The sequence below is a fragment of the Maribacter stanieri genome (genome assembly GCF_900112245.1).
Taxonomy (GTDB): domain Bacteria; phylum Bacteroidota; class Bacteroidia; order Flavobacteriales; family Flavobacteriaceae; genus Maribacter; species Maribacter stanieri.
The window spans coordinates 2,263,014-2,378,356 of record NZ_FOYX01000001.1; the positions used below are offsets into that span (position 1 = coordinate 2,263,014).

The 115,343-nt window shown below is 34.9% G+C and carries 89 protein-coding genes and 3 tRNA genes (2 of these 92 cut by a window edge); 43 read left to right on the forward strand and 49 right to left on the reverse strand.

Going from position 1 to position 115,343, the window contains the following annotated elements; genetic code table 11:
• From BM296_RS09815 to BM296_RS09865, 12 genes are all read right to left on the reverse strand, one after another.
• On the reverse strand, positions 1-2,475 hold the 5' portion of the coding sequence (locus BM296_RS09815) for a M14 metallopeptidase family protein (RefSeq protein WP_091902834.1). Its footprint begins 45 nt before the window's first position; the window shows 2,475 of its 2,520 coding nt (coding positions 1-2,475); the start codon lies at positions 2,473-2,475; its stop codon lies beyond the left edge, outside the window.
• A 114-nt stretch (positions 2,476-2,589) separates the two neighbouring features.
• Positions 2,590-3,810: a sensor histidine kinase gene (locus BM296_RS09820; protein WP_091902835.1), complete on the reverse strand. Its 1,221-nt coding sequence runs from the start codon at positions 3,808-3,810 to the stop codon at positions 2,590-2,592.
• A gap of 315 nt (positions 3,811-4,125) precedes the next feature.
• Positions 4,126-7,488 (reverse strand): preprotein translocase subunit SecA, encoded by a 3,363-nt coding sequence (gene secA, locus BM296_RS09825; protein WP_091902836.1) that lies wholly within the window; start codon positions 7,486-7,488, stop codon positions 4,126-4,128.
• 215 nt (positions 7,489-7,703) lie between these two features.
• A complete protein-coding gene (locus BM296_RS09830) occupies positions 7,704-7,928 on the reverse strand; it encodes a DUF2795 domain-containing protein (protein ID WP_027064442.1) in 225 nt (74 codons plus the stop codon).
• Between the two features lie 133 nt (positions 7,929-8,061).
• Positions 8,062-8,637 carry a cob(I)yrinic acid a,c-diamide adenosyltransferase gene (locus BM296_RS09835; RefSeq protein WP_091902837.1) on the reverse strand — a complete coding sequence of 192 codons (576 nt, stop codon included), beginning with the start codon at positions 8,635-8,637 and terminating at the stop codon, positions 8,062-8,064.
• A 73-nt stretch (positions 8,638-8,710) separates the two neighbouring features.
• Positions 8,711-8,860 (reverse strand): hypothetical protein, encoded by a 150-nt coding sequence (locus tag BM296_RS19410; RefSeq protein WP_177214941.1) that lies wholly within the window; start codon positions 8,858-8,860, stop codon positions 8,711-8,713.
• 30 nt (positions 8,861-8,890) lie between these two features.
• Entirely contained in the window at positions 8,891-9,409 is a 519-nt protein-coding gene (locus BM296_RS09840; protein ID WP_091902838.1) for a hypothetical protein, read from the reverse strand.
• A 122-nt stretch (positions 9,410-9,531) separates the two neighbouring features.
• Complete coding sequence (locus BM296_RS09845) at positions 9,532-9,762, reverse strand: hypothetical protein (protein ID WP_027064446.1); 231 nt, start codon at positions 9,760-9,762, stop codon at positions 9,532-9,534.
• 414 nt (positions 9,763-10,176) lie between these two features.
• The gene (locus BM296_RS09850; protein WP_027064445.1) at positions 10,177-10,407 is read right to left on the reverse strand and encodes a hypothetical protein; all 231 of its coding nucleotides are present in this window, start codon (positions 10,405-10,407) and stop codon (positions 10,177-10,179) included.
• A gap of 414 nt (positions 10,408-10,821) precedes the next feature.
• Positions 10,822-11,052 (reverse strand): hypothetical protein, encoded by a 231-nt coding sequence (locus tag BM296_RS09855; RefSeq protein ID WP_027064446.1) that lies wholly within the window; start codon positions 11,050-11,052, stop codon positions 10,822-10,824.
• A gap of 157 nt (positions 11,053-11,209) precedes the next feature.
• A complete protein-coding gene (locus BM296_RS09860; protein ID WP_091902839.1) occupies positions 11,210-13,081 on the reverse strand; it encodes an ABC-F family ATP-binding cassette domain-containing protein in 1,872 nt (623 codons plus the stop codon).
• A gap of 17 nt (positions 13,082-13,098) precedes the next feature.
• Positions 13,099-14,283 (reverse strand): lipoprotein N-acyltransferase Lnb domain-containing protein, encoded by a 1,185-nt coding sequence (locus tag BM296_RS09865; protein ID WP_091902840.1) that lies wholly within the window; start codon positions 14,281-14,283, stop codon positions 13,099-13,101.
• 246 nt (positions 14,284-14,529) lie between these two features.
• On the opposite strand from BM296_RS09865, the gene BM296_RS09870 reads away from it, so the two are divergent.
• Genes BM296_RS09870 through BM296_RS09910 form a run of 9 tightly spaced genes read left to right on the forward strand, consistent with a single transcriptional unit; the run spans position 14,530 to position 22,743 of the window.
• The gene (locus BM296_RS09870; protein WP_091902841.1) at positions 14,530-15,267 is read left to right on the forward strand and encodes a CDP-alcohol phosphatidyltransferase family protein; all 738 of its coding nucleotides are present in this window, start codon (positions 14,530-14,532) and stop codon (positions 15,265-15,267) included.
• A 27-nt stretch (positions 15,268-15,294) separates the two neighbouring features.
• Positions 15,295-15,816 (forward strand): DinB family protein, encoded by a 522-nt coding sequence (locus tag BM296_RS09875; RefSeq protein WP_091902842.1) that lies wholly within the window; start codon positions 15,295-15,297, stop codon positions 15,814-15,816.
• A 30-nt stretch (positions 15,817-15,846) separates the two neighbouring features.
• On the forward strand, positions 15,847-16,911 hold the full coding sequence (locus BM296_RS09880; protein ID WP_091902843.1) for a flavin monoamine oxidase family protein: 1,065 nt from the start codon (positions 15,847-15,849) through the stop codon (positions 16,909-16,911).
• A 7-nt stretch (positions 16,912-16,918) separates the two neighbouring features.
• The gene (locus BM296_RS09885; protein ID WP_091902844.1) at positions 16,919-17,863 is read left to right on the forward strand and encodes a tRNA dihydrouridine synthase; all 945 of its coding nucleotides are present in this window, start codon (positions 16,919-16,921) and stop codon (positions 17,861-17,863) included.
• Between the two features lie 40 nt (positions 17,864-17,903).
• Positions 17,904-20,084: a B12-binding domain-containing radical SAM protein gene (locus BM296_RS09890; RefSeq protein WP_091902845.1), complete on the forward strand. Its 2,181-nt coding sequence runs from the start codon at positions 17,904-17,906 to the stop codon at positions 20,082-20,084.
• A gap of 15 nt (positions 20,085-20,099) precedes the next feature.
• The gene (locus tag BM296_RS09895; protein WP_091902846.1) at positions 20,100-20,639 is read left to right on the forward strand and encodes a GNAT family N-acetyltransferase; all 540 of its coding nucleotides are present in this window, start codon (positions 20,100-20,102) and stop codon (positions 20,637-20,639) included.
• Positions 20,620-21,099 carry a GyrI-like domain-containing protein gene (locus BM296_RS09900; protein ID WP_091902847.1) on the forward strand — a complete coding sequence of 160 codons (480 nt, stop codon included), beginning with the start codon at positions 20,620-20,622 and terminating at the stop codon, positions 21,097-21,099. The genes BM296_RS09895 and BM296_RS09900 overlap by 20 nt, the downstream gene beginning before the upstream one ends.
• The gene (locus BM296_RS09905; RefSeq protein WP_091902848.1) at positions 21,096-22,379 is read left to right on the forward strand and encodes an MFS transporter; all 1,284 of its coding nucleotides are present in this window, start codon (positions 21,096-21,098) and stop codon (positions 22,377-22,379) included. The genes BM296_RS09900 and BM296_RS09905 overlap by 4 nt, the downstream gene beginning before the upstream one ends.
• Positions 22,357-22,743 (forward strand): DUF4345 domain-containing protein, encoded by a 387-nt coding sequence (locus BM296_RS09910; RefSeq protein ID WP_036145441.1) that lies wholly within the window; start codon positions 22,357-22,359, stop codon positions 22,741-22,743. The genes BM296_RS09905 and BM296_RS09910 overlap by 23 nt, the downstream gene beginning before the upstream one ends.
• Positions 22,744-22,755: 12 nt before the next feature.
• On the opposite strand, the gene lptB is transcribed toward BM296_RS09910, so the two are convergent.
• Genes lptB through BM296_RS09930 form a run of 4 tightly spaced genes read right to left on the reverse strand, consistent with a single transcriptional unit; the run spans position 22,756 to position 25,740 of the window.
• Complete coding sequence (gene lptB / locus BM296_RS09915; protein WP_027064458.1) at positions 22,756-23,496, reverse strand: LPS export ABC transporter ATP-binding protein; 741 nt, start codon at positions 23,494-23,496, stop codon at positions 22,756-22,758.
• Between the two features lie 51 nt (positions 23,497-23,547).
• Positions 23,548-23,898, reverse strand: coding sequence for a carboxymuconolactone decarboxylase family protein (locus tag BM296_RS09920; protein WP_027064459.1), 351 nt, complete (start codon positions 23,896-23,898; stop codon positions 23,548-23,550).
• Positions 23,882-24,763 carry a twin-arginine translocase subunit TatC gene (gene tatC, locus BM296_RS09925; protein ID WP_027064460.1) on the reverse strand — a complete coding sequence of 294 codons (882 nt, stop codon included), beginning with the start codon at positions 24,761-24,763 and terminating at the stop codon, positions 23,882-23,884. The genes BM296_RS09920 and tatC overlap by 17 nt, the downstream gene beginning before the upstream one ends.
• Positions 24,763-25,740: a KpsF/GutQ family sugar-phosphate isomerase gene (locus BM296_RS09930; protein ID WP_027064461.1), complete on the reverse strand. Its 978-nt coding sequence runs from the start codon at positions 25,738-25,740 to the stop codon at positions 24,763-24,765. The genes tatC and BM296_RS09930 overlap by 1 nt, the downstream gene beginning before the upstream one ends.
• Positions 25,741-25,912: 172 nt before the next feature.
• On the opposite strand from BM296_RS09930, the gene recQ reads away from it, so the two are divergent.
• A complete protein-coding gene (gene recQ / locus BM296_RS09935) occupies positions 25,913-28,123 on the forward strand; it encodes a DNA helicase RecQ (protein WP_027064462.1) in 2,211 nt (736 codons plus the stop codon).
• Between the two features lie 283 nt (positions 28,124-28,406).
• Entirely contained in the window at positions 28,407-28,919 is a 513-nt protein-coding gene (locus BM296_RS09940; protein ID WP_091902850.1) for a fasciclin domain-containing protein, read from the forward strand.
• 66 nt (positions 28,920-28,985) lie between these two features.
• On the opposite strand, the gene BM296_RS09945 is transcribed toward BM296_RS09940, so the two are convergent.
• The 4 genes from BM296_RS09945 to BM296_RS09960 all read right to left on the reverse strand — a co-directional run bounded on the left by BM296_RS09945 (position 28,986) and on the right by BM296_RS09960 (position 32,556).
• A complete protein-coding gene (locus BM296_RS09945; RefSeq protein WP_091902851.1) occupies positions 28,986-30,299 on the reverse strand; it encodes a carboxypeptidase-like regulatory domain-containing protein in 1,314 nt (437 codons plus the stop codon).
• A 108-nt stretch (positions 30,300-30,407) separates the two neighbouring features.
• The gene (gene rluF, locus BM296_RS09950; RefSeq protein ID WP_091902852.1) at positions 30,408-31,151 is read right to left on the reverse strand and encodes a 23S rRNA pseudouridine(2604) synthase RluF; all 744 of its coding nucleotides are present in this window, start codon (positions 31,149-31,151) and stop codon (positions 30,408-30,410) included.
• Positions 31,152-31,173: 22 nt separating this feature from the next.
• A complete protein-coding gene (locus tag BM296_RS09955; protein WP_091902853.1) occupies positions 31,174-32,301 on the reverse strand; it encodes a serine hydrolase in 1,128 nt (375 codons plus the stop codon).
• A gap of 15 nt (positions 32,302-32,316) precedes the next feature.
• On the reverse strand, positions 32,317-32,556 hold the full coding sequence (locus tag BM296_RS09960; RefSeq protein WP_091902854.1) for a hypothetical protein: 240 nt from the start codon (positions 32,554-32,556) through the stop codon (positions 32,317-32,319).
• A 209-nt stretch (positions 32,557-32,765) separates the two neighbouring features.
• On the opposite strand from BM296_RS09960, the gene BM296_RS09965 reads away from it, so the two are divergent.
• The 5 genes from BM296_RS09965 (at position 32,766) to BM296_RS09985 (ending at position 39,150) form a co-directional block, all read left to right on the forward strand.
• Positions 32,766-33,665 (forward strand): peptidylprolyl isomerase, encoded by a 900-nt coding sequence (locus BM296_RS09965; protein WP_091902855.1) that lies wholly within the window; start codon positions 32,766-32,768, stop codon positions 33,663-33,665.
• A complete protein-coding gene (locus BM296_RS09970) occupies positions 33,634-35,097 on the forward strand; it encodes a peptidylprolyl isomerase (RefSeq protein ID WP_245786993.1) in 1,464 nt (487 codons plus the stop codon). Before BM296_RS09965 ends, BM296_RS09970 begins: the two co-directional genes overlap by 32 nt.
• 5 nt (positions 35,098-35,102) lie before the next feature.
• Positions 35,103-36,056 (forward strand): AAA family ATPase, encoded by a 954-nt coding sequence (locus tag BM296_RS09975; protein ID WP_091902857.1) that lies wholly within the window; start codon positions 35,103-35,105, stop codon positions 36,054-36,056.
• Positions 36,057-36,242: 186 nt separating this feature from the next.
• Positions 36,243-38,516: an aconitate hydratase gene (locus tag BM296_RS09980; protein ID WP_091902858.1), complete on the forward strand. Its 2,274-nt coding sequence runs from the start codon at positions 36,243-36,245 to the stop codon at positions 38,514-38,516.
• Between the two features lie 79 nt (positions 38,517-38,595).
• Positions 38,596-39,150, forward strand: a complete 555-nt coding sequence (locus BM296_RS09985; protein WP_091902859.1) for a TlpA family protein disulfide reductase — start codon at positions 38,596-38,598, stop codon at positions 39,148-39,150.
• Positions 39,151-39,177: 27 nt separating this feature from the next.
• On the opposite strand, the gene BM296_RS09990 is transcribed toward BM296_RS09985, so the two are convergent.
• From BM296_RS09990 to BM296_RS10015, 6 genes are all read right to left on the reverse strand, one after another.
• A complete protein-coding gene (locus BM296_RS09990; RefSeq protein WP_027064472.1) occupies positions 39,178-39,624 on the reverse strand; it encodes a sterol desaturase family protein in 447 nt (148 codons plus the stop codon).
• On the reverse strand, positions 39,624-40,463 hold the full coding sequence (locus tag BM296_RS09995) for a phytoene/squalene synthase family protein (protein ID WP_091902860.1): 840 nt from the start codon (positions 40,461-40,463) through the stop codon (positions 39,624-39,626). Before BM296_RS09995 ends, BM296_RS09990 begins: the two co-directional genes overlap by 1 nt.
• Positions 40,464-40,470: 7 nt before the next feature.
• The gene (locus BM296_RS10000) at positions 40,471-41,928 is read right to left on the reverse strand and encodes a bifunctional phytoene desaturase/3,4-desaturase (RefSeq protein ID WP_091902861.1); all 1,458 of its coding nucleotides are present in this window, start codon (positions 41,926-41,928) and stop codon (positions 40,471-40,473) included.
• Positions 41,929-41,942: 14 nt separating this feature from the next.
• A complete protein-coding gene (locus tag BM296_RS10005; protein ID WP_027064475.1) occupies positions 41,943-42,842 on the reverse strand; it encodes a MerR family transcriptional regulator in 900 nt (299 codons plus the stop codon).
• Positions 42,843-42,952: 110 nt separating this feature from the next.
• A tRNA-Leu gene (locus BM296_RS10010) sits at positions 42,953-43,036 on the reverse strand.
• A gap of 82 nt (positions 43,037-43,118) precedes the next feature.
• Positions 43,119-43,964: an AraC family transcriptional regulator gene (locus BM296_RS10015; RefSeq protein WP_091902862.1), complete on the reverse strand. Its 846-nt coding sequence runs from the start codon at positions 43,962-43,964 to the stop codon at positions 43,119-43,121.
• A gap of 134 nt (positions 43,965-44,098) precedes the next feature.
• Between BM296_RS10015 and BM296_RS10020 the strand changes: the two genes are divergently transcribed.
• The 11 genes from BM296_RS10020 (at position 44,099) to BM296_RS10070 (ending at position 55,762) form a co-directional block, all read left to right on the forward strand.
• Positions 44,099-45,016, forward strand: a complete 918-nt coding sequence (locus tag BM296_RS10020) for a dihydrodipicolinate synthase family protein (protein WP_091902863.1) — start codon at positions 44,099-44,101, stop codon at positions 45,014-45,016.
• 118 nt (positions 45,017-45,134) lie between these two features.
• Complete coding sequence (locus BM296_RS10025; RefSeq protein WP_091902864.1) at positions 45,135-46,712, forward strand: aldehyde dehydrogenase (NADP(+)); 1,578 nt, start codon at positions 45,135-45,137, stop codon at positions 46,710-46,712.
• Positions 46,713-46,749: 37 nt separating this feature from the next.
• The gene (locus BM296_RS10030; RefSeq protein ID WP_091902865.1) at positions 46,750-47,757 is read left to right on the forward strand and encodes a 4-hydroxyproline epimerase; all 1,008 of its coding nucleotides are present in this window, start codon (positions 46,750-46,752) and stop codon (positions 47,755-47,757) included.
• An 18-nt stretch (positions 47,758-47,775) separates the two neighbouring features.
• Complete coding sequence (locus BM296_RS10035; protein ID WP_091902866.1) at positions 47,776-49,023, forward strand: NAD(P)/FAD-dependent oxidoreductase; 1,248 nt, start codon at positions 47,776-47,778, stop codon at positions 49,021-49,023.
• A 124-nt stretch (positions 49,024-49,147) separates the two neighbouring features.
• Positions 49,148-49,549, forward strand: coding sequence for a response regulator (locus BM296_RS10040; protein WP_027064481.1), 402 nt, complete (start codon positions 49,148-49,150; stop codon positions 49,547-49,549).
• A gap of 80 nt (positions 49,550-49,629) precedes the next feature.
• Entirely contained in the window at positions 49,630-50,172 is a 543-nt protein-coding gene (locus BM296_RS10045; protein WP_027064482.1) for a heme NO-binding domain-containing protein, read from the forward strand.
• The gene (locus BM296_RS10050; protein WP_091902867.1) at positions 50,165-52,528 is read left to right on the forward strand and encodes a PAS domain-containing sensor histidine kinase; all 2,364 of its coding nucleotides are present in this window, start codon (positions 50,165-50,167) and stop codon (positions 52,526-52,528) included. Before BM296_RS10045 ends, BM296_RS10050 begins: the two co-directional genes overlap by 8 nt.
• Positions 52,529-52,539: 11 nt before the next feature.
• A complete protein-coding gene (locus tag BM296_RS10055) occupies positions 52,540-53,670 on the forward strand; it encodes an FIST signal transduction protein (RefSeq protein ID WP_091902868.1) in 1,131 nt (376 codons plus the stop codon).
• Positions 53,670-54,734: a sensor histidine kinase gene (locus tag BM296_RS10060; RefSeq protein ID WP_091902869.1), complete on the forward strand. Its 1,065-nt coding sequence runs from the start codon at positions 53,670-53,672 to the stop codon at positions 54,732-54,734. The genes BM296_RS10055 and BM296_RS10060 overlap by 1 nt, the downstream gene beginning before the upstream one ends.
• Entirely contained in the window at positions 54,731-55,051 is a 321-nt protein-coding gene (locus BM296_RS10065) for a hypothetical protein (RefSeq protein WP_036145450.1), read from the forward strand. The genes BM296_RS10060 and BM296_RS10065 overlap by 4 nt, the downstream gene beginning before the upstream one ends.
• Positions 55,052-55,762 carry a LytR/AlgR family response regulator transcription factor gene (locus BM296_RS10070; protein ID WP_091902870.1) on the forward strand — a complete coding sequence of 237 codons (711 nt, stop codon included), beginning with the start codon at positions 55,052-55,054 and terminating at the stop codon, positions 55,760-55,762.
• 13 nt (positions 55,763-55,775) lie between these two features.
• Here BM296_RS10070 and BM296_RS10075 read toward each other — a convergent pair whose 3' ends face one another.
• The 3 genes from BM296_RS10075 to BM296_RS10085 all read right to left on the reverse strand — a co-directional run bounded on the left by BM296_RS10075 (position 55,776) and on the right by BM296_RS10085 (position 60,307).
• On the reverse strand, positions 55,776-56,189 hold the full coding sequence (locus BM296_RS10075; protein ID WP_091902871.1) for a response regulator: 414 nt from the start codon (positions 56,187-56,189) through the stop codon (positions 55,776-55,778).
• 1 nt (position 56,190) lies between these two features.
• Positions 56,191-57,978 (reverse strand): sensor histidine kinase, encoded by a 1,788-nt coding sequence (locus tag BM296_RS10080; RefSeq protein ID WP_091902872.1) that lies wholly within the window; start codon positions 57,976-57,978, stop codon positions 56,191-56,193.
• A gap of 268 nt (positions 57,979-58,246) precedes the next feature.
• A complete protein-coding gene (locus tag BM296_RS10085) occupies positions 58,247-60,307 on the reverse strand; it encodes a tetratricopeptide repeat protein (protein WP_091902873.1) in 2,061 nt (686 codons plus the stop codon).
• Positions 60,308-60,532: 225 nt separating this feature from the next.
• Between BM296_RS10085 and BM296_RS10090 the strand changes: the two genes are divergently transcribed.
• The 5 genes from BM296_RS10090 to BM296_RS10110 all read left to right on the forward strand — a co-directional run bounded on the left by BM296_RS10090 (position 60,533) and on the right by BM296_RS10110 (position 67,212).
• Positions 60,533-61,780, forward strand: a complete 1,248-nt coding sequence (locus BM296_RS10090) for an oligosaccharide flippase family protein (RefSeq protein WP_177214942.1) — start codon at positions 60,533-60,535, stop codon at positions 61,778-61,780.
• A 249-nt stretch (positions 61,781-62,029) separates the two neighbouring features.
• Positions 62,030-63,259 (forward strand): glycosyltransferase, encoded by a 1,230-nt coding sequence (locus BM296_RS10095; protein ID WP_091902874.1) that lies wholly within the window; start codon positions 62,030-62,032, stop codon positions 63,257-63,259.
• A gap of 257 nt (positions 63,260-63,516) precedes the next feature.
• Complete coding sequence (locus BM296_RS10100; protein WP_091902875.1) at positions 63,517-64,656, forward strand: response regulator; 1,140 nt, start codon at positions 63,517-63,519, stop codon at positions 64,654-64,656.
• A 39-nt stretch (positions 64,657-64,695) separates the two neighbouring features.
• A complete protein-coding gene (locus BM296_RS10105; RefSeq protein ID WP_091902876.1) occupies positions 64,696-65,970 on the forward strand; it encodes an MATE family efflux transporter in 1,275 nt (424 codons plus the stop codon).
• Between the two features lie 12 nt (positions 65,971-65,982).
• Positions 65,983-67,212 (forward strand): glycosyltransferase, encoded by a 1,230-nt coding sequence (locus BM296_RS10110; RefSeq protein ID WP_091902877.1) that lies wholly within the window; start codon positions 65,983-65,985, stop codon positions 67,210-67,212.
• Between the two features lie 115 nt (positions 67,213-67,327).
• Here the strand turns inward: BM296_RS10110 and BM296_RS10115 are convergent, their stop codons facing one another.
• From BM296_RS10115 to BM296_RS10125, 3 genes are read right to left on the reverse strand one after another with little or no spacing between them, the layout of a single operon-like run.
• Positions 67,328-68,869 carry a glycoside hydrolase family 2 TIM barrel-domain containing protein gene (locus BM296_RS10115; protein ID WP_091902878.1) on the reverse strand — a complete coding sequence of 514 codons (1,542 nt, stop codon included), beginning with the start codon at positions 68,867-68,869 and terminating at the stop codon, positions 67,328-67,330.
• Positions 68,850-70,097 (reverse strand): hypothetical protein, encoded by a 1,248-nt coding sequence (locus tag BM296_RS10120; protein ID WP_091902879.1) that lies wholly within the window; start codon positions 70,095-70,097, stop codon positions 68,850-68,852. Before BM296_RS10120 ends, BM296_RS10115 begins: the two co-directional genes overlap by 20 nt.
• Position 70,098: 1 nt before the next feature.
• Positions 70,099-73,188 (reverse strand): putative glycosyltransferase family protein, encoded by a 3,090-nt coding sequence (locus BM296_RS10125; protein WP_091902880.1) that lies wholly within the window; start codon positions 73,186-73,188, stop codon positions 70,099-70,101.
• Positions 73,189-73,645: 457 nt separating this feature from the next.
• Here BM296_RS10125 and BM296_RS10130 point away from each other — a divergent pair, with 457 nt between their 5' ends.
• Together BM296_RS10130 and BM296_RS10135 are read left to right on the forward strand one after the other, a co-directional pair.
• Complete coding sequence (locus BM296_RS10130; RefSeq protein ID WP_091902881.1) at positions 73,646-74,812, forward strand: glycosyltransferase; 1,167 nt, start codon at positions 73,646-73,648, stop codon at positions 74,810-74,812.
• A gap of 136 nt (positions 74,813-74,948) precedes the next feature.
• A complete protein-coding gene (locus BM296_RS10135) occupies positions 74,949-77,177 on the forward strand; it encodes an FUSC family protein (protein ID WP_245786994.1) in 2,229 nt (742 codons plus the stop codon).
• Here BM296_RS10135 and BM296_RS10140 read toward each other — a convergent pair whose 3' ends face one another.
• From BM296_RS10140 to BM296_RS10195, 12 genes are all read right to left on the reverse strand, one after another.
• On the reverse strand, positions 77,178-77,807 hold the full coding sequence (locus BM296_RS10140) for a chloramphenicol acetyltransferase (RefSeq protein WP_091902882.1): 630 nt from the start codon (positions 77,805-77,807) through the stop codon (positions 77,178-77,180).
• 102 nt (positions 77,808-77,909) lie between these two features.
• The gene (locus BM296_RS10145) at positions 77,910-78,443 is read right to left on the reverse strand and encodes a DUF4303 domain-containing protein (RefSeq protein ID WP_177214943.1); all 534 of its coding nucleotides are present in this window, start codon (positions 78,441-78,443) and stop codon (positions 77,910-77,912) included.
• Between the two features lie 534 nt (positions 78,444-78,977).
• Complete coding sequence (locus BM296_RS10150) at positions 78,978-80,231, reverse strand: mechanosensitive ion channel family protein (RefSeq protein ID WP_027064502.1); 1,254 nt, start codon at positions 80,229-80,231, stop codon at positions 78,978-78,980.
• Between the two features lie 76 nt (positions 80,232-80,307).
• On the reverse strand, positions 80,308-81,156 hold the full coding sequence (locus tag BM296_RS10155) for a universal stress protein (protein ID WP_027064503.1): 849 nt from the start codon (positions 81,154-81,156) through the stop codon (positions 80,308-80,310).
• A 68-nt stretch (positions 81,157-81,224) separates the two neighbouring features.
• Positions 81,225-81,617, reverse strand: coding sequence for a hypothetical protein (locus tag BM296_RS10160; RefSeq protein WP_027064504.1), 393 nt, complete (start codon positions 81,615-81,617; stop codon positions 81,225-81,227).
• Positions 81,614-82,033 (reverse strand): GreA/GreB family elongation factor, encoded by a 420-nt coding sequence (locus BM296_RS10165; protein ID WP_027064505.1) that lies wholly within the window; start codon positions 82,031-82,033, stop codon positions 81,614-81,616. The genes BM296_RS10160 and BM296_RS10165 overlap by 4 nt, the downstream gene beginning before the upstream one ends.
• 175 nt (positions 82,034-82,208) lie before the next feature.
• Positions 82,209-83,498 carry a Glu/Leu/Phe/Val family dehydrogenase gene (locus tag BM296_RS10170; protein WP_091902884.1) on the reverse strand — a complete coding sequence of 430 codons (1,290 nt, stop codon included), beginning with the start codon at positions 83,496-83,498 and terminating at the stop codon, positions 82,209-82,211.
• A gap of 247 nt (positions 83,499-83,745) precedes the next feature.
• Positions 83,746-84,372: an MCP four helix bundle domain-containing protein gene (locus tag BM296_RS10175; RefSeq protein WP_091902885.1), complete on the reverse strand. Its 627-nt coding sequence runs from the start codon at positions 84,370-84,372 to the stop codon at positions 83,746-83,748.
• Positions 84,373-84,506: 134 nt separating this feature from the next.
• A complete protein-coding gene (locus tag BM296_RS10180) occupies positions 84,507-84,866 on the reverse strand; it encodes a hypothetical protein (RefSeq protein WP_091902886.1) in 360 nt (119 codons plus the stop codon).
• Positions 84,867-84,883: 17 nt separating this feature from the next.
• Entirely contained in the window at positions 84,884-85,330 is a 447-nt protein-coding gene (locus BM296_RS10185; protein ID WP_091902887.1) for a GreA/GreB family elongation factor, read from the reverse strand.
• A 256-nt stretch (positions 85,331-85,586) separates the two neighbouring features.
• On the reverse strand, positions 85,587-86,912 hold the full coding sequence (locus BM296_RS10190; RefSeq protein ID WP_091902888.1) for a sigma-54-dependent transcriptional regulator: 1,326 nt from the start codon (positions 86,910-86,912) through the stop codon (positions 85,587-85,589).
• Between the two features lie 2 nt (positions 86,913-86,914).
• Complete coding sequence (locus tag BM296_RS10195; RefSeq protein WP_091902889.1) at positions 86,915-88,003, reverse strand: sensor histidine kinase; 1,089 nt, start codon at positions 88,001-88,003, stop codon at positions 86,915-86,917.
• A gap of 994 nt (positions 88,004-88,997) precedes the next feature.
• Here BM296_RS10195 and BM296_RS10205 point away from each other — a divergent pair.
• From BM296_RS10205 to BM296_RS10225, 5 genes are all read left to right on the forward strand, one after another.
• Entirely contained in the window at positions 88,998-102,746 is a 13,749-nt protein-coding gene (locus BM296_RS10205; protein WP_143099059.1) for an Ig-like domain-containing protein, read from the forward strand.
• Positions 102,747-102,768: 22 nt separating this feature from the next.
• A complete protein-coding gene (locus tag BM296_RS10210; RefSeq protein WP_091902892.1) occupies positions 102,769-103,701 on the forward strand; it encodes a PorP/SprF family type IX secretion system membrane protein in 933 nt (310 codons plus the stop codon).
• Between the two features lie 9 nt (positions 103,702-103,710).
• Positions 103,711-105,648 carry an OmpA family protein gene (locus tag BM296_RS10215; RefSeq protein WP_091902893.1) on the forward strand — a complete coding sequence of 646 codons (1,938 nt, stop codon included), beginning with the start codon at positions 103,711-103,713 and terminating at the stop codon, positions 105,646-105,648.
• Between the two features lie 163 nt (positions 105,649-105,811).
• On the forward strand, positions 105,812-106,294 hold the full coding sequence (locus tag BM296_RS10220; protein WP_091902894.1) for a T9SS type A sorting domain-containing protein: 483 nt from the start codon (positions 105,812-105,814) through the stop codon (positions 106,292-106,294).
• A 4-nt stretch (positions 106,295-106,298) separates the two neighbouring features.
• Entirely contained in the window at positions 106,299-109,361 is a 3,063-nt protein-coding gene (locus tag BM296_RS10225; RefSeq protein WP_091902895.1) for a tail fiber domain-containing protein, read from the forward strand.
• A gap of 123 nt (positions 109,362-109,484) precedes the next feature.
• Here BM296_RS10225 and BM296_RS10230 read toward each other — a convergent pair.
• Positions 109,485-109,557 (reverse strand) — tRNA-Lys (locus BM296_RS10230).
• A gap of 95 nt (positions 109,558-109,652) precedes the next feature.
• Positions 109,653-109,728 (reverse strand) — tRNA-Lys (locus tag BM296_RS10235).
• 131 nt (positions 109,729-109,859) lie between these two features.
• Here BM296_RS10235 and BM296_RS10240 point away from each other — a divergent pair.
• Positions 109,860-110,384 (forward strand): shikimate kinase, encoded by a 525-nt coding sequence (locus BM296_RS10240; RefSeq protein WP_317041485.1) that lies wholly within the window; start codon positions 109,860-109,862, stop codon positions 110,382-110,384.
• Here BM296_RS10240 and BM296_RS10245 read toward each other — a convergent pair.
• Both BM296_RS10245 and BM296_RS10250 read right to left on the reverse strand, forming a co-directional pair.
• The gene (locus BM296_RS10245) at positions 110,376-110,873 is read right to left on the reverse strand and encodes a phosphoribosyltransferase family protein (RefSeq protein ID WP_091902896.1); all 498 of its coding nucleotides are present in this window, start codon (positions 110,871-110,873) and stop codon (positions 110,376-110,378) included. The two genes, BM296_RS10240 and BM296_RS10245, sit on opposite strands and share 9 nt — an antisense overlap.
• A 48-nt stretch (positions 110,874-110,921) precedes the next feature.
• The gene (locus BM296_RS10250) at positions 110,922-111,350 is read right to left on the reverse strand and encodes an RNA-binding S4 domain-containing protein (protein ID WP_091902997.1); all 429 of its coding nucleotides are present in this window, start codon (positions 111,348-111,350) and stop codon (positions 110,922-110,924) included.
• 78 nt (positions 111,351-111,428) lie between these two features.
• Here BM296_RS10250 and BM296_RS10255 point away from each other — a divergent pair, with 78 nt between their 5' ends.
• Positions 111,429-112,388, forward strand: a complete 960-nt coding sequence (locus BM296_RS10255; RefSeq protein ID WP_091902897.1) for an FKBP-type peptidyl-prolyl cis-trans isomerase — start codon at positions 111,429-111,431, stop codon at positions 112,386-112,388.
• 72 nt (positions 112,389-112,460) lie between these two features.
• Here BM296_RS10255 and BM296_RS10260 read toward each other — a convergent pair whose 3' ends face one another.
• Positions 112,461-113,051 carry a porin family protein gene (locus tag BM296_RS10260; protein WP_091902998.1) on the reverse strand — a complete coding sequence of 197 codons (591 nt, stop codon included), beginning with the start codon at positions 113,049-113,051 and terminating at the stop codon, positions 112,461-112,463.
• Positions 113,052-113,289: 238 nt separating this feature from the next.
• Here BM296_RS10260 and tgt point away from each other — a divergent pair, with 238 nt between their 5' ends.
• Both tgt and BM296_RS10270 read left to right on the forward strand, forming a co-directional pair.
• Positions 113,290-114,420 carry a tRNA guanosine(34) transglycosylase Tgt gene (tgt, locus tag BM296_RS10265; protein WP_091902999.1) on the forward strand — a complete coding sequence of 377 codons (1,131 nt, stop codon included), beginning with the start codon at positions 113,290-113,292 and terminating at the stop codon, positions 114,418-114,420.
• Positions 114,420-115,343, forward strand: partial view of an LptF/LptG family permease gene (locus BM296_RS10270; protein ID WP_027064519.1) — the 5' portion only. It continues 159 nt past the right edge of the window; only the first 924 of its 1,083 coding nucleotides appear in the window; its start codon is at positions 114,420-114,422; the stop codon falls past the right edge of the window. The genes tgt and BM296_RS10270 overlap by 1 nt, the downstream gene beginning before the upstream one ends.

Genomic DNA, 115,343 nt, shown 5'->3' on the forward strand with positions numbered 1-115,343 from the left:
ATTTAGAAATAATCTATTGGTTCCATACCATGAACCTCTAAAATTGGGGTTGTCCGCAAAAAGAACTACTCTGCCACTGCCCAATTTACTGACAATAAGAGATGCTGAATTTAATATGTTTTCTTGCATATTCTTCTCAGTAATAAATCCGTCTATATGTGGTTTTTTAGAATATTTAGCAACTGTAGCATACGAGTTTTTACTAGGGGATAACCAAACCGAGTTATTTTTATAAACAGGAATGTTACTGTCTCTATATCCATAAGCTAGCGGGTGGGTAATATCTAAATCAACGTTTAAAATAACTCCACCAAGACTTTCCTTTCCAATATTTTCACGTGCATCTACATATGGTTTTCTCACAGCGATTTGGGTAGAATCTTTTTCCGTTTTGCTAAGTTTTTCTTTTACTAACTTTTTCTCAACAGCCCATTTGCTAGCAGTACCTATTGTAATAAGAGTGTTACCCTTACTGGTCCAATCTTTAATTTTAGACATTTGTTTCTCGTTAAGGTTATATTTTCCAGAAACCATAACCATGGTGTTGTATTTGTCTAAACTTACCTTGTTGAAATTACGCATTGGTATTTTAGTTATAGGCATGTGAACACGAGTATCTAGCAAATGCCAAACTTCCCCTGCTTCATAAGAACTTACGCCATCGCCAATCAACATTACAGCCCTTGTTTTTTTAATTGGTGAAATATTGCCGCTACCTAAATCTACACCTTCTAAACTAAGACCAGAATCTACTGCGTAAATAGGCACTTCGAATTTTTCTTGTGCTTCTTTAATACTTTTGTACACTGAAGCTGCATCTTCTTTTTGTAGGCTAACAGGAACTAAGACAGCACCATAATTAAACTTTTTGGTGTCGTTTTTGGTTTTTATGCTGAATAGCTTAGCTGCAGAAGAAGCTACAATGCCTTTTTTCTGTAAATACACAAGAGCAGCAGGGGCATTATAATCATCCCAGTCCATAACATAGGCATAATTAGATTTTTGAACCGGACTTATAGATATCAAGTTTTTTGTTTCAGTAATTTTATCGCCAAGGTTAAGTGTGTTTACCGACTTGTATTTCATATTATAGAAGTTAGCAACCGACCATGCAGAAGCATCATAATAAACACTATCTCTATACTTCTCATACGTTTCAAACATCGTTTGTACCATTCTGTATTGAGGCTGTTGTGTCGGTACCGTAAATGAGTCTCCAGAACGATAAACGTCTATTTTATGTAGCAATAACTTATCTATAAATGCTTTTGTTCTGTTTTTGTCATGAACATCACCAAAAGTATAGCCTTTAACTTTACTTTTAGCAGCGTTGGTTAAGGCACTTTTAAAGAATTTCTGCTGATACTTACGCATATATTCTTTGTTGTTAACTGCAGTTTTTACCGTTGTTATCCCAGAAACGTATTGGTTTCTAATAGTAAAAGCGAACGTTATTTCTCCAAATGCTGTAGTTTGTCTATGACCTCTAGAACTGGCTTGCTCGAATAATAATCCAAGACCACCTTGTAGGTCAGGGTATGAAGATCCATAACCAGGGTAGGTGCCATCAAAAACTTCTTTGGTGAAGTAAAGAGATCCAATACTATCTAAACTCTTAGAAAATGCATTACCAAAAAGGGTATTTAAATCTTCATAATTCTCTTTAGGCATGATAGGATCATATGAGGCATTTGTTTTCATTGGTTCAAAGAAATAGGTACTTTGCGTACCCATTTCATGAAAATCTGTAACGACATTTGGGTACCATTGGTGGTACCAATTTAATTTTCCTCTACTCTCTGGGTTAATTGCTAATAACCAATCTCTGTTGAGGTCAAACCAATAATGGTTTGTTCTTCCCATTGGCCAGTATTCATTATGTTCAACATCTTGTGGGTCTGCAACTTCTGGATTTCCTTGGTATGTGTTTGCCCATTGTGTGTGTCTGTCTCGACCATCAGGATTAATGGTTGGGTCAATAAAGATTACAGCGTTCTTTAAGTAATTTAATATTTCAGGATTTTCTGAAGCCGCAAATGTATAGGCTGTAAGTAATGCCGCTTCTGAACTAGAAGGTTCATTACCATGTACATTGTATGCTAGATTAATGAAGATTGGAACGTCACCATAATTGGAAACTGATTTTTTAGGGTCTGTAAAAGCTAAATGTTCCTCTTTTAGTTGATCTAGGTTGCTTAGATTTTCTGGAGCGGTAATGGTTAACATAACTAATTTACGTCCCTCATGTGTTCTGCCATACTCTGCTATCGATGCCCTGTCTGAGACTTCAGCTAGTTTTTCAAGATAAGCCACAATTAGATCGTGTCTTGTATGGTGTTCACCTATACCGTAACCCAAAAATGCTTCAGGAGATGGTATTTCGGAATTGAAAGGTTGAAATTTTTGGTAGAAATAATCTTGTGCCGAAATGGTAGTTCCATAAAGGACTACCAATAGTAGTAATTTTTTGATCATTAAGCGCGGTTTGAAAGTTAGTCGCTTAAATATAGGTATTAGTATAAAGATTTGCTAGCATTACTATGGTTCACTAAACATTATTGCGTTAGTGATAAAAATTGATAAGTGATTTTATAGTGTTGGCGATAACTGCTGCTTAATTTCCTGAAATTTTATTATATAATTGGTACCTTTTTTAGAAGGGTCGCGGACGATAGTACCTTTTAATTGACGAGTTAGGTTGTGTATTAATTTTAAACCTAGTGATTTGGTGTTTTTGTAATTGATTGTTTCAGGAAAACCAATACCGTTGTCGCCAATTTCTAAAACATAGCAATGTTCTATTGTAGTGTCTTTTTGAAGTTTAATATTTATTTCACCTTCATCATCACTTTCAATCCCATATTTTAAAGCATTGGTTAAGGTTTCATTTATTAACAAACCTAATGGAATAGCGGTATCTATGCCCAGTTTAATATCTGGTATATCAATTTTTAAATCGACATTATTATCGTTTCCTTTTATGGATCTAATTAAATACTCACTTAATTCTTTTACATAATCCTTATATTCAATATGGCTGATATCACTGCGCATATAGAGCATTTCATGAACCATAGCCATGGCAATAACCCTATTTTGTGTGCTTTTAAGAAGTCCTTTCATTGGGCCCGCTTCTATATTACGAGATTGAAGGCTTAACAAACTAGATACAGTTTGTAAATTGTTTTTTACTCGGTGGTGTACTTCTTTAAGCAGATTTTCTTTTTCATGTACTTGGTTGGCTAAAGCTTTTTTTGAACTATATAACGCATTATAGGTTTTTAATAAGCTTTTTCCGAATGTATTACCTAAAACGAAAACTGAAAATAAGATGCTTACAAGACTAAAAATTGCAGCAGATTCCTCAGGGACTACATTGTATGTAAAACTAAGTTCAGGTATAGATTGCGTAAAAACTGCAATAATAATTACAAAAATAACATTCAAGTATATTCTGCCATATCTGATACTATTTATGAAACCTCCAAAAGCAATTAGCGGAATCATGAATATAAACGGGCTATAAATTCCACCACTGTATAAGGTAACGATGGTTGCGCATATTATACCTATAATAGAAGAGAAATTAAAAGTGGGTAATATATTTTTATGGACTTTGAAATATAATAAATTGACAATATTTAATAATGAAAAGCCAATAAGTACAAACGGAATTACATGGGTTATCTTTAATATAAAATAGCACAATATCCCAAATAGGAATGCAATAATGCTTGTGGTATAATTTACCCTTAAGAAAAGTTTGGTTTTATCCTGAAGACGTTCATTGTCAATGGTAAATCCGGGCATAGAAATTATTTATGTACTAGAAACATACGAATTACGTAATGTAAATCTAATTATGTTTTTATCATTATGCTAGTTTTTTCTGACTTAGTGTATTAAAAACACCAAAAAATTTTCTGAATAACACATTTTTTTTGCCTAAAAATTGGTTAAAAATGTTGAATTAATTGTTAATGTCCGTTTTTCATGAATTATTAGAAATATGATTACAATATTTATGCTTCGTCTATATTGTTTAGTAATAGCTGGTTAAGTATTTGTAAATAAAAAAGGCATCCATTTGGATGCCTTTTTTATTAAAACTTTTTTCTATTGAATTTAGTCTTGAGTCAAAACCCAACTTCCGTTTTGTAAAAGTGGTTCTGCTTGTTTAAACTTTACCGTTTTACTTTCTCCACTCATTACATTTTTAATAGTAACACGTTCATTACGACCTATTTTTGGTTGTTCTCTAGTTATAGTTTCAGTAACAGCAGGACGTTCAGCCTGATTTTGACTTACAGCTCTACTACGTGCCGCTAATTCATCACTATTTGGAATTTCCTCTTTTGTCGTCTGTAAATTTTCTTTAGAGCGTTGAATGTTTCTTTCTTCTTGAATAGCGTTCGGATTCTCTGAAGGCAATTCTCCTTTGAATAAGAAAGAAACAACATCTTTGTTTACTTTCTCTATCATTGATTTAAAAAGTTCAAATGCTTCAAACTTGTAAATAAGTAATGGATCTTTTTGTTCGTGTACCGCTAATTGAACCGATTGCTTTAACTCATCCATTTTACGAAGATGGGTTTTCCAAGAATCATCTATAATTGCTAATGAGATATTCTTTTCAAAATCAGTAATTAATTGCTTACCGTTACTATCATAAGCTTCTTGAAGGTTGGTAACAACATTCAAACTCTTAATACCATCGGTAAAAGGAACAACAATACGTTCAAAATTATTAGCGTTGTCTTCGTGTACTTTTTTAATTACAGGAAAAGCTGCTGCTGCATTACGCTCCATCTTATCATTGTAATAATCATATGCAGCTTTGTAGATTTTTCCGGTAATTTCTTGGGCAGACATGCTACCAAATTCAGCTTCATCGATTGGAGCTGTCATTGAGAAGTATTTAATCAACTCAAACTCAAAATTCTTAAAATCACTTGCAGCTTTATTACTTTCAACGATTACCTCGCAAGTATCGTAAACCATATTGGCAATATCAAGCTTTAAACGCTCGCCCTGTAAAGCATGACGTCTTCTCTTGTATACAACTTCACGCTGTGCGTTCATTACATCATCATATTCCAATAGACGCTTACGTACACCAAAGTTATTCTCTTCAACTTTTTTCTGTGCACGCTCAATAGATTTGGTCATCATACTATGCTGAATAACTTCACCATCTTCCAAGCCCATTTTATCCATCATCTTAGCGACTCTGTCAGAACCAAATAAACGCATTAGGTTATCTTCTAAAGAAACATAGAATTGAGAGCTTCCTGGATCTCCTTGACGTCCAGAACGTCCACGTAACTGTCTATCTACACGACGAGAATCATGTCTTTCCGTTCCAATAATTGCAAGACCACCAGCTTTCTTGACAGCTTCAGATAATTTAATATCCGTACCACGACCAGCCATGTTGGTTGCAATGGTTACCACACCTGCATTACCAGCTTCTGCAACAACGTCTGCTTCTTTTTTGTGAAGTTTTGCGTTCAATACATTATGAGGTACTTTACGTACACTCAATAATTTAGATAGCAATTCTGAGATTTCAACAGAAGTTGTACCTATAAGTACAGGTCTACCTGCTTGACTTATTTTGGTTACTTCTTCTATAATTGCGTTGTATTTCTCTCTCTTAGTCTTGTAAATTAAATCGTTTTTATCCTCTCTAGCAATAGGTCTGTTAGTTGGGATTTCCATAACATCTAACTTGTAGATTTCCCAAAACTCTCCAGCCTCTGTAACAGCAGTACCCGTCATACCCGCAAGTTTGCTGTACATTCTAAAGTAGTTTTGTAAAGTTACCGTTGCAAAAGTTTGCGTTAGAGCTTCGATTTTTACATTTTCTTTTGCTTCAATAGCTTGGTGTAAACCGTCAGAGTATCTACGACCGTCCATAATACGACCGGTTTGCTCATCAACTATCATCACCTTATTATCCATAACAACATACTCGGTATCCTTTTCAAATAAGGTATAAGCCTTTAATAGTTGGCTCATAGTATGTATACGTTCGCTCTTTATAGTAAAATCTTTAAAAAGATCTTCTTTTAGTTCAGCTTCTTTCTCAATTTCAAGATTTTGACTTTCAATTTTAGCAATTTCCCCACCAATATCTGGCATAACAAAGAAATCTCTGTTTTGCTCTCCAGAGATATAATCTACCCCTTTGTCGGTCAATTCTATCTGATTGTTCTTTTCATCGATAACGAAAAGTAAATCTTCATCAACAACAGGCATTTCCCTGTTATTGTCTTGCATGTAGAAATTTTCAGTTTTTTGAAGTAATTGTTTTACTCCTTCTTCACTTAAAAATTTAATTAATGCTTTATTCTTTGGAAGTCCACGGTATACACGTAATAAAAGGAAACCACCTTCTTTAGTATCACCCTCTGCAATTAATTTTTTAGCATCAGCTAATACGCCCGTTAAATGTTGACGTTGTTTTTTTACAATTTCATCAACCTTAGGTTTTAACTCATTGAATTCGTGACGATCACCTTCTGGTACTGGACCAGAAATAATTAAAGGTGTACGAGCATCATCTACCAATACAGAATCTACCTCATCTACCATTGCATAATTATGTGGACGTTGCACCAAGTCTTTTGGTGTATGTGCCATATTATCTCTTAGGTAGTCAAACCCAAATTCATTATTCGTTCCGTATGTAATATCGGCATTGTATGCTGCGCGTCTACCATCAGAGTTTGGTCTGTGATAATCAATACAGTCTACAGATAAACCATGAAATTGGAATATAGGTGCCATCCATGCACTATCCCTTTTTGCTAAATAATCGTTAACGGTAACCAAGTGCGCACCGTTACCAGTTAAGGCATTTAAATATAGAGGTAAGGTTGCAACTAAGGTCTTACCTTCTCCTGTATGCATCTCTGCAATTTTTCCTTGGTGCATGGCTATACCACCAATAAGCTGTACATCATAATGTACCATGTCCCAAGTAACTTCTTTACCTGCGGCGTTCCAAGAATTTTTCCAAATAGCATAAGAACCTTCTAGTGTAACGTAATCTTTGTCACCTGACAATGTTCTGTCATATTCAGAGGCTGTTACTTGTAAAGTTTCATTATTTGCAAATCGCTTAGCAGTTTCTTTAACTACCGCAAATGCCTCTGGAAGTAATTTATTTAATGTCTCTTCAGAAATAGCGTAAGCTTCTTCTTTTAACTTATCTATTTCAGTGTAGATATCCTCATTCTTATCAATATCAGTAGAGTTCTTAACCTCTTCTTCTAAAGTTTTTATTTGATCGGTCTTTTCTTTAATAGAATCTTGAATAACTTTTTTAAACTCTATGGTTTTTTGCCTAAGATCATCATGACTAAGGCTTTCCAGTTTAGATTCGAATGACTTTATTTGGTCTACTAAAGGCTGTAATTCCTTTACATCTTTTTGTGATTTATCACCAACGAATGCCTTTAGGATGGAATTAATGAAACTCATAATATTATAAACTATTAGAATTGAAAATTCTTCACTATCAATTTAGTCAAGGGACTTTCAAAATATTTTAGAATCGACAAATATGTTCGATGCTGTTTAAGAGCAAAAGGCATTCCAGTCTTGATTTTTATACTGATTTACCTAAGAACCTGCCAAAATTACATAAAAAAAAAGCCTCCGAAGAGACTTTTTTGTAGTTATTATGATATCGAATATTAATATTCGTCCTCGTTCCAGAGGTAGTCTTCTTCCGTTGGATAGTCAGGCCAGATCTCTTCGATAGATTCATATATTTCGCCACCTTCTTCTTCCATAGATTGTAAATTTTCTACGACTTCAAGAGGGGCTCCAGTTCTGATGGAGTAATCTATTAACTCATCTTTACTTGCCGGCCAAGGTGCATCACTTAAATAAGATGCTAATTCTAATGTCCAATACATAGTAATTGTTTGATTTTAATTTTTTGCAAAAGTAATTTTTAAATTGAGACAGCAAAGAAATTAGTGATAAATTTCATTCTTATCACTGATTTTTTTGCATTTATTAATTGATAACGAATAAATTACAGATTTATTAGTCCTTTTTTTTAGGAACCCATTTTATTTCCTTCGCTTGTAAATCATATGACAACTTCCGTGCCAATACAAAAAGGTAATCTGAAAGTCTATTTATAAAAGATAGCACATTTTTATCAAAAGGTTCACTTTGATATAACAGAGTAGAGATGCGTTCTGCTCTTCTACAAACTGTTCTAGCTATATGACAGTATGACACTGTTGTGTGACCTCCAGGTAATATGAAATGCGTCATTTGAGGTAATTGTCCATCCATTTGGTCAATGGAGGTCTCTAAAAATTCAATTTCTGTAGTTCCTACTTTAGTGATTTTTAATCGCTCTTTACCATTTTTTAGAACTTCTTTTTCTGGATCGGTGGCTAAAATTGCGCCTACGGTAAATAAATGCTCTTGTATAGTAATTAATTGTTGTCGGTAGATTGGGTCTATTTTTTGATCTCTAATAAGTCCTAACCAAGAATTTAGTTCATCTACAGTTCCGTAACTATCTATACGAATATGATGTTTAGCGACGCGTGTGCCACCAAAAAGTCCGGTAGTGCCATCGTCTCCTGTTTTAGTATATATTTTCATTTTGCTGAATAAGAAAGTGGTGGTGTAGGGGAGTTATGCTTTAAAAAAGAATTTGCAATATGAATTTAATATTCTATAAATCTTCTTTTTTTTCTTTTCGCTCATAATTTTCCATGAACTTTCTTGATTTTCGCTCATTAGATTTACTTCTACTGGTAATACGAACAGCTAAATAAATAGCAAATACGACTCCAAGTATTATATATATAGTATTACTGTTCATTAAAAATAACTTTAGTTTAAAATTACTGGTTTATATCCGAATTTTAAAATGCTCTTCTACTTGTTCCTTTCTAAAGAAAATAATTCCACAGTAGAATAAATCTAAGGTTACACGTACTTGTGATTCCTTTTTTAATATGTTCCAACTCTCAATACTTATTTGATCTTTGTGAATGTCATCTAAAAGTACCATTGTATCATTAGACAGGCTACTTATCGCAATATCATCGTTTTTTAAATCTAAAATGCTTCCAAATAGTACATCGGCATTGATTTCTGTGAAAGTAACATTAGTACAGAATTTTTTAATAGCTGCTTCTAACATCTTATTATCCCCTAAAATATGCACCGTTTTAAAGTTGAAATAATGTAGACTTTTAATAAGTACTTTTGAAGTTATTGGCAGTTTTAATTTTTCTTTATTATAAAGACATTTGGTAACATAATCATAAACAAAAGGAGAATGAACCCCATGCTGATTAGTTGCTGTAAAGATGAATTTAATATAGGATAGAAAACGAAACACTATAACTTTTTCAATTTTTGTCAAAAGTAAGAATAGTGATGCAACTTAATATTGTTACAGTAAAGATTATAGTATAATAATAGTAGTTAATGGTAAGAGTTAGTGTAGGTATACGATTGGGGCGAAAAAGGGTAATTTAAATTTGTTTAAGAAAGTTTAGCGCTGTTTAATTTCGTTGAGAATTTTAAAGCCTTGATTACTCTGTTGTTTTTGTTCTTGTATAATCTAGCAACCTCCGTTGTATTTTCTGTATCAATTGTTTCAATCATTTCAACTTCTACTGTTTTAATTTCTACAGAAACATTCTCGTCGTTAGCTTGTGCTTGAACTAAGAAAGAAGTGAAAAAAAGAACAGTTAAAAGGATAAATGATTTCATAATATTTGTTTTACACTGCTAAAGTACATTCAAGGCCAAACAAAAATTGGCGCTTATAGTTGGTCGGTATTTAACTGTAGACGAATGGTAAATAACGTTCGTTAACTACCACTGGATAAAATGAGTATTTGCATAGATACCCACTAATGGTTATACATAAACCTTCGGTAATTATTGGTGTAGTGCTATGATTATGACTTTTTGTATGCGGGATAAAAACCTTTTATGGAGAGTTTAGTTTAACTATACAAAATCTTATCACTCAACCTGTGGTGATATCTGAAGATGCATTTGAAAGTAGTGGAGTAGTGATTTTATTAAGGGAAACGGTATTGGGTAATAAATTAGAAAGTAGGTAATGGTAAGAAATGGGGTAGGTATACGATTGGGGCGAAAAGGGTAATTTATATTTGTTTAAGAAAGTTTAGCGCTATTCAATTTCGTTGAGAATTTTAAAGCCTTGATTACTCTGTTGTTTTTGTTCTTGTACAATCGAGCAACCTCCGTTGTATTTTCTGTATCAATTGTTTCAATCATTTCAACTTCTACTGTTTTAATTTCTAAAGAAACATTCTCGTCGTTCGCTTGTGCTTGAACTAAGAAAGAAGTGAAAAAAAGAACAGTTAAAAGGATAAATGATTTCATGATATTTGTTTTACACTGCTAAAGTACATTCAAGGCCAAACAAAAATTGGCGCTTATAGTTGGTCGGTATTTAACTGTAGACGAATGGTAAATAACGTTCGTTAACTACCACTGGATAAATTGAGTATTTGCATAGATACCCACTAATGGTTATACATAAACCTTCGGTAGTTATTAATGTAGTACTATGATGATGACTTTCTGTTGGGGGGGATAAAAACTTTTAAGGAGAGTTTGGTTTAACTATACTAAACCTTATCACTCAACTTGTGGTGATATCTGAATTTGCATTTGAAAGTAGTGGAGTAGTGATTTTATTAAGGCAAACGGTATTGGGTAATAAATTGGAAAGTAGGGAATGGTAAGAAATGGGGTAGGTATAAGATTGGGACGAAAAGGGTAATTGTTTTTAGATTAAGAAAGTTTAGCGCTGTTTAATTTCGTTGAGAATTTTAAAGCCTTGATTACTCTGTTGTTTTTGTTCTTGTATAATCTAGCAACCTCCGTTGTATTTTCTGTATCAATTGTTTCAATCATTTCAACTTCTACTGTTTTAATTTCTACAGAAACATTCTCGTCGTTAGCTTGTGCTTGAACTAAGAAAGAAGTGAAAAAAAGAACGGTTAAAAGGATAAATGATTTCATAATATTTGTTTTACACTGCTAAAGTACAGGCATAAACAAACATAATTCGCCGCATATAGTTGGGCGACATTTTACTGTAGACGAACGGTAAATAACGTTCGTCTACTATCTTTGGGAAGAAGTAAAATGTATTGTGAAATCTTAATGTAAATAGGGTTTAACCTTCCATTATTGCTGAAAGTTCAAACCATCTTTCGGTTTTATTTTCAATAGAGTCGGTCAGTTCTTTCAGTTCAATAGATAGGGCTTTAATATCATCGCCACTCAATGAACCATCGGTGAATTTTTCTTGGAGTGTTACCTTTTTCTTTTCTAATTTCTGAATTTCACGCTCTAATTTTTTATACTCCTGTTGGACTGCGTAAGAGACTTTAGTAGCCGAGTCTGGCTCTTTCCAATTCGTTTTCGTAGAACTTTGAGTTTCCTTTTGCTCTCTTTTCTCTATGATTTGGCTGTCTTCATAGGCTCTATAATCTGAATAGTTGCCAGGAAAATCTTCAACAACGGCATCACCTCTAAACACAAATAGGTGGTCTACGATTTTGTCCATAAAGTAACGGTCGTGAGAAACCACCATTAAACATCCTTGAAAATCCATTAAGAAACTTTCTAATACGTTAAGCGTTACAATATCTAAATCATTGGTAGGTTCATCTAGTATTAAGAAATTTGGATTCTGAATAAGTATGGTACACAAGTAAAGACGTTTGCGTTCACCACCACTGAGTTTATCTACAAAATCATATTGTTTTTTTCTGTCAAATAGAAAACGTTCAAGCAATTGTTGTGCTGATATCTGTTTTCCTTTCATTAGGGGAATATAATCTCCAAATTCCCGAATGACATCAATAACCTTTTGACCTTGTTTTATGTCAATCCCTTTTTGGGTGTAGTAACCAAACTTAATAGTTTCACCTACAATTACTTTTCCGCTGTCAGGCTGGTCTCTTCCACTAAGAATATTTAAAAAGGTAGACTTGCCTGTACCATTCTTACCAATGATTCCAATACGTTCTCCTTTTTGAAATACATATTCGAACTTGTCTAGAATTGGCTTGTTAGGGAAAGACTTAGAAATCTTATGAAGCTCAAGAATCTTGCTTCCAACACGTTCCATATTAAGTTCTAACTGAACTTGATGGTCTTTTCTACGTTGACTAGCCTTATCTTTAATTAACGCAAAATCATCAATTCTAGATTTAGACTTGGTAGTACGGGCTTTCGGCTGCCTTCTCATCCAATCTAATTCCTTCTTAAAAAGTAATTCTGTTTTATGCTGTTCTGTAGCTTCTTGCTCTATGCGGGCTTCTTTCTTTTCTAAATAATAAGAATAATTTCCTTTATAAGGATATAGCTTACCGTTTTCAAGTTCAATGATTTCATTACAAACACGCTCTAAAAAGTAACGGTCGTGCGTTACCATAAATAAAGTCATGTTTTCTTTGGCGAAAAATTCCTCTAACCATTCAATCATTTCTAAGTCTAAATGGTTGGTAGGCTCATCTAATACTAAAAGGTCTGGCTTATTAATAAGCGCATTGGCAAGAGCTAAACGTTTCTTTTGACCACCTGATAACTTATCCACTTTGGCGTCTAAATCATCAAGCTTTAGCTTAGAAAGAATTTGCTTGTATTGGGTTTCAAAATCCCAAGCTTCAAATCTATCCATTGCTTCAAATGCTTTTTGATAGGCGTCTGCATCCTCTGGATTTAATAATGCTTTTTCGTAATTTGATAAAACTTTTAAAATCTCGTTATCAGAAGCAAAGATAGTTTCCTCTACAGTTAAATTCGGATCCATTACCGGCTCTTGAGCCAAAAAGGATACTCTGGTAGATTTGCGATAGTTTACCTGACCAGAATCTGGCGTGTCTGCTCCAGACAGTATATTAAGTATAGATGTTTTTCCTGTACCGTTTTTAGCGATTAAAGCAATTTTTTGGTCTTTATTGATACCAAATGATAGGTTATCAAAAAGCACCAATTCGCCATAGGATTTAGAAATATTTTCAACGGTAAGTAAATTCATGTAAGGTATCTTGATTTTTATTTTTTCGTTAGATGTTTACTTTTAAAATAATATATCAGATATATATATCGTACAGCTAATGCTAGTAATACTATAACTAATAATATGGAAAACACTTGAATTTTAAACATCCAAAGAACACAAGTGATTCCTAGTAATATGGTTAGAAATATGATGTAGGTAATAATCCATTCCGGAATATTCCTTTTAGCCATTAAAAATGCTATAAATATATTTGGAGCAAATGCCCATAGCGAATTAAAGTTGCCTTTAGTTGCCAAGTGGTCTGTGCCGAACCAAAGAAAGACTATTAGTACACCTGCCAAGCCCGTTACTAAGAACAGGAAAAAATCTAACCACTTATTCCTTCTAAAATTTTTATAATCGGTGTAGGTTATATAACAGACCAGTACCAGTAATATACCAAGCCAAAAAAGAGGTGTCAAGAAAATAAGAGCTCGGTTTTCTTGTTCTGGAATATCTAATAATACAGATTCTTTTTTAACTATTGGTTTGCCATCTAGCGTGGTATGTTTCATTTGCTCGTACACATAAATTGGTAAAAACAAATGTTCATATGGCGTAGCCTCTCTATCAATTACAGATCCTAATGCTAAATCAATCCCAAAATTAGACCACGAATTAGGGTTTAATTTTAATCTAATTAATTCGCGAAATGTTAACTGGTCCTCTAAATAGCTGTAGTCAAAATTGAAAGTGCTTCCTAAAGTCTTTTCAAATACCATAGGTATTCTAGTGGCACAATTATCAAACAAGAAGTCATACTTATATTTTTTATTTTCGGGCAGTAAATTATTTTCTAAAAAAGCAACTATTTTGGTGCGTTGCTGTACATCTAAATCTAAAATTTGCTCTCTGATCCATCGTTTTTCTTGTTGGTAAGAGTAATCAAAGTATTTAAACGGAATTCTAGAAATGGTATATGATAATTTACCTCTTGTAAAATTCAAATAAAAATTAGGGTCTTCAAAATCATATGTGCCATAACCATAGACTTCATCTATACCCAAAGTTGGGTCTTGCAATCTAATAGCACTGTGTCCAAATTTAGCAGCTAAATCTTCTCCTGTACCTACCGTTAATAAACTGATTTTTGATAACGGGGAAAGTTCTACATTTTGAGATTGTCCCCAAAATGAAGCAAAAAGTAGCATTAAGAAAAAAGTGAGCTTTTTGAACATACTTTTACTAGTTCATAATAGCTGCAAAGATGCAAATAACTAGGGTATTTAATTCTAAAAGCTTTTATAATTTATTGGTTGCACGAAATCAAATAGCAATCTATAGTTTAAAACTTGTTTTACTTTATTGTTTTAAAACTTAGAACCAATAGAATTATCTTATTTTTATAGCATATTTTAAATTCGAGAATTCATTATTTCTCCCATCAAGAAAAAAATAGTTCTTGTAACCAAAGCCAGATTCTTATGAAAAAACATATTCCCAATTTTATTACCCTATTAAACGTTTTTTGTGGCTGTGTGGCAACTGTTTTTGCCGTGCTTAATAAATTAGAAATTGCAGCTATTTTCGTGGCTTTAGGTATATTTTTTGATTTTTTTGACGGACTGGCAGCTCGTGTTCTAGATGTAAAAAGCGAGCTTGGCTTACAATTAGATTCCCTTGCAGATATGATTACCAGTGGTCTTGTTCCTGGTATTGTAATGTTTCAATTATTGGCAATGTCACAAACTAGTGGCTGGGGAGATGGATCTCACTTCTTTATAGAATCGGGAGAACTAAAACTGGTACATCTTATACCTTTCTTTGGTTTTGTAATTACTATGGCATCAGGTTACAGATTGGCGAAATTTAATATTGATGAAAACCAGACTTCTTCCTTTATAGGATTGCCTACTCCGGCTAATGCGCTATTAATATTATCATTACCCCTTATATTACTGTATCAGAACAATGATTTTTTAAATACATTGATACTTAATCAGTGGTTTTTAATACTGCTAACTGTTGTTAGCGCCTATTTATTAAATGCAAACCTTCCATTATTCGCTTTAAAATTTAAGAATACGAGCTTTAAGGATAATGCCATGCGTTACATTTTCATCATTATCAGTTTAGTACTTATCGTAACCATGAAGTTTATGGCAATCCCTTTAATTATCCTCTTTTATGTGGTAAGTTCTATGATTCAAGAGAGACTGTGATTTTAGAAACAAATAGAAGGGTTTATTATGGATAATGAAAATGAAGAATTAGAATTTTGGTTAGCAGGTCCCATACCAAATATCCCTGATATTTTGCAACCTGCTGCACATGCACTTTTGCAATCTGAAAGAGAATTAAAAAAGTACACTGCAAATTTTCCTAAAGAACTTTTATGGGCTAAAACTTCTGGTAGGGCATCGGTTGGTTTTCATATGAATCATATTACTGGTGTTTTAGATAGAATGATGACTTATGCCAAAAGTGAGTCTCTTACCGATGAGCAATTTCTATTCTTAAAACAAGAAGGTTCTTTTAATTTAGATACCGAAGTTGAGGATTTGCAAGAACAATTTTCAACAAAGGTTGCTGAAGCTTTAGCATTTTTTAAGACCATTCCAGAACATACACTTACAGAAACAAGAACTGTGGGCAGGAAAAAATTACCAACTACGGTTTTAGGTCTCTTATTTCATGCTGCAGAGCACAGTCAAAGACATATTGGGCAATTATTAGTAACTGTAAGTGTGCTGCAATCAAAAGTTTCTTAGTCCGGTTTTTAATCAAAATTAAATAGAATAATGAGTAAATCGGTAGTGATTGTCGGTGCGGGCTTAACGGGACTTTTAACTGCATACCGTTTGCAAGAACTTGGGTTAAATGTAACGGTACTAGAAGCTCGAGACCGCATAGGAGGTAGAATTCATACCTTACAATCTGGGAAAGTAAAAGTTGAAATGGGGGCTACATGGTTTAATCAAGCTCATTATCATTTAGCCGACGTTATTGAGGAATTTAAGGTTCCTTATTTTGAACAATTTATGACGGGTAAGTCTTATTTTCAGACGTTTTCAAATGTACCACCACAAGAAATTGCAGTACCGAATGATAGCCCTAGTTACAGATTTAAAAATGGAACCATACATTTATTGAATGCCATAAATACTAAACTAAAACCCAACACCGTATCTACAAACGAGGTGGTTAAGCATATTTCAGTGTATGAAAACGGTGCCGCAATAAAAACCAATACACGAACTTTAAATGCAGATGTAATTATTACCACATTACCACCTGCAGCATTAATTGACCAAATAGAATTTTCACCCGCTTTGCCAAAAGATGTAATATTATTGGCAGAACAAACCCACACGTGGATGCAAGATGCTATTAAAGTTGCATTAACCTTTAAGAAACCTTTCTGGCGAGAGCAGGGTAAATCGGGAACTATATTTAGTAATGTTGGTCCGCTTACGGAATTTTACGACCAATCTAATTTGGAAACTGAATCTTATGCCCTTGTTGGTTTTGCATCTGGTAGTTGCGCTCGTTTTTCAAAAGAACAAAGAATAGAGAAAATAGAAGCGCAGTTGAAAATGGTATTTGGGGTAGAGGCTTTGCAATACGAATCGTATCACGAAACGGCTTGGTATAATGAAGAATTTACCAAATCTAACAGACAAGAAGACAATTTATTTCCACATCAAAACGGCGGACATGCACTGTATCAAGAACCTTTATTTGATGGTAGATTATTTATTTCTGGAGCAGAAACGTCAAAACATCACTCTGGTTACATGGAAGGCGCTATTTTTGCAGCTGAATCTGTTGTTGCAAAATTGAAGAACTTGCACCTAACACAGTAATACATACATGTCAGTTACCTTATTATCATCCCCATTACAGGGTTTTACCGATTTTAGATTCCGCAATGCATTCCATAAATATTTTGGAGGTATTGATACCTTTTATGCACCATACATTCGTTTGAATGGGAAAATGGTGATAAAAAACTCCTATCAAAAAGATTTACAGCCAGAGAATAACACTACGTTAGAAGTTATTCCGCAGGTAATGACTGGTGATGCCGATGAATTTTTGTTCGTAGTAAAGTATATTCAAAGTTTAGGGTATAAAGAATTGAACTGGAATTTAGGCTGCCCTTATCCTATGGTTACAAAGCAAGGTATGGGTAGCGGACTCATCTGTAATCCCGAAAAAATAGACCATATTTTAAAACGTGCTCACGAAGAAACAGATGTTGTGGTTTCTATGAAAATGAGAATGGGCTATGAAAATGCAGAAGAGATTTTAGATGTTTTTCCTATTCTTGATTCTTATCCATTAAAAAATATTGCCATACATGCGCGTATAGGAAAACAGCTGTATAAGGGTGGTGTAGATTTAGATGCTTTTCAAAAATGTGTAGAAAGTACTACCCATAAATTGTATTATAATGGTGATATTACTACCGTTGCGAAGTTTCAAGAAATGCAGAAACGTTTCCCTTCAATAGACCATTTTATGATGGGTAGAGGATTAATTGCCGACCCATTTTTACCTAGCATGATTAAGAATAATACCACCGAATACCCAAAAGACCGTTGGAAGATTTTCTCTGAGTTTCATGATACTATTTATCAGCAGTATGACGAGGCATTATCAGGACCAACACCCATTAAAATGAAAATGCAGGGCTTTTGGGAGTATTTTGCTCAATCAACGTCTAATCCACATAAGGCATTCAAGAAAATTAAAAAAGCCAATAATCCAAGAGCATATCAGCAAGCGGTTCGCGAGATATTGAATAATGAGTAAGGTATCCGTTATCTTTGCAGTATTGTTCTAAAATAGCCTTGTGAAAGACCTTCTTCTAATTACACCACCTTTTACCCAACTAAATACTCCGTACCCGGCAACGGCATACATTAAAGGGTTTTTGAATACAAAGGGTATTTCTTCTTTTCAGTCCGATTTAGGTATTGAGGTTATATTATCACTATTTAATAAAAGTAACTTTCAGCAACTATTCGAAATGGCTTTTGAAGCAGATGCTATTGTTTCTGAAAATTGCCAGAGAATATATGCCCTTCGTTATGATTATTTGAAGACGTTAGATGCGGTTATTCTGTTTTTACAAGGAAAGAATGATACGCTGGCAAGACAATTGTGTACCGATAATTTTTTACCGCAAGCCTTACGTTTTCAACAACTGGATGATTTAGAGTGGGCTTTTGGTAATATGGGTATGCAAGATAAAGCCAAACATTTGGCAACCTTATATCTTGAAGATTTATCTGATTTTATTGTCGAGTGTATTGATCCTAATTTTGGTTTCAGTAGATATGCTGAAAGATTAGGTAGAAGTGCCAATTCATTTGATGAACTTTACAATCACTTAAATGATGCATCTACTTTTATTGATGAGTTAACACTGAAGTTATTAGCAGAACAAGTAGAAAAGGTTCAGCCTAAACTAGTATGTTTTTCGGTACCTTTTCCGGGTAATTTATATAGTGCTTTTCGCTGTGCTCAGTTTATAAAAGTAAATTATCCTGATGTGAAAATTGCTATGGGTGGCGGATTCCCAAATACAGAATTACGCAGCCTTACCGATGTTCGTGTTTTTGAATTCTTCGATTTTATTTCGTTAGATGATGGAGAACTTCCTTTAGAACTTGTTCATCAATTTGTAATAAATGGCGAAGGAGAATTGAAACGCACTTTTATCTTAGAGGATAACCAAGTAGTTTATAAAAATAATAGTAATCAACCAGATTATAAACAGCAAGATATTGGTACTCCAGATTATGCTGACCTGCAATTAAGTAATTACATTTCAGTAATTGAAATTGCCAACCCAATGCATAGTTTATGGAGCGATGGTCGTTGGAATAAACTCACCATGGCGCATGGTTGTTATTGGGGTAAATGTACTTTCTGCGATATCTCTTTAGATTATATAAAGATATATGAACCTGTTGCGGCAAGTCTTTTGGTAGATCGTGTAGAAACTTTAATAGAACAAACAGGTGAATCTGGTTTTCATTTTGTAGATGAAGCAGCACCGCCTTCATTGATGAAAGCTTTTGCGTTAGAAATTCTGAAAAGAAACCTGACCATTACATGGTGGACAAATATTCGTTTTGAAAAAAACTTCACCCAAGATTTATGTTTTTTGCTAAAAGCATCTGGTTGTATTGCTGTTTCTGGAGGATTGGAAGTAGCATCAGACCGTTTACTGAAATTAATTGATAAAGGTGTTACAGTTGAACAAGTTGCCCAAGTGACACGCAATTTGACCGAATCTAATATTATGGTGCATTCGTATTTAATGTACGGCTACCCAACACAAACGGTACAAGAAACGGTAGATAGTTTAGAGATGGTGCGACAGCTGTTTGAATTGGGAATTATACAATCGGGTTTTTGGCATCAGTTTGCATTAACAGCGCATAGTCCGGTGGGTTTAAATCCTGAAGATTATGGAGTAATTCCAGATTTAAAACAGATCAGCTTTGCTAATAATGATATTGACTTCAAAGATAAAATTGGTGTAGATCATGGTAAATTTAGTTATGGTCTAAAAAAATCACTTTTCAACTTTATGCACGGTATCGGGTTTGATATGAGTTTGCAAGAATGGTTCGATTTTAAAATACCTACGTCAACAATAGCTCCAGATTATATTTATAATTGCTTAGAACAAGAATTGGTACTGAATACAAAACCTACTGCTAAAGTAGCTTGGATCGGTCAAATGCCTATGACTAGTGAGCGAGTGAAGAAGAAAAAAGGAATGACTTGGCAACAACTAGAATTAAGCTTTCATACTAAGGTAAATAAGTATGAAATAACAGTGGATAAGGACAAAGGAGAATGGTTACTTTCTAGTTTGGAAAAATTGAAACCTGCCAATAAACTAATAAGTTACGGTCAGTTAAAAAAGGATTACGAATCTCAATTAGAAGATTTTGAACTTTTTTGGTACTCAAAGCAAATAAGTGGTTTGCGTGAGCACGGACTGTTGATTTTATAATTTAAGTATGTAAAAATGAAAGTTGAAAATATTAGATTAGAGGAAATAGATGAAGTTTTCAACTTATATAACATTGCCTCAGCATATCAGAAAAGTAAGAAATCTGTAGTAGTCTGGCCTGAATTTGATAGGGATATGGTTTCTGCTGAAATAACCGAACAAAGACAGTTTAAATTGGTCATTGATAATGAGATTGCTTGTATCTGGGCCATTACTTTTTCTGATGCTCAAATATGGGTAGAAAGAAATGAAGACCCAGCCATTTATATTCATCGTATAGCCACAAATCCAGATTTTCGTGGTCATAATTTTGTAGCTTCGATTGTAGATTGGGCAAAAGATTATGCAAAAATGTATGCTAAACAATTCATACGTTTAGATACTATTGGGGAAAATACCCGCTTAATTAAGCATTACTGCACTTGTGGTTTTAATTTTTTAGGCATGTTTAATCTGCCAAATGTAGATGAACTTCCACCTCATTACAAAGAAGGGCCTGTTTGTTTATTTGAAATTGATTTAAAAAAAGAGCGTAATGAAGCCAAGAATCGTTGAATTAAAATCAAAACAACTAGTAGGGTTAAATCAAGAAATGAGCCTAGTGGATAATAAGACTTTTGAACTTTGGAAAAATTTCAGGCAACGTAGTAAGAATATTTTAAATAAGTCGTCTCAAGACTTTATCTCGTTACAAATATATCCTAAAGGTTATTTTGAAACCTTTTCTCCGGCTAAAAGATTTGTAAAATGGGCTTGTGTAGAAGTAGATGATAATAAAAGTATTTCCACAGATTTTCAAAGTTTAAATCTAGAAGGCGGACTTTATGCTGTCTTCGATTATAAAGGTACTGCAGAAAGTGCCCCAGCTTTTTTTCAATATATTTATGGAGAATGGATTCCTAAATCAGATTATATTTTAGATGACCGCCCACATTTTGAAGTGTTAAGTGACAAGTACAAAAACAATGATCCTGCCTCGGAAGAGGAGATTTGGATTCCGATTAAAGCAAAATGAAACAACCCGAAAAAGCGCCCTGGTATTACTTGATACTATTAATTTTAGCTGGAGAGAGCGTCTTTATTTTACCCTTTGTTTTACAGCGAGTATTTAGGCCTACGGTATTAAAGGTATTTGAGCTAGACAATGTGTCATTGGGACTTTGTTTTTCTGTTTATGGCTTTGTGGCATTGATATCTTATTTGTTGGGCGGACCTTTGGCAGATAAATATCAACCTAGAAAATTAATAGCTATTGCGTTGTGGATGACCGCCTTAGGTGGATTAGTTTTTGCAACCTTCCCTGATTATTTAATGCTTCAAATATTATATGGGTTCTGGGGTTTTACCACTATTTTTCTTTTTTGGTCTCCTATGATAAAAGCCACAAGGGTTTGGGGCGGACAAAATTCTCAAGGTAAGGCATTTGGATTTTTAGATGGAGGTAGGGGATTGGTAGGTGCTCTTTTTGGAACTTTGGGAGTACTCGTTTTTGCTCATTTTATGTCGGCAGATTTAGAGGTGGCGTCCTTGCAAGAAAGTAGATTTGCCTTTCGTTATGTTATTTTAACTTCTTCAGGTATTGTAGCGGTTGTGGGTGTCTTGGTTTGGCTGTTTATGAAGCTGCCCGAGCATCAAGAGAAAGAAATTGTTGTAGATAGAATTACAACTTCACAAATTAAAGAAGTCCTTCGACTGCCATCCGTTTTATTATTAATGATTATTATTCTATGTGCTTATGTAGGATATAAAATCACTGATATATTTTCGCTCTACGCCCAAGATGTTATGTTGTTAGATGAGGTTGGTTCTGCGGAAGTAGGTACGTTCTTGTTATTTGCAAGACCGGTTGTAGGTGTATTTATAGGGATTGTGGCCGACCGTTCTAGACCAAGCTTATTTTTATTTATAGGCTTTGTAATTGCACTTATAGGTTCATTACTCTTTGCTTCTGGTATGGTTGCGAATGTTTCCTATTTTATATTTTTATTTTCTATAATGATTGTTGCATTAGGTGTTTACGCCATACGATCTTTATATTTTGCAGTAATGCAGAGTGGTAAAATTCCTTTAGTATTAACTGGTACTGCGGTTGGGCTTATTTCTTTAGTAGGATATACACCAGATATTTTTGCTGGTCCTGCAATGGGTTATTTACTAGATGCTTCACCAGGTTTAGAAGGACACCGACATGTGTTTTGGATGTTAGCCTTATTTTCATTTATTGGTGGTATAGCGGCATTTAGATATCTTCAACTTTATGGTAAACAATTCAATGACAATTCCAAAAAATCTTAATCTGGTATTATCCGGAATTATTGTAATTATTGCCGGATTCGTATATGGTGGTCATCCAACGGTTATAATGCCAGAACTTTTAGGGTTTGAGGTGGTAGACTTGGAATTGAAGAATATGTTACGTGCTGTAATGGGTATTTATTTGGGTGTAGGGCTATATTGGATAATAGCTGCTTTTAAACCCAAAATTTGGTATGGAGCAACAATGTGTAATGTGCTTTTTATGGGAGGAATTTCTTTTGGAAGAACAGTAAGTACAGTAGTTGATGGTATATCGCCACTATTTACACCTGCATTAATTCTAGAGCTATTGTTTTTTGGATGGGGATTATACAACCTAAAGAAGTACAAAGAAGTAATTTAAGTATATACTTTTTTAGAAATCTAACTTCTTTTTACGTAGTTCAAAGTTTTGCCCCAAGTAAACTTTACGTACCATTTCATCTGCAGCTAATTCTTCTGGCTCACCAGATTTTAATATACCGCCTTCGAACATTAAATAAGAACGTTCTGTAATAGCAAGCGTTTCCTGCACGTTGTGGTCCGTGATAAGTATACCAATGTTTTTATCCTTTAATTGCGCTACAATACGCTGTATGTCTTCTACGGCAACAGGATCTACACCGGCGAAAGGTTCATCCAATAAAATAAATTTAGGATCGGTAGCCAAGGCACGCGCAATTTCTGTTCTTCTTCGTTCACCACCAGATAATAAATCACCACGGCTCTTACGAATATGACCAAGACCAAATTCCTCAATAAGAGACTCCATTTTCATGTGTTGCTCTTTTTTGCTCAACTTGGTCAATTGAAGTACACTTAAAATGTTCTTTTCAATACTTAGCTTTCTAAAGACGGAAGCCTCTTGTGCTAAATATCCAATACCATTCTGGGCTCTTTTGTACATGGGAAATTTTGTGATCTCCATGTCATCTAAATAGATGCTGCCGCCATTAGGTTTGATTAGCCCAACAATCATATAAAAGGAAGTTGTTTTACCAGCACCATTTGGTCCTAATAATCCAACGATTTCTCCTTGATTTACTTCCAAGGAAATTCCTTTAACCACCCTACGACCTCTGTAGGACTTCATTATATTGTCGGCACGTAACTTCATGTTTTCAAATCTATTGGTTATTGGTCTGTTAGAAAAGTAATTAGGGATTTTTTAACCTTGTTGGTTTTCTAATTCTTCCCAATACTCATATGCTCTTCTTAAATGTGGAATAACAATAGTACCGCCTACCAATGTAGCAATACTTAAAGTTTCCATGACCTCTTCTTTAGAAACACCCTCATTATAAGAACTTTCTAAATGATATTTTACGCAATCGTCGCAACGAAGAACTGCAGATGCTACAAGACCTAATAACTCTTTTGTCTTTACATCTAAAGCGCCCGCAGCAAAAGCGTTGGTGTCTAGGTTAAATATGCGTTTTACAATCTTATTATTATCGGCCAACAACTTATCGTTCATCTTAGAACGGTAAGCATTAAATTCTTCAATTTGGTTTGACATTTCTATTTTTCTTTTTTTCTTTTTCAGCTTTTTTTCTTTCCTTTCTTAGTACCATCGCAGAAATAAAAATACTTACCTGGTATAAAATTATAACTGGTATAGCAACTATAATTTGACTTGTAACATCTGGAGGAGTAATTACCGCAGAGAGTATTAAAACAACTACCAAAGCAATTTTTCGGTACTTTTTCATTAATTCTGGAGTAACCAAACCTACTTTGGTTAAAAAGAAAATAATAATAGGTAGCTCAAATAAAATACCACAAGCAAGAACCGATATTTTTAGTGTACCTATATAAGAATCAAGGTCGAATTCGTTTAAAACCGAATCACTGACAACATAAGATCCTAAGAAGTTAATAGAAAGTGGTGCTACAATATAGTATCCAAATAAAACACCAATAAAAAATAAGATAGAAGCAATAAGTATAAACCCTCGGGAATTCTTACGTTCGTTAGCGTGAAGTCCAGGACTTATAAACTTCCACATTTCATATAGAATATAGGGAAACCCTATAATTACACCTGCCCAAATTGAGGTCCAGATATGGGCCGAGAATTGTCCACCCATTTCACGACTCTGAATTGTAAAAGGAAATTCATCGGCACAAAAGGAAGAATCTATTACGGTAAATGACTGGATTTTATTTAACCATGTAGCTACATCACAGAAAAAGCGATATGTTGGAAAATCCATGTTTTTAGGTCCGAAAATAATCGTATCAAAAATGAAACCCTTCATTAAAAAGGCAACACTTCCAATGATGACAACAGCCAAAACGGATCTAATTAAATGCCATCTTAATTCTTCTAAATGGTCGAGAAATGACATCTCGTTGTGAGGCGTGGAAGCTTTGGAACTCATTATAAAATACCTTCGTTTATTAAATTATGTAAATGGATAACACCCACATAAGTGTCATTATCCATAGCAAGTAGTTGAGATATGCCCTTTTTTTGCATGTGTTCTAAAGCTTTGATTGCTAGTGTATCAGCAGGTATGGTTTTAGGATTGCTGGTCATAATATCTTCTGCCGTCAAGCCTTTTATGTTGTCGTGCTTGTTTAGCATACGCCTAATATCGCCATCAGTAACGATACCTACAACTTTTTCGCCATCTAGTACTGCTGTAACCCCTAACATTTTTTTAGAGATTTCTACAATTACTTTTTTGACTTCCTCGTCTTTTTGAACTTTAGGTACTTGATTTTTACTTACTAAATCAGCAACTCTTAAATACAGTCTTTTTCCCAAAGAACCGCCAGGGTGATATTTTGCAAAATCAGAACTACTAAATCCTTTTATTTCTAAGAGAACAATTGCTAGTGCATCTCCCATTACCAACTGTGCAGTGGTACTGGTAGTAGGTGCTAAACCATTGGGGCAAGCTTCTTTTTCAACATGAGTGTTCAAAATATAATCTGCTTGCTTTGCCAAAAAAGAATCGGTATTACCCGTCATGGCAATTAATTTATTCGTGCCTCTTTTTATAAGTGGCACCAACATTTTAATTTCCGGTGTATTACCACTATTAGAAATACATATCACCACATCGTTATCTTGAACTGTACCCAAATCTCCATGAATGGCATCACCAGCGTGCATGAAAATTGCAGGGGTTCCGGTTGAATTAAGGGTAGCAACAATTTTTGTTGCGATAATGGCACTTTTTCCAATACCGGAAATTATAACGCGTCCTTTTGCATCAATAATGCAGTTTACGATACTAGCAAAATCATCAGTTAAAAGAGAGGAAAGTTGTGCTATAGCATCACGCTCAGTTTCAATGGTTTTTTTCGCTAAGTCAATAATGGTGTCCGTTGCAATCAATCTATTATTCAAATTATGGATTGTATTCCTAAAAGAATGTATTATCTTTAAGATGACAAAATTAAACAAACTTAATTTTAAATGCCGATTATAGCATAATAATTTAGTAATGCCAAGCTAGGCAAATTGTAATTTTGTTCGCTTATGAATTTTAAAGTAAGTAGTGTCCCCTTAAATGTAAAATGTGACAGACAGTAAAGAATTTGACAATATCGATTTACATTCCTCTTTAAAAAAATATTTTGGATTTTCTCAGTTTAAAGGACTTCAAGAGGAAGTAATCAAAAATGTTTTACGACAGAATAATACGTTTGTAATAATGCCCACTGGTGGTGGTAAATCTCTTTGCTACCAATTACCGGCTCTTATGCAAGAGGGTACGGCAATAATTGTTTCTCCATTAATTGCCTTAATGAAGAATCAGGTAGATGCCATTCGTGGTATTTCATCTGAAAACGGAATAGCACATGTACTTAATTCCTCCTTGAACAAAGGGGAGATTAAGCAAGTGAAACAAGATATAACTGATGGTGTAACCAAGTTGTTATATGTGGCACCAGAGTCGCTAACCAAAGAAGAGAATGTAGAATTTTTGCGATCAGTAACTGTTTCTTTTGTAGCGGTAGATGAGGCGCATTGTATTTCTGAATGGGGTCATGATTTTAGACCTGAGTATAGAAATTTGAAATCTATAGTGGAGCGTTTGGGTGATAATATTCCAATTATTGGACTTACCGCCACCGCTACACCTAAGGTTCAAGAAGACATTATAAAAAATTTAGGTATTGGTGGTGCAAAGTTGTTTAAAGCTTCTTTTAATAGACCAAACCTATTTTATGAAGTACGAACTAAAACAGAAAATATAGAGGCTGATCTTATTCGTTTTGTAAAACAAAACTCGGGTAAATCAGGAATAATATATTGCCTAAGTCGTAAAAAAGTAGAGGAGTTAGCACAAGTTTTACAAGTAAACGGTGTTAGTGCTGTGCCATATCATGCTGGTTTTGATGCTAAAACAAGGTCTAAATATCAAGATATGTTCTTGATGGAGGATGTTGATGTTGTTGTAGCTACAATTGCTTTTGGTATGGGAATCGATAAGCCAGATGTTCGTTTTGTAATCCATCATGATATTCCTAAGAGTATAGAAAGTTATTACCAAGAAACTGGTAGAGCTGGGCGTGATGGGGGAGAAGGGCACTGCTTGGCATACTATTCTTATAAGGATATTGAGAAATTAGAGAAGTTCATGTCTGGTAAGCCAGTGGCTGAACAAGAAATAGGAAACGCGCTGTTGCAAGAGGTTGTAGCATACGCAGAGACATCAATGTCTAGGCGTAAGTTTATGTTGCATTATTTTGGAGAGGAATTTGACGATGTTAACGGTGATGGTGCCGAAATGGATGATAATACTAGAAACCCAAAAGAGAAAGAAGAAGCAAAAGAAGATGTCATTAAATTACTAAAAGTAGTTAAAGGCACTAGCGAAAAGTTTAAATCTAAAGAAGTTGTAAATGCAATTCGTGGGAAAACGAATGCCATTATTTCATCTCATAAAACCAACGAAAAAGAATTTTTTGGAATAGGGTCGGATAAAGATAAGAGTCATTGGATGGCATTAATACGTCAAACTTTGGTAGCAGGGCTTCTACGAAAAGAGATTGAGCAATACGGTGTTCTTCATTTAACTGAAAAAGGTAATGAATTTTTAGATGCTCCAGTGTCATTTATGATGACTAAGGATCATGTTTATAATGCTGAAAATGATAATGCAATTGTTGGTGCTGCCAAGTCTGGTGGTATTGCTGATGAGAAATTATTAAAGCAATTAAAGGATTTGAGAAAAGCGCAGGCAAAGAAATTAGATGTGCCTCCTTTTGTTGTATTCCAAGATCCTTCTTTAGAAGATATGGCATTGAAATATCCCATAACACACGAAGAATTATTAAATGTACATGGAGTAGGAGAAGGTAAGGCTAAGAAGTATGGTAAGCCCTTCTTGGCATTCATTAATACATATGTTGCAGATAATGAAATAATTAGACCAGATGATTTAGTAGTTAAAAGTACTGGAGCTAATTCTGCACTGAAGCTTTATGTAATACAGAACGTAGATAGAAAATTACCTTTGTCTGATATAGCATCCTCAAAAGGATTGGAAATACCTGATCTTATAAAGGAAATGGAACAAATTGTATACAGTGGTACCAAATTGAATTTGAACTATTGGATTGATGAAATTTTGGATGAAGATCAACAAGAAGAGATTCATGATTATTTCTTAGAAGCAGATAGTGATGATTTAGAAGAAGCTATGGCTGAATTTGATGGTGATTATGAAGAGGAAGAATTACGACTGTATCGACTTAAATTTATTAGCGAGGTAGCTAATTAGGTTCGTAAAATTAAATTCTTCTTATTTACAAGGAAGAAAGTATCATCTAGTATATATAGAAGACAGAATCTTATATATACTAGATTTTTTTTGTCTTATATATGAATGTGTTTATATGAATTGTACATTTTTAAATACAAATATTAACGTTTTTTAGTTTGTAAAACGTTTGTTATCAGTTATTTATACTTTGTTTAACTTATTTAAAAAAGATTTAAACAAAATTTAAGATATTTAATTGTAACTCATCATTACATTTACAGAAATCTAAAAAAAAAGAACTATGAAAATTTTAAAAATTACACTTTTAAGTGCTACTGCTTTATTTGTCTCTAGCATATTTGCTCAATCAAAAACAATTGTAGAGGTGGCTGTGGCAAATGAAAATTTCACAACCTTAGTAACAGCGGTTACTGTAGCCGATTTGGTTGATACTTTAAGTAGTGAGGGACCTTTTACTGTTTTTGCTCCGGTAAATAGTGCATTTGAAGCTTTGCCCGCTGGTACTGTAGAAACCTTGTTAGCGCCTGAAAGTAAAAATGCTTTGAGTGGTTTGTTGACCTATCATGTTGTTGCAGGTAAATACATGGCTGCTGATGTTATTAAAGCGATAAAAGAAAATAAGGGTTCATTTCCAGTTAAAACTGTACAAGGTGGTATGATTACTTTATCATTAAATGGTGATAACGTTATGTTGAAAGATGAAAAAGGAAACATGGCTACAGTTGTCATCGCAGATGTTGCCGCGAGTAATGGTGTTATCCATGCTATAGATACAGTAGTAATGCCTAAATAAATTTGATTTCCCCCTAAAATTAAACCCTATCTATATTATTTAGATGGGGTTTTTGATTCATTATTTTTAAGGCTTTGTTGTGCCGCCCGTGCCAGATTTATCTCTTTTCAATTGCCTTTGAATTTTTTTAATTGCAGATTCAATTGATTTTTCTGGCTCTATAATATTGTATTCTCCCCAGAAATCTGGATCAGCAAAACCAATAGCTTCGTCACTTAAAATGATTGACGCTTTCATTCTGTCTTTAGACCTTGGTATGGTATTTTCTATATTTTTTTCCCAATCTGTAATCGCCATTTCACAACTCATACTATAGACGGAATTAAATAAACGTTTGTCCCAGTTAATTTTAAACTCTAATAATACGTTGCTGTACCCATAGTACCACTTTCCATCTTTTTCTCTATAATCTACTCGATAAGATACTTCTGTAGGCCATACCTCTGCATTCTTTGGTTTTCTACGTACAAACATTTGAGAAGCTAATTTTCTATCTGTGATATTAAGTGAGTAAATAGCACTAGTTAGAATTTTGTTTTCTGCATCTATATATAATTTGCCATTGTATAAAGGGTCAATAATTTCTGGTTTTTGTTTAAAGTCTATTACATATATCAATTGGTCATTTACACGGGTAGAGGTGTCAAACGAAAAATCATAATACCCCAATGTTTCTGGTGTAAAAATATAATTTGGATATTTTACCATATCAACGAATAAAGTGTTGAACGGACCTCCTTGAAGTTTTAGGGCTACAGTGTCTAACTTTGAATAATCTGTGCTCTTACGTGCCTTGTATAGTTCTAATGCATCTGTCTTATTAGAGGAATAAGGGGTTTTATAAATATTTACAACAGCTTCAGAAAGACTAACATTGGTTCTTCTCTTTTTAATGGTCTCCCTATAAAACGCGGTCATTACCGTATTTTCATTTAAATAATTACTGCCTTTTTTATCTAAGGTTTCTCTGACGAGAACCTCCGCATCATTTGGAGCATCTATACTAGCTTCTGATAACGCCATAACAAATTCTTCCATGAAGATCTTATTCTTTTCGTTCTCCAATTCAGAAATAGAAATTTGCTTTGTTTTATAACCCAGAAAGCTGATAGTTAAATTATTGTTGATGTATTCTGTAGGCACTTTCAATGAAAATTGACCTTCTGAATTAGTAATTGTGGTAACATTGGTATTGTCCACGGTTAGTGTTGCAAAGACTAAGGCTTTTTTGCTATTAGAGTCTAATACCTCACCAGTATACTCAGAATAATTAATGGTTTGCGCCATTAATGAAGTGGTTCCTGTGATTATAGAAATAAGAAGAATAAAACCATACTTCAAAGTATGGTTTTTTATGTGGTTTTTTTTCTCTTTTGACATAACGTAGCTTTTTATTTTAAAATAGTGATTTTTAATGAACTAAGCTACATTGTTGAGCTTTAATTATTTGTGTTGCCCATTTAAAAAAAATGAAAGATTATTTGTCTACTATTTTTCACCGTCAAATGTTTTTGATGAGGAACTTACCAGTCTGTTAATTTCAGCTAATTCTTCTTCTGTTAAATCACGGTATTCTCCTACGGGTATATCTAATTGAACATTCATAATTCTAATTCGCTTTAATCTCTTTACCCTATATTCCAAATACTCGCACATACGGCGAATTTGCCTGTTGAGACCCTGAGTTAAAATAATTCTGAATTGGTAAGTACTTACTTCAAAAACCTGACATTCTCTGGTTACGGTATCAAGAATTGGAATGCCTTTGCGCATTCTATTTAAAAAATCAATTGTAATAGGTTTATCAACGGTTACTAAATATTCTTTTTCATGATTGTTACGAGCACGTAAAATTTTATTTACAATGTCACCATCATCAGTAAGAAAAATAAGTCCTTCACTAGGTTTATCTAATCTGCCAATAGGGAAAATACGTTTATGGTAATTTATGAAATCGATAATATTATCTTTTTCAACACCTGTATCTGTTGTACAAACTATGCCTACAGGTTTATTGAAAGCTAAGTAGGTAGACTTTCCTTTTGGTTCTTTTATTAGTTCACCATCAACTTTTACAATATCACCTGCCGTAATCTTAGTGCCCATTTCTGGAACTTCTCCGTTAATAGTAACTCTTCCTTGGTCAATAAGCTTATCTGCAGCCCTACGAGAGCAATAGCCAGCTTCACTTAGGTATTTGTTAATTCTTGTTTTATTGGTGTTGTCTTGCATAGTCAGCTTGCTGTTTCTATTTTTATTTACGGTTTAATTCCTGATGATAGATTTCTCTACCCAATTGTGCCAAAAACGGAATTCCAATTTCTTCATATTCATAGGCATCATCATTAAAGATACCATCTTTGTTTACCAAAATAGTTGTGGTTAAAAGAAACTCTACGTTATTCTCTGTATCCTTTACGTACGCAGAATCAGTAAGGGTGCCGTAGGCAAATCCTACTTTATTGTAAATTTCTAAATGCTCTGGTATATTTTCTTTAGTGTCGCCGTAAAGAAAAAACTTGCAGTAGCTATCATAATATGTTATTGCATCATACCCAGCCTTCTGGGGTACGGTATGCATTGCTTCTAATAGAAAATTCCTTTGTTCAACGCTTATGTGAAAACGTTCTGTTTCCTCAAAATTATTAGGAAATAAAATTCTTTTTAATACATTATGTTGCGATGAAATTGGGTAATAGTTTTTTTGACTAAAATTAAAAGGAACTTCTACTAATTCCTCATTTTCATAATAACCTACTCCCTTTTTTATTTCTAGAAGCTCTAGTTCATCTGGGGTTTTGTTCAATATAAAGGAAGTAATGCCAGTAGTAGAATCATTAATATAAATAATTAAAGGTTTTGTCCTTAAGTCATCTGAACGCTGTCCTAATCTATGTGTAATTCTAACAGGCGATATCCCTTTTTCTCTTAAATTTTGATTGATAGCTTCAAACCCTAAAAATTCGACCAATCTATTGTTGGCTAGATTGTCGCTTACAGCAAATATTTCTGATATATCTTTTGCGAATGTACTTTCAATAGTGTCACCTTCCACATAATACTTCGTTTGTATAGAAAGGCTGTCTATCTTATTTAGTTTTTCTAAAGCCAATACCGCTGTTGGGAATTTTACAGTGCTCGCGGGATAGAAATACATACTATCGTTAACCTGAAAGTCATAGTCGGTAAAAATTACACTATCATTTTTTCTGTCTATTTGAGTGTATTTAATTTGAACTTGATAGTTGTCTATACTATCAACAACCCGTTTAATTTTTGCATTATCTGATGATAAAGCAACTTCAAGAAAATTAAGGTTTTGTTTTTGCTGAGAACATGAAGCTATAGCTATACAACATATGAAAAGTAAAAAAGGCTTCATGTCTATGTATTTTAATTAAGCCACGTAAACTTCACCACGGTGTGGCTTTAATAAATCTCTAACAGATATCATTTCTTTTTCTGCCACGACCATAAACGCAATGCTATACATGTCATTTATTTCTTTAAAACCGGTAATTTTAAGTTCGGTTTTTTCCATGGCTATAAATTCATTGAGGTGTTTAACATGGTGTTCTGCAGTTTTTAATGCTGCAGGACCTCTAAAATCCCAAATTAGTTTTATTTGTCTGTTCAAGAATAAGTGGTGTTTAATTATAAAAAATCAATACACAAATTTACCTAAAAAACCTCAGTTCATACCCTATTTGGAATGAGATTACAATTTTGCAAAAGATCTAGTTTTAGTTCTTTATAAGGTATTTGTTATATCTTGTGTTCCTAAAATTCGTGTTAAGTAAATCAATAAGCATTTGCACACGAATAGGTTATTGCTATTTTTGCTCGATGTTTTTTAAGAAATCTAAATTTATAAACCGCAAGTTTTACCCTTTAGCTAGTCTAGGGTTGTTGACTATTTTGTTTATTTCATGCGATGGTCTTTTTAAAAAAGATGAAGAAAAGAAAGTTATAGCTAGAGTAGGTGAGTCCTTTTTGTATCAAGAAGATTTGGCACCCTTACTTACAGAGAATATGACAAAAGGCGATAGTGCTTCTTTCGCTACCAATTACATTAATAATTGGGCTTCCAAACAATTATTGCTTTCTAAAGCCAAAATCAATTTATCTGAAGAAAAATTAGCGGAGTATAATGCATTGGTAGATGATTATAGAACGGAGTTGTATACCCGTGTTTATAAAGAAGCCTTGGTGACACAAGCTACGGATACTGTAATTACAGATCAGCAGTTGAATGAATTTTACGAGCATGCAAAAGAGAATTTTAAGCTGAAAGAAAGAATCGCTAGAATTAGGTTTGTGGCATTGCCAAAAGGTTTTTTAGATCAAGATGAGGTTGGTAAGCGCTTAAAGAGATTTAAGAAAGATGATGTACGTTACTTAGATTCTATTGGTGTTCAGTTCAATAAATTGAATTTTAATGACTCTATATGGGTGCGTTACAGTAGAATATTCGAAGAAATACCCCCAATTACGGCTGACAATGCCAATAAGTACTTAAAAAACTCACAATTTTTTGAATTAGAGGATTCAATCGGGGTATATTTGGGGAAAATAGAGGAAACAAAGGATGTAAATGATATTGCACCTTTGACTTTTATTAAGCCTACAATAGAACAAGTTTTATTAAGTCGTAGAAAAATGGACTACCTACGCAAATTAGAAACTGAATTATTAGATGAAGCAATCAAGGATAATGAATTTGAAGTTTTCGAAAACAAAAAATAGTATTTATATCGGGGCAGTATTACTGTTCTCAAGTGTAGTAACAGCACAAGATTCTATACCAACTGTAACGGATAATCAAGTAGAACCAATGGAAGCCGTTGCGGAAGCTGCTCCAGTAAAGAAAGACTCTTCAATTAATTTCAAGAGAATAAAATTAGATGGTATCGCTGCAGTAGTTGGGGATTACGTAATCTTAGATTCTGATATTGAAAAAACACTTATTGACCTTAAAAGTCAAGGAGCTTCGACGGAAGATATTACCCATTGTGGACTTTTAGGTAAGTTGATGGAAGATCGTTTGTATGCAAACCAAGCGGTTCAAGATAGTATTTTGGTATCTGACGATGAGGTAAATGCTACTGGTGATCGTCAATTACAGTCTTTAGTTCAGCAAATTGGTTCTATGGACAAAGTCTTGAAATACTATAAAAAGGAAGACGAAGCGAGCTTTAGGGAAGAGTTATATAAGATTAACAAACTGCGTATGCTTTCTGAGCGTATGCAACAAGATATTATTAAAGAGATTGAAATTACACCTGAAGAGGTTCGTCAATTTTTTAATAAAATACCACAAGATGAACGCCCAGTATTTGGTGCAGAATTAGAGATAGCTCAAATTACAAAAGAGCCAGAACCTTCTGAAGAGGAAAAACAAAAAGTTGTAGATAAGCTTAATCAGATAAAAGCTGATGTTGAAGATAATGACGCTAGTTTTAGTGTAAAGGCTATTTTATATTCTCAAGATCCAGGTTCAAAATCTAAAGGAGGGTTTTATAGTATAACTAAAGAGACTGGTTTTGATAAGAAATTTAAAGATGTTGCTTTTAGTTTAAAAGAAGGTGAAGTTTCTGAGCCTTTTGAAACTACTTTTGGGTATCACATTATTTTCATAGAAAAAATTAGAGGTCAAGAATTAGATTTAAGACATATATTAATTCAACCAGAAATATCTCAAAGTGTTTTGGATGCTGCTAAGGCAGAATTGGATACTATTCGTAAGAAAATTATTAATGAGGAATTTACGTTCGCAGAGGCAGCTTTAAATTTTTCTGATGAAAAGGAAACAAAATTCGATGGTGGGCTTTTACGTAATCCTGTGAATTTCGATTCTAAATTCGAATTAACAAAGATGGATCCTACTTTGTACAATCAAGTTCAGAATTTGAAGGATAATGAAATTACATATCCGGTACTTGAACAAGACCAAAGAGGTGGTGCGCCAAAATATAAGATACTTAAGATTACCAATAGGTATGATGAGCATGTAGCTGATTTTTCAAAGGATTATACTAAAATTCAAGAATTGGCCCTTACTGAAAAGAAATACAACGCCATCAAGAAATGGATGGACAAGCATATTAAAGATACCTATATTAGTGTTAATGATGAGAACAAAGATTGTGAGTTCGCTAATAACTGGGTAAAAGAATAAAAAATATGTCAGACGTTGCAGCAATAGAACGCCTAGTAGTAAAACATGCTGAGCTTAAAAAGGAAATAGCCAAAATCATTGTAGGTCAAGATGAGGTTATTGAACAGATTCTGCTTTCTATTTACACAGGGGGACATTCATTGCTGATTGGCGTACCAGGCTTGGCAAAAACCTTAATGGTAAATACTATTGCCCAAGCGTTAGGTCTAGATTTTAAAAGAATACAATTTACTCCAGATTTAATGCCAAGTGATATACTTGGTAGTGAAATTTTAGATCAGAACAGAAATTTTAAATTTCTAAAGGGACCTATATTTTCCAATATTATTTTGGCAGATGAAATTAATAGGACTCCGCCAAAAACGCAGGCCGCATTATTAGAAGCCATGCAAGAGAGAGCTGTTACTATTGCTGGTCACCAACATAAATTAGAATTACCGTATTTTGTTTTAGCAACACAAAACCCAATTGAGCAAGAAGGAACATATCCTTTGCCAGAAGCTCAGTTAGACCGTTTTATGTTTGCAATTGAATTGAAATACCCTACAATTGCAGAAGAAATTCAAGTAGTTAAGAATACTACGGCAAATATCAAGCAGGTTATTAATCCGCTTTTCAATGCCCAAGATATTATTGCTGTTCAAGAATTGGTAAGACGAATTCCTGTTGCCGATAATGTTGTGGAATATGCCGTAAAATTGGTAAATAGTACAAGACCTAATTTAGACTCCGCTTCAGACTACGTAAAACAGTATTTAGATTGGGGAGCGGGACCAAGAGCATCTCAAAACTTAATTTTAAGTGCTAAGGCCAATGCTGCTATACATGGTAAATTTTCTCCGGATATAGAAGATGTACATGCCGTTGTAAAAGGTATTCTTCGTCATCGTATAATTAAAAATTACAAGGCAGAAGCAGAAGGTATCACTGAAGAGGATATCATAGATAAACTGCTTTAATTTTCACTTCTTTTTTTTAGTTTTTTGAGGGCAAATTGTGATAATAGTCACTTTCTGCCAAGTGCTGTTGTATATACTAGCAAGGCATATTTAATAAAAAGCGATTAATCATACTTATTTAATTTTAATTGCGTTATAGATTTTCTTAAATTTACAGAATTGCGCTAACTTAAAATTAGATAAAGAATGGCATTTGATATTGATATGATTAAAGGAGTTTACGCCAATATGGCTAAACGTGTTGACGAGGCTAGGAATATTGTAGGGAAACCACTTACCCTTTCTGAGAAAATTTTGTATTCACACCTTTGGGATGGAACACCATCTAAAGCATTTACAAGAGGAAAAGATTACGTTGATTTTGCTCCGGATCGTATAGCTTGTCAAGATGCAACTGCACAAATGGCCTTATTACAGTTTATGCAAGCTGGTAAGCCAAAAGTAGCAGTGCCAACTACAGTACATTGTGATCACTTGATACAAGCTAAAAGTGGTGCTACTGCCGATTTAAAATCTGCAAACACTACAAGTGCCGAAGTTTTTGATTTCTTAGAATCTGTTTCCAATAAATACGGAATCGGTTTTTGGAAACCAGGAGCAGGTATTATTCACCAAGTTGTATTGGAGAACTATGCTTTTCCTGGAGGAATGATGATCGGTACTGATTCTCACACTGTAAACGCAGGTGGGTTAGGTATGGTTGCTATTGGTGTTGGTGGTGCTGATGCCGTTGATGTTATGGCAGGTATGGCTTGGGAGCTTAAATTTCCAAAATTAATAGGTGTTAAGTTAACTGGAACTATTTCTGGATGGACTGCACCAAAAGATGTTATATTAAAAGTTGCCGAAATTCTTACTGTAAAAGGTGGAACAGGAGCAATCGTTGAATACTTTGGTTCAGGAGCTAAATCTTTATCATGTACTGGTAAAGGAACAATCTGTAACATGGGTGCTGAAATAGGAGCTACAACTTCTACATTTGGTTATGACGAATCTATGGAGCGTTATTTAAGAGCTACCGATAGAGCTGACATTGCTGATGCTGCAAATCAAGTTAAAGAACATTTAACTGCAGATCCTGAAGTATATGCTAACCCAGAACAATATTTCGATGAGGTTATAGAAATTAACTTATCTGAATTAACTCCATTATTAAACGGTCCTTTTACTCCAGATTTATCTACTAAAGTTGGTAGTGATATGACAGAGAAAGCTACTTCTCATGAATGGCCTTTAGCTGTTGAGTGGGGATTGATCGGTTCTTGTACAAACTCTTCTTACGAAGATTTATCTAGAGCTTCATCTATTGCACAACAGGCTATTGATAAAGGAATTAAAATGAAAGCGGAATTAGGAATTAATCCTGGTTCTGAACAAGTACGTTATACTGCAGCTCGTGATGGTATTCTTGGAATATTCGAGAAATTGGATGCTAAGATATTTACTAACGCGTGTGGACCATGTATTGGACAATGGGCTCGTTACAGTGATCCGAAAAATGCACCAAAGAACAGTATAGTTCACTCTTTCAACAGAAACTTTGCTAAGCGTGCAGATGGTAACCCAAATACACATGCTTTTGTTGCATCACCTGAAATTACAGCTGCAATTGCTATATCGGGTAGATTAGATTTTAATCCGATGACGGATAAATTAATCAATGAAAAAGGTGAAGAGGTAATGTTCGATGAGCCAACTGGATGGGAATTACCTCCTAAAGGTTTTGAAGTAGAAGATGCAGGTTATCTTGCTCCTGATGCAGATGGTTCAGGTGTATCGGTAAAAGTTGCTACAGATTCAGAAAGATTACAATTGTTAGAGCCATTTACTCCTATAAAAGATGAGAGTTTAACGGGTGCTAAATTGTTGATTAAAGCATTTGGAAAATGTACAACAGATCATATTTCTATGGCAGGACCATGGTTACGTTTCCGTGGACATTTAGATAATATTTCAAATAACTGTTTAATTGGTGCTGTAAACGCATTTGGTCATAAGACCAATATGGTTAAAAACCAATTAACAGGTGAATTTGGTGGTGTTCCAGATACTGCACGTGCTTATAAAGCTGCAGGTGTAAGAAGCATCGTTGTTGGTGATCATAACTATGGTGAAGGATCTTCAAGAGAACATGCTGCAATGGAGCCTCGTCATTTGGGTGTTGCCGCTGTAATTGTTAAGTCGTTTGCACGTATTCACGAAACTAACCTTAAAAAGCAAGGTATGTTAGGTTTAACTTTCGCAAATGAAAGTGATTATGACCTTATACAAGAAGATGATACATTTAACTTTATTGATATTGCAGAATTTGCACCAGACAAGCAGTTAACCGTTGAGGTTGTTCATGCCGATGGTAGTAAAGATGTAATTAAAGTAAACCATACTTATAATGCCGCTCAAATTGGATGGTATAGAGAAGGTTCTGCTTTAAATGTTATTAAGAGAGAAAATGCTTCTTAATTTCAATAAGTAAAAATTAGTGAGAAAAACTCCTGATATTATTCAGGAGTTTTTTAGTTTTAACCCCTATCTGACTTTTATGAAGAGACAAACAGTTTTTACCTTATTGATTATTGCTTTTGTACTTTCTTTTTTTGTTACCCCTTTGGGTGATTACAGCAAAATTATACTCAACAGGGTCTTCGCAACATCTCCTACTATTATTACGCCAGAAAAAAGAGGAAAGATTGCGGACTATGATTGGAAGTTGAAAAATGAAAATTGGAAATTTATCAATTTTGAGGAAGCAAAAGGTAAAGTAGTCTTCATCACTTTTTGGACTTCATGGCATATGCCTTCTCAGGCACAGTTAAAAGACGTTCAGTACCTTTTTGATACGTATGGGGATAATATGAAGTTCTATGTAATTACGAATGAAGAAAGAGCTCCTGTAGAGCTTTTCATGAATGAGCAAGGCTATACGTTCCCGGTTACCTATCAGATTATTGGAGAACCAAGCCCAATCTCATTGCTAAAACCGCCAGGATCTTATTTAATAGATAAAGACGGTTCAATAATAATACACCAAAATGCTATAGCAGACTGGGACAATGAGAAAATTAATAATCTATTAAACGAATTAATTTCGGAGTAAGCGACTTAATCAAAACCGAATAGGTTGTTATTTTTTAAAGTATTTAAACGGTACGAATAACATTCCAAAACATTCTCCATCTCCTTTACCCAAGTGCTTGTGATGCATTTTATGTGCTCTTCTAACACCTCTACTATACCAGTTATTTGCATTTCTGAACAATTTAAAACGTTGGTGAATAAAGATATCATGTACTAAGAAATAAGCGATTCCGTAGGCTAAAATTCCGAATCCTAAAGGGTAACCATACCAAAAACCTGTAGTACCCGCATAAAATAAAGACATGCTTACAATCGCATAAAAGATGAAGAACAAATCGTTTCTTTCAAACCAAGAATCATGGTCCTTCTTGTGGTGGTCTTTATGAAGACTCCATAAAAAACCATGCATTACATATTTATGCGTAAACCACGCCATGAATTCCATGAACAAAAAAGTTCCTAGAAAAATCAATATTCCAATAACTATATCCATTATACTAAGTTCATTTTAAATTTAACGTAAGAACGCGCTAGTAACCCAAATTTTTGATAATTAGGTACTCTAATTCGTGCGTTTTTAATTTCTAAAGATGGTGTGCTCTGCAGTTTCTTTAATAACTTATAATAGTACTTATAAGCTGTATAAACTCCAAACTTGGCTTCGGTTGGTAAGCCGATAATGCCTTCGTACCCTTTTTTAAAATCGGATTTTATTTCATCAACTATTCGTTTTTTAGAATTTTCGTCAAGCTCTTTTAAATTGGTATTAGGAAAATAAGATCTGTTCAATTCTTCAAAATCAGCTTTTACATCTCTTAAGAAATTTACTTTTTGAAATGCAGAACCTAGTGCCATTGCAGATTCCTTCAACTTATCATAAGCTTCAATGTCACCTTTTACAAATACTTGCAAGCACATTAAACCAACTACATCTGCAGAACCATATATGTATTCTTTGTATTCAGCATCGGTACGGTAAATATTCTTTACCAAATCCATTCGCATGCTTTTCATAAATGAATCAACCAAATGCTTAGGGATGTTGAATGTATGATAGGTGTGTTGAAATGAGTTTAAAATTGGATTTAAACTAATTTTATCACGAAGAGATGCTTCTAGTTCTTGCTCAAATTTATCAAAGAGTACTTCCTTATCATAATCATGAAATGTATCTACGATTTCATCCGCAAAGCGAACAAAACCATAAATATTATAAATATGACCGCGTATAGATGAATGTAGCATTTTAGTTGCTAACGCAAAAGATGTACTATATCTTTTAGTTACAATTTTACTGCACTGGTACGAGACTTGATCAAAAGTATCTTTCATAGGTAAACTAATTATCTTTTATAATTAATTCTGACACTAATTTCCCAGATATTAGTGCGGGTGGCACTCCTGGACCAGGTACAGTCAGTTGTCCTGTAAAATATAAATCAACCACTTTTTTACTTCTTAAATTGGGTCTTAAAAATGCTGTCTGGGTTAGCGTATTAGCCATACCATATGCATTTCCTTTATATGAGTTATATCTTTCTACAAAATCATTAACACAAAATGTTTCCTTGAATATAATATTATTTCTAATGTCTTGATCGGTTCTTTTCTCAAAGCGGTCAATAATTATATCAAAATATTGATTTCGTAATGCCTCTGTATCTTCAAGAGCAGTTGCAATAGGCACTAGAAAAAATGCTGTTTCACAACCTTTGGGCGCCATGCTTTCATCTGTTATAGATGGAAAATTTGCATAGAATAACGGATTTGTAGGCCATTTAGGGTCATCATAAATTTCTTGTGCATGTAATTCAAAATCTGTGTCAAAAAATAAATTGTGATGTTCTACATTTATTAGCTTGGTATCAAATCCAATATAAAACAGAAGGGATGAAGGGGCAAATACCTTTTTATCCCAATAACCTTTGCTATATTGTTGGTGCTTTTCTTCTAGTAAGCTTTCTGAGTGTTGATAATCGGCTCCACTTAAAACTACATCTGAAGTATGAATTTTACCGTTACAAGAAACACCTGTTGCCTTACCATTATCTACTAATATATGTTCTATTGGTGAATTTGTATGTATGGTTACACCTAGCTCTTTAGCCAGACTTTCCATTGCTTTAATAACCTCGTACATACCACCTTTAGGATGCCATGTGCCCAAACCAAAATCGGCAAAGTTCATAAAATTATAGAACGACGGAGTTTTACTAGGTTTTGCGCCAAGAAATAACACCGGAAATTCTAATGTTGATATCAATTTCGGATTTTTAAAGGACTTACGTACTTGCGAGCTAATAGTTTTAAAAAACTGATCAACTTTTAAAATAGTTTCTTTAGTTACTAATTCTAAGGGAGAAAGCCCTGGTCTTAGAACAACTTTGTTGATGGCAATGTCATAGTTTTCTTGCGCCTTATCAATGAATTTTTTTAGTGCTTTTGAACTCCCTGGTTCTATTCTTTCAAATTCTTCACAAATTTTGTCCATACTATCACCAATAGTGATAACATCATCTGAAAAGAAAATTTTGTAGGCGGGACTCAGCTTATCTAGTTGGTAATAGTCTGATGTTTGTTTATTGAAATCGGCAAAAAACTTATCAAAAATATCTGGCATCCAATACCAGCTTGGACCCATGTCAAAAGTGAATCCATCTTTAATAAATTGAGAGGCACGGCCACCTACAGATTCATTCTTTTCAAAAATAGAAACATCCCAGCCGTCCTTTGCTAAGTAACATGCTGCTGATAATGACGAGAAACCAGAACCTATTACAATGCAATTCTTCTTCATGTATTTCTGTGAGATTATAAATTGTTTACCAAATTATCGATAGAAGTAAATGTTCTACAAAATTTTGGTTTTGTAGCTTCATCAATAAAATTTGTTTGTCGGCCTAAAAGCCAAATATTAGGGTTGTTGTAGTTGGCTACCACTGCTTTAAAGTCTTCTAAGTATTTGTTAACCCTATCTTTTTCTGGAAAAACCGTAAAATATGATACGAAATAGATGTCATCAAAATATTTTAGAACATCTTCAAGATTTTCCATAGGTATTGTTGGACCTAGGTAAATACATTTATATCCCTTAAGGATGATTTCATAATTGATATATAATAAACCAATATCGTGAATTTCATTTTCAGGTAAAAACGCTACAAATACCTTATCCTTTTTAGTGGGCTCTAAATGTTGAAGCTTTTCTGTATTTATTAGAATTTTCTGTTTTATAAGGCTACTCATAAAATGCTCGTGAGCAGGACTAATAGTATCTGTTTGCCATAAAAGACCAAGCTCGTTCAATAATGGAACAAATGTCTCTTTGAAAATTTCCCTAAAAGAACTTTCACTTAATAAAGCATTGTACGTATTAAAAAACATTGTCTGATCAAAATTGACCATTGCTAGTTTAAAAGCATTTATAGCTTGACTCTTATGACTGTGTTTTGCTACAATTTCACGAACTACATACGGAATATCTTTATCAGATATCTTAGCGATTTTTGAAATTTTGTGCCCATTGTTATATAATAAGGTAACATTAAGTAACTTTTGCAAACTAGCGAGGCTATAAGTTCTAATGTTAGTGTCCGTACGCTCAGGCGATAAAAGATTATATCTTTTTTCCCAAATTCTAATGGTGTGTGCCTTAATACCAGAGAGGTTTTCTAAATCTCTAATACTAAACTGCTTTTTTACATTGTTCATGTTTTCTGAAAAAGGATTAAACAAATCTACAATTTATTGAAATGCTTATCACTACCAGAAAGTTAAAATTATCAAAATAAAAAAAGGCTAGATGTAAATCTAACCTTTTGTGCCCACGACTAGATTCGAACTAGCACGTCCTTACGAACACTACCCCCTCAAGGTAGCATGTCTACCAATTTCACCACGTGGGCTAATACGAAGTATATTGGACTGCAAATATAGAAACCTATTATGCAATTTAAAATTAATAGTCGAAATATATGGTTCAACTTTTCACTGAAGAAGCGACTGCTGATATTGGGTTGGCGTAATTCCTTTTAGCTTTTTAAATTTTTTATTAAAATTTGATATCGAATTGAAGCCAGACATGTCAGAAACTAAATTTATATTCAACTCCTTTTTAGAAGAGAGCAATTGACAAGCATGTTCAATTCTAAGCTCAATTAAAAATTGAAAGAAGGTCTTGTTAGTTCGTTGCTTAAAGAATTTACAAAATGCGTTAGGCGTCATAAATGCCATTTTAGATATCTCGTCCAATGAAATGGATTGTTGAAAATTCTTTAAAACAAAATCAAATATTTCCTGTAATCGTTCGCCTTCATTTACACTAAGTGTTTTAGAATAAATAAAGCTACTCAAGGGTTCTGTGCTTATTTGCGACAAGTTTTCTAGCAATTCTAAAAATGATATAAAACGTTTCAACCTATTTTGAGATTGTAGTTCTATTAATTGTTGTGCTATAATTTCTTTATTAGTAATTACTTTAAAACCAGTTGTAGCATTAAAGAAGAATTGTTTTAGGTCTTTAAAATACGGAAGCATGAAAAAATCAGAACCAAAAGATTTATCAGTAAAGAAAACGGTTACCATATGCGCATCTTTTTCTTGAGGTATACTTTTGAAAATATGTGGCAGGTTACTGCCTATTACATAGGTGTCTCCTGCTGAAAATTGATGCACACTATCACCAACTAGTAGTTTTCCATTTCCATTTATAATATGGCTTATTTGTATTTCTTCATGCTGATGTAGACGATTATAAAAAATAGGCTCCTTATCTATTTGAACTATTAAATGCTCATCTACAGGTTTCGGTATTTTAAAAGGATACACTTTCATATGCATCTAATTTATCATATTAATTTATAAATAAACAAGTAAGATGATAATATAGTACCATGTATGGATAATATAAAAACACGTAATAGATAATACGACTAGTAATTTTGAGTATCACCAAAACATAAGATAGAATGAGTATATCATGGACAGGCGTTATGCCAGCAGTTACCACAAAATTTACCGCTAAAGATGAATTAGACCTAGATATGTTCGCGGTTAATATTAATGCACAATTAGAAGCAGGTGTAAGCGGAATTATTCTCGGTGGCACATTAGGAGAAGCAAGTACTCTTACCTCTAATGAGAAAAAGGTTTTAATGAAAGAGACCGTTAAGTTGGTAAAAGGCAAAGTGCCTGTTATTATCAATATTGCAGAACAGACTACTAAGGGTGCCATACATGCCGCACATGTTGCAGAAGAATGTGGCGCAACAGGGTTGATGATGCTACCACCCATGCGTTACAAAGCTAATGATTATGAAACGGTAACTTATTTTAAAGAAACGGCAAAAAGTACCAAGCTGCCAATTATGATTTATAATAACCCTATAGATTATGGTATAATGGTGACTCTAGATATGCTAGAAGAATTGACTGAATGTGATAATATACAGGCTGTAAAAGAATCAACTAGAGATATATCTAACATTACTCGAATTAAGACAAGGTTTGGCAATCGCTTAAATGTTTTAACAGGTGTTGATACTTTAGGTCTGGAAAGTACATTAATGGGTGCCGATGGATGGGTAGCCGGATTAGTTTGTGCTTTTCCTGCAGAAACCTGTGCAGTTTTTGAGTTGGCAAAAGCTGGAAGAATTAAAGAAGCCTTAGAAATCTACAGATGGTTTTTGCCATTGTTAGAATTAGATATTAGCCCACAATTGGTACAGAATATTAAAATGGCAGAAGTAGCTACTGGGATAGGTACTGAATATGTTAGAGCTCCAAGAGTACCATTAATAGGTGCTGAGAGAAAACGAGTTGCTGCAGTTATTAAACAAGGTATGGCTACACGACCTACATTGCCAGATTATAAAGGAATTAATTAATTAAATATAGTTTACACTTTTATAGAGTGTTTTTTCAACTTTTGGCAATTGTCTAGAAAGAAGCCAAATTTATTACAGGTTCTTTCTTTACTTTTGAGTAACAGGATAAATATAGAGAATGATAAGTGGTACAAATTCAATAGGGTATACATCTTCTAAAAAGGGTAAAGTAACCTTTAAGACCTTTAACCCTAAAGAAAATAAAAATACGGAGTGGACTTTTTATGAGGCAACTTCTAATGAAATTGATGATGCTGTTGAATTGGCAACGAACGCTTTCAAAGTATATAAGCATATTTCTGGATTACGAAAAGCAGAATTTCTAGAAGAAATAGCAACAGAAATAGAAGCGTTGGGCGACGAATTGATTAATACGTATTGTAAGGAGTCTGGTTTGCCAGAAGGTAGAGCAAGAGGAGAACGCGGTCGTACCATGGGGCAATTACGTGCCTTTGCCAATGTTTTAAAAGAAGGTTCTTGGGTAGAGGCTGTTATTGAAAAAGCACAACCCAATAGAGAACCAATGCCGAAATCAGATATACGTAAAATGTTGTTTCCATTAGGTCCTGTGGTGGTATTTGGAGCCAGTAATTTTCCATTGGCGTTTTCAACTGCTGGTGGAGATACTGCTAGTGCACTAGCGGCAGGTTGTCCGGTTATTGTAAAAAGTCATCCAATGCATGCAGGTACTGGTGAATTGGTATCATCGGCAATAATAAAGGCGGCAGAAAAAACCGGTATGCCAAATGGTGTGTTCTCTAATTTAAATAGTAGTGGAATAGAAGTAGGGCAGCAATTGGTTAAACATCCTAAAGTAAAAGCTGTAGGTTTTACCGGTAGTATTAATGGTGGTACGGCACTGTACAAATTAGCCAATGAACGTGATGAACCTATACCTGTATTTGCAGAAATGGGTAGTATTAACCCGGTTGTTATCCTGCCCTCGGCGTTAGAAAATGATAGTGATGCATGGGCTACCAAATACGCTTCGTCAATTACTATGGGTGCGGGTCAGTTTTGTACCAACCCAGGTTTGGTTCTAGGAATAAAAGGAGAAAAGTTAAACGGATTCATAAATAAATTATCCGAGGAAATATTAAAATTAGAGCCTACATGTATGCTCCACCCAAATATACATGCCAAATATCAAGAAGGTAAAAAAGAATTGTCTGGTCAAAATGGAGTAACTGTTACTGCAAATTATGAAAAGGATACAAATGAAAATACGGCACAACCATCTATTTTAAAAGTTAGCGGTGCAGATTTTTTAGCAAACACCAAATTACATAAAGAAGTCTTTGGACCGTTTTCAGTAGTTGTTACTTGTGAGAATGTTACTGAACTCGAAAATATCCTTAATCATCTGGAAGGTCAATTAACTGGTACTATTTTAGGGTCAGAAGATGATTTGGAAAAGCATACAAATGTTGTAGATGCGCTACAAAGTAGGGTAGGGCGTTTATTGTTTAATGGCGTGCCTACAGGTGTAGAGGTTTGTTCTTCTATGGTTCATGGAGGTCCATTTCCTGCTTCTACTGATGCTCGTTTTACTTCTGTGGGTACATCGGCAATCAAAAGGTGGGTACGTCCGGTTTCTTTTCAAGACTGGCCTAATAAATTATTGCCACAGGCATTACAAGATGAAAATCCACTTAAAATAACACGTCTAATAGAAGGCGTTTATAGCAAGAACTAAAAAAAATAAGTTGAACAACGGTAATTAATGTTTCTAAATGGCAAGTAGCACTTTTGTTTGTATTGATGCGCACACCTGCGGAAATCCAGTAAGGGTAATTAAGCACGGTGGTCCTAATTTATTTGGGAATACAATGAGTGAAAAACGCCAGCATTTTCTAAAGGAATATGATTGGATCCGTAAAGGATTAATGTTTGAGCCTCGTGGACATGATATGATGAGCGGTAGTATATTCTATGCGCCAAGTGATCCTGATAATGATTTTGGAATACTATTTATTGAAACGAGTGGTTGTTTACCAATGTGTGGGCACGGAACAATAGGAGCAATAACAATTGGTATAGAAGAAGGATTGATTGTGCCAAAAGTACCAGGACAGGTTCGTATGGAAACCCCTGCAGGTTTAGTACTTGTTACTTATCGGCAAACAGGAAAGAAAGTAGATTGGGTTAAATTGATCAATGTAAAGTCTTACCTGGCAGCAACAGATTTGACCATTGAATCTTCCCATTTGGGTGAACTGATTTTTGATGTATCCTACGGTGGTAATTTTTATGCCATTATAGATCCACAAAAAAACTTTAGTGGAATACATGACTATTCCGCCAACGAATTAATACAGTTTAGTCAAGAATTAAGGGCAGAAATTAATATCAAGTATCCTAATTTATTTATTCATCCGGAGGATACTACCATAAGAAATGTGAGTCATATGTTATGGACAGGAAATACCATGTCTGAAACTGCTACCGCAAGAAATGCTGTTTTTTATGGCGATAAAGCAATTGATCGTTCACCTTGTGGTACAGGTACTTCTGCTAGAATGGCGCAGTGGCATGCAAAAGGCAAATTGACTGTCGCCGAAGATTTTATTCATGAAAGTTATATAGGGTCTCAATTTATAGGATGTGTAGAGGAAGAAACAGAATTGGCAGGGAAACCAGCCATTATACCCAGTATTAAAGGTTGGGCGAAAATATACGGCCACAATACTATTACTATAGATGATGATGATCCGTATGCACATGGATTCCAAGTAATATAAATTTAGCAATGATTTAAAATGAAGAATGTAGTTGTTATTGGTGCTGGTATTGTAGGTTTAAGCACTGCGTATTATTTATTGAAAGAAGGATTTCAAGTTACTATAATTGATAAAGGAGACATCACCTCTGGCGCATCATTTGTAAATGCAGGCTATATAACACCAAGTCATATAATTCCTTTAGCATCGCCAGGTATGATTGCCAAAGGAATTAAAATGATGTTTAATTCTGCGAGTCCGTTTTATATGAAACCCAGGCTTGATACAGATTTTCTTAAATGGTCATGGTATTTTCATAAATCTTCAACCCTAGCCAAAGTGGAAAAAGCTATTCCACTGATAAAGGATATAAATCTTATAAGTAGACAATTATTTACTGATATCAAAAACTCAGGCGATTTAGGAGATTTTCAATTAGAACGCAAGGGCTTATTAATGCTGTATAAGACAGAAGCAAGTTATTTACATGAAAAGAAAGTTGCAGAAAGGGTAAATTTTGAAGGTCTTGAGGTCTCTGATTTAAATAAGTCTGAACTACATAAATTAGAACCTAATGTAAATATAGAAGCAGAAGGAGCTATACATTATGAATGTGATGGACATACTACACCAACAGAAATAATGCCAAAGCTGTTAATTTACTTAAAACAGCAAGGTGTTGTTATTAAGACAAATGAAGAAGTACTTGATATTAAAACTTCAGGAACAATAATTAAGGAGATAATTACAGATAAAGACAGCTATAGACCAGATGAGGTAGTTTTAGCAGCTGGGTCTTGGAGTGGTAATCTTGCTAAAAAACTGAATTTAAAACTATCATTGCAAGGGGGTAAAGGCTATAGTATAAATGTAGCACGCGAAACGGGTATTTCAATACCGGCAATATTGATGGAATCTAAAATGGCGGTAACGCCTATGAATGGATTTACAAGATTTGCAGGTACTATGGAGTTTTCAGGTAACAATGATGTGGTAAGAAAAGAAAGGGTACATGCTATAGCCAATGGTGCACATTCTTTTTATCCTGATATAGAAATAAACGATACAGAGATAAATGCTGTTAAGACAGGTTTACGACCAGTATCGCCAGACGGTTTGCCGTATATAGGTAAATCTTCAAAGTTTACAAACCTTACCATAGCCACAGGACACGCTATGATGGGGTGGAGTTTAGGACCTGCTACAGGGAAGCTAGTTGCAGAGTTATTATCTGATACTAAGCCATCTATGAACCTTACTGCTTTTAGTCCAGAAAGGACATTCTAAAGAATTTTAAAAAATACTCATCGGCATAGAATCACCATTCACCGACACTAAATTGCCATTCACCTACAGTTACCATTTTAACAATCATTAATCGTTGACATTTGTAGTATCAAATAAATGACCAATGGATATATTATTAATAGAAGACGATTTAATCGAAGTAATGAAGTTGAAACGTACAGTTTCTAAACTTAATTTAAAGCATTCGATTATAGAAGCAAAAAATGGTGAAGAAGCATTAACCTATTTAAGGTCAGGTGAAAAATTACCAGATATTATTCTATTAGATTTAAATATGCCAAGAATGAATGGTATAGAATTTCTTGCTATTTTAAAGGAAGATGAAATACTTCAGTATTTACCAACAGTCATTTTAACCACATCTGAAAATAGAGCAGATCTATTAAAATGTTACCAAGCTGGTATAGCAGGTTATGTAATTAAGCCTTTAAAATATGAGGATTATGAGTATAAGTTAAATGCTGTTTTAGAGTACTGGAATGTTAATCAATTGGTTAAAGGCTAACAAAAAAGCTCATTTCACAACATTTTCAAGTATATCTGTATTAATTTTCCTACGTTTGAAAATAAATCAAATATTTTCGAATGAAAGGCATAGTGTTTACAGAGTTTTTAGAAATGGTCGAATCGGAGTTCGGTTTAGAGACTGTTGATAATATTATTGAAAAATCCAATCTACCATCTGAGGGTATTTATACTTCTGTTGCCACCTATGAATTCAATGAAATGGTGGCGTTGATTACCCAATTAAGTAAAGAGGTAGATTTACCCGCCGGAGATTTAATTTATGCCTTCGGTCTTTACTTGTTTTCAAGTTTAAAGAACGCCCATCCAGAGGTTATTCAAAATTATAAATCACCAATAGGTTTACTATATTCTATAGAAGACCATATACATGTACACGTAAAAAAGCTATATCCAGAAGCTGAGTTACCTACATTTAAAATTCTTGAAAAAACAGATACTTCAATTTCAATGATATATTCTTCATCTAGAGGTTTGTATAGATTGGCCCATGGGTTAATTGAGAAAGCATTTGAACATTTTAATGGTAAGGCAGATATAAGCTATGAACTTCTTAAGGAAGATGGTACGGAAGTGAAATTTGATGTAGTACAAAATGGATAATAAAGAAGTTGTTCTCTTAAAAAAAGCCCTTGAAAGGCAAAAAAAGGCACGTAAACAGGCTGAGAGGATTTTAGAGGATAAATCTAAAGAACTTTATGATGTTACTCACCATTTAAGAGAATCAAATCAAAAGCTTGAGAATTTACTGAGTGAAAAAACCTCAGAGCTTGATGGTATTTTTATAAATATTATAGATCCTTATGTTGTTATGGATCTTCAGTTCAATGTAATAAACATGAACAGGTCGGCCAAAGAGTTTTTGGGCTTTGACCATTTAGAAAAAGTAGTAAACCTTTCTCAATTTATACATCCAGATTTTTTAGCGTATACCCAGGAGTCTATGAGCTCTATGATGGAGGTTGGCAGTTTAAAGAATTATCGAGCAAAGATTATTCTTGACGGTGGTGTTGAAAAATGGATTCAAATAAATGCTAGTCTTGTTTATGATAAAAACCAAAGACCTATTGCCGCACAGGGTATAATTAGAGATATTTCACAAGAAACAGAAGTAAAAAGACTTGTTGCAGAGCAAAAGGCTCAATTAGATATCATTGTAGAAAACTCTCCTCTTGGTATTGTTCTTTCTGTTGATGGCGAAATTCTAAAGACTAATAATACGTTTCTAGAAATGTTGGGATATAATGAGAAGGAACTTAAAAATGTTTCTTTCAAGTCCATATCTCAACCTGAAAAAGTTAAGGGAGGTATATATTCTATTGATGAAATGTGTGCTGGCAAACTTGATAAGTTTACAGAAGTATGGAGATTCAATAAAAAAGATGGTACTACTATTATGGGCAAGACTATGATGTCCGCTATACATGATGACCATAGAAAAACCGATTATCAAGTAGCAATTATAGAAGATATTTCTCATCAATTAGAAGCTGATAGAAAACTTAAGGCATCTGAAAATAGATTATCAGCATTAATTTCTAATTTACAAACTGGGGTGCTCTTAGAAGATGAGAATGGTAAAGTGGCATTGACCAACCAAATGTTCTGTAATATTTTCAATATTAAAAATACTCCTAAAAATCTTATTGGAGTTGACTGTGAAGAATCTGAAAAGGAGAATAAAAAGCTCTTTAAAAATCCCGATAACTTTGTAACTAGAATTGAAGAAATTCTAGCAAAGAAAGAACCTGTATTGGCAGATGAGTTAGAAATGTTAGATGGTAGGGTCTTGGCAAGAGATTTTATTCCTATTGATAATGATGGCGACTATAAAGGTCACTTATGGGCTTACCATGATATTACAATAAGCAAGAATTACAGAAAAAATTTAGAAGCCCAACGAGAAAAATATGGTAGTATAATAGCTAACATGAATTTAGGTTTGGTTGAGGTTGATAATGACGATATTATACAGATGGTCAACCAAAGTTTTTGTAATATGAGCGGCTATGAAAGCAAATATCTTATAGGTAAAGTAGCTTCTAAAGTTGTTAGATTCAAAGATGGTGGCATAATTGAAAAGAAGAATAAAAATAGACTCGGCGGTATATCAGAATCTTATGAAGTAGAAGTCGTAGATAAAAATGATAATGTAAAACATTGGCTAATTAGTGGCGCACCTAGATATGATGATACAGGTTCGGTAATTGGTTCTATAGGCATACATTTAGATATAACTGATCAAAAGGAGTTAGAGCTTCAAAAAGAAAGATTACTTAAAGATTTAGAAAATAGTAATCAAGGTCTACAAGAGTATGCGCATATAGTTTCTCATGACCTTAAATCACCATTAAGAAGTATTAGTGCATTGGCTACTTGGTTAAGCGATGATTACAAAGATGTATTAGATGAAAGTGGGCGACAAAATCTTGATCTCATGCAAGAGAAAGTTGCATCTATGGATAAATTAATTCACGGTATTCTAGAATATTCAACTGCCAATAGCTCAGCTCTAGATGATTCTAAAGTAAATTTAAATGAAGTCATTACAGATATAGGTGAAACTATATATATACCTGAACACGTAAAATTGGTGATACCTAAACCACTACCAACTATTATGGCAGATAGAATTAAGGTTCATCAAGTTTTTCAAAATATTATTGGTAATGCCGTGGTACATATAGAAAGGGAAGAAGGACTTGTAGAAGTTCTCTGTAAAGATGATGGAGAATTCTGGCAGTTTACTATTAGCGATAATGGAGTAGGTATACCAGAAGAATATCATAAAAAGATTTTTGATATATTTCAATCTATCGGAAATAATGAAAGATCTACAGGTATAGGACTTTCTATAGTGAAGAAAATTGTTGATCGCTACCAAGGTAACGTGTGGGTAGATAGTGCAGTAGGGGAAGGTACCCAATTTCATTTTACTATAAAGAAGCACCATAATTAATATATCTATAAATGAAAATAGTTCAGGCGATAAAAGAACCTAACAAACCTTTTAAACTCAATAATTCTGTTGCGTTAAAAGAGCCGTTGGTATTAGTTTTTGGTAATAGATATTTATTGGAAAGTGATCAAATTTATGCAGAGGTTAGAGAAATGTTTCCCAACGGACATATTGTATTTGGTACTACATCAGGTGAGATTATAGATAATACCGTTCTTGATAACTGTGTTGTATTAACTGCAATTGAATTTGAAAAAAGTTCAATTTTAGTGAAAAGAAGTAATGTTGACGATTTTAATAACGATGATGAAAAATTAGGGAAGAGCCTTATGGCCGAATTCCCAAGAGAAAATTTAAGGCACCTATTCGTTATATCTGAAGGTAGTACTGTAAATGGTAGTGCACTTATTGCAGGAATTGAACATTTAGGAAACACCAGTTTTGGACTTTCTGGCGGACTTTGTGGTGATGATGATCGTTTTGAGCGAACATTGGCTTCCTATAACGAGAACCCTAAAGAAGGTGAAATTATAGCTATTGGTTTTTATGGCGAAACCTTAGAAATTACTAGTTCTAATTATGGTGGGTGGACAACTTTTGGACCCGAACGTATAATAACCAAATCTAATGGTAATGTACTTTATGAGTTAGATGGTAAACCGGCATTAGATTTATATAAAACCTATTTAGGTGAAAAAGCAAAAGAGTTGCCTAAGTCAGCTTTACTATATCCTTTGAGCGTAAAAGCAACACAAGATTCAGAAGCATTGGTGCGTACTATTCTTAATATAGATGAGGTAGAGAATACTATGACACTTGCAGGCGATGTTCCAGAAGGGGCTAGAGTGCAATTAATGATGTCATCTGTAGATGATATTGTAAATGGCGCTTTTCATGCCGCAGAATTAGCAATAAAGGATAGAAAGAACCCTCCAGAGCTAGCATTATTAATAAGTTGTATTGGTAGAAAACTGGTAATGGATCAAAGAACGGAAGAAGAAATAGAAGAGGTAAAAGCCGTAATAGGTGATGATACCGTAATTGGCGGGTTTTATTCCTATGGAGAAATGGCTCCGTTTAGTGGTCAAGATAGTTGTAAACTACATAACCAGACCATGACCTTAACTTTATTTAGCGAATAATGCATTCACTATTAAAAAGACAGATTCGAAAGTACTTACCTAATGATCTAGAATCAAATCCGGAAATGGATAAGTTTTTAGAGGCAATAGAAAAATCGTATGAAAATTACGATGATAAATTTTCTATGCTCCATAGGGCTTCGACAATTAGCTCTGATGAACTTTTTGATGCAAATAAGAAATTGCAGAAAGAAGCAGAGCAGCAAAAGAATATTTTAAATTCATTAGAAAACGCCATTCGTAGTTTAACAGACAATTTAAACGAGGAGCAATTATTTGGTCAGAATATACAAGATGAGTTTAATGCAGAACATTTGGCGGGTTACATAAGTAATTTAGCTTCTCAGTTTTCTCAGATGACAGTTGAAAAAGATAAACTCCTAATCAGCTTAGAAAACCAAAATGAGTCTTTAAATAATTATGCGCAAATGGTATCGCATGATTTAAAATCACCTATTAGAAACATTAATGCTCTAATGAGTTGGATCATACAAGATGAGAAAGACAAATTCTCTGACACCAGTAAAGAGAACTGCTCGTTAATATCTCAAAACCTGTCAAAGATGGATAAGCTTATTTCGGGTATACTAAGCCATGCTACATTAGGTGAAACAGAAGAGTTTAAGGTTTCGTTTAATTTAAAAGATAGTTTAAAAGATATAGAACGCACAATTTATGTTCCAGATAATATAATATTTGAGTATCCTAAAGAGTTGCCACAGATGGTTTTTGAAAAATCACGTTTAGAGCAATTGTTCATGAACTTGTTTACAAATGCTATTACGGCGACAGAAAATGTAAAAAAAGGAATAATTAAAATTGGCTACGAACCAGATGAAGTGTATTGGAAATTTAGTGTTTCTGATAATGGTAAAGGAATTGCGGTTAAACATCAAAAAGGAATTTTTGAAATGTTTAAAAAATTAGAAACAACAAATAATGCAACCGGAATAGGACTTGCAATTGTTAAGAAAATTGCAGTTCTTTATGAAGGTGATGTATGGTTGGAGTCAGAAGAAAATGTAGGTACTACATTTTTTATAACTTTAAAAAAGAATTCATGATAGATCAACCTAACCTTAATTATGTAAATGAACTTGCCGGTGACGATGTTGAATTTAGAGGTCAATTCATCGATATAATTAAGAACGAGTTCCCCCTAGAAAAAGAAGAGTATTTTGGTCATGTGTCTAATGCTAGAGTAAAAGAAACAGCCGAAATAGTACATAAATTAAAACACAAATTCAATATTCTGGGCATGGAAAATTCCTATAAGTTGGCTGTTGTCTACGAAATGGAATTATTAGAAGGTAAGCACGATAGCCAATCTAAATTCAATGAGATTTTAGAGACTATTGAAGAATATATTAAAACCATATAAATGAACTGTATTATTATTGATGATGAAGCTATGGCAAGGGCAATTGTTAGACAATTGTGTTCTAAAATACCAGAGCTTGATGTCATTGAAGAATTTGATAATGCCATATCTGCAATTAAATTTTTAAATCAACAGGATATAGATGTCATATTTTTAGATATTCATATGCCTGGTTTTAGTGGCGTTGATTTTGTACAGACACTTAAGGATCCGCCAAAAATTGTTTTAACTACTTCGGATACAAATTTTGCTATTGCAGCCTATGAATACGAATGTATTGTTGATTATTTGGTAAAACCTATTACCCAAGAAAGGTTTGAAAAGAGCATTGCCAAAATTTCAAGTATTTCTAGCCAAAAGCCACAAGCTAAAATAGATTCTAAACAAGATGCTGTAGAGGGTGAAGATTTGTATATTAATATTGATAGAAGATTAATAAAGCTTAAGCTCCAAGATATTTTAGTGATAGAAGCTAAGGGTGATTATATTGATGTTAAAACAGAAAAAGAGGAGTATAGAGTGCATACGACCTTAAAGAAAATTAAGGAAAAGCTACCTGAGAAACTATTTCTACAGATACACCGGTCATATTTAATAAATTTTACTAAAATTATAGATATTGAGGATAACAGCGTTTTGATTGCGAAGAATGTAGTTCCTATAAGCCGATCTAATCGTCCAGAATTAATGAGACGATTAAACCTACTATAGCAATCAAATTATTCTACCAATTTTCGTGGTAAATTTTTTTAAAGATTTCTGCTAATTGAACCTTGTTTACAGGCTTAATAACATAACCTGTTAAATCTTCAAAGTCAGAGGCTCTTTTAATATCGCTATCACGCATAGAAGAGCTTACCATATAGATATTTACGTCATTATGAATTTTGTCCTTAAGTTTTTTAAACTCGTTTAAAAATCCCCATCCATCTAAGAATGGCATGTTGATGTCTAAGAAAATGACTTCAGGAAGCTCAACTTTTTCATCGGTACATTTAGAAATGTACTCAACAGCTTGTTCTCCATCTGTAAATGTGCTTACCACCAAATCTTTTGATAATTGATGAATGGTTTTTTCCATTATATATAAATACAGTTCGTCATCATCTACGAGTAAAATATTTGGTTTTATAATCATTTTAAAATATTAGTTTAAACGTGGTTCCTACTCCTTCTTTGCTATTAATTGTTATGGTTGCGTTGAGCGCGTCTAGTTGAGATTTTACCAGAAATAGTCCCATACCTTTGCCAGAAATATTTCTATGAAATCTTTTGTAGAGCTTAAATACGTTGTCACCATGGCGTTCCATATTCAACCCAATACCATTATCCCTTACATATAAGACTTTGTGCTTGTTTTCTATTGCAGATTTAAATTCTATGTATGACGCAACATTGTCTCTTTTGTATTTTATAGAATTTGAAATAAAGTTGTGAACGATGCTTTGCATATAAAATTTTGAATATGAAATATGATCCCAGGCATCCAAATTTATCAATACTTCAAATCCGGTATCATCTAACAGAGTTTCGGTAAATTCATTTTTAACTTCAAGTATTAGTTTCTTAAGGTCTATATCTTCAATTTTAACTTCTTGGTTATCCAAAATAGACACATAGTCATTAATATCTTCAGTAAGGTGAGTAATACTTTTTGCTATTTGATCAAGTTTAGGGAGAAGCTGATTGAGTATCTCTGGATTCTTTTCTTTTTGTATCATATCGACGATTACCGACATGCTAGTTACAGGTGAACGCAAGTTGTGAGAAATTAAATAATTGAAATCACTTAACTGTTTGTTTCTTATTTCCAAACTGTTATTCATTTCATTGACCATTACATTGTTCTCTTCTAATAAATCACTGTTTCTAGTCAGCATTATATTCTTACTTTCAAGTTCTTTATAGAACAATTCTTTTTGGGTTTTCTTTTTTTGAAAAACATAGCATAAAGCTAGTAAGCCTACAATAGCTATTACGTTGAACGTAATTAAACTATCATACAATGGTTCTAAGTATTTTTTTAAAAGTCTTGGTGGTATCTCAATAATCATATACCAATTAGATGGCGTAATGATTTCTGAAGGTGGTTTTGATATTGACCCAAACGAATTTTTCGTTCCATTTAGAATTACAGGTTGCATTCGCCATATATGGTCATCATCTATAATTGTACTGTCTTTTGTAATTCCTTTTATGCTGGTAATTAATTTATTGGGAAATATGTTATCAACTCTGCCGGTTTCATAAGGTAAATCTTCTTCATGTAAGCTAGAGCTAATTAATCTATGATTCTCGTCTAATAAATAAAGTTCTGTATCGGCAACTTTAGATTTTAGCTGGTCTAGTACTCTTTTCATTTTAAAATTAATAACCACTAAACCTATTCTGGTTTCCGTAGTATCATAAATTGGCGCAACGGCTCTAATTACGGGTTTATTGGGTTTTTCAATAATTCCATGCTCCCTATTAAGGCTTATTTGTGATAGGTATAATTGATCTTTATTCAATGCTAGCCCTTCTTTTACATACTGTTGGTTTTCTTTATTCTGTAAATTGCCAATGGTAATGGAATCTGCGTTATTACGAACGGCTCTATATAGCTCTTGTCCTTTAAGGTCTATAAAACGAAACTGATCATAATCTGTTATTTCTTTGATCAATTCAATATATCGATCCATAAAAGCAGTATGCTTTCCCATAGGATCAAAATTTACCGGATATTCTAAGTTTGCCCAATAATGGGTATCTGCAAGTAAGGCATTACATTGCTCTAAAAAGTAAGTTTTTTTGATTTCAACATCGCGTTTTTGAAACTCAGATAACGTAGTTATTTGCTTTGTCTTTTGAGAGGCAAAGACATATAAAGAAAGGGCTACCAACGGAAGGTAAAGCCCTATAAACATTTTCAAAATTCTTTTCCACATATAAACTCAATTAGAGTCTCATTTTCAATGATAATTCTACAATGGGGGAATTTTGTATTCTTACGCTAAAATAGGTAAAATTCTTACAAATTATTATCTTTTATTTATAATTAGGCTGATAAAACCAGTGATTAGCATTAAATAACATAAATTTTTGTAAGATTTTTATATTAGATATTACCATATAGTACTTAGGGTGATTTTTGGGTATGGTTATACCTAGAATTGAAAAATTAAATTGCAGTAATAGGGACTATTTTTCTGCTGTTTAATCTAGGTTTAAACTTTTATAAAAAAGTGGTTTCTTTAGAAATAACCATTTCGCTTTTACACCTATTTCGGTAAACTCGAATCCGGCTGCTGTTGCAGAGGCAATATTACTGTACTTACCATAAATATTTAAGCTAAAACGTTTAGAAAATTGACGTTGCACAGAAGCTTCAGCCCTAAAAATGGCAGTTTTATCATCATCCTCTACTTGCTGTATACCAGTTGCAGCACTAGCCATGTAAGTTGTTTTTTCTGAGATGTTACCACGTATGTCTGCAAATATTTCAACTGCTTTATACACTTCTGGACTAAAATATATGGTAGGTAGTTGATCTTTAAAAGTAATATACTGGAAGTTTACACCCATTTTCAACGCAGGTTTACGCAGCACATTATAATATAAAGAGGTAAATAATAAATTTCTAACGTTATCATCACTCTGTTGGGTGTGCATAAGTTGTGTATACCAACCAAAATTCACATTTGTACCAAGGTTATAATTAAGTCCGTAATGGTTTTGTACAATTTCTCGTTCTATTAATTCAGCATTAAAACTTTGTACCTCTCGTTGGTACCCAAGGGTTAAGTTTTGCAATTTAAAGGGTTGCATATCTAACTTAATATCTAAAACTGGTTGTGTATATGCTTCGTCTAAAAACCTAGAGTTGTTTAAACCGATAACCGTTTTTAAAACAGTTTTAGGAAATAATTTGTATTGTAATCCGGCCAATAATACATGAGAGGTTGCTTTATTATCGGTTACACTATTTTCTGTATTTCGAAAAAAGTAAGAAACCGTAGTTCTAAATTTTGTACTAAAAGGTACATCAACGGTAGTGTTGGTGAAAAATGCCACATTATTACCGTTGTCAAAAGTATAGGCTGCATGTTCCTCAATTGTAGGGGTATGCATTAAATTCAGTTTTTCTATAAAACCTTTGGCATCCTTCTGATTTTTATAAAATTTTAAAGTTGAGTTTGCCATATTATAGGCAGGAATAATTCTGTCAGAAGCGAATAATGCATTTGCCTTACCTAAATTTCCATCAAAAGAAGCACTGTCGTTTACTAATATTCTATCATAACTTTCAACGCTAGACTTGGCATCTCCTGTGTATAAACCTAATGTAGCTTTTAAAGCTAAAATCCAATTTTTATTTGGGTTATGTGTCTCTAGGCTATCAATCTTATTCTTTGCAGAAATAAATTTTCTATTCCATATTAATGCCTGTACATAACGATCGTAAGTACTAGCTGTCAATGCCTCATCATCAATTTTTGCAACTTTTCTAATAGCGCTTTTAGATATTTCTAAAGCTTCTTTATCATTTTCATCTATATGTTCTGCTAGCGCAATACCATTTAATGCGGTAATAGAATCTTTGGGTGTAGTTGCATATCTAATATAGATGTCCTTTGCCTTATCGGCTTCTTTAACAATAAGGTATAAATTAGCCAAGTTGATCAAAACATCTTTATCTTCTGGGAAATCCTCAAATATTTTCTTTAATGTCTGTTCACCTTTACCATATTGTTGGTTGTTTACAAATTCGTTGGCATAACCTAATCTCATAAACTTTCTAGAGATTTTTGCACTCGTGTTTTCTGGTTGTAATTGAATAGCTTTTTCAACCCAGCTTAACGCTAATTTGTATTCTTTTAGATTACTTAAGGTGTTGGCGTACCCTAAAACTGCACCAAATTTTGTTGGATATTTTTCTACTAGATCTGCATATAATGGTTTGGCTTGCTCATATTCTTTAGCCCATAGGTATGACTCGTTATAATTTATTAATATCTCAAAATCACCTGGATACTCTTTTAAAAGCTCAGAAAATAAGTTAGTAGCTTTTTGCGGTTCTCCACTTAAGCCAACTGCACGTCCAAAACAAAGTTTTGCTGTTTTATTATCAGGGTCGGTTTTAAGGTATTCTAGAAAAAAAAGTTCAGCTTCTTGAAACTCTCCTTTTTCTAATAAACCAAAGCCTTTGGTCATATCAGATTGTGCCTTTAATAATGAAGTGGTGAATAAAAAAAGGAATATTACTTTGCGAATCATTTAAAAGTCAGATTAATACTACAAATACCTAACGGTAATTATTGCAATTTATTTGTCATAATTAATATTGTAAAAATAAAATTGCCTTCTCCGTAACGGAAGTAAGATAATTGCCATTCATCTATAGTAAATGGTCACCTACCTAAATGCCTATTAAATTAACGCTAGCCTTCATGATATTTGAGGTATAACCAAGTCAATGTTTAGACTCTAAAAAACATAATCATGACGGCAATTAAATTAGTATTCAATAAAGTTTCTCCCGAAAAATTATTTATGGGGAGTGTATTGGTCGTTAATGGTGGTAATTATCTCTATAACCTTATATTAGGTAGATTGCTTGGTCCGGCAGCATATAGTGACGCTGCTTTACTTACTACGTTATTACTAGTACTATCTTTTTTAGGAATGACATTTCAACTTGCCACGGCAAAATTCGCAATCTTATTTACTGGTGATAACTGGGTCGCTTTTAAGCAACTTTTATATACCAATGCCTTAGGTTTTGGAACCCTAATAGGTGTTTTACTTTTTGCCTTTGCGGGGCATCTACAAACTTTATTTCATACAGAATCTGACTTGCCGTTTAAAACTTTTGCCGTATCGGTACCATTATATTTTTTTATGTCTGTAAACAGAGGAAGGTACCAAGGAAATCAAGACTACCAAAAATTATCAATTACTTACCAAACTGAAATGTGGAGTAGGTTAATATTGACTTTAGCACTTTTATTGGTAGTACCTACTACACCAGCTTTCTTAGTTTCATTAGGTATTGTTCTTTCTTTTGTATTTGGACTGATACCTACTAATTTTAGTATAAAAAATTTAAAAAAGAAAGTCTCTTTATCTAAGGAGAATAAACGAAAAGTCATCAGTTTTATAGCATTAACAGCTTGCTACGAGCTTACCCAAATAATTATTAATAATAGCGATGTACTTTTAGTGAAGCATTATTTTGACACTGTAAATGCAGGACTTTATGCTTCATTGGCCATGATTGGTCGTGTGGTATATTTTGTGGCTTGGATGTTTGTAATGCTATTGTTACCAGCTGTGGTTCAAAAACAGAAAGATGGTGAAGCAACCGCACCAATATTAATAAAGTATGTAAGCTATGTGGCCGTATTGGCAATTTCAATAATTTTCTGCTGTGCCGTTTTTCCAAAATTAATTATTCAATTAATGTTTGGCGACGCCTATATTTCTATGGCGCCATTATTATGGCAGTATGCACTTGCTACCTCTTTGTTTGCCATCTCTAATTTATTTGCATATTACTTTTTATCATTAGATCAGTACGTTCCTGTTATTCTTTCTGGTGTTCTTGGAATTTCACAAATAATCATGATTATTTTCTTTCATAGTTCATTATATATGGTAGTTCAAGTTCAAATCATAGCAATGGTAGCCTTGTTGGTTGCTCAACTACTATATTTCACCACTAATAATATTCTGAACAAGACCATATAACCCTTTTGTACTTAAAAAATATAGTCCAAAAGAAATCTCGCACTTTAAGATTCAAATCTAAATAGATGAATAGTGTATTGAAATTAATGTTGGATATAATGGTGTGTATAGTTGAATTTATAGCTTACCGAATGTTTAATTCCATTCATCTACAGTAAATCTTCATCCACCTAAAATAGCCTAAAAAATCTTCTTCTTAGTTGGATATTTGTATCATAAATAACCCAAATAGTATTTAAACCTTAACCTATGAAGCTTGCTATTGTAACTGCTTATCCCCCAAGTAAAGTGACCTTAACCGAATACGGATACCACTTAGTAAAACATTTTAGACTCCAAAAAGAAGTAACAGAAATAATTTTAATTACCGACAAGACTGATGGAGAGAAAGATCTTAATTTTAATGAAGATGGATGTAAGATTACGGTAAAAGAATGTTGGAGTTTTAATGACTACACTAACCTATTTAAAATTAACCGTGTAATTACAGAAACTAAACCAGATGCAGTGCTTTTTAACTTACAGTTCTTAAAATTTGGAGATAAAAAGATACCAGCGGCACTTGGTTTAATGCTACCATTAATGTGCAAATTAAAGGGTATACCAACTATTTCGTTATTGCATAATATTTTGGAACAAGTAGATTTAGAAAATGCCGGTATTACTTCTAATAAATTGATGCAAAAGGTTTACGGCACAATTGGTAATATGTTGACCAGGTTTGTATTGGCTTCAGATGTTGTAGCGGTAACTATAAGTAAATATCAGACTATACTAGAAGACAAATATGTGTCTAGAAATGTAGCACTTATTCCACATGGTTCTTTTGAAACTCCGCCAGAACCTGTCTATAGATTGCCCATAGGACCAAAGAAAGTTATGGCTTTTGGAAAGTTTGGTACCTATAAAAAGGTAGAGATTATGATCGAGGCTATTGAATTGATTAGAAAACGTAGCAATGAGGATATTGAAATAGTAATTGCGGGTACAGATAGTCCCAATACCCCTGGTTATTTAGCTGGTATTAAAAAGAAATATGCGTATGTAGAACAATTACATTTTACAGGTTATGTTGCAGAAGAAGATGTACCGGTAATTTTTGGTGAAAGTGCCGTGGTTGTTTTTCCATATACATCTACAACGGGTAGTTCCGGTGTTCTTCACCAAGCTGGTAGTTACGGTAAAGCGGTTGCATTACCAGATTTGGGAGACTTAAGTATTTTGGTAAAGGAAGAAGGTTATAAAGGTGAATTTTTTGAACCTGAGAGTGCAGAATCTTTGGCAGATGCTATTGAAAATATTCTGGCACATGATTCATACAGAATCTATTTAGCTAAAGCAAATTACAGAGCAGCTTGTTCATTGCCTATGTCAGATATTACAAAAATGTATGTTGAGTATTTTAAAGTATTACAAATAGCAAAATTCAAAGGTTTCATTTTAGATGTACCTACGATAGAAAAAGAATTAACGGTATAAACTTTTTGGTTAGGTTTAGTGAAAGAGGGGGTAGTGTGGTTAGCTACTCCCTTTTTATTTATTTAAGATTAATTTCAAAACCAAATTCCATCTAAATTCTTACAATTATTTTTTTCATTTGCTACAACTATGGTAGTATGTAAATCAGTCAGTTATATTTTAATTAAATAAAATTATTTTGATTTTATTTTCATGATACTTACAATTTTAATAAAATAATACGTTATATGTAAGTTAAATCTTACTAGCGTAAAATCATGAAAATACTAACTATTGATGATCAACAACTGATTTTATTATCGGTTGAAAAGCGACTTACTGAATTAGGTTATGATGTAATGACAGCCAATTCGGGTAAAAAAGGTATAGAAATATATGATGCTTTTGAGCCAGATTTGGTTCTTGTAGATATAAATATGCCAGATATGTCTGGTCTTGATGTGGTTAAACACATTAAAGAGATTAATGATAAAAATACCCCTGTTTTAATAATGTCAGGTAATACTGATGAGACAATAATTATGGATGGCTTTACTTTGGGCATCGATGATTATATGAAAAAACCTGTGAGCTTATCTGAAATGGCAGCTCGTATTAAAAGGTTAATTGGCGCTCCTGTCGTTCAAGGAAGTGAAACAGTTTCTGGTAATGCTAGAATGCTCCAAAAAAACTGTGTTGGTGTTGTTATACCTTGTTATAACGAAGAAGAACGCCTTTTAGGTAAAGAGTTTAGAGATTTTGCACATAATAATCTAGGGTATCATCTATGTTTTGTAAACGATGGTAGTACAGATAAAACTTTAGAAGTTCTTGAAGAACTGAAAAAAGGAAACGAAAGCAATATTAGTATCTATAATTGCGAGAAAAATGGTGGTAAGGCCGAAGCTGTTCGCCAAGGTATGCTACACATGGCAAAAGATAGTCAACTAGACTATATAGGCTTTTTAGATGCCGATTTATCTACTGATTTTAGAGATTTTGATGATTTAGTGGAAACATTGGATCAATCTGATTTTAAAATAGTTAGTGGTTCTAGAATGAGTAGAATGGGAGCGGATATCACTAAAGAGTCTGCCCGAAAGATTATTAGTATGACTATTAATCTTATTATTAGAACCATTTTAAGAATGCCTTTTAATGATACACAATGTGGTGCAAAAGTTATGGACCGCTCAGTAGTTCCGTTACTTTTTGAAAAAAAATTCATAACGAAGTGGCTTTTTGATGTGGAGATGTTCATAAGGATGAGAAAGCATTATGGTAAAGTCGAAGCCAAAAAACTTATTTGTGAGCAACCGTTGAAACGTTGGATTCATGCAGATGGATCAAAACTATCAATGAAAGACTCTGTAAAGATTGTTGGTCAATTGGCAAAAATCGCCTATGTATACAGATAAATTAATTTCCCCCAAACCCCCGAAAACCCTATCAAAATCATGTCGGCAATAAGATTAGCAATTAAGCGAATTTCCCCTAAACAATTGTTTATGGGTAGTGCGTTGCTGGTAAATGGTGGTAATTATTTATATAATTTACTTTTAGGTAGACTTTTAGGTCCCGAAGCTTTTGCAGATGCGGCATTATTGGTAACCTTATTATTGGTGCTATCTTTTGTAGGCATGACATTTCAATTAGCGACTACAAAATTTGCGGTGCTATTTTCGGATGAAACTTGGGTGGCATTTAAGAATACCATGTATAGATATGCATTGGTATTTGGTGTCTTTACTGGTATTCTCGTACTCCTTTTTTCAAAAAATTTACAAGCGCTATTTAATACGCAGAATCATTATATGTTTATGATTTTTGCTGTCGCTATTCCCCTATACTTTGTTATGAGCGTTAATAGAGGAAGATTTCAGGGAAAGCATGATTTTAGAAAATTAGCGGGCACATACCAAACGGAAATGTGGAGTAGGTTACTGCTTACTTTTGCGTTATTATTATTGGTGCCCTTTGAACCGGGTGTTTTAATTGCTGTAGGTATCGCTGTGTCGTTTATTTTCGGTCTTTTTCCTTCAGATTTTAAGGGAGTTCAACTATTTTCTAAAAGTAAGTTGGCTTCTGTAGATTTAAGACAAGTCTGGATTTTTATTGGCCTAACTGCTGGTTATGAACTTACACAGATTATCATTAACAATAGTGATATTCTATTGGTAAAGCATTATTTCAATGACAAGGATGCGGGTTTATATTCATCTCTAGCATTAATTGGTAGAGTAGTGTATTTTGTAGCTTGGATGTTTGTAATGCTACTTATGCCAACTGTAATACAAAAACAAAAAGATGGCGAGCCAACGGCTCCGGTACTTTTTAAGTATGTGTTCTTTATTGGTGGCTTATCGACCTTTATAGTTTTTGTATGCTTTCTGTTTCCGAATTTGATCATTACGTTAATGTTCGGTGATGCCTATTTGTCTATTGCACATTTACTTTGGAAATATGCTTTGGCAACATCACTATTTGCAGTCTCTAATATTTTCGCATATTACTTTTTGTCATTGAATCAATATTCGCCTGTAATATTATCCGGTTTATTAGGGTTTTCTCAGGTGGCACTCATCATGCTTTATCACGATAATCTTGAAACCGTAGTTCACATGCAAATTATTGCCATGGTCATACTATTGGTGGCACAGTTACTATTTTTCATCATCAAGAATAAGAAAGATTCATCAGCCTTAAAAAAACAAAATAACCCTGTATACTAAAATTTAGTTCAAATGAAATTAGCAATCGTAACCGCCTATCCACCTAGTAAAGTAACTTTAACAGAGTACGGTTATTACTTGGTAAAACACTTTAGACTTCAAGAAGAAGTGACCGAATTAATTTTGATTACCGATCGAACCGATGAACCTAAAGATTTAAACTTTGAAGAAAACGGTTGTAAGATTACGGTAAAGGAATGTTGGAGCTTTAACAGCAACAGTAATATCTTTAGTATTAGCAAGACAATTTCGCAAACAAAGCCAGATGCCGTATTATTCAATCTTCAGTTTTTAAAATTCGGAGATAAGAAAATACCGGCGGCACTAGGGCTAATGCTTCCATTTATTTGCAAGTCTAAGGGTATACCAACTATATCACTTTTACATAATATTCTAGAACAGGTTGATTTAGAAAATGCAGGTTTTACTAAAAACAAGCTATTACAGAGTATCTATAATTTAATTGGTACAACGTTGACCAAATTTGTATTGGCGTCAAATATTCTTGCCGTTACTATAAGTAAATATGTGACAACGCTAGAAGATAAATATAAGGTTAAGAATGTAGCATTAATTCCGCATGGCGCTTTTGAAACTCCACCAGAGCCAGACTTTAAACTTCCGGCTGGTCCAAAAAAGGTGATGGCTTTCGGAAAATTTGGTACGTATAAAAAAGTAGAAATACTTATTGAAGCGGTTGAAGAAATTAGAGCAAGAACCAATGAAGATATAGAAATTGTAATTGCAGGTACAGATAGTCCAAATACGCCAGGTTACTTAGAAGAAATGAAACAAAAATATAGCCATGTACCTCAAATTAGATACACAGGTTATGTAGCAGAAGAAGATGTGCCTAAAATATTTGGAGAAAGCGCAGTTACTGTTTTTCCTTATACTTCTACTACGGGCAGTTCTGGTGTTTTGCACCAAGCTGGTAGCTATGGTAACGCTGTTGCCTTACCAGATTTAGGAGATCTTAGTGTTTTAGTAAAAGAGGAAGGCTATACCGGAGAGTTCTTTGATGCTCACAGTACTTCGTCTTTGGCAGATGCTATTGAAAAAATTATTACAGACGATGCCTATAGAATACAATTGGCAAAACAAAATTACAAAGCAGCTTGCTCTTTACCAATGTCTACAATTACGCAAATGTATATAGATTACTTTAAGGCAATCCAGAAATCAAAAGAAACTGGTTTCAATATTGATATATCAACTATGGAGAAGAAATTGGTTCATTAAGAATTGATATGGTTAGTATGAAAGGGCTGGTTTTTAACCAGCCTTTTTTATTTAAAATACTGATGTCCTTTACTTGAATTTGAGGTAAGTTTAAATAGAACTTGTTTCAATTATTCTATTTTTTTATCAATAATTCTGAGTATGCAGGTTTCTTATTGCCTAAGGTATCTAAGCAACCAAAGTAATGTTGTTTTTTAGTTTTCCAGGGTAGGCTACCTGCTACAGAGGTAGGTACTTTTTTAAAGTCATATAAAGTCCAAAACATATAGGGAATATTGTTATCCTTCAATATTGGTTGAATCTCTTTATAATAATCTCGTTGCCCCTCTTCATTTGCACCCTTATATAAGTTCCATGCGCCTTTGTAGGAAGACATACCATATTCTTGAAGCACTATAGGTTTGTCGCTTATTGCAGCTTTAAGCGTATCATGTGCTTTTTTAAAATCTTCGATATCCCTGTAATAGTGATAGGATACAAAATCAACTTTATCTCCAAGTTCTATAGCCGCTTCTGGTGAAGACCAACCTATGGAAACTGGGTGATTTTTATCCCATTTTTTTATATTCTCGATCATTTGTTCTAACCAAGACAAAACGCGTTGTTTTCCTCTAGAGTCGAAGTCTAAATCTGGTTCGTTTTTTATATCCCATCCTAATAGAGCGGGATGATCTTTTACAGCATTTACTATGCTTTCGGCATGTCTATGGGTAAGTGTCCAATTAGAAACGTCATAATCGCCATAGAAATCGAATAACGTAATTACTACGTCTAATTCATTTTTTGCTGCGGTATCTAATAAGGTTTTAAGAAGGTTGAGCTTTTTATAATCTACACGGTTTTTTCCGAAATCTTCATACTGTACAAATACACGAATCGTATTTAGACCCATATTCTGAATGATCTTAAAATCTAAATCAATTATACTATCGTTAAATCTTTTCCCGAAGGTATCCCATGGAGAATCTTTTGGATAGTAATTAATCCCTTTTATGTTTTCAATTTTTTTAAGTTTATCCTTTATATTTCTTGGTGCTATTGTAGCTGTATCTGCTGGTGCAGGTATTTCTTTTAAGTGTCTAATACGCCAAAAACCATCCTCTAAAAGCATCATTACTTGGTAGCTGGTAGTATCTTTTTCTTTGGTGAGTAGGGTTTCACCTTCATAAATTTCTTGGTATTCTTCAACATTATAATCTTTGAATACCACCATGGTGCCATCTGCGGTATAAAAATCTAAAGAAGAGTTATGGTTTAATGTAGTGCGCTTGTACCAGTGATTGTTCTTTTTATTTAAATCTATATTATCGTACAATCGTACCCTTGCGCTATCAGTATAAAAATCTTCTATACCGTAAGGATCATTTTTTTTATATGAGATATTACGAACATGCCAAGCATTCATATAATCGTTCGTGATTTCTCCTAAGGCTTGTTGCTCCATTTGGCGACCTGGATTATCCAAACTAGACCATTTTAAACTTGGCATATACACATCTTCCATTGGGACTTCTAAATGCAACATAGAAGTCTTGTCCGCACCTGTATTCATAAATGCCCACGCAGCCCCAATTCCATATAAGACAAGTGCGTTTATAGCTAAGAAAGTAACTATCAGCACAGTTCTGTATAATACCTTATTTAACTGTATCGCCATGTAAATTCTTTGTAAATTCTTTAGTAATACCTGCAGCCTTTATTTTTAATATATAATCGCCTTCTTTAAGAAAATGTTCGCCTAAGAAAATATTACAAACTCCGTTTTTGGTCGTTGTTTTCTTAGATGTTATAAAAACACCTTTCGTGTCATAAATATCTAATTTTAGTAAAAGACCATCAGGTATAAGCTGTTTCATAAAACTTTCAAACGGACCAATAGCTATATTTCTATTTCCTTTAGAAAAATGCACAGGATAATCTTTTATTGCCGCTTTAAAAGTGTATTCTGTTATATTACTCTCTGCTGCCCCTGTAACAAAAGCCTGTATTTCCCATTTCGATGCTTTATCTGGGTGTAAGGTCTTAGCTTCGGCAATACCATTAATAGTTGTGCCTATAGTGTATAAGTGAGCATTATTCTCATTTTTGATAACAAAGGTGACAAGTGTACCATTGGTAACCATATTTCCGAATTCATCTTTTATGATATCAGATGTAAATGTGATGATTTGATTGCCATCTGCAAAGTCATGTGCACTAGAGCTACTTATGGTAAAATCTGTAGCATTAGAAGGGTAGACGATGGTAGCAAGCTCCTTAGAGGTAACCCCGTTACATTCTGATGACACCAAAATTCTGCCTGATTCTAATGTTGACCTAACATTGTAAAAGGCATAAAAACTTTCGGTAATTATTTTTTGCTCTTCTATATTTTCTTGAAATTGATATTTAACGGTTACTTCCGTTCCGTCATCTAATGGGTTGTCATAAGCGTCTGTAGGTGATATGGTCAACATAGAAAAATCATTGTTACCTGCAGTTACACTTCGTGGTCCAAAGTAAGATTCTATATACGTGGCTTTTGGTGTATTCGTGGCAATATCAAACTTTCCCTCTCGTAAAGTATGACCATTTAGTAAAACCTTCCATCTACATGGACCCGCAATTCTTGTAAAGTTTTTTGGAATTTTAAAGATTACGAGTTGGTCTTCTGTATTTTCTGGTGATAAAATCGCGTTTCCGTAGGCATTCTTTATTTGTAATTTTAGATTTTCTTTGAGCGCATCCGTCTTGAAAGATAAGGAAACGGCATCGCCAGCCACACTAGAACTAATCTCGGAAACTGGCTCAATTTTAGGATAGTCAAATTCTTTTGGCTGTTCTTCTATTTTGTTAGAACAGCCAAATAATATAAGACTTAAAATGATTAAAATTTTAATGCGCATATTATTTAGGATTACCTATATAACTGTTTATTTCAAATTTTATAAACTCATAACCTTTTCCTTTAAAAGGTTGTGTTTGTTTCTTCTCATGTATAACCTTTCTATTGGGGAATATTTTATCAGCTATCGCTTTGTTTGGTGAGCCATTAACGAAACAATTTTCTAGACTACTGCTAATGATTTCTAGACTATCTAAGTCTAAAGGTTTATAATTAAAAAATTGCTTTCGCTGTATACGAACACCTTCGGTTACAAATTTATGATCTACCCAAAGTAGTTGGCTATTGGCATCGTAATAAGAAATTATTAATTGAGGTATGGTAACCTCTTGTACCCCAGAGTTAAATAAAACACCATTAAAACCCTGTTCGTTATATTCCAAATCTTGTAAAGCTACATGTTTGTATAAATCTGTATTAGCAGTGTTGCCAGCAGATTGCAAGTTGAACTTTGTTGGTTGCTCCTCAAAACTTACCGGTGTAAATTGATCTGGATCAAATGTTGGTGGCAAGGTATCTTTCGTAGAGGACCAAGCTATACCTTCAAAGTTTATTTTAAATGTGGTGGTTTCCTTAGGCATTAATTTATGCTTAATTTGATGCTTGGCATTGTAATTGGCCAGCTCTTTGTTATTGTCATTATACAACGTTGCTTTTATAACAATATCTGCCGGTGTATTATCCACATTTTGAAGCTCACCAATAATACTGTACTGCCCTTTGTATTTCACCAATTTAGCCGATAGAATTTCTAAAACGGGTTGCTTTAAAACATCTTCGTGATAGGTCTCTTGGGTAGTAATTTTTCTTCTGCCGTGGTTATAATAGGTTGTGCTATTAGCCGTAAAAAGCTGATCTGGCGGAATATCGTTATCAACTTTTGAAGATTTTAGATACCACTTATTTTTCCTTTTTATAAGCTCGTGATAGTCATTATTAAATACGTTTTCTAGCGGAGTAATCCATCGAGTGGCTACTTTTGCTTTTGCGCTATTTTCAGTTTCATCATAAATTTCAATTCCTAATGAATCTAGTTTTGCATACGAACTTAAAATACCATCAGTAACCGAAACCTCTAGCATATACTGTGCTATATCTATATTTTCTTCTGGGTCTAGATATGAATGAGCTCTAGAGAATTCCTTAAAATCCAATGCATCATAATAAGATTCCACCACATTGTTTGGAGATAGTTGCGTTACATTTTTTACATAAAAAATAAACATACCGTATCCCATGCATATAAGGATACCTAATGCCCACCAATGAGAGAAGGTTAAAAGCTTAGAAGGGAACTTTTTGTACGGTAATTCTAATTTCATGAACGAATGTTCAGGAACTTTTTTAGACTTTAATAACCGTATCCAAATCATTTGAATATTTACAAAAATGGCTATTAATACCGTAAGCAATGGTATTACGCCCCACATAATTTTCATGATGGTGGGTACATCTTGCTTAGGCATAATTTGGGGTATGGGAGCCACATTTAATTTCTCCCAAACCATAATGCCATTTTCTAATTGTTGTAATCTTTGCCAACCACAATAATAAAGTATGGGGTCATAGAATTTATCATTGGAGAAAATGTACTTTAAATTATATTTTTCTGGTACGGTTAAAAACTGCTGCAATGAACCAATACCTTCTACACCTCTAAATTTGGAGTTTTCTATGCGTTCTATGGCTCTTGTGGTAAGTTCGGGTAATCTACGTGCAGAGTGATAATTTCCATCAACTGTCATTGCCCCAGTTTGCGCAGAAAGCCAAGCCATTTGATCACCAAAACCCAAGGGAAGATAACGCCAAGAATCATGAGAATCTGCTCCTAAAAAGTTAACTATGGGTAGCATTTTTATTTTTGCAGGTTGAGAGGGTCTAAAATATCCTAAGGTCATGGTAAAGAGAACCATAAACAGCATTCCTCCGGCAATTAATCCGCCTAATACCCTATGATATACTCCTCCGAATTTTGTTTGTATTAAGGTTTTTAAATCACCTTCTACCATTCTGTAGGCAAATTCAGCAAATATGGGAAGTGCCATAATGGTAGCCCATAATGTAAATCTATCTAAGGTTAGGATATTAAAAGCCATTTCACCTAACATTAAACGCGGAATAGGGGTAGTGCCACCAGTTCCTAATATGGTTAATAGTGCAAAAGATAAACCGAAGAACACATATCTTTTACTAAAATATCTGTAAAAGAAATAGGGTATGATAAACAGAAATACTCCCCACGGAATTATAAAAAATACGAGCCCAGATGAAGTTATTTCCAAGAAATTATCCCGAGATCCATGAGGTATGGCAACTTGGGTAATAGGGTTTCTTTTTGAGTTGTACCAATAAGGAAAAATACAGAATATTAATAAAAATATTGCCGTACCACCAAATTTGGCAATTCGCCAAAAGTGCTGAAGGGTAGTAGCCCAAAATACTTTAAATGTAAGCGCTTTATATGATGCTACTTTTTCTCTAGCTGCATCCATAACTGCCATACCCATTAATGGAGCTATAAAAAATACCATTCCAAATAGGGGAGTAACATGATGAGATGTAACCGTTACCGCTAACATAGTTGCCGATGTAATGAAATATCTAGTTTTACCTGTTTTGATATACAGGTATATTTCTGTCATGGCATGAAGTAATATAGATAATGCCGAAATACTGGGTAACTGCCCAAAAATATGTAGTGTTTCTACAAACGTGGATGAAAAAACGGCCATTACAGCACCGTAACCTGCTATTCTACGACTACCAGTCATTAATAGGGTAAACCTATAAGCGCCTGTTATAAACAATACAATGGCAATTAATGCAACTGTATACATTCCAAATTTTAGACCACCTATGTAAGAAAGTATGCCAATGAGTTGATGCACTAATGGCGGATAAGATTGTACCGTAAAACCTGTGTACCATCTATATTCCCATGGATCAAACCAACTATTGGCATAATGGTCGGCGAAAAATAAATGGATTAATGCGTCATAGGTTGATTCTAACGTAAAGAATATAGCAGAACCATGGAAAGCTAGCCCTACAATTAAAGCTAATATTAAGAGGGTGTTGGTTTTTTTTTCCAAAGTTTATATTAGAATCAAATTCTACCTAAAGGTATTAAATATATGAGATGGAGATTACAATTAAAAGCGAACGTTTAATATTTTAATAATAGAATACCTACAATACCGCGAGCTGTAATTTTGAAATCTTCAAATAGTTTATGTCAAATCTTTTAAAAAGTAAAAGTTTTCAAAATATATACTGTCTTAATAATCAAATTATAAAGGTCAATAGAAATGAAAAGAGGTTGGTATAAGCAAGTCTCCATTTTTATATGAATTTATTTTTGTAAGAAAATATATCGATACAAAGATATGCTTATTGTTTATTTTCTAGGCAATGAGCCACCGAACTAATAAAACCATTCGTCTACAGAAAAACGTTAGTCATCTTTTCGGGTCCAAAATCAACGTATCTGAAAAGTACTTTTACGGCATAACTATATAAAGTAACCAAAAACTAACTAAAATCTTACCTATGAAAATCTTAGCCATAGATGACCAAAAATTAATTTTACTATCTGTTGAAAAACGATTATCAGAATTAGGTTATGAAGTAAAGACAGCGAATTCAATTGAAACAGGTATTAGATTGTTCGATTCATTTAAACCAGACTTGGTTTTATTAGATATGAATATGCCAGAAATGTGTGGAACAGAATTGGTTTCATGTACGGGTACAGAAGTGGTTAAATACATTCGTGTATTTATGAGAAATGATACACCTATTTTAGTAATGTCCGGTAATACCGATGAGGCTCTTATCATGAAAAATTTTGATTTAGGGGTTAATGATTACATGAAAAAACCGGTAAGTCTAGATGAAATGGCTGCTAGAATAAAGAGAATTATTGGAGCTCCAGAAAATAAGGCGGGAACTACCACAACAATATCTGACACACGCATGTTGCAGAAAAATTGTGTGGGAGTTGTAATTCCATGTTATAATGAAGAGACAAGACTATCAAGTGAAGAGTTTAAAAACTTCGCCCATAAAAATTTAGGCTACCATCTATGTTTTGTAAATGATGGAAGTACAGATAATACCATGGCTGTACTACAGAAACTACAAAAAGAAAATCCTTCTAATATAAGTATCTACAATTGCGAACAAAATGGAGGTAAGGCAGAAGCGGTACGTCAAGGAATACTTAATCTCGTTAAAGATGAGCAATTTGATTATATAGGATTTTTAGATGCAGATTTATCTACCGATTTTAGAGATTTCGATGATTTGGTAAAAACAATTGAGCAATCGGACTTTAAAATAGTAAGCGGTTCTCGTATCTCAAGAATGGGAGCAAATATTACAAAAGAGTCAGCCCGTAAGGTAATTAGTATGACTATTAATTTTATTATCCAAACCATTTTAGGGATGCCATTTAAAGACACACAATGTGGTGCCAAGGTAATGGACCGTGAAGTTGCTTCTAAAATGTTCAATAAAAAATTTGTTACCAAATGGCTATTTGATGTGGAACTTTTTATGAGAATGAAAAAGTATTTTGGTAAAACAGAGGTAAAGAGCATGATTTGTGAGCAACCGTTAAAAAGATGGATACATGCAGATGGTTCTAAACTATCTATGAAAGACTCCGTTAAAATTGTTGGTCAACTAGCTCAAATAGCAGTTCATTATAGGTAATGTTACTTAAAATTTAGGTTCACATAATTTCAAGTATAGAATAGGTGTTGAGGTTTAATTGCTCAACACTTTTTGTTTTTTTAGGGTTAATTGCTTCTTTTACCAAAGTGTATCTTTGTGCTTGATTTTATTGGTATTGGAAAAAATTCAACATTACATTTCTGTTTATTTTAAAGAACTGGTTCAATTTCTGGTCAGCACTAATTTTACTAAATCTGTGCTTACCGTAATTGCGGTTATTATACCTATCGCCATTGGGGTTTTAACAGGGTATACAGAAATTGGAGTCGCTATTTGCTTTGGTGCTTTTTGGTGTTCTCCTAGTGATGTTCATGGTAGTCAACGGCACAAAGTTCTAGGCATACTCTTTTCAGGTGCGTTGGTAATGGTTGTAAGTTTTATAGGTGGCTATTTACATTATTCTCCTTGGCTTTCTCTTGTCATTTTAGGATTGATGAGTTTTGCCATTTCCTTTATTTCTGCCTACGGGTTTAGAGCCTCGCTTATTAGTTTCTCTGGTCTTTTAGCATTGATTTTAAGTTTTGCCCATACTCCCGATAAATTGGAGATTTATGAATATTCGCTATTGGTTGGTCTTGGTAGTCTCTGGTATTTAGGGTTGTCCTTATTATGGTTTAAAATAAACCCGAAAGGGCAAACAGAAGAGGTTTTGTATGAAACCATAGGTAATACAGCTAAACTTTTAAAGAAACGTGGAACGCTAATTGACCAACAATCCAATAGAAAAAAGTTACAAGAAAGCTTGTTCTTATTACAGAGTCAACTTACAGAACAGCACGATATCTTACGTGAAATTTTAATTCTATCTCGAAAAAACTCTGGTATATCGGTATACAATGGTAAGCGTGTTTTGGTATTGGCGCAACTTATAGAAATGTTAGAAACTTCAGGTGCCAACCCTGTCAACTATATAAAGATGGATGATCAATTTAAATTGCATCCTGAGTTTATCACCCATTTTCAAAATCTGATTTTTGAGATGGCAAATCAATTGCAATTAATTTCAGAAATAGGTAATAAGCCAAATCAAATACCAAAGCATGATGGTTTAACAGCCCTTTTTGAAGACATTCGAATTAAGATTTTAGAGCTGGACAAAATTAAAGAAGTAAAGGCTTATGAGGCATTTATCATGTTTCAAAATTTATTGGAATATCAAGAAAAGCAATTTGATAAGCTAAAAAGAATAAAATGGCTATTAAGCGATCATGATGTTGCTTCAGAAGAATTTATTGACAAAGAAATTCTGAAACGTTTTTTGATTTCTCAAGATTATAGTCCGAGTATATTATTACGAAATCTAAGTTTTAGGTCTACCATATTTAGACATTCGTTACGTTTGGCAGTAACCTTAATGATTGGTTTTATTCTAGGCAATTTGTTTTCGTTTCAGAATCCGTATTGGATTCTTTTAACCATTATTTTGATTATGAGACCTAATTACGGTCTTACTAAAACACGTTCTAAAGACAGAACAATTGGTACTATGATTGGTGGTGTTATCGCTACGGTTATAGTTTTTCTAATACAAGATGTATATGTGTACGCAGTATTGGCATTGATCTCTTTTGTAATTGCACTTTCAATGCTGCAGAAAAATTATAAAGCATCTGCCATATATATCACTTTAAGTATCGTATTTATTTATGGTATTCTACAACCCGATGTTATGACGGTTATTCAATATCGAATACTAGATACGTTGTTAGGAGCAGGGTTGTCTTACTTAGGATTTTTGTTTTTATGGCCAAGCTGGGGCTTTCAAGAAATACGAAAAGATGTAACTAAAAGTGTAGAAGCGAACAGGGTATATTTATCTAAAATTGCGGATTATTATATACAAAAAGGCAGAGTACCCACAAGTTATAGACTGGCACGTAAAAATGCTTTTTTAGAAACTTCTAACCTAAGTTCGGCATTTCAACGAATGACCCAAGAACCGCATTCAAAGCAGAAGAATTTGAATAAGATTTATGAGTTGGTTGAATTGAACCATAACTTTTTATCATCATTGGCATCGTTGAGTATTTACATTCAACACCATACAACTACCGAGGCATCTGAGCGTTTTAATACTATTATAACGAAGATCGATGAAAACCTTTCTATGGTACTTCAATCGTTGTCTAAGGAAGCGACAGGAGACCAGAAGCCAAATTTTGATGCCGTGATTTCTTTTGAAAAACAATTGCCAAAATTCGAATCTGATCAGGTAAATTTAAGTGCCGATGATAATGGCGCGTTAAAACGGAATCATCAAGAGGAACAATTGATATGGGAACAATTGCGTTGGCTGTTTTCTTTGAGTTCTAATATGATGAAACTAACCTTGAGCTTAAAGTAGTTAATTATTCTCATTCATTAGTTCTTGAAGTTTCTCAAAGAATTGCCCAACATGTAAACCGTCCATTAATCCATGGTGCACGTGAACGGAAACGGACATCAATTGCTTATCATTTTCCGTTACCATTTTACCGAAACTTATTTTAGGGCAACTGTCAGGAAAATCATAATGTCTGGCGTGTGAAAGAGAGGTGAAATCTATCCAGGGTAATGCTGAAAAATGAATTACGTTTTCACCCGATAGTGCGGGCATTAAACTATTAGAATTTCTTACCTCTTCAATTCTTGGTGCAGCTAAGTCGCAGAAGGTTTTAAAATCTTCATGATAATCTAAATATGAAAATCCAAAAGAACCATTTTCACGGTTTATAGTTGGTGATGCATTTATTGCTTCATATTCAAATAGTTTACCATCAATAATTCGATATCTAAACGGTTCTATTTTATTGGCGGTTACTAGCGTTTTGTGCAGATAATATAAAAAGAAGGAATAGCCATTTTCTTTTGAAATTTTATAGGCTAACTTACAATCAATTTTAGCTGTAACACCAAAAAATGGCTCACTGAACTTAGAGAAAAATTCAAAATGATCTTTTCTGTACCATTCTTTAATGTTTATTTCTTTTCGCATTGTCGTTGGTCTGTTGATTTTTTAAAAGTTGAAGAGGAGTAAACTATCTATAGCAATATACAAGGAATATTAAAATTGCATTTAAGCGACAGATTAGTTTTATTATTCATTGATTAAATAATCCTCAAAACGATTTCCTATAGCTTCAGAATTAAGTCGTTTTCCCCATTGTATTAAATTTTCTTTAGGCTCACTTGTGTCAGAAATGCTAAATAGAACTAAGAGATCTTTACCTAACTCATTTCTAAAAAAATGCTCTGTCCGTAGTTTTTCTAATACTTGAACACAGGTTTCAAACAAGGTATTTCTAAAAGCTTCAAAATCTAAGTCGTCATTATCTACTTCATCAGATACCATTTTACAAATGTCATTAAACTCAGTGTTAGCTCCATCAGATGTAAACCATTCTGCAGGTTCAAACTCGTAAGTATCTTTATATGTGGGGTCTTCTAACTGTAGTTCTTTTAAATGACTTTTTGTATTGGTAAAAGGTACTACAGTCATGGCGCCATCATCACTAATCAATGAAAATGAGCATATGTCAGAACCATATTTCTTACTATTTTCTTTGAAAATTTTTCTAGTTGCACTTTCAATTTTGCTTTTTAATTCTTCAAAATTAAAATTTGTATTCATAGTTTTTGAATTATACATAATGGTCACAAATAACCGTCAATTATATTTTTAATATTGCGATTGTTCTTAACTATTGTTTTTTAATTAGCCTTACGGTGTCGATTTTTTCAATATAATTAAAGTCAAACTCGCTAGAGGCTCTTTCAATTGTCATAATTGTATCTGAAATGTTTAATATTCGCCATTGTTTCTGATAGCCAATTAAGTCCGTTCTTAAACCTTCTAAAATTAATATATTATCTCTTTTTTGAAGGGTGTATGAAGTAGAATCAATTCCTAGAAAAAAATGTGTGATTTGTTCTTTGGATATTTCATAATAGGGAGGCCAAGAATGGTTTCATCAGATAGTTTTGCATCATTCTTAATATCAATCCACCACTTATCCGTACTTCTAATAAATGATACTCCCATTTATTTTTCTTGGTATAATTAAATAACTGCTTAGACACAACTATGTAGAATCATTTTTAGATAAGAAAGATACAATTTCCATCTAAAACCAAAAATGGGTTATGGTAAATGGTAATTGTAAAATTACCCTTGTGCAATGACACTTTCCGGAACTGGAATTTCATAAACCTGCAAATGAAAATAGGGTAGGGCAGCAATTAAATGATCAAAAATATCTGCCATTACATACTCATAATTTTCCCATCGTTTGTCTGAGCTAAATGCATAAATTTCTAAGGGAATTCCCTGTGGTGTTGGCGGTAATTGGCGCACCATTAATGTCATTCCTTTATTTACTGCAGAATGGTTTTGAAGATAATCGTTTACGTATTTTCTAAAAACTCCAATATTCGTCAAATTTCTACCATTAATAGCCAGGTCTTTATTTATATTATTACTGGTGTTGTAAGTATTTATCTGTTCGCTACGTGTTGTTAAGTAGGGCTGAATCAGTTGTATTTTTTGAAATTCTTCTACATCTGCATCAGATAGAAAACGAATGCTTTTTTGACTAATGATCAAAGCACGTTTAATACGTCTTCCGCCAGCTTCTTGCATACCTCGCCAGTTCTTGAACGAATCTGAAATTAAGGCATAGGTAGGTATTGTGGTAATTGTCTTATCAAAATTCTGTACTTTAACTGTTGCCAATGATATTTCAATAACATCACCATCTGCACCAAATTTGTCAAAACTGATCCAATCTCCAATACGTACCATATCATTGATACTGACTTGAATACTGGCAACTAAACCTAGAATAGAATCTTTGAAGATTAAAAGTATTACGGCAGAACCTGCACCAAGAGCGGTGAAAAATTTCCAAACCTGAATTTCTGTTATAATAGCGAAAATGGTAAAAATACCCAGTACCCAAGCAAAGATCATAAAGACCTGTATGTAACTGCCCATGGGTTTATCTCTAAACCTTGGCTTGGTCTTTAAATAATCGTTTATACTTTTAAATACACTTTTAACCACGTAAAGCGTGAGTACCACAAAAAGTACATGTAAGAACTTTAATGCTATAACGGCCGCATATTCAAAGCCAATAAAGCCAAAGGGCACAAGTTCTACCAATATACTTAATGGTAGAATGTGTGCGAGATATCTAGGCACTCTATTAGCTACTAAAAAATTGTCAAAATTGGTTTTAGACTTGCGTGCTAATCTAAGGGAGACAGAACGTAAAACCTTCCAAATAATTAAATCTAAGAACCACGCTAATACTAGTGCAATTACTAATAAAATGGTAAGATTTAAATACGAAGCAGAAGTTTCGTTAAGTCCTGCTTCAACAAGGTAATTATATAGTATTCTGTGAAAATCATCCTTCATTTTGCATATTCTTTTTTCGTATGCAAAGGTACAATATATGCATTAGCTAGAAGGGGAGTTGGGTCGTGTAAATAGCTTATTTACTATGCAACGCCAATACGGGTACATCTGCATAATAGCCCAATTTATTAAGGTTTAGTTTGCCAAGACCAAGACGCTGCCATAAAGAGGGTTTTTTATCTATATAACTGATCATATTAGAATTTCTAATAGATACAAAACAACTTAGCGCAATACCCATTTTAACATTGCGTAAGGTATTAAAATTATGGTCTACCTCTTTTAATTGCTTACGTATAACAACCTTATTTCTTTTCTGAAAAAAGCTTAATTTGCTAGGTTGTGTTATGCTCAAAACTTGAATGCTGGCATTGCTAAGTTTTGCTATTTCAACCAAGTTTGTTATTTCAGATATTTTAATGTCGGCATTAAAATCTGTAGTCAGTACAATCTCTTTTGGGTGGTTAAAATCTACATTGGAAGGAACTACCAAAATTGGACATTTTCTAATCGACTTTAATATTTCTAAAGTGTGTTTTCCATAAGATTCTCCTTTCTTGTTATTAATGCCTTTGGCACCCATAACAATCATATCGAAATGTAATTTTTTATTCAGATACTTAACGGCATCCAATAACAGGGTAGATTCAGAAACTACATGAAAGCAATGGTTTGTATTATTCTCTAGTTTAGATAGCTTTATTAGAATATCGCCTAAACCTTCTTTAGATTTAATTTCAGACATTTTATTAAATGCTTCGTCTGGATCTAATAGGGTTAAACTGTCTAGACCATGGGTTTCTTTAGCATACGTATGTAGAATGTAAAATTCACACTGTTTTCCTTCAAAAAGTTTAATGGCATACTTAATAGCATTCCAAGAATTTTTTGAAAAATCTGTAGGCAATAATATTCTCTTTTCCATGATGGTTTAGTTTTAGCCCTTTGTTTATTGGTTGTTTTAAGGCGATTCTTAGTTCAATTTGTTTTCACTTAACTCTTTGCATTTAATAGTATTTGCGATAAAATTTTCAGTTTTAGATTTCTGTAATTAGTAATATGAGACAAATAGGTGTCTCTTTTTTTCTCGTGATGGTTTAGGTAGTAGGCATCACATTCTACGGTATCGCATTCTATAGCCTTACCAACGCTATTGTCGTATCTGTATAAGGATGCCAACATTAAAGCGTTTTCTCTACGCGTACCATGTAACTCTTGGTACAGTTTTGAGTTTCGTATCATGATATCTTCAATATCTAAATAGAAGTCTAGCTCCTTATTTAAAAACTCTAGTTCGTCTGTCCAATTATTTATTTCTAGCCTGTCTTTCTTCATCATAATTCTTTTGTCAGATTCATGAGGATAAAAATGTTTAGATGCGATCATAATACCATGTTCAAGTTTATAGGTGCATTCTCTTGTTCTACTTTTTCAATGGTTAGTTTTTGTTCTCCAGAAGGAAACTCCCATACTACCGAATCGCCTTCGCTATAGCCCATTACTGCTGCTCCCATAGGCGTCAGAATAGATATTTTATCATTTTTAATATCGCTATCAGTAGGCATTACCAATTTAAATTTCTTGTGCCACCCGTTCTCTGATATTATTGTAACCGTTGTGTTGAACCTTATAACATCTTCATACATTTCAGATTCATCACGAATAATTGCAGTCTCTAATTCTCCTACTATTTTTTGAACAGATTTACGTAGCGTATCATCTTTATAGTACCCGGACAGATTCATTAATCTTTTCAGTACTACATATTCTTTTTTCTCTATAACCAGATTCCCGTACTTCATTGTCTAATTTTTTAATTGTAATAAGGGGTGATTAAAAGGTATATTATACCTCCATATGTATGTAGCCAATAGCGTTAGTTAGTTTGGTTTCAAAATATACTGACTACACTTTATGCGGTAGTATGTTGTACATACCTTTTAAGCCCCTTTCTATAAATGAATCATTTATAATATATCATGGAAAAATACCACGTTGTACATATGCCTCTTCTAAACGCTCAATGGCAATTACAAATGCTGCGGTACGCATATCTACATTTCTCTTTTTTGATGTTTCTAGAACTGTTGTAAAAGACTCTCGCATTTTCTTTTCTAGCTTTTCCATTACTTCTTCTAGCGACCAAATTTCACCGTTACGATTTTGTAGCCACTCAAAATAACTACCGATAACCCCACCAGAGTTGCATAAAATATCTGGAATGATATCTATACCTTTTTTCAATAGAATTTCTTCTGCATCTACATCTGTTGGTCCGTTAGCACCTTCAGCTATTAAATATGCCTTAATTTTACTGGCATTTTTAGCGGTAATTTGATTTCCTAAAGCTGCTGGTATACAGATATCACAGTCTAACGAAAAGAAGTCGGCATTGTCTAGTGTGCGTGCTTTTGCATAGCCTAATATGCTTCCTTTATTGCCTTTTGTATAGTTAAGTAACTCATCAACATTTATACCTTCTTCATTTACAATACTACCGTAGGCATCTTGTACCGCCGTTAAAATAGCGCCTTCGTTTACTAAGAAATAAGCGGCCCAATACCCAACATTACCAAAACCTTGAACAATGAATTTTTTGTCCTTCAAGTCTACATTATTACTTTCTGCCCAAAATTTAATGGTAAGGAATACACCAAAACCTGTTGCCCTATCTCTACCTTTAGAACCACCGGCACCAATAGGTTTACCAGTTACTACGTGCATATTTGTAGAACGTTCTGCAGGCGATTTGGTAGACATGTAAGTATCTAAAATCCAAGCCATAGTTTGCGGATTGGTGTTTACATCTGGTGCAGGAATATCTAATTCTGGACCAATATTATCACCCAATGCATATGTGAATCTTCTGGTAATACGCTCTAGTTCAGAATCTGAATATTTGTTAGGGTCTAACTGTATTCCACCTTTTGCACCACCGTAGGGCAAACCTGCCAACGAGGTTTTCCAAGTCATCCACATTGCCAATGCTTTTGCAGCATCAATATCAACCGTTGGGTGATAACGAAGGCCACCTTTATATGGCCCTAAAGAATTGTTATGCTGTACACGGTAACCGGTGAAAATTTCTACTTCGCCATTGTCCATACGAACAGGAAAATGAACAACGATTTCATTATTGGTCACCTCAAGAATTTTTCTAATATTGGTGTTCAGTTCAATGATGTCTGCGGCATTATCAAACTGTCGCATAACATTTTCTAGCATGCCTTGTTTAGGCGCTTTTTTAGATGCTACTTTTGCTATCATTATTATAGATTTAAGACTAATTCGTTATTAAATTCTTCAGTACTTGTCATTTCATTTGAAATGATCATGGTAGGTTTATTTGTAATGTCCAAAACATGCACATATTCACTGCATGAAACAATTGAACTTTTGTTTCTTGTTAATGAACAATGTGGCGTGTGCGTACAGGTAGAGCATATGCTCCGCATATAATTTTTCATTGCACTTAAATTATGATGTTCTTAAAAAGTTCAGTTAAAATATTCCCCTACTCCAAAACAGGTTGTTTTGTTTTCATGGGATAAAAAATTAACGCCAACAAGGCAATTCCGATCACTATTAAAAAAGCCAACTCAAGTTTAGACAAGAGGATGTTCGTTTCTAAAGATTTGTTTGAAAGTTGCGTCATTTGCTCACTTTCTTGAATCTGTATTCTAGCCAACACATCTAAATTTTCATCTATCTTTTGAAGAATTTGTTCTGATAAAATAGCTACACCATTTCTAAGATTTTCTTTTGAATGCAAAACCTTATTTTCTGATTTCTTGAGCTTTTCAAATTGCAGATTTAACTCATTAAGTGTGTTGAATTCGTCTGTAGTTAGTTCTGTAGAAGCAAAATCAAGTAAGATTTTTTCAACTTTCTCATTTTCATTTGCTACTGGGGTAAAATTATCTTCGGTTATAAAGCGAAGTTTTTTTGTTTGAAAAATGTTATTAAGCTGATAGATGTAATCTTGAACCAACACCCTGTCTTTATACACTGAATTTACCGTGCTTTGTAACGTATGAAAGTGTCTTTTGTTTAATCTATTAGACCCTAACACCAATAAGAATGCTATTGCCAGAATAAAACCGGCATTAATTCTTTGTGGAGTTTGTTGTTTATTAAACATGGGTTCTTTTTTTAATTAAACTTTAATTGTTCATTCATCTTCAATTTGAGAGAAATCCACCTGGTTATTTCTTAATAAATCAGCCAACTTATTTATAGAAGCCAAGTGGATTACATCAACCAACTAAAAAAAAATTATAAAGCTTGTAATTCACCTGAATCAATGGCTTCTTTAAAGTCTGCAGTTACAACAGTGTGACTGTTAAAAAAACGACCACCATCATTTCGCTTAATTTTAATTTGTGTAGTACCGTCCTTTTTTTCCTTTACAGCGGTAACTACTACTTTCTCTCCATGAGCCTGCCTATAATTGGCAATTCCACCACGTTTAATAATGAAATTTTCACGCGGAAAGTCTATATGTTTGTATTTGTTCGTTTCTGGTTTACCTATTTCAAAAACATCGCCTACATCTACACTTGTTGGTGTAATAGCGGTGTCTTGAGCGTTCATTATACTTACTGAAAATAATAGGGCTATTGCGTATTTGATCATAACTGAATAATTTATAATTAATGAATTTTCACTTCTTTGGTCATTCCTCCTTTGGCAGTAGTTTTGTTGGCTGTTTTTGGTTGCTTTACTTTTTCAATTACTAAAGACACGGTATCACCAGGTAAGCCATAAGAAATTCTATCTCCTTGGGCACGCCCAATAACAGATGCACCTAAACTGCTGATAACAGATATTTTGTTCTCTTTAAGATCAACTTCATTTGGTGGTACTACCTGAAATGTTTGGCGAATACCAAAGGCGCTGCTTACTTTAATAGTAGAGTACATGGTTATGATATCAAAAGGGATATCAACTTCGTTTAAACACAAGGCAGTGGTCATGTTCTGGGTAAGAACATCTAACACGTTTTTGTGCGCATAATCTTCAATTGTGTAATTCATTTCTTGATATTTTTTAATTATAAAGAATTCATTTGTTTCAAAAACAAGACTACCATACTTCATCTGCTACTATTTAAAAGGTTCCACGTACTACATCTGGTTTACACATCGTTTGAATTGAATTTCAAGACCGTATGTTGTGCTTTTAGAAGTAGTTGTCTTTTGCGAGATGTATATAGCAATTGATATGCCCGTTACTTTATAGTAGCGTGCCATATATTTTAATTCACTGATATTCAGTGATTAACAATTAAATAAAAAATTACAGAGTAAATTTAATTGGGTAGTTATTCCTCGGTTGAGGAAAATATACCCGATATTATTTTAGTTTTTCACGCAAGGTCTTGCGGTCTATTTGAAGAATTTCTGCAGCTTTAGTTTTATTGCCATTGGTATGGTTTAATACACGTTGTACATATTCTTTCTCCATTTCACGTAGTGGACGTAGCTCGTTATTTGGAAAATCAATTTGATATTTTAAAACATCCGGTAGGTCTTTTACATCTATAGTACCGTCAGACATGATGACGGCACGTTGTATTACGTTTTCAAGCTCTCTAATATTTCCGGGCCAATTGTATCTTTCTAATATTTGAAGTGCTTCTGGAGATATACGTAACAATCTGTCCTTGAATTCAATACCATATTTACGAATGAATTTTTCGGCTAATAAAGAAATGTCAGATTTACGTTCTCTTAGTGGTGGTACATTAATTTCAACTACGGTTAACCTATAATAAAGGTCTTCTCTAAACGTATTGTTTTTAATTTCTTCCCTTAAATCTGCATTGGTAGCCGCTATAATTCTAATGTCAACTTTTTCTACTTTTTGCGAACCTACTCTTGTAATCTCTTTTTCTTGTAGTGCGCGTAACAATTTTGTTTGTACGGCAAGTGAGGCTGTTCCAATCTCATCTAAAAATAAGGTTCCTCCTTTTGCTGCTTGAAAGAATCCGTTTCTATTTTCATTTGCGCCGGTAAAGGCACCTTTCATATACCCAAAGAGTTCTGCCTCTTGCAAATTTTCTGGTATGGCGGCACAATTGACCGCTATAAATGGTTCTCTAGAAAACTTCCCGGAATAATGTATGGCACGGGCAACCAATTCTTTACCGGTACCACTTTCCCCAGTTACAATAACTGTTGCTTTGTTATCCTTAACCCTATCAATAATGTTGGTTACTTTACGAAAAGCAGTAGATTCTCCCACCATATCTGAATAGATATTAGATGTTGATCTTATAGTGTTGCTTTTACTCTTTTTTCTTGTGATATTCTGCGAAAGTGCCTTGTCTATAGCTTCTTTAAGCTCAGATTTTGTAAACGGTTTTGTAAGATAATCTGTGGCGCCAGATTTGATAACTTCTAAGGTACCTTCAATAGAGGGGTAACCGGTAACCACTAGTTTAGGAATTTCTGGGTAATGTTCGTTAGCGAATTTCAATAACTGTAGCCCATCTATTTCGGGCATTTGTATATCGGTAATGAGTAAATCTATAAATGTATCTTTTAGTATAAACAACGCCTCTTTTACAGAAACAGCTTTATAGGTATGGTAGTCCATTGATTGTAAGTGCCTTTGTAAAAGCTCAAGAATATCAATGTCGTCATCAACAATAAGAATGTTTTCTTTACGCAGCTCCATAATTACAATTTAGGAAAATCGACAGTAAATATAGTCCCTTTTGGTGTATTCCTTTTGTGCTCCATTTTTCCTTTATGGCTGGTAATTATACCATGCACCACACTTAGCCCTAAACCAGAACCCTCGCCAATTGGTTTGGTAGTAAAAAAGGGTTCAAATACTTTGTCATCTAACTCTGACGGTATACCTTTTCCTTCATCTAAAATTTCTATGGTAATATGACTGTTGCTTTCTAACACATGTACACCAATAGATGCACCCTGTGGAGAATAATAGATAGCATTCATAATAAGGTTGAACATTACTTGTGTCATTTGTACCGTATCTGCTCTTAATTCAATGTCTTCATTATCAAAGCTTTTTGTCAGTTTTAAATTCTTTGAACGTAAAGAAGGTTCTAACAGTTTTATAACATTGGTGACAATAGGTATTAATTTTACGGTCTTCATTTCTTGTGGCATTTCACAAGCAAAAAACATTAGTTTTTTTACGATTTCGCGGCTAAATATAGCACTGTCCATTATCTTTTCTAAATCTCTAACGGTCTCTTTATCTTTTATTTTTTCTGAAAGTAATTCTGCAAAACCAAGAATGTTTGCAAGGGGAGTATTGAGTTCATGGGCAATACCAGCTGTAATTTCACCAAGAATGTGTAAACGATCGGTACGTTCCATCTGTCTTCTAGTAATGGCTTCACTTTCTCTAATCTGCTTACGTTCCATAAGATTGCCAATAGCCAAGGCTACGTTGTTCAATAAAGTCTGCTCCTCAATTAAAAAGTCATCTATGGTGTATTTATTAGAAGGATAACCTACAATTACTTCACCTTCTATTTTATTAAAAACTTTAATATTAGTTTTCAAAGAAACCATGTTGGTTTTATAGTCGTCTGTCTGTACATGGTACTCACCAACGGTTAAAAATGCTTCAGTAACTTTTTCATGTTGCCAAGCTCTTTTCAGACAATATACAATAGCTTCTAAAGAAGTTTCTAACTGCCCATAATCAGAATTAACTATTATAGATGTTACTTCATAAAGACAGGTTAATTCTTTAACGCGCTCCTTTAATTTAGCTTCAACTGATGTCATATCTATTGCATTTCAATTGCGATATATAAAGGTCAGCAATATTTGGTAAGAACGGAAATAATGAATATTCAAATCCATTTGACATCCTTAAAATATAAAACAAGAATACAAGATGGTGGTTTTATAATCTCAAAATATTCCGGGATAATTATATAGTAGGTAAAATCTATTTAATATACCTTTTTATAAGTAATTACTTAGTAAGTAAAATCTTATTCAATATTTGTAGGAATTTGTTTTTTGTTTTTTAGTCAGTTTATACGATTGTATTTAGTTGCAAGTACTAAAGCTGAAAATATATTAACTGATTTCTTAGATATTCTTCTAAAATTGATAATATGTAATCTATTGATATATTATAGTTTATCGATAAAATGCAGTCTTTTTTTATTTAGACATACAAATAGTTAGCTTTCTCATACAATCTTATGTAATTGACAACAATATTTTATTATAGCTAAATACCCACTATATATTTAGGAAAAATACCTAGTTATATGTAGTCCTTAGACTACTTTAAAAAAACTGAACTAACTCAAATTTATGGATTATGTTATTGATTGTAGGAATAATCAAACTTTAAAAAAAAGAGTTTGTGCAGAGAATTTTGGTATTCAAATGCAAATGGATGTTATAAAAATGATACCGTTCAACGATACATTTATACCATTCACCTTTAGAAAATCTTCATCGGAATGTAAAATGCACTTTTTAAGTCCTTTAAATTCTTTCTTTGATTTTGTGCATTCACCCTTTTCAGTAATAAAACGAGGTCTTTATTTAAAGAAAATATAAAATTTTAAAACTCAGATAATAATATCTCGTAAATAAGACCACTATAGGCTAACTCAAAATGATTAAAACCATCTCGCTCCTCGTCAAAATATTCGCAGTATTTCTAAAGGTTATTCAAAACTATTTCAAAAAGTACAGTTCTCTAATGAAAGGTGACTTTTTACAAAAGTTTGTTTCTAAAAGTTTAAAGCTACTTTTTATGATAAATAGCAGTAAAGTTCAATTATCGTTCTTCGCTATCATATTATTTTTTACTGCAAACGTAAATGCACAGAACTTTGAAAATGTTTCAATAACAAGTATTTCAAGTGGAACAGTAGTAGATGCTTACTTCAATGCTACCTCACCAACCATACCATCACTGTCTTTTGTTAGGGTTCAAAAAATAAGTGGTGCTGGTAATAACGGACAAATTGGGTACTCTGGTGCAGTAGACAATTTCTTTTATAGCAACCCATCCAATAGTGGAACAACAGCTCCTTCAAGAATACGAATTAGTTTCATTGCTTCAGACAAAGTTACCTTAATACCGGTTAATGATTTTAGAATTGTAATTAACGATATTGATGGCACACCTGCTGCTGCAAATCCAAGTATTCCTATAGAAAACGAAGCTGTTGGTACAGACTGTGATAATTCTGTTCGGTTTACAGCCACAGATATACCAACTAATATAAATGTAGATACTACTCCGCCTACGCTACTTTCTGCAGGTACCGAGTCAGAAGCGAATGGTCCGGAAAGTAATTTAATGTTTGAGTTTAATGATGTAAATTTTATTGAATTTGATATTTATGCAAACCCTGGATTTGTAAAAGAGTTTGATCTTAACCAAAGTGAATATCAGATAAACACAGTGTTATATTCTGTCTGTGTAGGAGATTCAGATGGAGATGGTGTTTTTGATAATGTAGATATTGATGATGACAACGATGGTATTTTAGATATTGTAGAGTCAAATGGTAATGATCCTAACGGTGATGCCGATGGTGACGGACTTCCTAATTTTCAAGATGTTTTAGATAATTCTGGTGACGGTGTTCCCACATATAACACCAATGCCGATGGTAGCGTTACCAATTACACCGATGCTAATTCCGATGGTGTACCAGATGTTTACGAAGCTAGTCAAGATAATGATAGTTTTCCCAACCATTTAGATTTAGATTCCGACGATGACGGTATACCAGATAATATTGAAGCTCAGGCTAGTGGCTCTTATATCGCTCCGTCTGGTAATGATTCAGATGGCGACGGTTTAGATGATAATTATGAAGGCTCTGGTAATCAGGGTCTTATTCCTGTTAATACAGATGTAGCTTTTGCTACACCTGATAATGTTCCAGATTTTTTAGACCCAGATAGTGATAATGATGGTATCTCAGATGCTGTTGAAGCTTACGATACCAACGGTGATGATGTTGCTGAAACTACCTTAGCGGGAAATGATACCGATTTAGATGGTATAGACGATAATTTTGATCAGAACGCTAACGGAATGGATGATCCGGATGCAGCAACAAACAATGGTCAAACTCCAAATTCATTTCAAGATGACGATCCTGCCGGAGGAGAAAGAGATTGGAGAGATCCAAGAGATAGTGACGGTGATGGCACTAGTGATAATGATGATACCGATGACGACAATGATGGTATTGTAGATTTAGATGAATACCCTGGTCTTGATCCTTTTGGTGATGAAGATGGAGATGGTATTTTAAATTTTAAAGATACAAGTCAAGATGTTGGTAATACCGGAGATGGTACCACAACTAATTATACCGATGCTGACGGTAATGGAGTGCCCGACGCTTACGATGTGGATAATGATGGTCAACCTAATCATTTAGATATAGATAGTGATGATGATGGTCATTTAGATGCTACGGACCCTAATCCCTATGCGCCAACCGCTCAAGATGAAAATGTAAACGCAACTTTAGGTGTAGCTACCAATATCAATATTTTAAGTAATGATGATTATTTTCCAAATAATAACCCAAATAATCAGGGTACTACCACAATTACCAGAACTGGCGGTACAGCTGGTGGCACCGCAATTTTAGATGCTTTAACCGGTGAATTGGCGTATACCCCTTTAATTACGGAGAACGGGTCAACCGTAACGGTAATTTATCAAGTTTGTAATACAGATCCAGATCCAGATGTTTGTGAAACCGCAACGGTAAACATAACGGTAACTAATGATCCAGATACTGATGGTGATGGCACACCTGATTCTAGTGATGCCGATGATGATAATGATGGTGTTTTAGATGGTGATGATAATGCACCTTTTGACCCAAGCAGCTGTCAAGATTTGGATGGTGATGGCTGTGATGATTGTTCTGCAACGGCAAGTAACGATTTTACTGTCGGTGATAATTTTGACCCTGCAAATGACGGTATAGATACCGATGGAGATGGCTTATGTGATGCTAGTGACCCAGACGATGATAATGACGGAGTTTTAGACGGTGATGACAATGCTCCATTAGATCCAAGTAGCTGTCAAGATTTGGACAGCGATGGGTGCGATGATTGTTCGGCAACCACTAGCACTGATTTTTCAGTAGGTAATAATTTTGACCCCGCTAATGATGGCACCGATACAGATGGTGACGGACTTTGTGATTCTGGCGATACCGATGATGATAATGACGGAGTTCTAGATAGTGATGATAATGCACCTTTAGACCCAAGCAGTTGTCAAGATTTAGATGGTGATGGTTGCGACGATTGTTCTGCAACGGCAAGTAACGATTTTACAGGGGGTAATAATTTTGACCCTGCTAATGATGGTATCGATACCGATGGAGATGGTATATGTGATTCTGGCGATACGGATGATGATAATGACGGAGTTCTAGATGGAAATGACAATGCACCTTTAGATCCAAGTAGCTGTCAAGATTTGGATGGCGATGGTTGTGATGATTGTTCTGCCACGGCTAACAACGATTTTTCTGCAGGGGCTAATTTTGATACGGATAATGATGGTACCGATACCGATGGTGACGGACTTTGTGATTCTGGTGATTCAGATGATGACAATGACGGGGTTCTTGATGGGGATGATTTTGCACCTTTAGATCCAAGCAGTTGTCAAGATTTGGATGGCGATGGTTGTGACGATTGTTCTGCCACGGCAAATAACGATTTTTCGGTAGGTAATAACTTTGATGCTTCTAATGATGGCACCGATACAGATGGTGACGGACTTTGTGATTCTGGCGACCCAGATGATGATAATGATGGAGTTCTAGATGGTGATGATAATGCACCTTTAGACCCAAGCAGTTGTCGCAATTTGGATGGTGATGGTTGTGATGATTGTTCGGCAACGGCTAACAACGATTTTTCTGCAGGAGCTAATTTTGATACGGATAATGATGGTATCGATACCGATGGTGACGGACTTTGTGATTCAGGTGATCCAGATGATGACAATGACGGGGTTCTTGATGGAGATGACAATGCTCCATTAAATCCAAGTAGCTGTCAAGATTTGGATGGTGATGGTTGTGACGATTGTTCGGCAACGGCTAGTACAGATTTCTCCGTTGGAAATAATTTTGACCCTGCAAATGACGGTACAGATACTGACGGCGATGGAATTTGTGATGCTAGCGATCCCGATGATGATAACGATGGCGTAGCTGATGGTTCAGATGCTGCTCCATTAAACCCTTCAATTTGTCAAGATTTGGATGGTGATGGTTGTGATGATTGTTCTGCAACGGCTAGTACTGATTTTTCCGCTGGTAATAATTTCGATCCTTCTAATGATGGTATCGATACCGATGGCGACGGAATTTGTAATTCTGGCGATGCCGATGATGATAATGATGGAGTTTTGGATGGTGATGATAATGCACCTTTAGACCCAAGTAGTTGTCAAGATTTGGATGGTGATGGTTGTGACGATTGTTCCGCAACGGCTAGTACTGACTTTACGGCTGGAGCTAATTTTGATACGGATAATGATGGTATTGATACTGATGGTGACGGAATTTGTGATTCTTCAGATTTAGATGATGATAACGATGGTGTAGCCGATAGTTCGGATGCAGCTCCATTAGACCCTTCCATTTGTCAAGATTTAGATAGCGATGGTTGTGATGATTGTTCTGCTAATGCAAGTAATGATTTTACAGCTGGAGCTAATTTTGATACGGATAATGATGGTATTGATACCGATGGTGATGGTATTTGTGATTCTTCAGATTTAGATGATGATAACGATGGTGTAGCCGATGGTTCGGATAGTGCACCGTTAGACCCTTCCATTTGCCAAGATTTGGATGGTGATGGTTGTGATGATTGTTCTGCAACGGCAAGTACTGACTTTTCCGCAGGTGATAATTATGACCCAGCCAATGACGGTACTGATACCGATGGTGACGGCTTATGTGATTCTGGCGACCCTGATGATGATAACGATGGTGTGGCAGATGGCTCGGATACTGCTCCATTAGACCCTTCCATTTGTCAAGATTTGGATGGTGATGGTTGTGATGATTGTTCTGCAACGGCAAGCAATGATTTTACTGCGGGAGCTAATTTTGACCCTGCTAATGACGGAACTGATACTGATGGTGATGGCTTATGTGATTCTGGCGACCCCGATGATGATAACGATGGTGTGGCAGATGGTGCGGATACTGCTCCTTTAGATCCTTCCATTTGTCAAGATTTAGATGGTGATGGTTGTGATGATTGTGGTGCAACGGCGAGTAATGATTTTACTGCCGGTGCTAACTTCGACCCAGATAATGACGGTATAGATACCGATGGAGATGGAATATGTAACACTAATGATGAAGATGATGATAACGACGGTATTCTGGATACTGTTGAAGGAACGACCGATTTTGATAATGATGGTATTCCTAATAATGAAGATTTAGATAGTGATAATGACGGTATTCCAGATGTAGTGGAAACAGGAAATGGTAGTCTAGATCTTGACGGAAACGGATCCATCGATACTGGTGAAAGTAATCATGGTACTAATGGTATTCCAGATGTCGCAGAAGATGGTGCTACTGATGGAGCAGGTATTTCTGTGATTCCTTTGAATAGCGATAATCAAGGTGGTCCAAACTTTTTGGACATAGATTCAGATAATGATGGTATTCAAGATTTGGTAGAATCTCAAACCGATGCAGGTCTGGTTCAATTATCTGGAAATGATAGTGATAACGATGGTATCGATGATGTTTTTGATGTGGATAATGGAGGTAGTTTTACGAACACATTGGTTAATACTGACAGTGATTCGCACCCAGATTATTTGGATTTAGATAGTGATAATGATGGTATCATTGATAATATAGAATGGCAATCAACTTCAGGTTATTTGAGTCCTTCTACCGATTCTGACGGAAACGGCTTGGCTGATAATTACGAAGTGGTTCCTGCCGGTTCTGGTGTGTCCATTAATCAACCTGAAAATTCAGACGGTCAAGATAGTCCTGACTTTAGAGATGCTGATTCTGACAACGATGGTGTTCTTGATTATGTAGAGGCATATGACATCGATGACAATAATTCCGCAGACACCCCAATTTCAGGTGTAGATTCTGATAACGATGGTTTAGATGATAATTTCGATTTAAGTATTAGTGCACCAAATGGAATTGCAGATCCAAATGGAGCAACGAATAACAACCAAGATGTAGATAACTTTCCAAACGACCAGGATCCATTTACAAGTGAGGTAGATTTTAGAGATGCAAATGTACATGCAACACCAATAGATACTGATGGTGATGGTGTGGATAATGATTTGGATAAGGATAATGACAATGATGGTATCTTAGATTATGTAGAATCATTAGGTTTTGAGCCTACAGATACCAAGGGTGATGAATGTGGTATTCCGCCAGGCTCTTTTACTGGTGGTTCATATATAGCGGCTACGGGTAGTGGTGCAGGTACTGTTGGTGCCGAGTACCGTTTTTCAACTGTGGTTACTTCATCTCTTGGGGTGTTAGATGCAATTGTCGCTATTACCGATATTAACAATGCAACCTTAACTTCTATTGATAACGGTGGTTTTGGTAGTGATGATGCTTGGCAACCTAGTTTTGATGTAGGTGGTGGTGTAGGTGCTGTTGGTAGTATGACTTTCAATATTAGATTAGTCGCAACAGGCACTGATTTTCAGGTGAATCTAATCCGTTTTGGTGGTGTAATATATGATATTGACGGTGCCAATACAGAAGAAAGTGTAACCTTGGCTCAGCCTGGCTTATATGCTGTAGATAGTAACACATTACTAAGTGTTTCAGAAAATGATGCTACCGGTACAACCACTTTTGAAGGTCCGCCACAGACATGGTCCGGTGTAGATTTTGGACCACGACTTGCCGTATATTTTAATTATTATGAAACCACGAACTTGACGATTACCTTTTCGGGCGAATTGCAATCTGGTTTTTCATCCAATGATTATTTAGGGTCTGTTTTATTTCAAACATGTGATATTAATGGATTGTTTACACCTGCTAATACCACATCGGCAGTAAATTCTGCTGGATCTCCTGCAGGTGAAACTTCAGGTCCGGGGACAGCTCCTGTGTATACGATAAACGAAGGTATTGATAGTGATCATGACGGTATAGAAGATCACTTGGATATTGATTCTGATAACGATGGTATTCCAGATAATGTTGAAGCGCAAACTACAAGTGGCTATGTAGCAAGAAATGCCAATACTGATGGAAATGGCAATGATGATACCGATGATGATGGTTTAGGAGACGAATATGAAGGTACAGGTGATGAAGGCGTTTCACCAATAGATACCGACGGCGACGGAATTCCCGATTATTTGGATTTGGATACGGATGGTGACGGACTTTCAGATACTGAAGAAGCCGGTTTTACCGCAGCATCGAATAATTTGGATAATGATCATGATGGTTTGTTTGATGATTATGATGATGTTGATACTACAGGATTACCGTTCGATTCTAACGATGATCAAGATAATGGTGCATCAGATTTACCAAATATTGCAGTAACTACTACTGCTGAGGTAGATTATAGAGAAAATGCTATAGATGATAATGATTTGGATGGTATCGCTGATTCTGCTGATTTAGATGATGATAATGACGGAATCTTGGATACATTAGAAAGTCCTTCGAGTATAGACCCAAGTGCAGATGACGATTCTGACGGAATTCTAAACTATAGAGATACCGATTTGGGTATCGATGCAAATGGTGACGGAATTGTGGATGCTTTTGATGCCGATGGTGATGGCGTACCCAATCATTTCGATTTAGATGCCGATAATGACAGTATTTATGACATCGTAGAATCGGGTAGCGGACAAGCGTTTACTGATGGTCGATTAGATGGCAACGTTGGTACAGATGGAATTCCAGATTCAGTTCAAACAAGTGGTCAACAAGATAGTGGTACGGTTAATTATACACTGTTAGATTCAGAGACAACAGCAGATGGTATTGCCGATTTCTTGGAATTGGATGCAGATGGCGATTTATGTAATGATGTTATAGAAGCAGGTTTCACCGATGATAACGGAGACGGAATTTTAGGAGACGGAGCTTTGGTGGTAGATGCTGATGGTGTAGTAACTGGAACCAATGTGGTTGACGGATATACCGAACCAAATAATGTGGATAGTGCTACAAATACTGATTTTGATTTTCAACAGCCAGGGGAAACTCCTACTATAGCATCTAGTGCAGATCAACCACAAGATGTGTTGACTAATGGTAGTTCTCCAGAAATATTCACCGTTACGGCATCAGGAATCTCATTGACATATCAATGGGAGGTTGATGATCAATTAGGTGGTGGTTTTGTAGCTATCGATGATGCCAATGGAACGGATATCTATACAGGAAGTACAACGGAAACCTTAACATTAACTGGGGCTAACGTTGCACAAGACGGATTTGAATACCGAGTAATAATTACCGATTTAACTTTTGTGTGTTCTCCTTTGACTTCTGATGCGGCATTGCTTACGATTGATGTGACTGCGCCAACAATAGCAATAAATGTGGTATCTACCGATGATATTATCAATGCGGTTGAAGACAACAGTGATGTTACTATTAGTGGTATAACTACTGGAGCAGAAGACGGTCAGATAGTGACAGTAGTTCTTAACGGACACACGTATACAACTACCGTAACAGGTGGTGTATGGTCTTTAGATGTACCAGCGGTAGATGTACAAGCATTGGATGCTACGGAAACTATAACTGCAGATGTTAGTGATTTAGCAGGCAACTCTGCAACACAGGCTACACGAGATATCGAGCATGATGATACGGCACCTACAATTACAATTGACGTAGTTTCTAATGACGATATTATTAGTGCCTTTGAAGCTGATAGTAATGTTACCATTAGTGGTACGACTACCGGAGCCGAAGATGGTCAGACGGTAACAGTAGTGCTGAATGGTGAAACCTACACGACAATGGTGACTAGTAATGCGTGGACTTTAGATATGCCAGCGGCAGATGCCCAAGCATTGGATCCTGCCGAAACAATTACTGCAGACGTGAGTGATTTAGCGGGTAACCCGGCGACACAAGTTACAAGAGATATTACACATGATGTAACTGCACCTATAATTGCAATTAATGTAGTGGCTATTGATGATGTGATAAATGCTTTGGAAGACGATACAGATGTTACAATTAATGGTACTACAGATGCCGAAGATGGACAAACAGTTACAGTGGTATTGAACGGACAAACGTATACGACTACGGTAACGAGTGGTACATGGACTTTAGCTGTGCCAGCGACAGATGCTCAGGCATTGGATGCCTTAGAGACAATAACTGCAGATGTAAGTGATATTGCGGGTAATCCTGCAATACAGGTAACCCGAGATATTGAACATGATGTTACCGTACCAACAATTACAATCAATGTAGTAGCTACCGATGATATTATCAATGCAGTTGAAGATGACAATGACGTAACAATAAATGGAACCACAACAGATGTTGAAGACGGTCAAATGGTTACGGTAACCTTGAACGGACAAACCTATACGACTACGGTTTCTGGTGGTACATGGAGTTTTGACTTACCTGCTGCAGATGCTCAAGCATTGGGTACAACCCGAACAATTACCGCAGATGTGAGTAATGATGCAGGTAACCCTGCAGTTCAAGCAACGCGAGATGTTGAACACGATGCGATTGCTCCAACAATAGCAATAAATATGGTATCTACCGATGATATTATTAATGCCCTTGAAGATGATACCGATGTAACCATTAGTGGGACGACCACTGGAGCCGAAGACGGTCAGACCGTTACGGTAGTTCTAAATGGACAAACATATACGACTACGGTAACAGGTGGAACATGGAGTTTTGACTTACCTGCAGCTGTAGCCCAAGCATTAGATGCATTGGAAACAATAACTGCAGATGTAAGTGATGTAGCGGGTAATCCTGCAACTCAGGCGACACGAGATATTGAGCATGATGTTACGGCTCCGACAATTACAATAGATGTGGTATCGGGCGATGATGTCATTAACACTATTGAAGACGATAACGATGTAACGATTAGTGGAGCAACAACAGGTGCTGAAAACGGTCAGACTGTAACAGTTGTATTGAATGGTCAGACATACACTACAACGGTAACCGGAGGCACATGGAGTTTTGATTTACCTGCTGCGGCTGCCCAAGCATTAGATCCTAATGAAACAATTACCGCAGATGTAAGTGATGTTGCCGGTAATCCTGCGGTTCAGGCGACAAGAGATATCGAACATGATGTCACTGCACCTACGATTACGATAGATGTGGTATCCAACGATGATATTATCAATGCAGTTGAAGACGATACTGATGTAACCATTAGTGGAACAACAACAGATGCCGAAGACGGTCAAACTGTAACGGTAACTTTACACGGACAAGCATACACAACTACGGTAACAGGTGGCATATGGAGTTTTGATTTGCCAGCAGCAGCAGCCCAAGCATTGGGTACAACGGAAACCATAACTGCAGATGTAAGTGATGCAGCCGGTAATCCTGCGGTTCAGGCAACCAGAGATATTATACATGATGTAACTGCCCCAACTATAACAATAGATATTGTATCTACCGATGATATTATTAATGCTATTGAGGACGACACCGATGTAACCATTAGTGGAACAACTACGGGTGCGGAAGACGGTCAAACTATAACTGTAGTATTGAACGGACAAACATACAATACAACAGTAACAGGTGGTATATGGAGTTTTGATTTGCCTGCGGCAGGTGCCCAAGCATTGGATGCTACGGAAACCATTACTGCAGACGTGAGTGATTTAGCGGGTAACCCTGCAACACAGGCAACCAGAGATATCGAACATGATGTCGATGCGCCAATAATAATAATCGATGTAGTATCCGGAGACGATGTTATAAATGCCTTGGAAGATGATACAGAAGTTGCTATCAATGGAACAACTACGGGTGCAGAAGATGGTCAAACTGTTACGGTAATTTTGGACGGACAAACATATACTACAACAGTAACAGGAGGAGTATGGAGTTTTGACTTGCCCGCAGCAGCTGCTCAAGCATTAGGTGCAACGGAAACAATCACGGCAGATGTTAGTGATGTAGCGGGTAATCCGGCAACACAGGTAACCAGAGATATTGAGCATGATGTTACGGCTCCGACAATTACAATAGATATAGTATCTGGTGATGACATTATCAGTGCTGTTGAAGATGATAGTGATGTTACTATCAGTGGAACCACTACAGATGCCGAAGATGGTCAAACGGTAACGGTTATATTAAATGGTCAGACGTACACTACAACGGTTACTGGTGGAACCTGGAGTTTTGATTTGCCAGCTGCGGCAGCCCAAGTTTTAAATGCTATGGAAACGATTACTGCAGATGTTAGTGATGTAGCGGGTAATCCGGCGACACAGGCAACACGAGATATTATTCATGATGATACCGCTCCAATAATCACAATAGATGTGGTTTCTACTGATGATATCATTAATGAATTTGAGCAAAATAGTGGTGTAACTATTAGTGGTACTACAGATGCCGAAGATGGGCAAACCGTTACGGTAACCTTGAACGGTCAAACTTATACAACTATGGTAACAGGTGGCACATGGAGCCTAGATGTACCGGCATTAGACGTCCAAGCATTAGACCCTAATGAAACGATTACTGCTAATGTAAGCGATTTGGCGGGTAACCCTGCAACACAAGCTACACGAGATATTGAGCATGATGTTACCGCTCCTGTAATTACGATAGATGTAGTTGCTTTAGATGATGTTATCAACTCGATTGAAGATGATAATGATGTTACCATTAATGGTACTACAGATGCCGAAGATGGTCAAACAGTGACCGTTTTATTGAACGGACAAACATACACGGCAACGGTAACAGTAGGGACATGGAGTTTTGACTTACCTGCAGTTGCGGCCCAAGTATTGGGCGCAACGGAAACCATAACTGCAGATGTAAGTGATTTGGCGGGTAACCCTGCAACACAGGCAACACGAGTTGTCGAGCATGATGTCACCGCACCTACAATAGCGATAGATGTGGTTTCTACCGATGATATCATTAATTCACTGGAAGATGATAGCGACGTTACCATCAGTGGTACAACAGATGCCGAAGATGGTCAATTAGTTACGGTGTTGCTGAACGGTCAAACCTATACAACAACGGTAACTGGTGGTACTTGGAGTTTAGATATACCTGCGGCTGATGCTCAAGCATTGGATGCAAATGAAACGATTACTTCCAATGTAAATGATGTATCCGGTAACCCTGCTACTGAAGCTACTCGCGATATTGAACATGATATTATGGCACCAACGATAAGCATCAATATAGTTTCTGTCGATGATATCATCAATGCAGTCGAAGACGATAGTGATGTTACCATCAATGGTACTACAGATGCCGAAGACGGTCAAACTGTAACGGTATCCTTGAACGGTCAAACCTACACTACTTTGGTGACTGGTGGTACTTGGAGTTTAGATGTACCAGCAGCAGATGCGCAAGTATTAGATGCAAACGAAACCATTACTGCAGATGTGAGTAATTTAGTAGGCAATCCTGCAACGCAAGTGATAAGAGATATAGCACATGATGTAACTCCACCAACAATATCTATAAATGTGGTGTCTACAGATGATGTTATCAGCGGAGTTGAAGATGATAATGATGTTACTATCAGTGGTGCTACAGATGCTGAAGATGGTCAAACTGTAACGGTAACCTTGAATGGTCAAACTTATACAACAACAGTTACCGGTGGCATTTGGAGTTTAGATGTACCTGCAGCAGATGCACAGGCATTGGATGTTAATGAAACCATCACTGCAGATGTGAGTGATTTGGCTGGAAACCCTGCTATGCAAGATACTCGAGATATTGTTCATGATGATATTATTGACATCGAGATAAATACACCTATTGAAATAGATAATATTGTTAATGAGGCAGAAGATAACGATGTGATAATCTCAGGTGTAACCACAGGGGTTGAAGACAATCAAACGGTAATAGTTACTTTAGATGATGGCGTAAATTCTTTTACTACAACAGCAACGGTAACTGCTGGAACATGGACGGCAAATGAGCTTGACATTTCCGGATTGAATAATGGTCCTATTTCGGTCAATGCTGAGGTTTCGGATCTTGCGGGCAACACTGCTGTTGACATAGAATCAATAGTGCTCAATACCACGGATCCTAGTGCCAATAGTTTTAGTACTTCGGATATCTCTCCGGTGTTAACTGGGCAAGGTGACGCTAACGAAAGTCTTTTAATTGAGCTGGATACTAACGGTGATAATATTTTTGATGTAATATATACTGTCATAGCTGATGCAAATGGTGATTGGAGTTTAGATACCGGTTCCGCGACTCCTGATAGTGGTAGCTTCCCTGTTCTAATAGATGAAGATGTAATTCAAATTAGTGTTACAGATGAAGCTGGTAATTCGGGGACTGGTACGGTGACTATTTCAGAGGATTCGGATAATGACGGACTTTCTAATAACGAAGAAGTAGCGTTGGGTACCGACCCTAATAATCCTGATTCCGATGGAGACGATATTAGCGATGGTCAAGAAGTGAACATCGATAATACAGACCCTCTAGATGATTGTGATCATGTTGATGGTACTGCGTTAGGTACAAGTGATTGTGATGCTGATGATTTGACTACCGATGAGGAAACGGCATTGGGTACCGACCCAAACAACCCTGATACGGATAATGACGGACTTACAGATAGTGAAGAAGTAGATTTGGGCACAGATCCATTAAATCCTGATTCAGATGGCGATGGAATAAATGATGGTCAAGAAGTATTAGACAATACCGATCCTTTAGACGATTGCGATCATGTTGGCGGTACTGCGTTGCCAGATAGCGATTGTGATGCCGATGGATTGAATACGGCACAAGAAGATGCAATCGGTACTGACCCAGATGTTGCCGATACTGATGGTGATACTATCTCAGACGGACAGGAAATAATCGATGGTACTGATCCATTGAACCCATGTGATTCATTGAACGGATTGCCACCCCTTGATGCTGGTTGTAATGCTGAGGTAGTTGATAGTGGAATAGCTGTTGCCAATGAAGTAATTACCCCAGATGGAGATGGAACCAATGATTTCTTTGGTATAGAGAATATAGAATCTTTCCCGAACAATACGGTTCAGATCTATAACAGATGGGGAATATTGGTGTATGAAATGTCAGGTTATGACAATAGAACAAATGTATTCACAGGGTCTTCAGATGGTAGAGCAACGCTTAGTAAAGATTCAGAGCTACCTGTCGGCGTGTATTTCTATGTAATTAAGTACGATAATGATGGTAACAGCCTTAACAAGTCGGGTTACTTATATATAAACAGATAAAATTTCCCCAAAAAATAATAAGATGAACAAATATTTTCTAGCTATATTAATTACCGCTGCGGGCCTATTAACGGGATATTCCCAGCAAGATGCGCAGTACACGCAGTACATGTACAATACGATATCGGTGAACCCTGCGTATGCAGGTTCCCGAGGGGTGTTAAGCATAGCCGCACTGCACCGTTCGCAGTGGGTGGGTCTTGACGGGGCACCTACTACGCAGACTCTTAATTTTCATACACCTGTTTCCAATAATGTGGGGCTTGGACTATCGGTGGTGAATGACGAGATCGGTAATGGAACCAACCAAGATACTTATATCGATGCGGCGTTCAGCTACACGGTGAATACCTCTGAGGAAGGTAAACTTTCCTTCGGACTGAAAGCGGGCGGACACCTGTTCAACGTGGACTTTACCAAATTAAGGAATTACGGTGCGGAGAGCAATCTACCGAACATTGACAACAAGTTCTCCCCTAATTTTGGAGCAGGAATCTATTACCATACGGATCAGTTCTATGCGGGGCTATCGGTACCGAACTTTTTACAGACCGAGCATTTCGACAGTTCGGATACGAACAGTTCGAGCCTTATCGCACAAGAGCGTATGAACTTCTATTTGATCACGGGCTATGTATTCGACCTGAACACAAACGTAAAATTGAAACCTGCGGCACTTATCAAGGCGGTAAAGGGCGCACCGTTACAAGTGGACCTTAGCGCAAACTTCCTGTTCAACGATAAATTCTCCCTAGGGGCGGCGTATAGATGGGATGCGGCATTGAGCGCACTGTTCGGCTTTCAGTTAAACGACCAATTAATGTTGGGACTTGCCTATGACAAAGAGGTTACGGATTTGGGAGCTACTAGGTTCAATGATGGATCATTCGAGTTCATGCTCAGATATGAATTCTTGAACAAGTACAGACGAGTAATCACCCCAAGATTCTTTTAAAAAAACGACATGAAAAAAGCAGGATATATATTTTGTGGCTTGGCGGTAGTGACTATGATGGCAAGCGCACAGGACAAGAAGGTACAAAAAGCGGATACAAAATTCACGAACTACGCCTATGCCTCGGCGATACAATCGTACGAGCAATTGGTAAAGGACGGTTATACCGAAGAAGAGGTGTACAAGAACCTGGGCAATGCAAACTATCTGAACGCGAACTACGAAGAAGCATCAAGCTGGTATGGCAAGCTGTTCTCGCTTAAAGGAGCGGATATCGACCTTGAATATATGTACCGTTACGCACAGACCTTAAAGTCACTTGAAAATTATAAAGAATCCGACACGTGGATGAACAAATTCAAGAGCGCAAGAGAGAACGATCAACGTGCGTTGGTATTCGATGAGAACAGAGATTATCTGGAACAGATTGAGGAACGCTCGGGAAGGTACGAACTCAAGAATATTGCGCTTAACTCGAAGGTATCGGACTTTGCACCTTCTTTCTATGAGGACGGACTGGTGTTCTCTACGGCAAGGGACAGCGGATTGCTATCTAAGAACGTTCATAAATGGAATAACGGATCTTTCTTGAACCTGTACAAGGCTGCACAGGACAATCAAGGTAATTTTACCAATGTAGATAAGCTATCTAAAAAGCTGAACAAGAAAACCCATGAATCGTCAACTGCATTTATCAAAGACGGGAACACAATGTACTTTACAAGGAACAACTCTGACGACGGCAAGTTCGAAAGAGACGAAGACGGGGTAAGCCGATTAAAGATTTACAAGGCGACCAAAGAAAATGGAGAATGGAACAATATAGAAGAACTACCTTTCAATGGTGACAGTTATTCGGTTGCACACCCAACGCTGAACAACGATGAAAGTAAATTATACTTTGCCTCTGACATGCCGGGCACAAAGGGGGAATCGGATATCTACGTAGTTGATATTAATAAGGACGGTACTTTTAGTACGCCAAAAAATCTGGGTGATAGGATTAATACAGAATCAAGGGAGACCTTTCCATTTGTGACGGAATCCGATAAACTATATTTCTCGTCAGATGGTCATCCGGGACTTGGAGGGCTTGATGTCTTCGCGACCGACCTGAAGAACGAAAGGGGAGAAGTATTCAATATAGGACGTCCTTTGAACGGGGAAGAAGACGACTTCTCATATATCTTCAACGAAGAGACGAAAAAAGGCTTTTTCGCATCTAACCGAAAGGGTGGACAGGGCAATGACGATATCTATAGTTTTATAGAAATGACCCCTTTGGACTTCACCTGCCATACGGCGATTACGGGAATCGTAAAGGACCAAAAAACTAATGCACTGTTAACAGATGCATCGGTAACCGTATACGACAAGGATAACAAAGTGGTATCAAGTTCACAGACCGATGCGAGCGGAGTGTTCGAAATGGAAGGAAATTGCAGCGAAGGAGCCTATAAATTAGTAGCCACGAAAGCGGACTATGAAGAGAGTACAAAAACCTTCAATACCGAAAAATCGGAAGATGTAACAGGAATTGAAGTAATGTTGGTACAAGTGGACAACGGTGCACCGATAGGAACGGACCTTGCGAAATACCTGAACATAGAACCGATCTATTTCGATTTCGACAAGTACTTCATCAGAGAGGATGCCAAAATCAGTATCAACAAGGTACTAGCCTATTTAAATGAATACCCGAACGTAAACGTACAAGTGCGCTCGCATACCGATTCAAGGGCGAACGATGTGTACAATATGACATTATCCGCGAATAGGGCAAAGGCCACGGCCGATTACCTAATAGAAGCCGGCATCCCGAGCAACAGAATCTCATATGAAGGTTATGGCGAGACGGAGCTTACAAACGGTTGTAGCGACGATGTACCATGTAGTAAAGAGAACCATCAACTCAATAGAAGATCGGAGTTCATTGTGGTAGAATAAATTACAAATATCAATTTGATTAAAAGTGGATAGGAGCAATGCTCCTATCCACTTTTTTGTGTTTTAGTTTCCTGTGTAGATTAAAGTGGTGTATTCATAAAAATAGTTCAGAACAATGTTAACCTTTTACGGTTGTGTAACATTAATCTAAAACAGAACTAAAATGAAAAGACAACTACTTCTATTTACATGCTTGTTCTACAGTATATGCTCTATTGCGCAATCTTTAGATCGAAGTGTGGTTGCAAGCCAAGGAAATACATTAAGTAATGCTGATATTTCTTTAGGGTTTACAGTAGGTGAACCTTTAGTTGGTTTAATAGCTCGGGAGGGCGCTATCGATCAGGGATTTTGGACAGGTTATGGTCTTTTGATTATACCGTTAAGTCTTGATGAAGATGATATAGAAATACTAGTATACCCTAACCCTGTTGTTGAGAGTGTTTCGGTTGCTTCTACTGAACAGAGTATTGATGGTATGGAGCTTTTTGCAATAAACGGACAAAAAGTTTCATCGCAGTTATTTGATACTGCTAATACCGAATTTGAAATTGACATGACTACACATGCCAATGGGGTCTACGTATTAAGATTATACTTGGAAGAAGGAACTCAAATCAAAGAATATAAACTGATAAAAAAATAGAACTATGAAAAGAAATTACGTTTCAGTACTGGTAATAGTTGCCATGATGTGTGGCTCTTTTATACTAAATGCACAACAAAAGAATTATATTAATTATCAAGGGGTTGTAAGAGATGCTGATAATGAATTAATGGTTGAAGAGTCTGTTGAAATCGGTATTGCTTTAAAATTTGGAACTTCCAATGCTCCTATTCAATATCAAGAAAGTCATTTTATTACAACAGATATAAATGGTGTTTTTAGTCTGCAAATTGGTAGCGGAATCAGTAATAGTGGTGATTATGAGAATTTACCATGGGGAGAAGCTTCATTTGTAGCGGTTTCTTTTAATGGTTCAGAATTGGGTACGACCGAATTAATGGCAGTACCGTACGCGATAACTTCAGGTAGTGATCAGTGGATTGTTGACGGAAATACTATAGCGAATAAGAATATAGGAGAAGTCCGTGTTACCAATGATTTAAAAGTTTTTGGCCAGTTTACATTAAACGATGGTAATGCTGTGAACGAAATATCTGATGATGGAACGTTATTAGAAAACAGTAGTAATATTTTACCAACACAAAAAGCTGTCAAGACTTATGTTGATAGTAGGGTTGTTGGTGGTGGAGAATCTCAAAATGCAGTAGAAGTACCGTTTGATAATTCGGAATCCGGACTAACGGCAATTAATGTTCAAGATGCTTTAGATGAACTTGTAATTACTGGAGTAGGAGGTGCTGATGATGATACAGATTCCACTAACGAGCTACAAGATATTAGCCTTTCTGGAACAGATTTAAGTATTTCAGATGGATCTACTTTAGATTTATCCGCAATTATTCCGCCAGGAGGTACTGATAATCAGAATGCTTCGGAGGTTTCTTTTGATAATACGGGTACAGGTCTTGCCGCAGTTGATACGCAGGCTGCTATCGTAGAATTAGCTTCGGGTGCGTCAGGAGATACGGATGATCAGAATTTATCCCTTAAAGGAACATTACTTGAAATTACAGATGGTACTGGAGTTGATCTATCCGCAATTATTCCACTAGGAGGCACGGATGACCAGAATGCATCGGAGGTTCCTTTTGATAATACGGGTACAGGTCTTGCTTCAGGAGACACTCAGGCAGCAATTGAAGAATTGGCTTCTGGTCGGTTAGTAGATACGGATGATCAGAATTTATCGCTTTCAGGAACATTACTTGAAATTACTGATGGTACTGGAGTTGATCTATCCGCAATTATTCCGCCAGGTGGCACGGATGACCAGAATGCCTCAGAGGTTCCTTTTGATAATACAGGTACAGGTCTTACTGCAGGAGATACTCAGGCAGCAATTGAAGAATTGGCCTCGGGCGGATTGGTGGATACGGATGATCAAGGTCTGATTATGACTGGTGATGTATTGAGTATTGAAGATGGCACAGGCTCGGTAGATTTAAATGATTATGTTGATGTTACAGGTGAAAGCGGATTACTTTTAGGTGATGGCACGAATATAAGCGGACTCGAGGGTACGGCAGATGGTCAAGTAGCCAAATGGGACGGAGTAACAAATAAATGGGTTGCCGGTACCGATGAAATTGGAAGTAGAGGAAGCTCTCTTTGGAACGCAAATGGAGGTGATATTTATTTTGATAGCGGAAATGTCGGTATTGGTCTGGTAGATCCTAATGCAATACATCAAATTCATACCAATAGTTATCAGAGTAATTCTATTTATACAACAGTAGATACTGGAGATGGCTCAAATGACGGTATGTATATTGGCTTGATAAATGACCTAGGCTTAGGGTTTACGGCAACAATTACGAATCAAGAAAATGGGCCACTTCGATTGGGTACAAATGGAACTGGCCGATTTATTATTACAAATGATGGAAATGTTGGTATTGGAACATTAACTCCTTCTGCAAAGTTCCATGTTGATGGTGATATTCGCTCATCTGAGTTGGCCGGTCTAGGCGAGCGCAATGTAGTAGCCGATGCTGACGGAAATTTGATGATTGGGACGAGTAGTGGAGAAAGTTCTCTTTGGGAGGAAGATGAAGATAACATATATAAATCTAGTGGAAATGTAGGTGTTGGTGTTAGCGATCCTGAAAAGAAAATGCATATTGGAGGGAATCTCTTTGTTCAGACAAATTTAGGGGGACTAATACTTGGTTTTCCAAATAACGGTAATCAATGGCGGTATAGTACCCGTTTACAAGGGGCAGATTTGCAGTTAGAGGCTAAGTTAGACGGGTCTAGTTCTTTTTTAACACGTTTTAGGATGCTTCAAGGGGGGGAATTTCAGTTTGGGCGTATTTTAAATACTTCTTCTTGGGTTCATGTTCTCAATAATTCAACGATAACCAAGCCCTTACTTAAACTAGAAGAGGATGGGAATGATTACGCCAGGTTAGAATTTAAAAATACAGAGAGTGATGCTTTTTGGCATATAGCGGGTGTGGGTGAAGATGGATTCAATGGTGGACAAAATAGCAAAATCAATTTTTATTTTAATAATGATCAAGGAGGAGGGAATAGAATGACAATTACAGGCGATGGTAGGGTAGGTGTCAATACTAGTAACCCTTCTGCAAGATTAACTATTAATCAAGCTGGTCAATCTGTGGGTAGCGGCCTTAGTTTTAGTGATGGTGGTACTAATGAAGATTGGCATATTACCCATGGCTTTTCATTAAGATTTCATTACGGAGATACTTTCAAGGGTCTTATAAATGCTAATACAGGGGCTTATGTCGTTGGATCTGATAGACGACTTAAAACTGATATACAACGGTTACCAAGTGTTTTGGATAAAGTATTTCTACTTAAGCCATCGACATATGTTTACAAGGCAGATACAACAAAAACAAAAACTCTTGGACTTATAGCGCAAGATGTGAAGCCTTTGTTTCCTGAACTTGTTACTAAAAGTGAAGATGATGGATTGTTAGGGATTAATTACTCAGGATTTGGTGTGGTTGCTATAAAAGCCATTCAAGAACAACAAGCTATAATTGAAGAGCAAGAAATAAGAATACTAAATTTAGAAGAACGGTTAGTCAGGTTAGAGGCTATAATCGAAAAATAGTTGAGTTTTTTTGTTTTAATAAATGATGCAAAAGATTATACCTAAATTAATTTCAATATTACTTTCAGCAAACAGGCTAAAACAAAAAAACCTCCAAATAATTAATATTTGAAGGTTTAAAAGTGACCGGGCTGGGGCTCGAACCCAGGACCCTCTCCTTAAAAGGGAGATGCTCTACCAACTGAGCTACCAGGTCAAAAAATCTTAAGAACGTTAGCGTTAATTACTTATAAAATAAGTTTGAACGCTTAAATAAAAAAGCCTCTTTTTGGTGAAGAGGCTACTATTTATTGGTGACCGGGCTGGGGCTCGAACCCAGGACCCTCTCCTTAAAAGGGAGATGCTCTACCAACTGAGCTACCAGGTCAAAAGCAAATTCGGAAAACAATTCCCTCAATGCGGGTGCAAATATAAGTCGATTACTTTATTTAACAAACCCTTTTCAAGATAAATTTATTTTTTTTTGAAAAACGTATTAATTAGTCCAATTTTGTACAAATGAAAAATGTGAAAATAGTATTGGTAGGGTATATGGGAAGTGGAAAGTCAACTGTAGGAAGAATAGTTGCTAATCATTTGAATATTAATTTTTTAGATTTAGATGATTATATCGAGGAAAATGAGAATATGTCTATAGCTTCTATTTTTGATACAAAAGGGGAGATATATTTTAGAAAAAAAGAAATTGAATATTTAAATAAAATATTTTCAACTGATGACAGTTTTGTTCTCTCTCTTGGTGGTGGTACTCCTTGTTTTGGTGATAATATGAGGTTGGTAAATGATAAAACTGCTAATTCCTTTTACTTAAATGTGGGTATAAACGAACTTACAAATCGTTTGTTAAAAGAGAAAAGTCATCGTCCTATGATCTCTCATCTACATGATGAAGAACTGACCGAGTTTATAGGTAAACATTTATTTGAAAGAAGCTTCTTCTATAATCAAGCACATCAAAAAATAAAAAGTAATAACAATACTCCTACGGAGATTGCAGAAATGATAATAAACAAACTAGCTTAAGTACACTCTGTCATTTTTGGATTCAAAATGAACATTTACATGCTCCTGTAATGAGGTAGATAATGAAATTCCCTTGTAGTCTGCTTTTACTGGGTATTTTTTATGATTTCTATTCACTAATACCGCAGTTTTAAGTTGTTTTAAAGGAGTTTTTAGAAAGTGATGTACGCCATAAATTAAGGTTGTGCCAGAATTTAACACGTCATCTACTATAACTACAGATTTATTTGTAAACTCTTCATCTGGTATTGATGTGGTAACTCCACTTGATAATGGATCTTTCTTGTCCATCGTTAGCTTACAAAGAACAATTTTAGCCTCAGTAATTTTTTTAAGCTTAGCTACGATTTTCTTCGCAAACTGAAGTCCACCACCCTCAATACCAGCAATAATAATTTCCTGTTCAGAAACATTTGCTTCATAAATTTGATAAGCTATTCGTTCAATTTTATGCTGAATCTGTTGGTGTGTAAGTATGGTTTGTTCCATGTATTGTTCTTAAAAGAATAAAGATAAGTATGTTTTTAAAAGTTTAGGCTAATCTTCAACTTCTTTACTATTATTATCGGGTTTTACAGTTTTACTTTCATCATTTTTAGAAGGTGTCTCCAAATAATCGTCAATATCTCTCCTGTCTTTTTTGGTGGGTCTACCAATTCCTTTTTTGCGATAGTAATCTTTAGAATACTGTAAAAGCTCGTTATGCTCAAAAGCTTCTTTTGGTGTCGTATCCTTTCTATAGATGTCAACTAATTTAGCACCAACGCGACTTGGTGGTATGTCAAGAACCGTAAATTTATAATCTATTTGATTTTTGCGCACTACAATTTGATCCATTGGGAATACTTCCCTTCCAGGTTTAGCGGTAAGACCATTAATTTTTGCATGCCCTTTTTTACAGGCAGTAGTGGCTATGTTTCGCGTTTTAAAATATCGTGTGCTCCACAAGAATTTATCTATGCGCATTACAGGTTGTATTTCTTTGTTAACTTCCAAACAAAAATAGGGGAAAATTGTATCTTGCGCGTTTAAAATATATTATTGATGAAATTGAAAAATGTCTATTTGCTAATAGCTGGCTTACTTATAATAAGTTCATGTAAGAAGGATGATGATTCTATTGGAGAAGTTGTGCCGCCAAGGTTATTAAGTGAAGTTACTGTTGAGGACGATGCCGAAATTATAGAATTTTTAAAAACACATTTTTTTAACGAAGAAGAGTTTGAAACACCACCAGAGGGTTTCGATTTTAAAATTAGGTTTGATACCATTGCAGGTGAAAACAGTACAAAACGTTCAATTTTTGACCACCCAAATTTAATTACGCAAACAATTTCTGTTGATTCTGAGAATTTAGGAAGAGCAGATGATAACGAGATTATTGACCAAACGTTGTATACTTTAGTTGTGAGACAAGGTGCGGTTGATGGTAAACCAACAATAGGGGATTTCTCTATACTTAGATATGAAGGTCTGTTGTTAGATGGTACTCTTTTCGACGCTTCTACAAATCAACCGGTGCGTTTTAACCTTTCTTCTGTAGTAAGGGGTTTTGGAAATGGAATGAAAAATTTTCAAACAGGAACCGGTCCTTTTGAAAATGGCGATGGAACAGTAAGTTATGAGGATTATGGTATTGGAGCTATTTTTATGCCTGCAGCATTAGCGTATTTTGATTCATCGCCAAATTCTGATGTACCTTCATATTCTCCATTAATTTTCAAAGTTGACGCCATGACTTATGAGCCAGACTCCGATTTTGATGGCGATGGTATTCCTTCAATTTTAGAAGATTTAAATGGTAACGGAAATTTAAATGACGATAATACGGATGATGAATCTGAAGGTTTTTCTGTGTATTTGGCTAACTTTAATGATAACGATGATGATAATGATGGAATTTTAACCATTGATGAAATAGAACTAGATGCAGATGGTAATTTTGTAGGGTTCTTAGATACAGATGGTGATGGTACACCTGATCATCTTGATAATGACTTATAGTAAATCACTTTAAAACATAAAAAAACCTCTTAAGAATTCTTAAGAGGTTTTTTATTTCTTGTTAGTTTGTGTTTATAGTGCCAAAGACAAACTTAATATCAATTGATCTGGTCTTGTATCGATTCTGCTAGGACCAATATTAGTTATATTGGTATTTATGAAGGAAGCTTCATTATTGCTAAATCCTCTTTCATAACGTAAATCTAATCCAAGTTTACCAAAACTAACACCAGCACCAATATTCATCCCAACGGAAAAATCATTTTCTACATCATCAATAGTAACACCGTCAAACTCGGTATCTAAAATATATTGAAAGCTAGGTCCGGCAAATACATGTAGCGGTCCAATTAGATTAATTCCTAAAAGGACAGGAACATCTAATTTACTCATGTCAAAATCGGCTCCGTCATAATCAGACTTTGTTTTAGTATACACCAATTCTGGTCTTACATAAACTTTAGAAGCTCCAAATTTTCCAAATACACCAACATGGTATCCCACATTTCTATCAGGGTTTCTCGCGGCATCACCGGCAGATTCAAAATAATCTCCGTTTGCGTTGTAGTTTAATCCTCCTTTAATTCCGAATCCCGAATCGCTCTGTGCTACCCCATAAAACCCAGAGAGTGCCATAAAGGCAACTAAAATTGTTTTTTTCATATTCATTGTTGTTTAGGTGGAACAAGTAGCAAATACGATACCAAATGTTCCATTTCTCGTTATACCATCAGAACGGAGGTAAAATATCTTTATTGTTTATCATTGCTTTTGGGTCAATCTCAATTTTATTAAGTTACAATTTTGAACATGTTGCTTTCATTGTTTCATAAACATCTTTGCTTTTTATTAAGTTTTTCCCAAACTCAGTTCATTATATTTGCAGCTAGATTTAGAAATTTTGAAATTTACACTACACAATACCGATACTCAATCAAAAGCTAGGGCAGGAACTATGGTAACTGACCATGGTACTATTGAAACTCCAATTTTTATGCCCGTTGGCACGGTTGCTTCTGTAAAAGGCGTACACCAAAAAGAATTAAGAGAAGAAGTAAATCCTGATATTATCCTTGGTAATACCTATCATTTATTCCTGCGTCCAAAAACTGAAATTTTAAAAAAGGCTGGCGGACTTCATAAATTTATGGGATGGGATAGAAACATACTTACCGATAGTGGCGGGTATCAAGTATATTCTCTTTCAGCAAATAGAAAGATAAAGGAGGAGGGTGTTAAGTTTAAATCTCATATAGATGGGTCTATGCATTTATTTACACCTGAAAATGTAATGGAAATTCAACGTGTCATTGGAGCTGATATTATTATGGCTTTTGATGAATGCACACCTTACCCTTGCGATTATAATTATGCAAAACGATCAATGCATATGACACATAGGTGGTTAGACAGGTGTATTAATCATTTGGAAAAAACACCTTTTGAATATGATTATGAACAAACGTTTTTTCCGATAGTACAGGGATCTACCTATAAAGACTTAAGAAGACAATCTGCAGAATATATTGCAAACGCGGGTGCAGAAGGCAATGCAATTGGCGGACTATCTGTTGGTGAACCAGCAGAAGAAATGTATGGTATGACCGAGGTGGTTTGTGAAATTCTACCGGAAGATAAACCACGGTATCTTATGGGAGTAGGTACTCCAATTAATATTTTAGAGAATATAGCGCTGGGTATAGATATGTTTGATTGTGTGATGCCTACAAGAAACGCTAGAAACGGAATGTTGTTTACGGCACATGGTACCATAAATATTAAAAATAAGAAGTGGGAAGATGATTTTTCCCCTTTAGATGAAATGGGAACTACGTTTGTAGACCGTGAGTATTCAAAGGCATATTTAAGACATTTGTTCGCAGCCAATGAATATTTAGGTAAACAAATAGCAACAATTCATAACTTAGGCTTTTATATGTGGTTGGTGCGTGAAGCTCGTAAACATATTATTGCGGGAGATTTTAGAGCTTGGAAAGATATTATGGTTAAACAAATGGATAAAAGGCTATAATGCTATCAATAATAGATAAATACATTCTTAAAAGGTATTTGGCGACGTTTTCGTTAATGCTCTTGTTATTTATTCCCATAGGTATTATGGTGAATTTAGCGGAGCAGATCGGTAAAATGATCGATAATGAAGCACCGTTGAATGAAATTGTAATGTATTATGTAAATTTTACTATTTATATAGGTAATCTATTATTCCCAATTTTTTTATTCCTCTCGGTTATATTTTTCACGTCCAAGTTGGCAAACAATACTGAAATTGTAGCCATTTTAAGTTCTGGAGTTTCTTATGGTCGTTTTTTAAGACCGTACATTATTGGTGCATCTATGATCGCTGTTTTAATGTTCTTTATGACCATGTTTATTGTGCCCAATGCAAGTGTGGGCTTTAATGAATTTAAGTACAAATACCTTAAAAAGGGGAAACAAGATAGGGTTACTAACAATATATTCAATCAACTTAATGAAACTGATTTCATTTATGTAAGTAGTTTTGATCCGGCAAGACAGCTAGGGCATAACTTTACTTTTGAGCGTTTTAATGAGAATAATGAACTTGATTTTAAAATTTCTGCCGCAAATATTCGCTGGGTAGAAAAAGACTCTAATTACAGACTTACATCTTACAAAAAACGAACCGTATTTGGGGACACCGCTTTTATAGAAAGTAAACGAAGATTAGATACCATATTCGCTTTTGATATTGGCGACCTAACACCAGTATCTTACGTAGCTGAAACAAAAAATCTTTTTGAGCTAGATACGTTTATAAAAGATCAAAAACGAAAAGGAGCATCTAACATAAATACTTATATTTTAGTTAAATACAAGCGTTGGGCATTACCGCTAACTGCATTTATTCTAACACTTATAGCGGTATCCGTTTCCTCCGTTAAAAGACGTGGTGGAATGGGAGCAAATTTG

What these genes read in the sequence shown, in the direction of transcription:
- BM296_RS09905 (WP_091902848.1), top strand. Translation starts at nt 21,096, where the DNA reads ATGAAACAACCCGAAAAAGCGCCCTGGTATTACTTGATACTATTAATT.
- BM296_RS10250 (WP_091902997.1), bottom strand. Translation starts at nt 111,350, where the DNA reads ATGCGCATAGATAAATTCTTGTGGAGCACACGATATTTTAAAACGCGA.
- rluF (WP_091902852.1), bottom strand. Translation starts at nt 31,151, where the DNA reads ATGCAAGACAACACCAATAAAACAAGAATTAACAAATACCTAAGTGAA.
- BM296_RS09870 (WP_091902841.1), top strand. Translation starts at nt 14,530, where the DNA reads ATGAAAAAACATATTCCCAATTTTATTACCCTATTAAACGTTTTTTGT.
- BM296_RS10015 (WP_091902862.1), bottom strand. Translation starts at nt 43,964, where the DNA reads ATGAAAGTGTATCCTTTTAAAATACCGAAACCTGTAGATGAGCATTTA.
- tatC (WP_027064460.1), bottom strand. Translation starts at nt 24,763, where the DNA reads ATGAGTTCCAAAGCTTCCACGCCTCACAACGAGATGTCATTTCTCGAC.
- BM296_RS09880 (WP_091902843.1), top strand. Translation starts at nt 15,847, where the DNA reads ATGAGTAAATCGGTAGTGATTGTCGGTGCGGGCTTAACGGGACTTTTA.
- BM296_RS10085 (WP_091902873.1), bottom strand. Translation starts at nt 60,307, where the DNA reads ATGATTCGCAAAGTAATATTCCTTTTTTTATTCACCACTTCATTATTA.
- BM296_RS10195 (WP_091902889.1), bottom strand. Translation starts at nt 88,003, where the DNA reads ATGACATCAGTTGAAGCTAAATTAAAGGAGCGCGTTAAAGAATTAACC.
- BM296_RS10070 (WP_091902870.1), top strand. Translation starts at nt 55,052, where the DNA reads ATGAACTGTATTATTATTGATGATGAAGCTATGGCAAGGGCAATTGTT.
- lptB (WP_027064458.1), bottom strand. Translation starts at nt 23,496, where the DNA reads ATGAAGTTACGTGCCGACAATATAATGAAGTCCTACAGAGGTCGTAGG.
- BM296_RS10040 (WP_027064481.1), top strand. Translation starts at nt 49,148, where the DNA reads ATGGATATATTATTAATAGAAGACGATTTAATCGAAGTAATGAAGTTG.
- BM296_RS09945 (WP_091902851.1), bottom strand. Translation starts at nt 30,299, where the DNA reads ATGTCAAAAGAGAAAAAAAACCACATAAAAAACCATACTTTGAAGTAT.
- BM296_RS10150 (WP_027064502.1), bottom strand. Translation starts at nt 80,231, where the DNA reads ATGAAGGATGATTTTCACAGAATACTATATAATTACCTTGTTGAAGCA.
- BM296_RS10050 (WP_091902867.1), top strand. Translation starts at nt 50,165, where the DNA reads ATGGATAATAAAGAAGTTGTTCTCTTAAAAAAAGCCCTTGAAAGGCAA.
- BM296_RS09835 (WP_091902837.1), bottom strand. Translation starts at nt 8,637, where the DNA reads ATGAAAATATATACTAAAACAGGAGACGATGGCACTACCGGACTTTTT.
- BM296_RS10130 (WP_091902881.1), top strand. Translation starts at nt 73,646, where the DNA reads ATGAAAATCTTAGCCATAGATGACCAAAAATTAATTTTACTATCTGTT.
- BM296_RS09850 (WP_027064445.1), bottom strand. Translation starts at nt 10,407, where the DNA reads ATGAAATCATTTATCCTTTTAACTGTTCTTTTTTTCACTTCTTTCTTA.
- BM296_RS10255 (WP_091902897.1), top strand. Translation starts at nt 111,429, where the DNA reads ATGAAATTGAAAAATGTCTATTTGCTAATAGCTGGCTTACTTATAATA.
- BM296_RS10225 (WP_091902895.1), top strand. Translation starts at nt 106,299, where the DNA reads ATGAAAAGAAATTACGTTTCAGTACTGGTAATAGTTGCCATGATGTGT.
- BM296_RS10220 (WP_091902894.1), top strand. Translation starts at nt 105,812, where the DNA reads ATGAAAAGACAACTACTTCTATTTACATGCTTGTTCTACAGTATATGC.
- BM296_RS10180 (WP_091902886.1), bottom strand. Translation starts at nt 84,866, where the DNA reads ATGATCAAATACGCAATAGCCCTATTATTTTCAGTAAGTATAATGAAC.
- BM296_RS09830 (WP_027064442.1), bottom strand. Translation starts at nt 7,928, where the DNA reads ATGTATTGGACATTAGAATTAGCATCTTATTTAAGTGATGCACCTTGG.
- BM296_RS09895 (WP_091902846.1), top strand. Translation starts at nt 20,100, where the DNA reads ATGAAAGTTGAAAATATTAGATTAGAGGAAATAGATGAAGTTTTCAAC.
- BM296_RS10035 (WP_091902866.1), top strand. Translation starts at nt 47,776, where the DNA reads ATGAAGAATGTAGTTGTTATTGGTGCTGGTATTGTAGGTTTAAGCACT.
- BM296_RS10240 (WP_317041485.1), top strand. Translation starts at nt 109,860, where the DNA reads ATGAAAAATGTGAAAATAGTATTGGTAGGGTATATGGGAAGTGGAAAG.
- BM296_RS09885 (WP_091902844.1), top strand. Translation starts at nt 16,919, where the DNA reads ATGTCAGTTACCTTATTATCATCCCCATTACAGGGTTTTACCGATTTT.
- BM296_RS10060 (WP_091902869.1), top strand. Translation starts at nt 53,670, where the DNA reads ATGCATTCACTATTAAAAAGACAGATTCGAAAGTACTTACCTAATGAT.
- BM296_RS10170 (WP_091902884.1), bottom strand. Translation starts at nt 83,498, where the DNA reads ATGATAGCAAAAGTAGCATCTAAAAAAGCGCCTAAACAAGGCATGCTA.
- BM296_RS09860 (WP_091902839.1), bottom strand. Translation starts at nt 13,081, where the DNA reads ATGAATTTACTTACCGTTGAAAATATTTCTAAATCCTATGGCGAATTG.
- BM296_RS10160 (WP_027064504.1), bottom strand. Translation starts at nt 81,617, where the DNA reads ATGATCGCATCTAAACATTTTTATCCTCATGAATCTGACAAAAGAATT.
- BM296_RS10055 (WP_091902868.1), top strand. Translation starts at nt 52,540, where the DNA reads ATGAAAATAGTTCAGGCGATAAAAGAACCTAACAAACCTTTTAAACTC.
- BM296_RS09910 (WP_036145441.1), top strand. Translation starts at nt 22,357, where the DNA reads ATGACAATTCCAAAAAATCTTAATCTGGTATTATCCGGAATTATTGTA.
- BM296_RS10110 (WP_091902877.1), top strand. Translation starts at nt 65,983, where the DNA reads ATGAAATTAGCAATCGTAACCGCCTATCCACCTAGTAAAGTAACTTTA.
- BM296_RS09865 (WP_091902840.1), bottom strand. Translation starts at nt 14,283, where the DNA reads ATGTTCAAAAAGCTCACTTTTTTCTTAATGCTACTTTTTGCTTCATTT.
- BM296_RS10120 (WP_091902879.1), bottom strand. Translation starts at nt 70,097, where the DNA reads ATGCGCATTAAAATTTTAATCATTTTAAGTCTTATATTATTTGGCTGT.
- BM296_RS09845 (WP_027064446.1), bottom strand. Translation starts at nt 9,762, where the DNA reads ATGAAATCATTTATCCTTTTAACTGTTCTTTTTTTCACTTCTTTCTTA.
- BM296_RS10155 (WP_027064503.1), bottom strand. Translation starts at nt 81,156, where the DNA reads ATGGAAAAGAGAATATTATTGCCTACAGATTTTTCAAAAAATTCTTGG.
- BM296_RS09900 (WP_091902847.1), top strand. Translation starts at nt 20,620, where the DNA reads ATGAAGCCAAGAATCGTTGAATTAAAATCAAAACAACTAGTAGGGTTA.
- BM296_RS10105 (WP_091902876.1), top strand. Translation starts at nt 64,696, where the DNA reads ATGTCGGCAATAAGATTAGCAATTAAGCGAATTTCCCCTAAACAATTG.
- BM296_RS09970 (WP_245786993.1), top strand. Translation starts at nt 33,634, where the DNA reads ATGAATTTGAAGTTTTCGAAAACAAAAAATAGTATTTATATCGGGGCA.
- BM296_RS10215 (WP_091902893.1), top strand. Translation starts at nt 103,711, where the DNA reads ATGAAAAAAGCAGGATATATATTTTGTGGCTTGGCGGTAGTGACTATG.
- BM296_RS10020 (WP_091902863.1), top strand. Translation starts at nt 44,099, where the DNA reads ATGAGTATATCATGGACAGGCGTTATGCCAGCAGTTACCACAAAATTT.
- BM296_RS09955 (WP_091902853.1), bottom strand. Translation starts at nt 32,301, where the DNA reads ATGAAGCCTTTTTTACTTTTCATATGTTGTATAGCTATAGCTTCATGT.
- BM296_RS10095 (WP_091902874.1), top strand. Translation starts at nt 62,030, where the DNA reads ATGAAGCTTGCTATTGTAACTGCTTATCCCCCAAGTAAAGTGACCTTA.
- BM296_RS10100 (WP_091902875.1), top strand. Translation starts at nt 63,517, where the DNA reads ATGAAAATACTAACTATTGATGATCAACAACTGATTTTATTATCGGTT.
- BM296_RS10115 (WP_091902878.1), bottom strand. Translation starts at nt 68,869, where the DNA reads ATGGCGATACAGTTAAATAAGGTATTATACAGAACTGTGCTGATAGTT.
- BM296_RS10030 (WP_091902865.1), top strand. Translation starts at nt 46,750, where the DNA reads ATGGCAAGTAGCACTTTTGTTTGTATTGATGCGCACACCTGCGGAAAT.
- BM296_RS10165 (WP_027064505.1), bottom strand. Translation starts at nt 82,033, where the DNA reads ATGAAGTACGGGAATCTGGTTATAGAGAAAAAAGAATATGTAGTACTG.
- BM296_RS10140 (WP_091902882.1), bottom strand. Translation starts at nt 77,807, where the DNA reads ATGCGAAAAGAAATAAACATTAAAGAATGGTACAGAAAAGATCATTTT.
- BM296_RS09975 (WP_091902857.1), top strand. Translation starts at nt 35,103, where the DNA reads ATGTCAGACGTTGCAGCAATAGAACGCCTAGTAGTAAAACATGCTGAG.
- BM296_RS10175 (WP_091902885.1), bottom strand. Translation starts at nt 84,372, where the DNA reads ATGTTTAATAAACAACAAACTCCACAAAGAATTAATGCCGGTTTTATT.
- BM296_RS10025 (WP_091902864.1), top strand. Translation starts at nt 45,135, where the DNA reads ATGATAAGTGGTACAAATTCAATAGGGTATACATCTTCTAAAAAGGGT.
- BM296_RS10090 (WP_177214942.1), top strand. Translation starts at nt 60,533, where the DNA reads ATGACGGCAATTAAATTAGTATTCAATAAAGTTTCTCCCGAAAAATTA.
- BM296_RS19410 (WP_177214941.1), bottom strand. Translation starts at nt 8,860, where the DNA reads ATGAACAGTAATACTATATATATAATACTTGGAGTCGTATTTGCTATT.
- BM296_RS10210 (WP_091902892.1), top strand. Translation starts at nt 102,769, where the DNA reads ATGAACAAATATTTTCTAGCTATATTAATTACCGCTGCGGGCCTATTA.
- BM296_RS09980 (WP_091902858.1), top strand. Translation starts at nt 36,243, where the DNA reads ATGGCATTTGATATTGATATGATTAAAGGAGTTTACGCCAATATGGCT.
- BM296_RS10260 (WP_091902998.1), bottom strand. Translation starts at nt 113,051, where the DNA reads ATGAAAAAAACAATTTTAGTTGCCTTTATGGCACTCTCTGGGTTTTAT.
- BM296_RS09855 (WP_027064446.1), bottom strand. Translation starts at nt 11,052, where the DNA reads ATGAAATCATTTATCCTTTTAACCGTTCTTTTTTTCACTTCTTTCTTA.
- BM296_RS09875 (WP_091902842.1), top strand. Translation starts at nt 15,295, where the DNA reads ATGGATAATGAAAATGAAGAATTAGAATTTTGGTTAGCAGGTCCCATA.
- BM296_RS10245 (WP_091902896.1), bottom strand. Translation starts at nt 110,873, where the DNA reads ATGGAACAAACCATACTTACACACCAACAGATTCAGCATAAAATTGAA.
- BM296_RS10045 (WP_027064482.1), top strand. Translation starts at nt 49,630, where the DNA reads ATGAAAGGCATAGTGTTTACAGAGTTTTTAGAAATGGTCGAATCGGAG.
- BM296_RS10145 (WP_177214943.1), bottom strand. Translation starts at nt 78,443, where the DNA reads ATGAATACAAATTTTAATTTTGAAGAATTAAAAAGCAAAATTGAAAGT.
- BM296_RS10005 (WP_027064475.1), bottom strand. Translation starts at nt 42,842, where the DNA reads ATGAACAATGTAAAAAAGCAGTTTAGTATTAGAGATTTAGAAAACCTC.
- BM296_RS10205 (WP_143099059.1), top strand. Translation starts at nt 88,998, where the DNA reads ATGATAAATAGCAGTAAAGTTCAATTATCGTTCTTCGCTATCATATTA.
- BM296_RS10080 (WP_091902872.1), bottom strand. Translation starts at nt 57,978, where the DNA reads ATGTGGAAAAGAATTTTGAAAATGTTTATAGGGCTTTACCTTCCGTTG.
- BM296_RS10000 (WP_091902861.1), bottom strand. Translation starts at nt 41,928, where the DNA reads ATGAAGAAGAATTGCATTGTAATAGGTTCTGGTTTCTCGTCATTATCA.
- BM296_RS09940 (WP_091902850.1), top strand. Translation starts at nt 28,407, where the DNA reads ATGAAAATTTTAAAAATTACACTTTTAAGTGCTACTGCTTTATTTGTC.
- BM296_RS09985 (WP_091902859.1), top strand. Translation starts at nt 38,596, where the DNA reads ATGAAGAGACAAACAGTTTTTACCTTATTGATTATTGCTTTTGTACTT.
- BM296_RS10075 (WP_091902871.1), bottom strand. Translation starts at nt 56,189, where the DNA reads ATGATTATAAAACCAAATATTTTACTCGTAGATGATGACGAACTGTAT.
- BM296_RS09990 (WP_027064472.1), bottom strand. Translation starts at nt 39,624, where the DNA reads ATGGATATAGTTATTGGAATATTGATTTTTCTAGGAACTTTTTTGTTC.
- BM296_RS09920 (WP_027064459.1), bottom strand. Translation starts at nt 23,898, where the DNA reads ATGTCAAACCAAATTGAAGAATTTAATGCTTACCGTTCTAAGATGAAC.
- BM296_RS10185 (WP_091902887.1), bottom strand. Translation starts at nt 85,330, where the DNA reads ATGAAGTATGGTAGTCTTGTTTTTGAAACAAATGAATTCTTTATAATT.
- BM296_RS09965 (WP_091902855.1), top strand. Translation starts at nt 32,766, where the DNA reads ATGTTTTTTAAGAAATCTAAATTTATAAACCGCAAGTTTTACCCTTTA.
- BM296_RS10065 (WP_036145450.1), top strand. Translation starts at nt 54,731, where the DNA reads ATGATAGATCAACCTAACCTTAATTATGTAAATGAACTTGCCGGTGAC.
- BM296_RS09995 (WP_091902860.1), bottom strand. Translation starts at nt 40,463, where the DNA reads ATGAAAGATACTTTTGATCAAGTCTCGTACCAGTGCAGTAAAATTGTA.
- secA (WP_091902836.1), bottom strand. Translation starts at nt 7,488, where the DNA reads ATGAGTTTCATTAATTCCATCCTAAAGGCATTCGTTGGTGATAAATCA.
- BM296_RS10190 (WP_091902888.1), bottom strand. Translation starts at nt 86,912, where the DNA reads ATGGAGCTGCGTAAAGAAAACATTCTTATTGTTGATGACGACATTGAT.
- BM296_RS09820 (WP_091902835.1), bottom strand. Translation starts at nt 3,810, where the DNA reads ATGCCCGGATTTACCATTGACAATGAACGTCTTCAGGATAAAACCAAA.